Source organism: Mucilaginibacter sp. PAMB04274 (assembly GCF_039634385.2).
Classification (GTDB): domain Bacteria; phylum Bacteroidota; class Bacteroidia; order Sphingobacteriales; family Sphingobacteriaceae; genus Mucilaginibacter.
This window is the reverse complement of sequence record NZ_CP155081.2, coordinates 5190155-5305497: the sequence shown is the minus strand read 5'-3', so window position 1 is coordinate 5305497 and position 115343 is coordinate 5190155. Positions and strand designations below refer to the sequence as shown.

At 43.5% G+C, this 115343-nt stretch carries 60 protein-coding genes (2 of these 60 running past the window's edge); 48 read left to right on the top strand and 12 right to left on the bottom strand.

Going from position 1 to position 115343, the window contains the following annotated elements:
• The 3 genes in view from ABDD95_RS22730 to ABDD95_RS22720 are tightly spaced (at most 15 nt apart) and all read left to right on the top strand, a layout consistent with a single transcriptional unit that may run on beyond the window.
• Positions 1-2088 carry the 3' portion of a DUF5107 domain-containing protein gene (locus tag ABDD95_RS22730; protein WP_345949658.1) on the top strand. The gene continues 1257 nt to the left of window position 1, outside the view, so only the last 2088 of its 3345 coding nucleotides appear in the window; its start codon lies beyond the left edge, outside the window; its stop codon occupies positions 2086-2088.
• Between the two features lie 15 nt (positions 2089-2103).
• On the top strand, positions 2104-5052 hold the full coding sequence (locus ABDD95_RS22725) for a sugar-binding domain-containing protein (RefSeq protein WP_345949657.1): 2949 nt from the start codon (positions 2104-2106) through the stop codon (positions 5050-5052).
• Positions 5045-7501 carry a beta-galactosidase gene (locus tag ABDD95_RS22720; protein ID WP_345949656.1) on the top strand — a complete coding sequence of 819 codons (2457 nt, stop codon included), beginning with the start codon at positions 5045-5047 and terminating at the stop codon, positions 7499-7501. The genes ABDD95_RS22725 and ABDD95_RS22720 overlap by 8 nt, the downstream gene beginning before the upstream one ends.
• A gap of 244 nt (positions 7502-7745) precedes the next feature.
• Here ABDD95_RS22720 and ABDD95_RS22715 read toward each other — a convergent pair whose 3' ends face one another.
• Entirely contained in the window at positions 7746-9011 is a 1266-nt protein-coding gene (locus tag ABDD95_RS22715; protein ID WP_345949655.1) for an SGNH/GDSL hydrolase family protein, read from the bottom strand.
• Positions 9012-9667: 656 nt separating this feature from the next.
• Here ABDD95_RS22715 and ABDD95_RS22710 point away from each other — a divergent pair.
• Together ABDD95_RS22710 and ABDD95_RS22705 are read left to right on the top strand one after the other, a co-directional pair.
• Positions 9668-11623, top strand: coding sequence for a family 43 glycosylhydrolase (locus ABDD95_RS22710; protein WP_345949654.1), 1956 nt, complete (start codon positions 9668-9670; stop codon positions 11621-11623).
• 51 nt (positions 11624-11674) lie between these two features.
• Complete coding sequence (locus ABDD95_RS22705; RefSeq protein ID WP_345949653.1) at positions 11675-12949, top strand: glycosyl hydrolase family 8; 1275 nt, start codon at positions 11675-11677, stop codon at positions 12947-12949.
• Positions 12950-13169: 220 nt separating this feature from the next.
• Here the strand turns inward: ABDD95_RS22705 and ABDD95_RS22700 are convergent, their stop codons facing one another.
• Entirely contained in the window at positions 13170-14753 is a 1584-nt protein-coding gene (locus tag ABDD95_RS22700; protein WP_345949652.1) for a glycoside hydrolase 43 family protein, read from the bottom strand.
• Positions 14754-15505: 752 nt separating this feature from the next.
• Here ABDD95_RS22700 and ABDD95_RS22695 point away from each other — a divergent pair.
• Both ABDD95_RS22695 and ABDD95_RS22690 read left to right on the top strand, forming a co-directional pair.
• Positions 15506-18577: a SusC/RagA family TonB-linked outer membrane protein gene (locus ABDD95_RS22695; protein WP_345949651.1), complete on the top strand. Its 3072-nt coding sequence runs from the start codon at positions 15506-15508 to the stop codon at positions 18575-18577.
• Positions 18578-18587: 10 nt separating this feature from the next.
• Positions 18588-20507, top strand: coding sequence for a RagB/SusD family nutrient uptake outer membrane protein (locus ABDD95_RS22690; protein ID WP_345949650.1), 1920 nt, complete (start codon positions 18588-18590; stop codon positions 20505-20507).
• A gap of 217 nt (positions 20508-20724) precedes the next feature.
• Here ABDD95_RS22690 and ABDD95_RS22685 read toward each other — a convergent pair whose 3' ends face one another.
• Positions 20725-21813 carry an endo-1,4-beta-xylanase gene (locus ABDD95_RS22685; RefSeq protein WP_345949649.1) on the bottom strand — a complete coding sequence of 363 codons (1089 nt, stop codon included), beginning with the start codon at positions 21811-21813 and terminating at the stop codon, positions 20725-20727.
• Positions 21814-22355: 542 nt separating this feature from the next.
• Between ABDD95_RS22685 and ABDD95_RS22680 the strand changes: the two genes are divergently transcribed.
• From ABDD95_RS22680 to ABDD95_RS22605, 16 genes are all read left to right on the top strand, one after another.
• Positions 22356-24713 carry a glycoside hydrolase family 127 protein gene (locus tag ABDD95_RS22680; protein WP_352432921.1) on the top strand — a complete coding sequence of 786 codons (2358 nt, stop codon included), beginning with the start codon at positions 22356-22358 and terminating at the stop codon, positions 24711-24713.
• A 32-nt stretch (positions 24714-24745) separates the two neighbouring features.
• A complete protein-coding gene (locus tag ABDD95_RS22675) occupies positions 24746-27226 on the top strand; it encodes a glycoside hydrolase N-terminal domain-containing protein (RefSeq protein WP_345949647.1) in 2481 nt (826 codons plus the stop codon).
• A gap of 431 nt (positions 27227-27657) precedes the next feature.
• Entirely contained in the window at positions 27658-31827 is a 4170-nt protein-coding gene (locus tag ABDD95_RS22670) for a two-component regulator propeller domain-containing protein (RefSeq protein WP_345949646.1), read from the top strand.
• 277 nt (positions 31828-32104) lie between these two features.
• Positions 32105-33775 carry a glycoside hydrolase family 43 protein gene (locus ABDD95_RS22665; protein WP_345949645.1) on the top strand — a complete coding sequence of 557 codons (1671 nt, stop codon included), beginning with the start codon at positions 32105-32107 and terminating at the stop codon, positions 33773-33775.
• Between the two features lie 606 nt (positions 33776-34381).
• Positions 34382-36388, top strand: a complete 2007-nt coding sequence (locus tag ABDD95_RS22660; protein WP_345949644.1) for an alpha/beta hydrolase-fold protein — start codon at positions 34382-34384, stop codon at positions 36386-36388.
• 26 nt (positions 36389-36414) lie between these two features.
• Positions 36415-37260, top strand: a complete 846-nt coding sequence (locus ABDD95_RS22655) for a sialate O-acetylesterase (RefSeq protein WP_345949643.1) — start codon at positions 36415-36417, stop codon at positions 37258-37260.
• A gap of 26 nt (positions 37261-37286) precedes the next feature.
• Positions 37287-38222 carry an alpha/beta hydrolase gene (locus tag ABDD95_RS22650; protein WP_345949642.1) on the top strand — a complete coding sequence of 312 codons (936 nt, stop codon included), beginning with the start codon at positions 37287-37289 and terminating at the stop codon, positions 38220-38222.
• 120 nt (positions 38223-38342) lie between these two features.
• On the top strand, positions 38343-39689 hold the full coding sequence (locus ABDD95_RS22645) for a family 43 glycosylhydrolase (protein ID WP_345949641.1): 1347 nt from the start codon (positions 38343-38345) through the stop codon (positions 39687-39689).
• A 263-nt stretch (positions 39690-39952) separates the two neighbouring features.
• The gene (locus ABDD95_RS22640; protein WP_345949640.1) at positions 39953-41899 is read left to right on the top strand and encodes a glycoside hydrolase family 97 catalytic domain-containing protein; all 1947 of its coding nucleotides are present in this window, start codon (positions 39953-39955) and stop codon (positions 41897-41899) included.
• Positions 41900-42254: 355 nt separating this feature from the next.
• Entirely contained in the window at positions 42255-44765 is a 2511-nt protein-coding gene (xyl3A, locus tag ABDD95_RS22635; RefSeq protein WP_345949639.1) for a xylan 1,4-beta-xylosidase, read from the top strand.
• Positions 44766-44869: 104 nt separating this feature from the next.
• Positions 44870-46639, top strand: a complete 1770-nt coding sequence (locus ABDD95_RS22630; RefSeq protein WP_345949638.1) for a family 43 glycosylhydrolase — start codon at positions 44870-44872, stop codon at positions 46637-46639.
• 52 nt (positions 46640-46691) lie between these two features.
• A complete protein-coding gene (locus ABDD95_RS22625) occupies positions 46692-48755 on the top strand; it encodes an NPCBM/NEW2 domain-containing protein (RefSeq protein WP_345949637.1) in 2064 nt (687 codons plus the stop codon).
• 48 nt (positions 48756-48803) lie between these two features.
• Positions 48804-51209 (top strand): TIM-barrel domain-containing protein, encoded by a 2406-nt coding sequence (locus ABDD95_RS22620; protein WP_345949636.1) that lies wholly within the window; start codon positions 48804-48806, stop codon positions 51207-51209.
• Positions 51210-51222: 13 nt separating this feature from the next.
• On the top strand, positions 51223-52596 hold the full coding sequence (locus ABDD95_RS22615) for a glycoside hydrolase family 43 protein (RefSeq protein WP_345949635.1): 1374 nt from the start codon (positions 51223-51225) through the stop codon (positions 52594-52596).
• 88 nt (positions 52597-52684) lie between these two features.
• A complete protein-coding gene (locus tag ABDD95_RS22610) occupies positions 52685-54628 on the top strand; it encodes a glycoside hydrolase family 97 catalytic domain-containing protein (RefSeq protein WP_345949634.1) in 1944 nt (647 codons plus the stop codon).
• Between the two features lie 9 nt (positions 54629-54637).
• Positions 54638-57247, top strand: coding sequence for a TIM-barrel domain-containing protein (locus ABDD95_RS22605; protein WP_345949633.1), 2610 nt, complete (start codon positions 54638-54640; stop codon positions 57245-57247).
• 164 nt (positions 57248-57411) lie between these two features.
• Here ABDD95_RS22605 and ABDD95_RS22600 read toward each other — a convergent pair whose 3' ends face one another.
• From ABDD95_RS22600 to ABDD95_RS22580, 5 genes are read right to left on the bottom strand one after another with little or no spacing between them, the layout of a single operon-like run.
• Entirely contained in the window at positions 57412-58446 is a 1035-nt protein-coding gene (locus ABDD95_RS22600; RefSeq protein WP_345949632.1) for a DUF5627 domain-containing protein, read from the bottom strand.
• A 37-nt stretch (positions 58447-58483) separates the two neighbouring features.
• A complete protein-coding gene (locus ABDD95_RS22595; protein ID WP_345949631.1) occupies positions 58484-60259 on the bottom strand; it encodes a RagB/SusD family nutrient uptake outer membrane protein in 1776 nt (591 codons plus the stop codon).
• A gap of 23 nt (positions 60260-60282) precedes the next feature.
• Entirely contained in the window at positions 60283-63150 is a 2868-nt protein-coding gene (locus tag ABDD95_RS22590; RefSeq protein WP_345949630.1) for a SusC/RagA family TonB-linked outer membrane protein, read from the bottom strand.
• Between the two features lie 16 nt (positions 63151-63166).
• Positions 63167-65065 (bottom strand): RagB/SusD family nutrient uptake outer membrane protein, encoded by a 1899-nt coding sequence (locus ABDD95_RS22585; RefSeq protein ID WP_345949629.1) that lies wholly within the window; start codon positions 65063-65065, stop codon positions 63167-63169.
• Positions 65066-65077: 12 nt separating this feature from the next.
• Positions 65078-68137 carry a TonB-dependent receptor gene (locus tag ABDD95_RS22580; protein ID WP_352432920.1) on the bottom strand — a complete coding sequence of 1020 codons (3060 nt, stop codon included), beginning with the start codon at positions 68135-68137 and terminating at the stop codon, positions 65078-65080.
• Between the two features lie 1229 nt (positions 68138-69366).
• Between ABDD95_RS22580 and ABDD95_RS22575 the strand changes: the two genes are divergently transcribed.
• The 3 genes from ABDD95_RS22575 to ABDD95_RS22565 all read left to right on the top strand — a co-directional run bounded on the left by ABDD95_RS22575 (position 69367) and on the right by ABDD95_RS22565 (position 74876).
• Positions 69367-70782, top strand: a complete 1416-nt coding sequence (locus ABDD95_RS22575; protein ID WP_345949627.1) for a glycoside hydrolase family 43 protein — start codon at positions 69367-69369, stop codon at positions 70780-70782.
• 249 nt (positions 70783-71031) lie between these two features.
• Positions 71032-74118 carry a glycoside hydrolase family 2 TIM barrel-domain containing protein gene (locus ABDD95_RS22570; RefSeq protein ID WP_345949626.1) on the top strand — a complete coding sequence of 1029 codons (3087 nt, stop codon included), beginning with the start codon at positions 71032-71034 and terminating at the stop codon, positions 74116-74118.
• A gap of 278 nt (positions 74119-74396) precedes the next feature.
• Positions 74397-74876, top strand: coding sequence for a PA2169 family four-helix-bundle protein (locus tag ABDD95_RS22565; RefSeq protein WP_345949625.1), 480 nt, complete (start codon positions 74397-74399; stop codon positions 74874-74876).
• A gap of 221 nt (positions 74877-75097) precedes the next feature.
• On the opposite strand, the gene ABDD95_RS22560 is transcribed toward ABDD95_RS22565, so the two are convergent.
• Positions 75098-76015 (bottom strand): alpha/beta hydrolase, encoded by a 918-nt coding sequence (locus tag ABDD95_RS22560; protein WP_345949624.1) that lies wholly within the window; start codon positions 76013-76015, stop codon positions 75098-75100.
• Positions 76016-76149: 134 nt separating this feature from the next.
• Between ABDD95_RS22560 and ABDD95_RS22555 the strand changes: the two genes are divergently transcribed.
• The 16 genes from ABDD95_RS22555 to ABDD95_RS22480 all read left to right on the top strand — a co-directional run bounded on the left by ABDD95_RS22555 (position 76150) and on the right by ABDD95_RS22480 (position 98117).
• Entirely contained in the window at positions 76150-77499 is a 1350-nt protein-coding gene (locus tag ABDD95_RS22555; RefSeq protein WP_345949623.1) for a sialidase family protein, read from the top strand.
• A gap of 242 nt (positions 77500-77741) precedes the next feature.
• Entirely contained in the window at positions 77742-78434 is a 693-nt protein-coding gene (locus ABDD95_RS22550) for a GntR family transcriptional regulator (protein ID WP_345949622.1), read from the top strand.
• Positions 78435-78514: 80 nt separating this feature from the next.
• Positions 78515-79669: a sialidase family protein gene (locus ABDD95_RS22545; protein WP_345949621.1), complete on the top strand. Its 1155-nt coding sequence runs from the start codon at positions 78515-78517 to the stop codon at positions 79667-79669.
• 87 nt (positions 79670-79756) lie between these two features.
• Positions 79757-81205, top strand: coding sequence for a sulfatase (locus tag ABDD95_RS22540; RefSeq protein WP_345949620.1), 1449 nt, complete (start codon positions 79757-79759; stop codon positions 81203-81205).
• A 93-nt stretch (positions 81206-81298) separates the two neighbouring features.
• Entirely contained in the window at positions 81299-84667 is a 3369-nt protein-coding gene (locus tag ABDD95_RS22535; RefSeq protein WP_345949619.1) for a SusC/RagA family TonB-linked outer membrane protein, read from the top strand.
• A 17-nt stretch (positions 84668-84684) separates the two neighbouring features.
• Positions 84685-86130: a RagB/SusD family nutrient uptake outer membrane protein gene (locus ABDD95_RS22530; protein ID WP_345949618.1), complete on the top strand. Its 1446-nt coding sequence runs from the start codon at positions 84685-84687 to the stop codon at positions 86128-86130.
• Positions 86131-86190: 60 nt separating this feature from the next.
• Positions 86191-86970 (top strand): phytanoyl-CoA dioxygenase family protein, encoded by a 780-nt coding sequence (locus tag ABDD95_RS22525; protein ID WP_345949617.1) that lies wholly within the window; start codon positions 86191-86193, stop codon positions 86968-86970.
• The gene (locus ABDD95_RS22520; protein WP_345949616.1) at positions 86971-87906 is read left to right on the top strand and encodes a dihydrodipicolinate synthase family protein; all 936 of its coding nucleotides are present in this window, start codon (positions 86971-86973) and stop codon (positions 87904-87906) included.
• Positions 87907-88842: a dihydrodipicolinate synthase family protein gene (locus ABDD95_RS22515; protein WP_345949615.1), complete on the top strand. Its 936-nt coding sequence runs from the start codon at positions 87907-87909 to the stop codon at positions 88840-88842.
• A gap of 55 nt (positions 88843-88897) precedes the next feature.
• A complete protein-coding gene (locus ABDD95_RS22510; RefSeq protein WP_345949614.1) occupies positions 88898-89971 on the top strand; it encodes a galactose oxidase in 1074 nt (357 codons plus the stop codon).
• A 38-nt stretch (positions 89972-90009) separates the two neighbouring features.
• Positions 90010-91248: an MFS transporter gene (locus ABDD95_RS22505; RefSeq protein ID WP_345949613.1), complete on the top strand. Its 1239-nt coding sequence runs from the start codon at positions 90010-90012 to the stop codon at positions 91246-91248.
• On the top strand, positions 91245-92189 hold the full coding sequence (locus ABDD95_RS22500; RefSeq protein ID WP_345949612.1) for a 6-bladed beta-propeller: 945 nt from the start codon (positions 91245-91247) through the stop codon (positions 92187-92189). The genes ABDD95_RS22505 and ABDD95_RS22500 overlap by 4 nt, the downstream gene beginning before the upstream one ends.
• A gap of 193 nt (positions 92190-92382) precedes the next feature.
• The gene (locus tag ABDD95_RS22495; RefSeq protein ID WP_345949611.1) at positions 92383-93696 is read left to right on the top strand and encodes a hypothetical protein; all 1314 of its coding nucleotides are present in this window, start codon (positions 92383-92385) and stop codon (positions 93694-93696) included.
• Between the two features lie 178 nt (positions 93697-93874).
• On the top strand, positions 93875-95410 hold the full coding sequence (locus ABDD95_RS22490) for an ankyrin repeat domain-containing protein (RefSeq protein ID WP_345949610.1): 1536 nt from the start codon (positions 93875-93877) through the stop codon (positions 95408-95410).
• Between the two features lie 7 nt (positions 95411-95417).
• Positions 95418-95912: a DUF2271 domain-containing protein gene (locus tag ABDD95_RS22485; protein WP_345949609.1), complete on the top strand. Its 495-nt coding sequence runs from the start codon at positions 95418-95420 to the stop codon at positions 95910-95912.
• Between the two features lie 15 nt (positions 95913-95927).
• A complete protein-coding gene (locus ABDD95_RS22480) occupies positions 95928-98117 on the top strand; it encodes a PepSY domain-containing protein (protein ID WP_345949608.1) in 2190 nt (729 codons plus the stop codon).
• An 18-nt stretch (positions 98118-98135) separates the two neighbouring features.
• On the opposite strand, the gene ABDD95_RS22475 is transcribed toward ABDD95_RS22480, so the two are convergent.
• Together ABDD95_RS22475 and ABDD95_RS22470 are read right to left on the bottom strand one after the other, a co-directional pair.
• Positions 98136-99119, bottom strand: a complete 984-nt coding sequence (locus tag ABDD95_RS22475) for an FAD:protein FMN transferase (RefSeq protein WP_345949607.1) — start codon at positions 99117-99119, stop codon at positions 98136-98138.
• Positions 99120-99204: 85 nt separating this feature from the next.
• Positions 99205-100866 carry a hypothetical protein gene (locus ABDD95_RS22470; RefSeq protein ID WP_345949606.1) on the bottom strand — a complete coding sequence of 554 codons (1662 nt, stop codon included), beginning with the start codon at positions 100864-100866 and terminating at the stop codon, positions 99205-99207.
• 321 nt (positions 100867-101187) lie between these two features.
• Here ABDD95_RS22470 and ABDD95_RS22465 point away from each other — a divergent pair, with 321 nt between their 5' ends.
• Positions 101188-102030 (top strand): phosphatase PAP2 family protein, encoded by an 843-nt coding sequence (locus ABDD95_RS22465; RefSeq protein ID WP_345949605.1) that lies wholly within the window; start codon positions 101188-101190, stop codon positions 102028-102030.
• Between the two features lie 141 nt (positions 102031-102171).
• Here ABDD95_RS22465 and ABDD95_RS22460 read toward each other — a convergent pair whose 3' ends face one another.
• A complete protein-coding gene (locus tag ABDD95_RS22460) occupies positions 102172-106386 on the bottom strand; it encodes a two-component regulator propeller domain-containing protein (RefSeq protein ID WP_345949604.1) in 4215 nt (1404 codons plus the stop codon).
• Positions 106387-106718: 332 nt separating this feature from the next.
• Between ABDD95_RS22460 and ABDD95_RS22455 the strand changes: the two genes are divergently transcribed.
• The 5 genes from ABDD95_RS22455 to ABDD95_RS22435 form a co-directional block, all read left to right on the top strand.
• Entirely contained in the window at positions 106719-109817 is a 3099-nt protein-coding gene (locus ABDD95_RS22455; protein ID WP_345949603.1) for a SusC/RagA family TonB-linked outer membrane protein, read from the top strand.
• 20 nt (positions 109818-109837) lie between these two features.
• A complete protein-coding gene (locus ABDD95_RS22450; RefSeq protein ID WP_345949602.1) occupies positions 109838-111349 on the top strand; it encodes a RagB/SusD family nutrient uptake outer membrane protein in 1512 nt (503 codons plus the stop codon).
• A gap of 10 nt (positions 111350-111359) precedes the next feature.
• On the top strand, positions 111360-112403 hold the full coding sequence (locus ABDD95_RS22445) for a glycosyl hydrolase 53 family protein (RefSeq protein ID WP_345949601.1): 1044 nt from the start codon (positions 111360-111362) through the stop codon (positions 112401-112403).
• A gap of 25 nt (positions 112404-112428) precedes the next feature.
• Positions 112429-115014, top strand: coding sequence for a membrane or secreted protein (locus ABDD95_RS22440; RefSeq protein ID WP_345949600.1), 2586 nt, complete (start codon positions 112429-112431; stop codon positions 115012-115014).
• A 71-nt stretch (positions 115015-115085) separates the two neighbouring features.
• On the top strand, positions 115086-115343 hold the 5' end (the start) of the coding sequence (locus ABDD95_RS22435) for a glycosyl hydrolase 53 family protein (RefSeq protein WP_345949599.1). Its footprint extends 1095 nt past the window's final position; only the first 258 of its 1353 coding nucleotides appear in the window; the start codon lies at positions 115086-115088; the stop codon falls past the right edge of the window.

Sequence of the window (115343 nt, the reverse complement as noted above, 5' to 3'; positions counted from 1 at the left end):
ATGGATCTTTTAATAAGTATTACCGACGTTTATAACTCAGAAATGCTTCGCTATGATCCTGCAAACAATCGCAATAATGACATACCCGAACCCGCTAAGCCTGCACTAACACCACAGGAAACCGAATCAACTGAGCAATTATTTTTAACTGGCCAGCATTTGGATCAATACAGGCACGCCACTTATAGCCCTGTTCCGTATTATGAAGAAGCACTTAAAAGAGATCCTGCTGATTATCGGAACAACAATGCGTTAGGTGCATGGTACCTGCGCCGTGGGCAGTTTAAAAAAAGCGAGAACTATTTCAGAACTGCAATTGCAACCATCACCGGCCGCAATCCTAATCCTTATGACAGCGAAGCTTATTACAATCTGGGCCTTTGCCTAAAGTATCAAAACCATATCAACGAGGCTTACAACGCTTTTTTTAAGTCTACCTGGAGTAGCACCTGGCAGGATGCCGGATATTTTTCGGTTGCGCAAATAGATATGATCAGGTCGCACCATGAACTGGCGCTCGAACACATCAACTGGGCAATAGACCGTAATGCCAGAAACGGAAAGGCCCATGCCCTTAAAATTTGTGCTTTGCGAAAGCTTGGCCGTATTACAGAGGCCATGGAGGCGGCTTATAGCGCGTTAAAAAGAGATTACTTTAATGTTGGTGCCCGGTATGAGCTTGTACAATGTTATTTGCAAAACGGGCAGTTAAACGAGGCAGATAAGGAACTAACAGAAATTGAGGTAACCAGCCGCTTAACAGCAAATACGTTGTTAGAATATGCTATTGACTATGCGGCTATGGGAGAATATAAATTAGCTGTTGAGTTACTGCAATTAACTAAAGATGATTTGCGTACCCCAATGACTTTTTATTATATCGGTTACTACGCCGAGCTTTTGGGTAATGCTACGCTTTCTGCCACTTCACTTAAACAGGCGCAAATGGCAGATTCAGCCTACTGCTTTCCAAATAAGTTGGAGGATATTTTGGTGCTTACTTATGCGTTGGAGGTAAACCCAGCTGATGCAAAAGCTGCGTTTTATATGGGTAACCTTTGGTATGATAAGCGTCAGTATGATGAAGCAATTGCTGCCTGGGAAAAATCAATGGCAAGTGAGGATCAATTTTCTATCGTATTAAGAAATCTAGCTATAGCCTATTTTAATAAGAAAGGGAAATATGCTGAAGCACTTACACTTTTTGAACAAGCTTTTGCCCTCAATCCGGCCGATGCACGTGTGCTGATGGAATTAGATCAATTGTATAAAAGATTAAACGTTGCACCCCAGAAAAGACTCAATCACCTCACTTGTAATAACGCAGTAGCCAACCTTCGGGACGATTTATATTTGGAGATTGCTGCATTGCATAATTTTTTGGGTCAGCCCGAAAAGGCTAATCAATTAATAAGCAACCGCAAGTTTCATCCCTGGGAAGGAGGAGAAGGTAGAGTATCCGGACAGTATATTTACAGCCTGGTTGAAATTGCAAAAAAGCAAATAAGCAGCGGAGACTATAGGGGAGCCATTGAAAATTTAACCCTCGCCCAAAGTTATCCTGATAATTTAGGAGAGGGAAAACTGCATGGTGCGCAAGAAAATGATATTTACTATTGGCTTGGGTGCGCTTATGAACAACTAAACGAAAATGAGGAGGCGCAGCTGTACTTTAAAAAGGCATCAACTGGCCTTTCAGAACCCAGTGCGGCTATGTTTTACAACGATCAGCAACCAGACAAAATTTTTTATCAGGGTATGGCCTGGATAAAGTTAGGCGAGCGTGATAAGGCTCAAACCATATTTAATCGTCTGGTAAATTACGGACGAGAGCACCGGCATGATGAAATTACATTGGATTATTTTGCCGTGTCGTTGCCTAATCTTCTAATATTTGACGATGATTTAAATTTAAGAAATAAGCTGCATTGTGATTACATTACCGGTTTAGGGCTTCTTGGCTTGGGTAACACTACCGAGGCTTCTTCCCTTCTCCGAAACGTTTTGAAAGAGGATGCTATGCATTTTGGTGCTAAAACACACCTGGATTTGCTTTATACCACCAATGCAGAAAGTACTATTAAATAATAAAGATTTGATACCATGGTTATCATAAATTGCCTGAAAAAGGTTTTAATGCGTAGGGTTGCATTTTGTGCTTGCCTAAGTATTTTATTGGTAGCAACTACAATTGCTGCAACAGCGCAAACATTGTCTTTAGCCGGGCAATGGCGCTTTAAAATAGACCGCGAAAATAAAGGTACCGCAGAAAAGTGGTATGCCCGTAATTTAGAAGACAATATCCGGCTCCCGGGCTCAATGGCTCAAAATGGAAAAGGTGATGATATTACGCTTAAAACACCATGGACAGGTACTATTTATGATAGCTCCTTTTACTTCAATCCGAGGCTGGCCAAATTCAGGCAGGCGGGCAATATCAAGCTCCCTTTTTGGTTAACCCCCGCCAAATACTATGTTGGCGCTGCCTGGTACCAGCACAACGTGAACATTCCGGCCGCATGGAAAGGGAAACGAATAGTATTGTTTTTAGAAAGGGCACACACCGAAACGCATGTTTGGGTAGATGACCATGAAGCCGGGATGCAAAACAGCCTGGTAGCGCCGCACCAGTATGATCTGACAGACTACCTTTCAACTGGCCCGCACCAAATTAGCATTTGTGTTGATAACCGAATCAAAGGGATTAACGTTGGGCCCGATTCGCATAGCATAACCGATCATACGCAAGGTAACTGGAATGGCATAATTGGTAAAATAGAATTACAGACCGCCCCGTTAACATACCTTGACGATATACAAGTTTACCCCGATGTAAAAGCTAAAGTGGCCAGAGTGAAATTGCAATTGAATAATAATGGCAACTCAAGTTTTGCCGGGCAGGTAGTACTGTCGGCCAAAAGCTTTAATACTGCAAAGGTGCACCAAACACAGCTCATTAAAACGAATGTGAGTATTGCCGGTAAGCAAACCAAAAGCATTGAAGTGGTTTTGCCATTAGGTAGCGGCATGCAAACCTGGGATGAGTTTAACCCGGCTTTATATGCACTTACGGCTGTTATAACCAGTAAAGGACAAAGCCTTGAACAACGGCGGGCCGAATTTGGCATGCGTGAGTTTACCATACAGGGCACGCATTTTTTAATAAACGGAAGGCCTGTGTTTTTGCGTGGTACGGTTAACAATTGTGAGTTTCCACTAACTGGTTACCCATCAACCAATATAGCTGATTGGATGCGCATTTTTAAAGTGGCTCGTGCACATGGTTTAAACCACATGCGTTTCCACTCATGGTGCCCACCGCAGGAAGCCTTTATGGCAGCTGACAGGGTTGGTTTCTATCTGCAGCCCGAAGGCCCAAGCTGGCCAAATCATGGTCCTAAAATTGGCTTGGGACAACCTATAGATCAGTACTTGTATGATGAAACTAACCGCATGGCGAAGCATTATGGCAATTTTGCTTCGTTTTGCATGCTGTCTGGCGGAAACGAACCTGCAGGGAACCAGGTGGCTTACCTTAATGCCTTTGTGGATTACTGGAAGAAGAAAGATTCCCGCCGGGTTTATACAGGGATGTCTGTTGGTGGCAGCTGGCCGGTAGTCCCCAATGCCGAGTATCAGGTGCGGGGAGGCGTGCGTGGCCTTGCCTGGGAAAAAAGGCCTGAAAGCATCTCTGACTTTACCGCCGGTATTGGCAAATTTAATGTTCCGTTTGTTGCTCATGAAATGGGCCAATGGTGTGTTTTTCCTGATTTTGGTGAAATAAAAGAATATACAGGCGTTTACAGAGCTAAAAACTTCGAGCTGTTTCAAGAGGATCTGAAAGACCAGGGCATGGCAGACCAGGGCCGTGATTTTTTAAGAGCATCCGGAAAGCTGCAGGTGCTTTGTTATAAAAACGAGATAGAGAAAACCTTGCGTACGCCAAATTATGCAGGCTTTCAACTACTGGGCCTTCAAGATTTTCCGGGCCAGGGTACAGCATTAGTAGGCGTGCTTAATGCATTTTGGAAAGAAAAAGAATACATCACGTCAAAAGAGTTTGCACGTTTTTGCAATACAACGGTGCCATTGGTGCAGCTGCCTAAATTTGTTTTTACCAACGATGAAGTATTGGAGGCAGGTATCATGGTTGCCCATTCGGGCAATGCGCCGCTTCAGAACACAACATTTAAGTGGACTATTAAAAATGAGAAAGGGGTGTTGTTAACACAAGGTAATTTCCAAGTCAAAACCATCAATAACGGCAACGGCATCCCGGTTGGCAATGTTAAGTGGCCGCTAAACAGTATTAAGCAGGCAACGCAATTAAAATTCGAAGTTAGCATTGTAGGTACGCCATATGCAAACGATTGGAATGTTTGGGTATATCCGGCTAAACCTGAGGCAATAAAGAATGAAGTATATTATACCAATGCCTTTGATGAGAAAGCAAAAGCTGTATTAGATAAAGGTGGCAAGGTGTTTTTAAATATAGCCGGGCAGGTAGTAAAGGGTAAAGAGGTAATTATGCATTTTTTACCGGTATTTTGGAACACATCCTGGTTTAAAATGCGCCCACCACATGTAACCGGTATGCTTATACAGGATCAAAGTTCAGCTTTTGCCAATTTTCCAACCAGTTACCACAGTGATTTGCAATGGTGGGAGATTGCCAATCGTGCACAGGTAATGGTGCTGGAGGATTTCCCTGCTGGCTTTAAACCCCTGGTGCAACCAATTGATACGTGGTTTTTGAACCGCCGCTTAGCGTTAGTATATGAAGCCAAAGTAGGAAATGGTAAAATTATAGTATCAAGCGCAGACTTAGGACCAGCCATAGATGCTGATAAGCCAGCGGCCCGCCAGCTGTACCGTAGTTTGCTGCAGTATATGGCATCTGAAAAATTTAATCCTACCGGTGAGGTAAGCTTTGAAGTAATTAAGGATGTAATGGTAAGTCCTTCCAAATACCAATTTAGTACTTTTACTAAGGAAAGTCCGGATGAATTAAAACCGAATTCAAATCAAATTAAGCCTAAAAGTAATGAGTAAGATAGCCTGGTGTTTTTATGTTGGCATACTTGTTACCTTGTGTATAAGTAAAACCAAAGCCCAGCAAATATACAGTGCTGATATTAGTAAAACGCAAGCACCCGTTATAAAGGGGCACCTAAAGTTAGGCACACATACCGATCCTGCAGGGCATTCTGTAGATGCTAACAGTTTGTATTTTACCAAAAACGGCAAGCCGTGGTACCCGGTAATGGGTGAGTTTCATTTTTCGCGTTATCCAGAACAACGTTGGGAAGAAGCTATTTTGAAAATGAAGGCCAACGGTATTGATGTGATTGCTACTTACGTGTTTTGGATATATCATGAGGAAGAAGAGGGAGTGTACAACTGGACCGGCAACCGCGACCTGCGGCATTTTATTAAATTATGTGCCAAGCATCATGTTAACGTATGGGTACGCATAGGCCCTTGGTGCCATGGCGAGGTGCGTAATGGTGGATTTCCCGACTGGATTGTTAAGCGTGGCAACATGCGCAAAAACAATACAGACTATCTGAACTCCGTACAAAAGCTTTATAACGCCATTGGCACACAGCTAAAAGGGTTATACTTTAAAAATGGCGGCCCCATTATTGGCAGCCAGATTGAGAATGAGTTTAGATTTAACAATCCTGCTGGTTTGGAGCATATGCTTACGCTAAAGCAAATGGCTATAAAAGCCGGCATTGATGTGCCTTTTTATACCGCTACCGGCTGGCCTGGCTCTAACCAAAAACAAGATGAATTGATACCGGTTTGGGGCGGCTACCCTGAGGCTCCCTGGGATAAGAAGACGTCACAACTGGCACTATCTGAAAACTATGTGTTCAGCACATTACGAAATGACCCAGCAATAGGCAGTGACCTTTTGGGTAAGCACGAAGGGGATGCCGCCGGTTATACCGGTTATCGCTATCCGTACGCCACCGCCGAAATGGGCGGCGGAATCCAAATTACTTACCACAGGCGACCCATAATTAAACCTATTGATGTAGCTGCATTGGCCTACACTAAAATAGGATCGGGTGCTAATTTGATGGGTTATTACATGTTTCATGGCGGTCATAATGAAATTGGCCGCTTAAGCACCCTGCAAGAATCGAAGGCCACAAACTACCCTAATGATTATCCCATACTCAATTATGATTTCCAGGCGCCGCTGGGCGAATTCGGGCAAGTAAGGCCATCATACAATGCCTTTAAAATTATTCATACTTTTTTAAATGATTTTGGTGATAGACTGGTACAATCTTATCCCTCGTTCCCCGACCAAAAGGTGAGTAGCCCGGCAGATAGTACTACGCTGCGGTGGGTGGTACGCTCTAAAGGCAAAAGCGGCTTTTTATTTATCAGTAACTATCAGCGGCAACTAAATTTGCATAACCAAGCCAACGTTCAATTTAAGCTGCGGCTTACAGATAAGGAAAGCATGACTTTCCCGGAAAAGCCAATTGATATTAAATCGGGCACGGTTGCCATTTTGCCGTTCAATATGGATATTGAGGGTTGTAATCTTAAATATGCCACTGTGCAACCCTTGTGCAAAATAGCGGGTTCAACCCCAACTTATGTGTTTTTTGCGCCTGATGGCATTAGGCCTGAGTATGCTTTTAATAAAGCGGGCATTGTTATTTTAAAAGCTGCACAAGCACAATCTAAAAATATAGGTGATTGCATTTTAATAGACAATATTAGACCTGGAACAGGTAGCTTAATAACATTAAAGTTAAGGACAGGTAAGCAGGTTAACATCATTACCTTAACCGGCCAGCAAGCTTTAAATAGTTATAAAGGCAGTGCTTCCGGAAGCGAACATCTCTTTATTTCCAGGCAAAATTTAACGTTTGCAAATGGTAAGCTGATGCTTCAAAGTACCGAAGGCCCCAGTTTTGATGTTTCTTTATTTCCTTCCTTCAAAGCAATGTACAAACCGGGCTTTAAGCAACAGGCGGACGGTGTATTTACCAGGATGGTAAAGGTGTTACCAGCTAAGGAAGTGGATGTTAAGGTTCAGCTGGTTGACTGGATTGCCAAACCTGATGAACAACGCTCAAAAATTCCTTTATATGACCGGAATGGTAAGAATACCGCCGTTAGTCCGGGGCCGCAGTATCAAACTCAAATTACACCTGTTCAGGGTGCCAGGTATTGGTCGCTTATCATCCCGCCACATAAAGAAAACGCATTGTTGGATATAGATTATCGTGGTGATACCGGAGCCGCTTATATTGACGGCAAACTTGTGGCCGATGATTTTTACTTTGGTAAAACCATGCAGGTATATTTAGAAAAGGCATCAATTACTACAACCTTAATGCTGCAAGTAATACCGCTTACTGATGAACGCAATATATATTTTGAAAAGGGTGTTCGTGAGCCGATGCTGGGTAAAGCTGTAGCCACTTTAAATGCAGTTAAGATAATACCTGTTTACGATACAACACTATAGGTAGCAATTTCAATCGGTATCTGATACTTGTAAGCACCTGGTTTTGCACCCATATTGCCGTAAACAACGCTTTAACAGCAAGAGCCGCTGTTGCATGAAAATGGCGGTTGATGTGCAGCGTTTTGATCATGTTCAGGCAAAATTAAATCGTCGGCACATTAATGCGCAGGGAAAGACACCAGCCTGCTGTATTTTTAGCAATTCAAACCGATTCCAAAAAGCGTTTCACCGCAGGCAACTTGCATTAGCGAAAAAGCGATAATTTCACAGACTTGCCCATCATCTCATAACCCACCTCATTAGGATGCAGATAATCGCCCGACTGTGCCTCTGGAATGATGGTAGAGCTATTGCTGGGATCGCTTAATACACGGTCAAAGTCAATGGTTGCATCAAAACGTCCGCTTGTTCGTATCCATTCATTTACGGTATTACGCGCCTTTTCACGGCAGTCGGTATAATAAAAGGATTTTTTAATCGGCGTTATTGTAGCTCCAAAAACTTTTATCCCCCTTGAATGTGCCTGGGATATTATTTTACTATAAGCAGCAATGAGGGCTTCTGCAACCTGTACGGCTGCAGCGCTGTCTCGCACACCACCTATATCGTTTACACCCTCCAATACAATAAGCCAGCGCACACCGTTTTGTTGAAGAATATCCCTGTTAAAACGACTAAGCCCAGTTGGGCCCAGACCGCCACGCAGTACGCAGTTGCCGCCAATACCTAAATTAAGAACGCCTATTTCTTTCTTCTCTGCTAAAAGTTTTTGAGCAAGCACATCCGGCCATCTGTTCTGTTTATTGGTGCCCGATCCGCGCCCGTCTGTTATAGAATCGCCTATAATGGCTACAGCAGCTTTATGCTTGGATTGGTCAACTTCAATTCCATTGATGATATACCAATGGTCTGTCTTTACCGCCTGACTAAAATCTGAGTGTGCAATGTTATTGCCGGTTATTAAATAAGAAGTTGTGCGTGAGCCTGGATGTCCGGTAATGGTGGGAGATGTTGAACCGAATGATATGGTGATGGCCATATCTGCTCCTGCTTTTAAGTCATAAACCAAGCCATCCGAATACATGACAGATCCGGGCTCCATTGTAACTTCCTGCTTCCCATTAAATGTAAGTGCTTTATTTGTCGACTCTTTAACAGCACTGCCACCTGCCGAAACTGCTATTGTGACTGCTTTCAGGGTTACAGGCGCTAAACTATATTCATTCGAAAACTTTATGCGCAGTTTCTTCCCGCCAACCGATACACGTACTATTTGCCGTAAAGTGTTTCCGGTGAGCCCCGGCGCCGGAGGCATATTATTTGGCTCAACCAGTTGTGGTGCAGTAGCCCAAGTACCAACCCATTTTTGCGGCGTACTTTGAAGCTCCTTTGCCCAAACGTTATTGAAAGGCCCTAATACTAACGTGAAAATTATGATCGTAACAATGGTTTGCGTGGAAAAAAAAGAGCTTTTCTTCTGTTTAACGCCGTTGTATAATTGAATGCTCATTTAAGGATTAATGAATACGATTTTACTCTGTAACCGATAGGCAAAGCTGTCGGCAGTGGTTTACCAAAGGAAGTAGTTCAAATCTGGCAAGGATATCATTAATCATGATATTTGTGACATAAATGTTCAAAGCAACAGCACAGCGTAATAAATAGGTCTGATTGATCGGCTGCCTTTGAAATGATCATATAGTCTGTCGTGTCGCAAAAGTGCAAATAACAAATGTAGTTAAATTGTTCATCTACATTTAGTTGATCAAATTTCCATAGCCTTTATGGTTAATTTGCAGGTTGCATTAAGCTCATTGGCTTTTATTAATGCCAAAAGCAGAATGTAGCTGGTAACGCATTAACTAGTTAATGGATTAAATTGTGCTTATCTCACATCGTTCCCAACGGCAGTATCTTTTCTTAAACATTTGTTTAATCAATTTAAACAAGAGCAGTACTGCAAGAAATAGTAGTAGCTTAATTTCGCTCAGCTAAGATTTAATGGACTTTATAAGCTAGATATTAAATCTTTAAACCACAACCAATCACATGAATACGGTATTAAACCGACCGTAATTCGTCAGCAATAGATATCCAGCAATATAAAAACAGCAACAATCAGATCTTTTAACCTTGCCTCAACTTGGGCTTATACTATCTTTTAATATGACATATAAAATCAGGTCCGCCTTTATTTGCGCACTTATTTCTTTTTTGGCACTATACACTGCAATTGCACAGCCAGGTAAAAGGCGTGATTCGCTGATGTTTTATCAAAGCGTTCAAACCTATGTTAATCCGGTTTTGCCCGGCGATCATCCAGATCCGACTCTATTGAAAGTAGGAGATGATTTTTACCATTGCGGGTCTACTTTTCATTTTAACCCCTATATGCCCATTTATCATTCTAAAGACTTGGTTCATTGGGAAATTATAAGCCGTGTGCTGCCGGCATCCAAAGCCAAGTGGGTAACTGACCGGCCATCGGCAGGCATATGGCAGGGTGCTATAACCTACTTTTACGGTTCTTACTGGATATACTTTTCGGCGGGCGGCCAGTGGTTTTGCAAAGCTCCTTCACCAAAAGGGCCCTGGTCTGAGCCTGTTCAGGTGAAGTCAAATCCCCAAACAGGTCCCCTGGGTTATGATAATTCTATTTTTGTAGACGATGATGGTAAACCTTATATGGTTATTAAGAACGGGCAAAAGGTTAACCGGTTACAGGCATTAGGCAAAGACGGGCAACTTACAGATACAGTTATAAACCTGGACTGGATCAATGCCAAATTACAATACAGTTGGGCCGAAGGCCCCGTTATGTGTAAACGTAATGGTTATTATTACTATTTTCCGGCAGGAGACGTGTCCGGTGGGCAATATGTTTTACGGTCCTCGGCGCTTACCAGTGATTCAACAAAATGGGAAAGGTTAGGAGATTTCTTTAAGCCTATTACAGATGCAAAGGTGGGTTTCCGCAGGCCTAATCACATTGCCGCGCCCGTGCAGTTATCGGATGGCTCATGGTGGACCATTGGACAGAGCTATGAAAAATATGATGGTGATGATTGGTCTGGTACAGGAAGGCAAACCGCCCTGTATCCTGTCATTTGGGAGGGTGATCGTCCTTGGGGTTTGGCACCAACTACACAACCCATAGCTAAACCCAATCTTCCACAATCCGGTATCCTGTGGAGGAGCATGAAATCAGATGATTTTGAAAGTCAGACCTTATCATTGAACTGGCATTTTCTTACCAAAAAGGCATCAGAACAATATTCGCTCTCTAATCATAAAGGCTGGCTTAGTCTTAACCCAGATACGAGCCGGGCTCATTTGTTTCAGAAAGAAACCGATCATTTTTATTCAGTAATTACTAAAGTGAATCTCGATGCTGTAACAGCTCAAGATAAAGCAGGTATATGCCTAACTAACGGCAACCAAAAAGTGATTGTAAGATTGTACACTGGATTTGATAATGGTCAGCAGATTATAATGGAAATGGATACAGCTGTACGGAGAGCAGCTAACCCAATTGGTGCTACCGTTTGGCTAAAGGTGGAAAGAAATGAGCATTTGCTTACTGGCTTCTATAGTCGCGATGGCAAATCCTGGGTAACTTTGGGCAAGCCGGTTAACGTGGTCAATCTGGATAAGGCACAGCCCAACTTTAATTCATGGGTGGGTACCAGTGTAGGACTGTTTGCTGAGGGTAAGCGTGCTGACTTTGATAGTTTCACAGTCAAAGATGGCTTTTCTGCAATTCCTGCAATAGGTATGAATAATTATTTTGGTGTTAATAAGCTTGCCGATCACTCGGTTACCAATGTATCGCCGTTGGGTGGCTGGTTCATGATATCGGGTGTTGATTTTGGGCAAAGCCCGGCGGTTGAGATGGCAATCAAGGCCGCAAGCCGTGCCAGAGGCGAATTAGAAATATGGCTGGATGATTTGCAAAAAGGACAGCGAGTTGCAAAAGTTAAGATAGAGCCAACAGCCAACCGTGAATGGAAAGCGTTTACCGCTACTTTAAAAAATATAAAAGGCCAGCACGACTTGTTTATTAAATTTCCACGCGGAACTGCAGGGGATATTCAGATAAAAAACATCCAATTGACTGATTGAATTACCGACTAATACTTCCGGCTTATTATAGACAAATAGTTATCCATAATTATGGCACCGAAAATCTCGATTTTGCTCTTAGTCCTTTTTATGCTTTTTGCGAGCTTATCCTTTGCACAAAAGGAAAGCAATAAACAGCAACGTAAAAGTATAACAGCTGCTGAGGCTAACTATACCAATCTTTTCCGTGCAGCCGGATACAGTGCTGTAGAAATTGATCGTAAAGTGGCTAAGGCCTATTATGATATTTTTGAAGGCCCTAACCGGGTTTACTTTACTGTTGGCGATACCATGGCTTACGTATCAGATGTTAAAAACCATGACGCCAGAACGGAGGGGCTTTCGTACGGGATGATGATTGCTGTGCAACTGAACAAAAAAGAAGTGTTTGACCGCATATGGCGTTGGTCTAAAAAGTATTTGCAACATCAAAGCGGGCCGCGTGAAGCCTATTTTGCCTGGAGTATAAACCCGGAAACACTCAAACGTAACTCCGATGGTTCCGCCTCCGATGGTGAACTGTATTATATTACCAGTTTGTTGTTCGCATCCAACCGTTGGGGCAACCAAACAGGCATCAATTATTATCAGGAAGCACGCCGTATACTGGATGACATGTGGAAAAAAGACGGTACCGGGAATATCTATAACCTTATTAATGTGGAGCATAAGCAAATAAGCTTTGTTCCTGAAGGAGATGGTTACCAATGGACCGATCCATCATATCACCTGCCGGCATTTTACGAAGTATGGGCCATGTATGCTAAGGACGGGCATGAAAAATTTTACCGGGATTGTGCCGACACCTCGCGAGCGTTTTTACACCGGGCGTGTCATCCGGTAACCGGATTAAATGCCGACTACACAGAATTTAGCGGTAAGCCACACAGTACCCGTTGGATGCCACCAGCATTCAGATATGACTCATGGCGGGTACCTATGAATATTGCTATGGACTACGTTTGGTTTGGTAAAGATAAGAATTGGCAGCAGGGTTATGCGCGCCGCTTGCAGGGTTTTTTAAGAACAAAAGGCATTAATACATTTGAAGATCAGTTCAATCTGGATGGGTCCAAGCCGGAGTTTATTCTCAAAGCTGGGAACAATGGCCCCAAATTACGGCATTCATTAGGGCTGTTAGCTACTGCAGCCTCGGCCTCATTAGTTAACCGGGATACTAAAAACCTGGATTTTGTTCACGCCTTGTGGGATGCTAAACTAGAGCCTTATGCGGATGGGTATTTTGATCCTTATTATGATGGCCTGCTTTACCTGTTCAGCCTGATGCACCTGAGCGGCAAGTATCGTATTATACAGCCTAATTAGTTGTAATCATGTTTTCATGCCCGGATATAAGGCATATGCGCTTTCCAAGCGTATTTATAGTCCACCTCTGTAGTTAACTTAAATAAAAGGCAACCCACGGGTTGCCTTTTTAACATGTACGATCGCTTATTGCCTTGCGTATCAAAATAACAACTCCTCCGCTACGCTAATTCTCTAAGTAAAGGAAACACATTGTAGTTTGCCTAAACGCAATTATGTTTTACTTACTTAAACTGGTGTTAATCTTATCGCTGATGCGGAAAAAATCGAAATCGGCATAGCCGCCGGGCTCCGTTGTAGAATAGTTAAACAAACCGAATCTATATCCCATAAAGTGTGGAATAGTATAAGCCATATGCAAAATGTTGCCAATTGAAATCCACTTTTTACCGTCTAAGCTATAAGCAAATGTAGCCTGATCTACTCGGTCAGTAAATTTGCAATCAGCTTTAAGGTAAACAGTTTTTTGTTGCAGCTGTACACGGGTCACTTCTGTGTCGGTGCCCGATTCACCGTTGACCATAACAATAAATTTTTTTCCACCTTCTGCCTTAACGCCAACCCAGCCAAATCTTTTTTGTAATAATAATAAGCCCGCGCGGTCACCGTCTTTCATTTGGCTGATGTCTAAAGCTGTGTTTGCAGAGCTTACCGGCCCAAACGTGCGTTGAGTTAATGTATTCCGGGCCAGAAAAATGCTTGTATCGGTTCGGCCGGTAGTCAGGCGAAGGTATCCAGGGCGCTGGGTAAGTGACCAAAGCTTATTGTCGGGGTTGTGGTTCCACTGCCATACCAGCGGCAAAGCAGAACTGTTCTTATTAAGCAAAAATTCGTCTGATGCGACAATGCCAGAAATTAAGCTTTTGTTAGCAGGCAAGGCTAATTCCATTGGCACCTTTCCATTGTCGCCTATAATCGGCCATCCATCCTGCCAGGTAACCGGAACCAGGTAGGGAATACGTCCAACCGCTCCAAAATCTCTGAACAGGTAAGCATACCAATTGTCATTTGGTGTACTAATTAATCCCCCTTGTGCTACGCCTTTATCCTGAAGGCCAACACGACCTTCATAAGGTCCGGTTATGTTGTCGGCCCTATGAATAATTACGGTACGCATGCCGCCTTTAGGCCAGGAGATATTGAAAAGGTAATACTTTCCTTTAATTTTAAATAACTGCGAACCTTCGGCGGGCAAACCAACATTGGGCCCGGCCACAGTGCTGGCGTTGGCAATAATTTCCTTTGGCGAAGTGCCCGGTTTAATTCCCGACAGATCGGCATTCAGTTCGGCAAGCATAATACGCCCGGCTCCGTAAATCATGTAAACTTTTCCATCGTCATCAAAAAACAAGGAGTGGTCATGCAACGATGGCTTGAAAGAAATTGCCTTCCATGGGCCCTTTTCAATGTTTTTGGTTGAGTATATATAGGTTTTACCTGTTGTACCGGCAAATGTTGATACGTAATAAGTGCCCTTATAAAAGCGAAGGCTGCTCGCCCAGGAACCCCGACCATATGTGCTCTTTCCGTTAGCAAGGTTCAGTTCATCCACATCGTCTAGTGTGTTATACGCATAGCTAACTAGCTGCCAGTTTACCATATCTGTTGATTTCATAATAGGAACGCCTGGACTCATGTGCATGGTTGTGCTGCTCATATAATACGTATTGCCCACGCGTATCATGGATAAATCAGGTACGTCTGCATATATAATAGGGTTTTTGGCCGGTTGAGCTACTAATACTGATGCTATAGTACTAAGTAAGAGTAAAAGTGGAAAAGGTTTATAAAGTGAAATTTTCATCTTGTGGCGTATACTCAATTTAGTTCCCATGTAGTTTGTTGATCCGTTTACCCTTATCAGCTAGAAGCTTGCTGTGTTTAGGATAAGCCGACGATAAAAACGAAATTACAGACATTTATAAAGGTTGTGCTGCACAACCGTCAAAATAGAAAATACATTTGTTTAAGCTCTACTTCTACTTAAAGTGTAGTGATACTTATCCATCTCAATGGCCATGTGCAGATAGTGTGATGCCGTTGTATTAAAGATGTCTGTATTCACTTTTAGTTTAACATCCGTTGCCGCTCCCGGAAGCCCACAATCATATTCAGCATCTAAATTAGGTTGGCTTAGCTAATGACGAATAAATAAGAAGATATGGGCTCACCTAACAAAATGCTTATTTGTAGCAATAATGGAGTGTTTGGAGTGCACATAAGTGCTATCTTTTTATTCGAATGTAGCATTTGTGAAGAAAAAATCGCTCGAATTTAGCCGTTGCTAATTGTTCCCAACATTTGGCGATAACCAAATTTATAAAGTAACCTTAAAGCCGTTTTTGCAAAATTAATAAAGTTTAAAGCGCATCAATGATTCTGCAATCGATTGCAGAAGCATTGATGTATTTAGCTTAAGAGGGAGTAACATTCATCAAAATTAGAATATGAGTAGAAGACAGATTTAAATACCAATCGATAACCTCCATTTTGTTGGTTAAAGCTGTTGAACAGCTTATTATTAATCCTGAAATATCAATCAATTATTTACGCTTCATGAGAATAATTAAACAAAAAAACTGGTGTAGGATGTGTGTTTTGGCTTTCTTGCTGGCATTACATTCTATATCCTTATATGCGCAGAATCAAACAATTCAAGGTAAGGTGCTCGATGAAAGGGGCGACCCTTTAGCAGGAGCCACCGTCCGTTCCTCTGGTTCACAGGCTGCTGCCACAACCAACGCAAATGGCGAGTTCAGCCTTGCCGTAACGGGCGATGTAAAAAGCATCATCATTTCATTTATCGGCTACAACAATCTAGAGAAATTAATTAACGGACAGTCTGGTAATTTAGGTAGCATCTCATTGGTGAAAAATAATAATAACCTGAATGATGTAGTTGTTGTGGGCTACGGTACGCAACGTAGGGAAGCGGTGACCGGGTCAGTTGCTTCTATCAGTGGTGATAGGTTGCGCGACGTGCCGTCTCCTAACATATCTCAAGCGCTTCAAGGACGTTTACCCGGCGTAGAAATTACGCAAACTAACTCTAAGCCCGGGTCAAACATGCAAATTCTTATTCGTGGCCAACGCTCGCTTACTGCAAGCAATGACCCTCTGGTGGTGCTTGACGGTATCCCTTTTGCCGGAAACTTAGGCGACATTAATCCTAACGACATTAAAAGCCTGGATATATTAAAGGATGCATCTGCTACAGCTATTTATGGTTCACGCGGTGCTAACGGCGTTATCCTGGTTACAACAAACAGGGGGCAAATTGGCGGTGATGCCAAAATTACTTATAACGCCTATGTGGGTGCACAAACACTTTTTGCCAGGTATCAAATGATGAACGGGCCTGAGTTTGTTGCACTGCGCAAAGCAGCGGGGTTATACACAAATGGTATTGATGAGGCTGATAACGTAGACACCGACTGGCAAAAATTGCTTTATCGCACCGGTATTGTAAACAGCCATGATGTAGGTGTTTCTGGTGGTAGCAAAACAGGCAGTTATAGCTTCGGTGGTGGCTACTATAGCAATCAGGGCGTAATACCTACACAAAAATATACCCGGTATACCTTGCGCGGATCCGTTGATCAGCAAGTTGGCCAATACATTAAAGTAGGCTTTACAACCAATAATAATTACAATTTAACAGAAGGTAATCAGGTAGGTATTTATGGCAATTTAAGTAATTCTCCGATTGCAAACCCATTTAACGCAGATGGCACAACCAAAAGAACCATTAAAATGCCGTTGGATGAAAGCTATGTACTTACCCGAGACATTGTGGAGAACCTGCACAACCAGTGGGTAGATGAAACCAGAGGCTTTGCTACTTATAACTCTATGTACGGTGAGGTAAGGGTTCCGGGCGTAAAAGGCCTAAAATACCGTCTCAACCTGGGTTTAGATTTCAGGCAAAGTAATTTTGGCAATTACACAGGTACCGGTATAAACAGTGCTACCCCTACAACACTATCAACAGCCAACGTTAATAACTCACATAATTACCATTGGACGGTTGAAAACCTGCTGACCTACGACCGTACTTTTGCCCAAAAGCACAACATTAACGTTTTGGCCTTATACTCTGCCGAACAAAATAAGTATTATGCTTCATCTATGTCGGCCAGAGGCATTCCATCGGATGCTTTTCAGTTTTACAATTTAGGTCAGGCTACCGGTGAGATTACCATTGGTAACGGAAATTACCAGTTAACCGGCTTGAATTCTTACATGGGGCGTATCTTATACGCTTATGACAACCGATACTTGCTAAGTGCCACGCTGCGCTCCGATGGATCATCGCGTTTAGCTGCTGGTCACAAATGGCATACTTTTCCGGCCGTTTCTGTGGGTTGGAATTTAACCAACGAATCGTTTATGAAAGGTGTTACCGGCTTAGGTAACCTAAAACTAACCGCCGGCTATGGTCAAACCGCCAATCAGGCTGTTGGACCTTACCAAACGCTAGGCCTGTTATCTACACGGCAATATAACTTTGGCGACACCAATTACGCCACTGGTTATTATGTAACACGTCTCCCTAACTCGGCGTTAGGCTGGGAGTATTCAGACACTTATAATTTTGCCGCCGATTTTGCAGTATTAAAACGCCGTTTATCGGGTAGGCTGGAGTATTATGTAACCAATACTAAGGATCTTTTGCTAGATGTAAGTTTACCAACAACTTCTGGTGTAAACGCTTATACGGCTAACATAGGTCGTACCCAAAACAGAGGGTTTGAAATGTCTTTGAATGGTACGATCATAGATAATCCGAAAGGTTTAACCTGGGATATGGGCGTTAACTTCTATATCAACAAAAATAAGTTGGTAGCACTTGCTTCAGGACAGACCAGAAATGAAGGAAATGCCTGGTTTGTTGGGCATAATATCAATGCCATATTTGACTATAAATACACAGGCTTGTGGCAGCAGGGTGATCCTTACCTAAATATTTTAGAACCAGGCGGTAATGTAGGTATGATAAAAGCCGAATATACCGGTTTATATAACGCTAACGGCCAACCAACCAGACCGATTGGTGCTGATGATCGTCAGATACTAGATGTAGATCCAAAATTTCAGGGTGGTTTCAATACCCGTTTAGCTTATAAAGGATTTGATTTAAATATTGTTGGGGCTTTCAAAAGCGGAGGCGTGCTCATTAGTAGTTTATACGGCTCTAGCGGATACCTGAATTTACTGACCGGAAGACGGAATAATGTAAAGGTAGATTACTGGACGCCAGAGAATACAGGTGCCAAATATCCAAAACCTGGCGGTATTCAAAGTGGTGATAATCCGAAATATGGAAGCACACTGGGGTATTTTGATGCTTCTTATCTCAAGGTCAGAACAATGACGCTTGGATATGATTTAAACAGATTGATGCCTAAAATGTCGAGCATGAGGGCACGGCTATATTTTACTGTTCAGAATGCCTTTGTATTGTTTTCACCGTACCATAAAGAATCTGGTATGGATCCGGAAACTAATTCTTATGGTGATGAAAATGCAGCTGTACCTTTAGCGGCCTCTCAAAGACGATTATTAACAATCGGAACCAATACGCCAACCACTCGCAATTACCTGCTTGGACTAAATGTATCATTTTAAAATGTTTGTGATGAAAGGATTGAAAATAAAAACAATTATAGGATCTGCCCTCTTTGCCTTGATTTTATCTGGAGGATGCAGTAAAGTGCTGGATGAAGATCCACGGGCAACGTTTACGCCTGATTATTTTAAGACAGAGCAAGGTGTTAACGGCGGACTGACCGCCATGTACTACCATCTTCGCCAAATTTACGGACAAGCCTATTACTATAATTCGGGCGTTACGGGAACTGACGAAGCCACCTGGGGCCAAAGTGCCGACGGGAACTTTAAAGATTATGACTGCTCGGGCGTGGGTATTATCCAGTCTACTAGTTTTCCGAGCAGTATATTGTGGGGAGAAACCTTCCCTAACATTAATACAGCCAGTGGCGTTATCGAAAATGCGAGTGCAGTAGGTATATCGGCAGCTTTGGTAGCCGAAGCCCGTTTCTTCCGTGCTTTTGATTACTTTTTGCTGGTACAAACATTTGGTGGCGTGCCACTTGATTTGGGTGCTGGCGTGCTCAAATTTAACACTTCTCCAATAACAACGTCAGTTCGGAACACTGTACCAGACGTTTATACCAAAGCGGTATTCCCTGATTTAGTGCAGGCCATAAAAGATTTACCGGCAACCGGACGTGTAACCGGGGGCCTAACTAAAACTGCGGCGCGTTTAATGCTTTCTAAAGCATATTTAACCTATGGCTGGTGGCTGCAGAACCCTAACAATATACCAACTTATCCGGCCAGCAACCGTACCGATCCGGACGGCCATGATGCTGCCTGGTACTTTCAGCAGGCCTATGATGTGGCAACTGCAGCAATTGATGAACCGGGACCGTTTAAATTGCAGCCGACTTTCTATGATGTAAACGTAGGTTCAAACGATCGCAATAGTGAAATGGTGCTGTATGCCGACCATACACAAACCAGCGAAAAGTATAATGGTTCCAGCCTTACTTTTGGCAGTGGCGGTGCCCCTGATAATTTTGCCGGCTGGATGATGACCTGGAACTATCCCAATATTAAAAGTGGTAACGAAAATTCTGTGCAGCGTGAGGCCGAACAGCATCTTGGCCGCCCATGGGTACGGATGGCGCCAACCATAGAAGTGTTCAAAAATACTTTTGCCGATAAAACAAATGATTCGAGGTATGATGGCACCTTTACTACTGTTTACCGTGGCAACTGGCCTAAAGGTGGCAGTACAACCAAAACTTTGCCTAATGCAAACGGGTTGCCAGTTGCCCCTGGTGATGCTGTGTTAACTTTTTTGGATAATGACAACCCTGCGGTTACCTATGCAGCTGGAAACGGAAACGTAGGCGCCGGCGTATTACCTGGAAGGGCTGATTTTGTTGTTAACCCAAGTGGAATAAGCAGAATTATGTACCCGGGTCTTTGGAAATTAGGACCTTATCGTACTGATAACGGCACAGGTCTTGGCCAACCAAACGCAGGTAGCACACGTCCTTACCCTATCGCTAAATTTTCTGAATTGTACTTTATAGCCGCTGAAGCAGCTGTTAAGGGTGCGGTAACAAAAGGTGGTAAATCAGCCAGAGAGTTAATTAATGTAATTCGCGCGCGGGCTGGTAAATGGCGTTTCAATAATAATGGCAATGTTGTAAAAGTTGAAGACAACAGCGCAGCGATGGTTGCTGCTACGCCTGCAACAATTGATATTAACTATGTCCTGGCAGAACGCTCGCGAGAGTTTTATGGAGAAGGTGGCAGGTGGCTTGATCTGATCCGGACCCAAAAATGGGGGGAAGTTGCCCGAACATTCACTATCTGCGGTACTAATTTTGGTGATCATACACCAGCTACAGTAACACGTACTATTGATAATCACCTTTATCTTCGTCCTATACCGCAAGGTCAAATAGACAATATGGTGGTTTCGGCTGCTGAAAAAGCGGCGTACCAGAATCCTGGATATTAATCAACAGTCTATAGTTGTTTAATAAAAAAGGCTGCCTTAGCAATAAGGCGGCCTTTTTTATTGTTCTTTAAACAAGTTGTAAGTTATAGGCGGTTTTATATCGGAGCGATTTAAAGCGTATAGCTAAGCTATACATTTAGTCGCCTGTATTAACTGGTATGTAAGCAACCAGACCGTCAAAAACGGCAGTCTCAAAGTTCACTAAGGAACTGCTCGGTTAAAAATTAACCACTTCCCAATAAGCCTTTTTAGGTTTCAAATTGGTGTCAAAAAGTAGTGGGTAATTTTTACGCCCCCGGCCATCAAGCCAGGTATAACGGTCCGAAACGTTCCAGAATGTAACTCCGGTTATATTTTTCTTGTATTTGCGGAATACTTCAAAAGCCATTTTATATTTTTCCAGTTGCTGTTGTTCCATTTCGGGTGTAAATGTGGCTTTAGCCTGTTGTTGTTCTCCACTAATTAGTTGTCCGCCCTGCCGGCCTGCATATACCGATATATCAAGTTCTGTAAACTGTATCTGCAAACCTAATGACGAGAACATTTTAATCGACTTTTCCAGTTCATCACGGCTTGGATTGGTAACCGACCAGTGCGCTTGTAATCCCACACCGTTCACTGGCACTCCCTTTTCCAACAGGTTTTTCAACAACTTGTAAATCTTTTCGCGTTTAGCCGGTTGCTCAGTGTTGTAATCGTTATAAAATAACACGGCTTTAGGATCGGCCTCATGGGCATATTCAAATGCTTTCTCAATAAATTCCTGTCCGGTTATTTGATTCCATTTCGATTTACGCAAAAAAGTAGTATCGTCGGCAACGGCTTCGTTTACTACATCCCAGGCATAAATTTTCCCTTTATACCGGGTCACTACTGCATGAATATGTTTCCGGAGTCGTTCCAGTAAAACCTCTTTGCTCACATCGTGGCCAGCTGTATCCTTAAACATCCAGGATGGTGCCTGGGCATGCCAGCAAAGCGTATGCCCACGAACTTTAAGATGGTTGCGTTGGGCAAATGCTACAATGCTGTCGGCATCACGCCAGTAAAAGCGATTTTCCTCCGGATGAATAGGTCCCATTTTCATAGCGTTTTCGGGCGTAATGCTGCTAAATTCTTTAACAATCAGTTGGCTCTCTTCTGTATGTAACTCTCTTGGCGTTACAGCAGCCCCAACAGGGAAATATTTTCTGTAGTAATCCTTTAATCCCTTGTCCGAATCAATTTTTGACGGCCGCCAGGCCAGCCCGGTGATACACAAAGCTACAGCACCCGTTAAGCAGATGATTTTACCTTTTCTTTTCATAATTTTATGAGATAATTTGAATGTGACAGCATAAAACCGGATGATTTAAACTTTTGATGACTAGCTGTTTTCTAACGGTTTTGCAGATTTTCAAAAATAATGGCATGAAAGAGAATGAAAGGTGCCGTTTGTATATATCATTTCTACAAATGTTCATTAACCCGTTATAAAGGCAAAGCTCATTCGGATTACGCCTTCTGTTTTAGTAAACATCCTTTTTTAAATTTAGCCGATACCCCCTTAATACAACATAGGCATTAAAGCAATTGTTGTATAAATGCAGTTAAACAAACTCATTATCTATTTGCACAATAGTGCTATATTGAAGGGTAAATCAAAAATAGCTTTGGAAGCCGGTTAGTAGCTGGCAAAGCTTTACTATTGTATTGCAATGCGAAGGGCTTCATTACGCCAGGCGTTAGATTTAAGTAAACTCAAATCGTTTACACAGGTAGAAATTGCTTAAAATTATATCGATTATTACCAACGGTGTATCAGGCCTTCTTATTTAATTAATCGGTTGTAACCATTAAACTATGTCAATGCTCTTAAAATCAGCTTTTCGTTTTCTCCGTTTAGGTGTGTTAGTTTCTGTTACTTCACAGGCATTGGCACAGGCGCCTTCCATGCAGCCTTTTACTTTGGGCCAGGTAAGGTTGTTGGAAAGCCCGTTTCGCCGCGCAGAAAACACTAACCTGCAATACATGCTTCGTTTAGAGCCCGATCGGTTGCTGGCGCCTTATCTACGGGAGGCTGGCCTGAAGCCAAAGGCAAAAACCTACGGAAACTGGGAAAACTCTGGTTTGGACGGCCATACCGGCGGGCATTACCTAACCGCTTTAGCACAGATGTATGCTGCCACAGGAAATCAAGAGTGTAAACGGCGACTTGATTACATGGTTAGTGAATTGGCCCGCTGTCAGCAAAACAACGCTGATGGATACGTTGGCGGAGTGCCGGGTGGCAAACAGATGTGGGCTAAGTTTAAGCAGGGTGATTTTACTGAATTTAATCAGAAGTGGGTGCCTTGGTATAATTTACACAAGCTATATGCAGGTTTACGGGATAGTTATTTGCTGGCAGGTAACACTCAGGGTAAGGCGGTGTTTTTGAAGCTAACTGATTGGGCCATGAATGAGCTTTCGGACCTAAGTGAAGCGCAGGTTCAGCGAATGCTGGGCACAGAGCATGGCGGTATGAATGAAGTTTGTGCTGATGCGGCCGCAATTTCGGGGCAAAAGCGTTATTTGGAATTGGCCAGGCGATTTTCGCACCAGGCACTGTTGAGGCCGCTTGAAAACAAAGAAGACAAACTAAGCGGAATGCACGCTAACACGCAAATTCCAAAGGTGATTGGCTTTGAACGAATAGCCGAATTAAGTAACGATACTGATTATCATAATGCAGCGCAGTTTTTTTGGCAAACTGTTGTGGATAAGCGCACCATTTCAATTGGTGGTAACAGCGTAAGAGAGCATTTTAATCCGGCTGGCAATTTTGCTTCCATGATCGAGTCTGAGCAGGGCCCGGAAACCTGCAATAGCAATAATATGCTCAAGCTTTCCAAGATGTTGTTCTTACATGATTTTCAGGCACAATACATTGAGTTTTATGAACGCTTACTGTACAACCATATCCTTTCATCACAACATCCGGAAAGAGGGGGGTATGTTTACTTTACGCCTATACATCCGCAGCATTACCGCGTTTACTCCACCGCAGATGAAGGTTTCTGGTGCTGTGTAGGCACGGGCATGGAGAATCATGGCAAGTACGGCGAATTAATATATACTCATCGCAACAACGACTTGTATGTGAACTTATTTATTCCGTCAGTATTGAATTGGAAAGAGCGAAAATTACAGGTTACACAACAGAACAAGTTTCCAGAAAATGAAGATAGCCGGCTGACCATTAATATTGCAAAGCCAGAAAAATTTACCATTTATATCCGCAAACCGAAATGGTTAAGTAATCAGGGGTACAATGTTAAAGTAAATGGACAAGTATTCAACGGCTCATCGGTAATTAATAATTATTTAGCTATTAAGCGGCTATGGAAATCAGGCGACCAAATTACGGTGCAATTGCCCATGAAACTTTATACAGAGTACCTGCCTGATAATTCTCAATGGGTTTCGTTTTTACGCGGCCCGCTGGTGTTGGCCGCTGCAACTGATACCGCAAATTTAACCGGATTGCGTGCAAATGGCAGTCGGTGGGGGCATATTGCAACCGGGCCTATGTACCCGCTTACCACTTCGCCTTTGCTAGTTGGCAATAAAAGTGATATTGAAAAGGCAGTTGTAAAAAGCGCAAATGGTAACAATGTATATACTGTAGGCAAAGCTGTTATGCAGAACAAGTTTAAAAATTTAAAACTGGTTCCTTTTTACACCTTGCATGATACGCGTTATATACTTTACTGGCCTGTTGTCTCTTCAAGGGACAGTGCTTCTCAAAAACAGGCGGAGTTGCAGATGTTAGATAATACCTATATCAAGCTGGCCTCACGTACCGTTGATGGAGTTGCCCCCGGAGAACAACAGCCCGAGAACGACCATGCGCTGATTGCTGACAGGTCTGAGACGGGCATTTTTAGAAATCTGCACTGGCGAAATGCTGCAGGTTACTTTGGTTACCGCATGCGCATGTCTCCTGCTGTAAATAAATTAAGTATCACTTATTATGGGCTCGAAAAAGCCGATTTTGATATCTACATCAATGAAACCAAGCTTGCTCATGTTACCCTGGAAGGCACCGAGGGCGATACTTTTGTTGCTAAAGAATTTGCTGTTCCGGAGGATGTAAAAAAAGCGGGAAATAGTATTCAGGTTAAATTTGTAGCTACGCCGGGTAAAAAGACTGCGGCCATTTATGACGTTCGTTTACTCAGGTAGAAATACGTATTACCAGTTATATAGTGTATGCTATGATTAAAATAAACATGAGCAAAGGGTTGCTTATAAGTATGCTTTTTTGTCTAACCTCTGTAGTACTTGCCCAACCGGGCAAATTTCAACAGGCACTTAAGCCCAATGAACAACGTTATCGCCTTTGGTATAACAAGCCTGCCGCTAACTGGAATGAAGCCTTGCCTATTGGTAATGGTCATATCGGCGGGATGGTTTTCGGAAATGTTGTGCAAGAACGCATTCAACTTAATGAGGGAACAATCTGGGGTGGAGGTCCCAACAACAATTTAGATTCAGCTGCCGCACCACACATAACCGAAGTTCGTTCGTTGCTGACGCAAAAAAAATATGCAGAAGCCCAAAAGGTAGCCAATAAGTACTTAGGCCCGAAGGGCAATAGCGGAATGCCCTATCAATTAGCCGGAAACCTTTATATTCAATTTCCAGGTCATGAAGAAGTGACTCGTTATAGCCGCGACCTGGACATTGCGAAAGCTCTCGCTACAGTAAGTTACACGTATAAAAACGTTGAATACAAAAGGGAGTATTTCACCTCTTTTACAGATAACGTTTTGCTGGTTAGGCTTACCGCTAACAAACCCCGAATGGTTAGTTGCCAAATTAACCTGCAAAGCCCGCTCAAACAGCGTTTAACTGCAACTAATAATGATCTTATCCTTGCCGGGTCTGGTAGCGATCATGAAAATCAGCAAAGTAAAATTCGTTTTAACATCATTGCCCGTACCAAAATAGTTGGGGGCGACTCCAATACTGATAGTTCGGGGATCCGGGTTCAGAATGCGGATACTGCACTGATTTACTTAAGCATAGCCACAAACTTTGTGAATTATAAGGATGTTTCGGCTCAGCCTTACCAGCGCGCGTTAAAATTTCTTGATGCCGCTTATAAAAAAAGGTTTGATGAATTGTGCCGTGCGCATTTAAAGTACTATCAGGCGTACTTTAATAGGGTACATTTAAATCTTGGCACCCTTAATAATTCACAGCCTACTGATGTACGAATACAGCAATTTGCCACTGGCCGAGACCCGCAACTGGCCGAGTTGTATTTTCAGTTTGGCCGTTATCTGCTCATATCTTCTTCACAGCCAAGCTCACAGCCGGCAAATTTACAGGGTATTTGGAATGGTGAGTTAAAAGGGCCATGGGACAGTAAGTACACGGTAAATATTAACACCGAAATGAACTACTGGCCTAGTGAAGTTACGCAGCTTACTGAACTAAATGCCCCGCTATTTAATATGATCGGTGAGTTAGCTGAAACCGGAAAGTCAAGCGCGAAAGTTATGTATGGTGCAAGGGGCTGGATGTTGCACCACAATACTGATATCTGGCGTGTTACCGGTGTGGTAGATGGTGCTTTTTGGGGGCTTTGGCCTACCGCTAATGCCTGGTTATGCCAGCACTTATGGGAACATTATCTTTTTACAGGCGACCGCAAATTTTTGCAACAGTACTATCCGGTGATGAAAGGAGCTGCTCAATATTTTATTGATGTTTTGCAAAAAGAACCCGATCATGGCTGGTTGGTGGTTAGCCCATCCGTTTCGCCGGAACATGAATATATCGGCGGTCAGAACGCAGTATCAGTTACAGCAGGTGCAACCATGGACAATCAACTGGTTTTTGGATTGTTCAGCAACTTGATTAACGCTTCGACAGTCTTAAATACCGATCAAACGTTTGCTGATACGTTAAAAACATTAAGAGACAAATTGCCTCCAATGCAGGTGGGGCAATACGGGCAATTACAGGAATGGCTTGATGACCTGGACAGTAAAACGGATAACCATCGTCATGTTTCTCATTTGTATGGCCTGTTTCCGGGTAGTCAAATATCTCCATTTCGACAGCCACAACTGTTTACTGCTGCCAGAAATTCGCTTATTTACCGCGGCGATGTATCTACAGGCTGGTCAATGGCATGGAAAATAAACCTATGGGCGCGCTTGTTAGATGGCAATCATGCTTATAAGCTGATTAAAGATCAAATTTCGCCGGTCAGTAAACAGTCAGGAGGTACTTATCCTAATTTATTTGATGCACACCCGCCTTTTCAAATTGACGGAAACTTTGGATGTACGTCGGGTATTGCAGAAATGCTGTTACAAAGCCATGATGGCGCTATTTACTTACTACCGGCATTGCCTGATGAATGGAAGCAGGGCAGCATATCGGGCTTAATGGCGCGGGGTGGGTTTAAAATAGGGATACAATGGCGTAACCACCGTATTTATAAACTTAGTGTATACTCAACTTTGGGTGGCCAGTGTAGGTTGCGTAGCAACCAAATGTTAAATGTAAAAACCCTTAAAACAGCTCGGGGAAACAATACAAACCCATATTTTAAAACCGACCGAATTTCTAAGCCTGTGCTAAAGATTCCGGCCACGCAGTTAGCCTACAATCAACCGGAGAGCTGGTTATATGATTTGAATACACAACCGGGTAAAACGTATACCTTTTTAGTTAAATAGTTATCCTAAATGCTGCAAAGTCGACTTAGGCAATTAAGCCTGTATCGACTTACGCCAAACCCAACATGATAACAAACCATTTAACATCAGATTTGCAGTTTAGATCATCTACAGCATTGGTAAATAAAAGCTATCTGGTCATTGTACTTGTATTTTATGGAGTGTAAATGCAGCCAGCATAATGGTGTTGCCAGTTATACCTTTATTAAAACTAAAGTGCTAATTGTGTTGTGATTGAACTTCTGCACGGCATAATTGTACAAATGTTGCATTTCAAATGTTGCATTCAAGGTATATTTGTTCAACCAATTAAGAGAAGACGTCCTGCATTGCAGATTTGCCGTTAAACTTCTTGATACTTATTCTTCCTGTATCAACAAAGCCGCAAGCAATAATCTACCTGAATGCAGGAGGATAGTAATAACCTAATTATGCATTTAGATTTTTATAAATTTAAATTACTGGCTGTAATTTTTAGTCTGTTTACTGGTATAGCCACTGCTGGCTTTACGCAAACGCCTAAATATAATTTTACAGCAATCAGCTCTAAAGAGGGCCTTTCTTCTAACACCGTTACCGTCATTTTAAAAGACAGGTACGGATTTATATGGTTTGGTACAGAGGATGGCTTAACCCGGTTCGATGGTATAAATTATACAGTATACCGGCATAACCCGAAAGACACAACAAGTTTACGCTCAAGCGAGATTACCAGCATTCACGAAGACAGGGCTGGACAATTATGGGTAGGTACAAGTGGTTCTTTACATTTGTTCGATCGCAAACGTAACTCCTTTCATCATTTTAAATCGAATAGCGAGCCAGACGGATTTACAAGTGCTATTATTAAAAGTATTTGCAGTGATTTTGAAGGGAAGATTTGGGTAGCAACGCTTGGCGGACTTGACAGGTTAGATCCCGCTACAGGCCAGGTAACCAAGTTTCGGGAAATTCGCGGTGCTCCTTATGAAATTGGTCACCAGCCCGTATTAAAAGTTTATGAAGACAGCCGCAGGCGGATGTGGATCGGGGCCAAAAATGGTCTGTATCAGTATGACCGGCGGACTGGCCGTTTTATCCCCTTTTTGCCAAATAACAAAGACCCGCAAAGCCTAGCCGGTGGTACGGTAAAGGCTATTACAGAAGACCAAAAAGGCAATCTTTGGCTGGGTACAGATGGAGGCATTAGCAGGCTTTTGACAGACGGTAAGCATTTTTTTAATATTAAAGATACGAGTTCATCGCCCGGAAGATTGTCCAGCAATACGGTGTATGCACTGGCGCCGGCAGGCCGTAATTCACTTTGGATTGGCACAGAGGAAGGTCTTAATGTTCTTAACCTTCAAACGGGTTCGATAGAACATTACCTGCCTGACGGCCGTAACATTTACAGCTTGACCGGAAAATCGGTTCGTAGCATATTGATTGATAACCAGGGTATAAATTGGTTGGGGCTATACATGGCCGGGGTAAATAAATATGATAGTAACTTAACGTTATTCAGTCTCATAAAAAGCAACCCATATGACGCTTTTGGCCTCAGTGCCCGCTTCGTCACATCTTTTTCGCGTGGTGATGGCGGTCACATATTTATAGGAACCGACGGGGGAGGGTTGTCATCTTTTAATCCTCAAAATGGTTTGTTCAAGCGTTACTCAATTACTTCAAAGATTAAAAAAAACGCGTCGGCCCTCACCATCTTAGCACTTAACCGTACCAGTGATGGAAATTTATGGATAGGAACTTATCAAGACGGTCTGTTCAAAATAAATCCTTCAAACGGAGCAATTCAACAATTTATAAAGGGCTCCGGCAATGCTACCATTAACCACAATGAAATATTTTGTTTAAAACAGGATAGGAATGGCCAATTGTGGGTAGGCACAAACGGAGGGGGAGTTAATGTTTACGATCCTAAAAGCCAAACGTTTAAGTTTTATGTTACTATACCGAGTGCAAGTAACGAATTCAGTATTCCACTAAATGGCTATATTAGGGATTTTGAGGAGGATCAGTATGGCAGGATGTGGATTGCCTCACACGGAACAGGCATTGCAATTTATGATCCAAAAAGCCAGCAATTTTCGGTGTTAAGCCGGTTAGCCGGAAATTTGCCAAGCGATTTAATACAAACGCTGTTCCGGGATCGGAAAGGCAACATGTGGGCAGGTACAGGCGATGGATTGCTCAAAATAGACGTACTCACTAAGCATGTAGAAACCTTTGGAGAAGAGCAGGGACTTGCTGATGGTATTATTCATAAAATTTTAGAAGACCGGGCCGGAAGAATTTGGTTCAGTACGAACAGAGGACTGAGTTGGCTCGATCCAAATCGTAAAATTGTAATTAACTACAGCGCATTTAACGGCCTGCAGGGCGGCTCATTTGAGCAGGGATCGGGTTTTTCAGATACCGATGGTACAATTTATTTCGGGGGTACTGACGGCTTTAACTACCTCCAGCCTCAAGGCGGCATCCGGGTAAATAAAAATCCTACCCCGGTTGTTTTCACCAGCTTAAAAATTGGTGCCAAGGAGATAACAAGTGCCGACTCAGATATATTAAGTACGGATATAACGATTGCAAAGAACGTACGTCTGAATTATAAACAAAATTTCTCTATTAGCTTTGTAGGCCTGAACTTTACCGGCACCAAGCAGAATCATTACTTATATCGCCTTAAGGGCTTCGATAAAGATTGGATTAATGCAGGTACTAAAACAACGGCCTATTACACCAATCTCAGCCCTGGGGAATATACTTTTGAGGTTAGAGCTATTAATAATGATGGCGTTCCGGACAAGAACATCAGTGCTGTTACCATCTCTATACCACCGCCGTTTTGGATGACAGTTTATGCATACTTTCTTTACATTGCTGCGATAGGCGCCTTGTTGCTCTACTTACGTTATCGTGGTATTCAGAAACTTAAACGAACTTTCAAGCAAGAAGAGGCCAGACGCGAAGCGGAACGTTTGCATGACTTAGATCGTTTGAAAATCAAGTTTCTGACCAACTTGAGTCATGATTTTCGTACCCCTATCGCATTAATTATGGCCCCGGTTGATAAACTGATGGCGCAAGGTATGGAAGATAGTGCCTATACCCAACTTTTGGTTATTAAGAGAAACGCCAGGCGGTTATTGAACATGGTTAATCAGTTGTTCGATCTCCGGAAGATAGAAGAAGGAGAGACAAAAATTAACCTGGTCAAAGCCGATATCATTGCATTTCAAAAAGAAGTCAGCGAGTCATTCCGTGATCTGTCGGAGAAAAAGCGCATTGCATTTGTATTCAAATCATCTCTCAATTCATTATTTACAAGCTTTGATCCCGATAAGCTCGAACGGGTGTTGTTTAATCTGCTTTTGAACGCTTTTAAATTTACTTTAGAAGGCGGCAAGGTGATGCTGATCACTTACCTCAAGCATGCTCAGGCCAACCCCGAAAGCCTTCAGTTAGTAATAGAGGTTACGGATACGGGTATTGGGATTGATAAAGAGCAGCAACAGCATATATTTAATCGTTTCTATCAAAACCGGATATCTGAAAATGTATTTAATCAGGGCAGTGGTATCGGTTTGTCTATTGTTAAAGAATTTGTTGAATTACATGGTGGTACAATTGAGTTAACCAGTGAACCAGGTAATGGAAGTTCGTTTTGTGTGCATCTGCCGGTAGATGCAGATGCTACTCAACCTAAGGCGCTGGACAACCCCGGGAATAATATAGGAGATGAATTGGTTAACGAGCCTGAGGCAGGAGTGATGGCTCAAACGGTTAAAGAAGTTGTTGGCAAACCAGCAGCTACTCGGCCCATAGTACTTATTGTAGAAGATAACGAGGAATTTAGGTTTTATTTGCGTGATAATTTAAGTACGCATTATAAAGTGATAGAGGCTGTAGATGGCAAAGAGGGATGGCAAAAAGCTTTAGCCACTCACCCCGAATTAATTGTAAGCGATATTATGATGCCGCAGATGGACGGGATACAACTCAGCCTTAAATTAAAAGCTGATAAACGTACCAGCCATATTCCAATTATCCTGCTAACGGCATCCAGCCGGGAGGAAGAACAGATTAATGGCTTGTCTTCTGGTGCTAATGATTACCTCACTAAGCCGTTCAGCTTCGAAATACTGGTTATCAAAATAAATAATTTGCTGGCGTTCAATAGAACGCTTAAAAGCACGTATACTAAACAGCTGAAGGTAGAGCCTGCGCAAATTCAGGTGGAGTCGGTAAAAGAGAAATTTTTGAAGATGGTTGTTGCTTATGTAGAAGAGAACCTTCATAATGCACAGCTCTCGGTAGAAGATCTCAGTCGGCACATGGGCATGAGCAGGGGCTCGCTCTATAATAAGCTTTTAGAAGTTACAGGCCTTTCCCCGGTGGAGTTTATCCGTTCAATTAAACTCGAAAAAGCAGCTATACTTTTAGAAAGCAGCGATATGAACATAGCACAGATTGCCTATGCTGCCGGTTTTGCAACACCTAATTATTTTGCCAAGTCGTTCAAATCAAAATACCAGATGTTGCCGTCAGAATATTTAAGCCAAAAACGAAAAGCTGTGAATCACCTTACTGAACATCCTTCCTAAAGAAAGCTGTGATGTGCACGCATGTGTGGTTAACAACAACTGCTTTGTAAAACAAATGATTAAATAACACAGAGGTTTACTAAACAAGCCTTTGCCCTTTGCTGTGCTTGTTAGCATTACTTATTTACGGATCGTCATAAACAAAAGTCTTTAGTATTTTGACATACCAGCGATACCGGCAAGCGCTTGCCCCATAAATTTACCGGCTTGAGTTAGAAAGTCTTGTCCGACTAACATAAAGTTCACTAATGATAATTTTTGTTAACGTTTAAAAACTATGTATAAAATTCTCTTGTCGGTTTTACTTGGATTTATTTGCAGCGTGCAGGTTAAGGCACAAACAACGTTGGTTAACCCTATATTGGCCGGATTTTACCCCGACCCAAGTATCACTAAAGTAGGCCAGGATTATTATTTAGTTAACTCCACGTTTGCTTATTTTCCCGGCATCCCGGTATTTCACAGCAAGGACTTGAAAAACTGGAAACAAATAGGCAATGCCATTGAAAGGCCAACGCAAATGAACTTTATGGGCGACCGGGTAACCCGTGGCTTGTTTGCTCCGGCCATCAATCATTATAAGGGCCGCTTTTACATCACGTGCACCCAAATTGATCACCGCGGCAATTTTGTTATCACTGCCAGCAATCCGGCGGGGCCCTGGAGCGACCCGGTTTGGTTGCCGCAAGTACAGGGAATTGATCCTTCCTTATTCTTCGATCAAGACAAAGCCTACATCGTTTATAATGGTGACGCGCCTGATAATAAGCCAATGTATTCAGGGCACCGTACCATACGGGCATACGAATTTGATCCGATAGCAAACAAGGTTACAGGTGAAAATCATATTTTGATTAACGGGGGAGTCGACATCTCAAAAAAACCGGTGTGGATTGAGGGACCGCACATTATGAAAGCTAAAACGTGGTACTATCTATATGCGGCTGAAGGTGGCACATCAGTTAACCATTCAGAAGTTGTTTTTCGTAGTAAGGCACCTCTGGGCCCCTATGTTCCTTATGAAAAAAATCCCATTCTCACACAAAGGGGATTGCCGGAAGATCGGAAAAATCCAATTACCTCAACTGGCCATGCCGAATTTGTTGAGGGACCTGATGGAAAAACCTACGCAGTGTTTTTAGCTGTTAGACCGTATGAGGGCAACTATTACAATACCGGTAGAGAGACATTTATTGCACCGGTTAAATGGCAAAATGAATGGCCTGTAATTAATCCCAATTTTAAAGAGATACAGTATCAGTATAAGGTAAATATCCCAGAGATTAAACAGGCTGGCAACCAACCCCAAAGCGGCAATTTCGCTTATTCCACACGGTTTGAAAAAGGGCTGGATAAATCATTCTTGTTTTTACGCACCCACGATTCAACCTGGTATAAAACAAGTTCGGCAAAAGGCTTAACCATCAAACTAAAGCCTGAAACATGTATGGAGAAAGGCAATCCTGCATTTATAGCCAAGCGCCAGCAGCATATGACCTGCACAGTTAGCACAAGCCTCAACTTTGTAGCAGGGCAACCCGCTGAAAAAGCCGGGCTGGTGGCTTTTCAGGATGAAAGTCATTTTTATTTGATATGCAAATCTGCCGATAGTGCCCGGCGCCCGGTTGTGCAGTTATTTAAAGGAACAAATAATGACAAGGTGATGGAACTACTGTCTGAGGCACGTTTGCCTGATGGGAAGCATGATATTGCGTTTAGGATTAATGCAGATGGTGCAAATTACAGCTTTGAGTATGCCCCGGTAAAAGGAGCCTGGCTAGTGCTTAAAAAGAATGTAGATGGAAAACATTTAAGTACCCAGGTGGCTGGCGGTTTTGTTGGTAGTGTGTTTGCTATGTATGCTACGTCGTCGGGTAATACTTCTTCAAATACAGCACAGTTCAAATCATTTGATTATGTAGGAGCGGATAAGGTTTATCAAAAGTAAGCGTTGTTGCTTGCAATGCATGTTTAACCTGATTTAATAACAAAGGACAGCCTCGCGCTGTCCTTAAACCAAATTATAAAACCCAAGCTGGGTTTGGAGTGGAGTATTAGAAGAGAAACTCCGAGCCGTAAAAATCACGATCTGAGGGCTTGTTCAATGTCACGATAACATATTTGTATCGTTCATATGTTAAAATATTATAGATGTTGAGCAAGGTGTGTTTGCGGCACACTGCGCCGATCTTGAACATATGTGTAATGATTATGACTATAATTATTATCGACATTTTTTAGCTGGCTATATCTTTGGCACTTAGTCGCAGACGCAATCTATAAACTTATAAACCCGACCAAACATTTGGGGTGATAATTAGCCGCTGAAACTGATCTTTAAAATCATAAACCAATTTTTAAACCGAACAAGATACTGTTGACTTTGCAGCGCTTCAATGTAATAACTGCCATTTAACCGGCACTATCTTTTGTGAAAGCATGAAAAACCTGGAGATTTCAAATAACAGGTAACCTTGTGGTATATAACCTAATAGGCAACCTGGGTGATGGATCGGCACTTTAAAGCTATAATAAAACATAAAGAATGATTGAGATGATGAAAAACAACTTAATGTATAACGCTCCTGTAATGCGCTTGGCAAAGGTTTTTTCAGTGCGAACAGCGACGCTGTTGTTCTTAGCTGCATTACTAATACCGGCATCAATCAGTTATGCGCAGAGCCGCGTTCAACAAGCTACGGAAGGCTTTGATGTTGCCCAGCCTGGTATTTCTCACGGCAAAATAGACACCATTACTTATACATCAGCAACAGTTGGCACCAATCGGAGGGCTTTAATTTATACGCCGCCGGGCTATACAAAGGGGAAAAAATATCCGGTATTGTATTTACTTCATGGCATTGGTGGTGATGAAAAGGAATGGCTGAGAGGTGGTAAACCTCAGGATATTTTGGATAACCTGTATGCAGCAGGAAAAATAGCGCCTATGCTTGTTGTATTACCCAATGGCAGGGCTATGAAAGACGACCGGCCGGTGGGCAACATTATGGCACCTGATAAAGTGGCCGCTTTTGCCACTTTTGAAAAAGACCTGATAAACGATTTAATTCCCTATGTTGAAAGCCACTTTCCGGTATTGAAAGATCGGGAATACCGGGCAATAGCCGGCTTATCTATGGGTGGCGGCCAATCCCTCAACTTTGGTTTGGGTAACCTGAACAAGTTTGCCTGGGTTGGCGCTTTTTCAGCTGCTCCTAACACAAAAAAGCCCGAAGAATTGGTTCCTGACGCCCAATTAACCAACAAGCAATTGCGCCTCCTTTGGATATCATGCGGTGCAAGTGATAATCTGATCTCCATCAGCAAACGGACTCATGATTACCTGGTAGCTAAAAATGTACCCCATATTTATTATATCGAACCTGGTGTACATGATTTTAAGGTATGGAAAAACGGGTTGTATATGTTTTCACAACTTATTTTTAAGCCCGTTAACGTTGCCAGTTTTCCGTTGTATAGTGCCGTGCACTCAGGAGTGCCTGCATCTACCAATATTCCAGGTGTTAATTACCCGCAAATTTTACCTGATAACAGGGTGATGTTCCGGGTAAAAGCGCCGCTAGCCAAAGATGTGCAGATTGATTTAACTAAAAAGTTTCCTATGCAAAAGGACACCGGAGGCTTTTGGACACTTACCACCGATCCAATTCCACTGGGTTTTCATTATTACTCCTTGCTAATTGATGGCGTACCGGTTGCCGACCCATCCAGTCAAACTTTTTATGGTATGGGGAGAATGGCCAGCGGGATTGATATTCCTGATCCGGACGGTGGTTTTTACGAGGTGAAAAATGTACCTCACGGGCAGGTGCGCCTGGTAAACTATTATTCAGACCTAACTCAAACCTGGAGGCGAGCCTATGTTTATACGCCTGCCGGTTATAATGAACTTGCTAAAAAATACCCGGTACTTTATCTGCAACATGGATCGGGTGAGGATGAAACGGGCTGGTCAACGCAGGGTAAGATGAGTTTTATACTTGATAACCTAATTGCAGAAAAAAAGGCTAACCCGATGATTGTGGTGATGGACAGAGGCTATGCTACAGATGCAGCAAAAGGTGCAGGCAAGACCGTTGGCATGTCCGGAAATATTTTTCCTGAAGTATTGGTAAAAGAAATCATACCTATGATAGATCGTACCTTCCGTACTTTGCCTGATCGCAATCATCGCGCTATGGCTGGCTTATCCATGGGCGGTTTCCAAACTTTCCAAACCACCATGACCCATTTAGATCAATTTGCCTTTGTAGGTGGTTTCAGCGGAGCTAGCTTCATTCAGCCAAATACAGATATCACCAAGATGTACGATGGCGTATGGTCTGACGCCGGAAAATTTAACAAACAGCTCAAAGTGCTGTATATCAGTATTGGTACCACAGAGCCAGAACGTATGTATACAGGAGTTAAAGGCTTTCATGAAGCACTGGAAAAAGCCGGTATCCGGCACACTTATTATGAATCGCCCGGTACTTCACATGAGTGGCAAACCTGGCGCCGTTCGCTTCGCCAGTTCGCTTCCTTAATATTTAAAGATTGATAAAGATTCAACTTGTCCGGACTTCTATGAAAATTAAACTCTTTCTGTTACTATCTCTGGTACTGCTTAACTATTCCGGTTATTCTCAGGATAAAAATTTCTACATCTTCTTATGCTTTGGTCAATCTAATATGGAAGGAAATCCAAGATTCGAACAGCAGGATACTATTGCTGATGAACGATTCAAAGTTTTGCAAGCCGTTGATTGTCCGGAGCGCCAAAGAGTTAAGAATACATGGTATAATGCCGTTCCACCGTTGTGCCGCTGCAATACAGGTTTGTCGCCAGCCGATTATTTTGGCAAAACAATGTTGGCTCGCCTGCCGGCTAAAGTAAAGATCGGTATCATTAACGTTTCTGTTGCCGGTTCTAAAATCGAAATATTCGACAAAGACCATCATCAAATTTACCTGGATACAGCGCCCGAATGGATGAAAAAAATGGCAGCTGAATACAATGGTAATCCGTACGCACGATTGGTAGAGCTGGCGAAGCTTGCGCAAAAAGCAGGGGTAATTAAAGGCATACTTTTGCATCAGGGGGAGTCAAACACGAATGATACCTTGTGGACCCAAAAAGTAAAAGGAGTATACACCAATTTACTGAATGACCTAAAGCTAAAGGCCAAATCTGTACCGCTTTTAGCCGGCGAAGTGGTAAATGCTGATCATGGAGGCGTTTGCGCCTCCATGAACAAAATCATTGCCAAACTACCCGAAGTAATTGCTAATGCCTATGTCATCTCTTCAGCCGGATGTGCCAGCGGGAAGGACAGGCTCCATTTTACGGCTGAAGGCTGCCGCAAACTCGGCAAAAGATATGGTGTTAAAATGCTGGCTATACTGGGTCACAAAGTGGACGAGCCCGAGTAAAAGGTGTGGATTATCAAATTTATCATATGCGTAATAAATTGATTGTAGGTTTGCAAAATCAAAAGTTGAAGTTATTTAGCTTGTTTGCAGGGCTTTGCCTTCAATTTACCCAATCCAGTGCCCAGGATACTTTGAGTCTGTACGATGGAGCTGTTCCAAATTATAGGCATGGGCAATTAGCGCCGCTGCCTGGTAAATTATCTCCAGGTTTAATTTACCGGGTTACAACACCGTCGCTTGAAATTTATCTACCCGAAAAAGGGATGGCCAATGGTACCGGTATACTTATTTGCCCTGGTGGCAGTTATAAGGTACTAACTTATGCCGGTGAAGGTGTGGCTATTGCAAAAGCTTTTGCGCAAAAAGGAGTAACAGCTTTTGTACTGAAGTACAGGCTGCCAGATGATTCTTTGATGGTGAACAAAACAACAGGGCCTTTGCAGGATGCCCAGCGCGCTATAAAACTTATTCGTGAGAATGCTGCTAAGTGGCAGCTGGATAGCCACAAAGTTGGCGTTATCGGCTTTTCGGCAGGTGGCCACTTAGCTTCTACCCTTGCAACGCATTATAGGCAACCGGTAATTGAGAACAGAAACCAAACCAGCCTGCGTCCGGATTTCCTGATCCTAGTGTATCCGGTAATCAGCATGCAGGATTCTCTTACCCATGCAGATTCGAGAAGGAACTTATTAGGCAGCCAACCACCTGCAGATTTAATTAAGCTTTATTCTAACGAGTTGCAGGTTGACGCTAATACGCCGCCTACTTATCTCACGCATGCCGGCGATGACCACTTGGTTGATGTAGATAACAGTATTGTTTTTTACGAAAAGCTACGTCATCAGCATGTTGCCGCCGAGATGCATTTGTATCCGAAAGGTGGGCACGGTTACATATTTGCCAAGGCCGATTGGATGACGCCGCTATTTGAATGGATGAAAAACGGCAAATGGTTAAAATAGTGCGCCTTTGATAGAAGGGGGTTATGCTGCCAAACTACAATTGCACCTGTTTAGTAATCTACCTTGCTTTAAGGATGCTACGCTAACAAAATGACACACCTATTGAAAGACACTCATAGCATGAAATATATACAATATTGGCTTATAGTTGCCGCCGCTCTGTTATCGGCTGGATATGTTAAAGCGCAAAATCCGTTAATCATTAACCAGTTTACAGCTGACCCATCTGCCCGGGTATTCAACGGCCGGGTGTACATTTATCCTTCTCACGATATTAAGGCAACCCCAGGCCGCGGGCGCGAAGGCTGGTTTGTTATGGAAGATTACCACGTGTTTTCATCGGCTAATCTTACTGACTGGACCGACCACGGAATGATCGTTAGCCAAACGCAGGTACCCTGGGCAGATCCGGCATCATTTAGTATGTGGGCGCCAGATTGTATTTTTCGCAACGGCAAATACTACTTTTATTTTCCAACCACAACAAAGCCTGATTTACCCGGCGGCAAAGGGCACTTTGCTGTTGGTGTGGCAGTTGCTCAAAGGCCGGAAGGCCCGTTCAGGCCAGAAGCTCAACCCATTGCCGGTGTGGTAGGTATCGATCCTAATGTGTTTATTGATGATGACGGACAAGCCTACCTGTATTGGTCTCAGGGTAACATATATGCGGCCAAACTGAAAGCAAATATGCTCGAGCTCGACGGAGAAGTTAAAACCTTAACCAACCTGCCAAGTAAAGGTTTAAAAGAAGGGCCTTACCTTTATAAGCATAATAATACCTATTATCTTACCTATCCTCATGTAGAAAACAAGATTGAACGGCTGGAATATGCCATCAGCAAAAGTCCCTTGGGGCCATTTAAATTCACAGGAGTAATTATGGATGAAAATCCTACCGGATGCTGGACAAATCATCACTCCATTATTGAATTTAAAGGACAGCACTACCTGTTTTACCACAGCAATGATTTATCTCCCAATTTTGATAAGAACAGGTCTGTACGTGCTGATAGCTTGTTTTTTAACGCTAACGGCACAATTAAAAAGGTTATTCCCACTTTACGGGGAGTTGGCCTTACACAGGCTTTTACCAAAATACAAATAGATCGCTTTAGTGATAAGGGTAGCGAGGCAGGCGTCAGCTTTTTAGATTCGGCCAAGCGGTTCGACGGATGGAAATGCATACTTCCAGCTACGCCAAACGGCTGGGTTAAGTATACGCATGTTAATTTTAAGGAATTAAAGGCTAAAAAGCTCATGGTTAGGGCCTGGTCTGCTCTGGGAGGCGTTTTAGAGATCAGAACAGGGACAGTTTCGGGTCCGGTAATTGCCAGTATTCCGGTTCCACAAGGGGGCCAGTGGCATGAAATATCCGCTCCTACAGGTTTAATTAAGCCTGGTATCCAGGATTTGGTTATAGCGGCTAAAAACTCAACGGTAGAAGTTGACTGGATCAGCTTCAAGTAATAAAGGGTTGTTCGATTAGGAGTAGGTCGATTGAAAAGGATCAAATGTGTTGAAGCCGATTTGCCTAGGACAACAAGATGTGATTTAATTAACTTTGAACAAGTGTTGCAGATATATAGGAATTATTGGCCTTGTACTGCCTGCGTTAAGGCTATAATTGCCTTCAAACGCTCATCTCTCAAACCGCAACGCTATGCGTTTTTGCGTCAATGTTAGGTAACTGAAGATGTATAGCAATATCGTGATTGATTGAATAACACCAAATGAGAATCTTTAACCTTTTATTAAGCCTTACTTTTCTTTTTTTTACCCAGGTTTATGGCCAGGTACTAACCGTTCAAAGTCCCGACAAGCAATTGCAGTTAAGTGTACTTGTACGCAATGGCAAGCCCACCTTTAAGGTGACCTATAAAGGAAATGTTATGCTCGAAGATTCTCCTTTGGGGCTGAAGACAAATGAAGGAGACTTTACCACTGATATTCGTTATGTAAGTAAATCGGAGGGTATTGTTCAAAAAGATTATACCCAAAGCAGAATCAAAAAATCTGAAATTAAATACCAGGCCAACCAACTGACCTGTACATTTGAAAACGCCCAGCAACGAAAATTTGCAGTCCAGTTTCAGGTGAGTAATAATAATATCGCTTTCCGTTATGAGTTTCCCGAATGGGGAGAGCGCCGTTCATGTGTAATTGAAACTGAGGCTACTGGTTTTAACTTCCCGTTGGCTACAACCACATTCTTGTCCGGAATGATGAGCCCGATGACCGGTTTTGCCAGGACAGCGCCCAGCTACGAAAGTGCTTACCAGGCGGACGTTCCAATTGTTAAAACTAACCGTCGGAACGAAGGCTATATCTTTCCCGGTTTATTTCATATTAACAACAAAGGGTGGGTTTTGCTGTCTGAAACCGGAGTAAGCAGCCTTTACTGCGCTTCTCACCTTAGCGAGGCCTCTGCTGATGGAGTGTATACAGTAGAATATCCTAATGCAAAGCAAAACAATGGTTTTGGTAGTAGCGGTGCAGCCATTGCCTTACCTGGTGTTACACCATGGAGAACAATAACAGTTAGCGATAACCTGAAACCTATTGTAGAGACCACAATTCCGTTTGATGTAGTGGAGCCACTTTACGAGCCATCACAGCCTTATAAGTACGGACGCGCAACCTGGAGCTGGATTATGTGGCAGGACAATAGCATGAATTATGCCGACCAGGTGCGGTTCATCGACTTGGCAGCATCTATGAATTTTGAATATATACTGATTGACGCCCTTTGGGATAAAAACATAGGTAAAACCCGTATGCAAGAACTGGTTGCTTATGCAAAATCAAAAGGTGTGGGTGTGTTTTTATGGTATAACTCGAACGGAACGTTTAACGATGCACCACAAGGCCCCAGAAACAAGATGAATACCGCCATTGAAAGAAAAAAGGAAATGCGCTGGCTTAAGGAAATTGGCATTAAAGGGCTCAAAGTTGATTTTTTTGGCGGTGATAAGCAGGAAACCATGCGGCTTTATGAAGACATACTCTCTGATGCAAACGACTATGGATTAATGATTATATTTCATGGTACTACTTTGCCCAGGGGTTGGGAAAGAATGTATCCTAACTTTGTAGGTGCCGAGGCCGTTTTAGCTTCTGAGATGCTCGTTTTTTCGGAAGGCGTTAGAGCCGCCGAGGCTTATAATGCCACTTTACACCCTTTTATCCGAAACACGGTTGGTAGCATGGAATTTGGAGGGGTGATACTGAATAAGTATCTCGTTAAAAGTAATGAAGGACGAAATAAACGACTAACTACAGACGCTTTTCAACTAGCCACGGCCATTCTTTATCAAAACCCTGTGCAGATGTTTGCACTAACTCCTAATAATTTAACGGATGTGCCTTCTTTTGAGCTTGACTTCTTAAAAAAAGTGCCAACCACTTGGGATGAAACATTATTTATTGATGGTTACCCGGGTAAGTACTGCGTAATTGCACGCCGTAGTGGCAAGCAATGGTATGTGGCCGGGGCTAACGCAACAAAGGAGGGTTTGAAATTAAAGGTAAAACTCCCTATGCTAGCCGGAAAGACGGTCAGCCTGTATGAGGATGGTGCTAACGGGTTGGTTAAGTCACAGAAAGTTGATGTGAAGCACTCGGCGCAGCTTGAGCTACAGATGCAGCCCAACGGTGGGTTGGTGATTACCACGAATTAGATATAAGTTTGATCACTATAATTCGCTGAATGATTTAAAGTAGGGGTTTAATTTCTATTATAAAACGGTCTTGTTAGCTAAACTAAAAGTGCTAATTTCAAAGTAGGGCTTGCCCCGTTGCCTTATCATCTAAAGTTTAAACTTCTTTACGATTTGTTTAAACGTAAGTGTCATTGAATTGGCAGGTATACGTCTATTTTAGCCTGCAGCAAAACCAATTATAAGGCGGTATGCCTTAACACTCCGGTGATAACAACATGAAATTTTAAAAATGCATTTCAACAAAGGTCTACTCATACTTGCGATTTTTTTTGTTGCCAGGCTTCATGCGCAACCTTTGCCGTACAAAAATCCTGTGCTTTCTTCAGAAAGCAGGGCAAAGGATCTGATATCGCGCATGACATTAAAAGAAAAAGTACTGTTGTTGCAGGATCAGTCTCCGGCTATACCCCGCCTCGGTATTAAAAAGTTTAATTGGTGGAGTGAGGCGCTGCACGGATTGGCCAGTAACGATAATGTAACCGTTTTTCCGGAGCCTATCGGAATGGCGGCATCTTTTAATGATAGCTTGCTGTACAACATATTTGATGCCGTATCTGATGAAGTGCGTGCTCGCTACCATGATGGCCTTCGTAAAGGTCAGGAGAACCGGCGCTTTATGAGCTTGTCGGTATGGACCCCTAACGTTAACATATTCAGAGATCCCCGCTGGGGGCGTGGTCAGGAAACTTACGGTGAGGATCCTTATCTCACTTCGCGCATGGGAGTATCAGTAGTTAGAGGCTTGCAAGGCGCTGATTTACGTTACAAAAAGTTGCTGGCCTGTGCCAAACACTTTGCTGTGCATTCAGGACCGGAGTGGAATCGTCATGAGCTCAATCTGGCTGATGTTAATGTACGCGATCTTAGAGAGACTTATCTCCCCGCTTTTAAAGCGTTGGTTCAGCAGGCCGATGTGCGGCAGGTTATGTGTGCTTACCAGCGTCTGGACGATGAACCATGCTGTGGAAACAGCCGGCTGATGCAGGACATATTGCGAAACGAATGGGGGTACAAATACCTTGTGGTTTCGGATTGTGGCGCAATTACGGATTTTTATACAAGTCATAAGGTGTCGTCTGACGCAGCACATGCGGCAGCAAAAGGTGTACGTGCCGGAACAGACGTAGAGTGTGTTTGGGAAGGGTATGCTTACCAAAAGCTGCCTGAGGCGGTATCTAAAGGGTTAATTGATGAAGCAGATATTAACAAAAGCTTGCTTCGGGTTTTAACAGGGCGGTTTGATTTAGGAGAAATGGACGAAGATAGTTTGGTGCCTTGGACTAGAATACCTGAAACCGTTATCAATAATGCAGATCATCGAAAAATGGCATTGGATATGGCGCGGCAATCAATGACCTTGTTGCAAAACAGGAACAATGTGCTGCCGCTCAGCAAAAATGGCGGGCGTATAGCGATAATAGGCCCAAACGCAGATAATGAACCGATGCTTTGGGGTAATTACAACGGTAAACCGGTGCGTACAATAACCATATTGAATGGAATTAAGTCTGCACTCCCTAGCCATAATGTATTATATGATAAGGCTTGCGACTGGGTAGAAAATAAAGTAACCGAAAGCTATATTCCCCAATGCGCCATACAGGGTAAAAAAGGTTTCAAAGCAACTTTTTGGAACAACCGCAACTTCAGTGGCCCGGTGGTTCGTACTGAACAAATTACCGACCCGATTAAACAAACCACCGCAGGGCAGCATGAGTTTGCATCCGGCGTGAGGTTAGAAAGCTTTTCAGCAAAATATGAAACTGTATTTAAAGCTGGCCGCACCGAAGAAATCGCTTTCAAGTTTGGTGCAACAGGCTTATTTGAATTATTGATTAACGGTCAGAAAGTGGGCAAATCCAATAATTGGAGAACCGTGCCCGGGCGTATACTTTACCGTGTGGAGGCCGGAAAATCGTACCGTATCGAATTTCGCTACGCTCAGTTAAATAACTGGCAGGCTAATTTAGAATTTAACTTTGGTAGGGAAACGCCCGTTAATTTCGGCGGGTTGATCACCAAGCTTAATGGTATTGATATAGTTGTATTTGCAGGAGGCTTATCGACCCTGCTGGAGGGGGAAGAAATGCCGGTAAATCTTCCTGGTTTTAAGGGTGGCGACCGCACCGATATTGAGCTTCCTCAGGTACAGCGTGATTGCTTGAAGGCGCTAAAAGCCGCCGGTAAGAAAGTAATCTTCGTCAACTGCTCCGGATCGGCTATCGGTTTAATGCCCGAAACAGTTACTTGCGATGCAATTTTGCAAGCATGGTATGCCGGAGAATCAGGCGGGCAGGCGATTGCCGATGTACTGTTTGGTGATTACAATCCTTCGGGAAAACTTCCGATTACTTTCTATAAAAACAACCAACAGCTTCCCGCATTCGAAAATTACAGCATGAAGGGCAGAACTTATCGCTTTATGGATAATCCGCTGTTCCCGTTTGGCTATGGGTTAAGTTACACAAGCTTTTCGATAGGTAACGCTGAGCTTGGGCAAATGCAAGTTAAACCAGGAGAGGATATTCGGCTTACCGTTCCTGTAACTAACAAGGGGCAAAGGAGCGGCAATGAAACCATACAGGTTTACATCCGCAAAGTTAATGACAGCGAAGGGCCGCTAAAAACATTAAGAGGCTTTAAAAAAGTAGAAGTAACGCCGGGAAGCACTTTAAACGTTGAGATCAAACTGCCTTATACAGCCTTGGAATTTTACAATGCGTCAAATTACCAGATGGATGTAAGGCCGGGTGTTTATGAACTGTGGTACGGCAACAGTTCTGCCAAAAAGGACCTTAAAAAGGTAGAGATATCGGTATTATAAATTTTGGCTACGCATGGTTGTACCGATGCAACACACAGCATGGCAATTATAATCAACAACTAACCGGGCCTGATACGTAAAGAATTCAACTCTATAAAATAGCAATGTATAAAAGAATACTCATAGCCATAGGGCTGCTTGTACCTGTTTTACTGTCCTCATCTCTCAGAGCGCAAAATCCTATTATCCAAACAATTTACACAGCAGACCCGGCGCCTATGGTATATAAAGACACCTTGTTTTTGTACGCCGGGCATGACGAAGATAAGTCTACCTGGTTTACCATGAACGATTGGCATGTATACGCCACCACCGATATGGTTAACTGGACAGACAGAGGTGTTGGTCTTTCTCTTAAAGCTTTCAGTTGGGCGGCCAAAGATGCATGGGCCGGCCAATGTGTGCCCAGAAACGGCAAGTTTTATTGGTATGTACCCGTAAACGCCAAAAATGGTGGCATGTCTATCGGGGTGGCCGTTTCCAACAGCCCTACAGGGCCTTTTAAGGATGTGCTGGGTAAACCTATGGTATCTGGCGGTTGGGGGTATATAGATCCATCTGTATTTATTGATGATGACGGACAAGCCTACCTATATTGGGGAAATCCACATTTATACTATGTGAAGCTGAATAAAGACATGACATCTTATGACCAGACGGTAGGCATTGTTAAAGTGCCGCTGACGGATGAAGGCTTCAAACTACGTATTTTAAACGCAAAAAAGACTTTTGCCTGGGCTCAATCTATAAATGGGCTGGAATCGCACAGTGTTAAGAACGCAACTGACAACAAATATTATTGGTACGTAAGCGCGGTTGATAAAGCAACCCAGCAGCAGGTAATTGGTGTAGCAGTAGGCGAAAAAGCTATTGGCCCATTCCGGGATGTGCTTGGCAAACCGCTGATTGCTCAACATACCGGAGGAGAGCAGATCAACCCCACGGTTATAACGGACGCAGATAAGCAGCCTTGGTTAACCTGGGGAAATTCGGCTTTATGGCAGGTTAAGCTTAATAAAGATATGATTTCATATGATCAGTCTGCAGGTGTTCAACCCGTTCCGGCAAATAAAAGGGATTGGTTTACAGAAAAGATTCATGCTACGGCCAACAGTACCGAAAAAAGAATTACCACTTATGAAGAAGGTCCGTGGCTTTACAAGCGCAATGGCTTGTACTATTTGCTGTATCCGGCTGGCGGCGTGCCCGAACACTTAGCCTATTCTACCAGTTCCAGTCCTATAGGCCCGTGGACATACCGTGATACTATTATGGCGGTGATTGGCAAAGGCGGCGCGTTTACCAATCATCCCGGATTGGTGGATTTTAAAGGAAAATCCTATCTGTTTTATCATAACGGGGCCTTACCGGGTGGCGGCGGCTTTACCCGTTCGGTTTGTGTTGATGAACTGAAGTTTGATGCAAAAGGAGCTATAATTAGAATCGAGCCTTCTGTTGCCGGTATTGAGAAAGCCGTTCGTTATTTAAATCCATATCAGAGAGTAGAAGCCGAAACCATTGCCTGGGAACAGGGCATCGAAACAGCATTGGCGAATGAGGCGGGTGTATATGTAACCGATATTGATAACGGCGATTATATTAAGGTAAGAAGTGTAGATTTTGGAAAAGGAGCCCGATTGTTTAAAGCCGGGATAGCTGCTTTAAATGGAGGAGCTATAGAAATAAGGCTGGATAGCCTTGAGGGTCCTCTGGCAGGTAAGTGTGAAGTTACACGTAGTGCAAGCGGCGAGAGCTGGCGTGTCATTTCCACCGGTGTAAGCGGGGCAAAGGGTGTACATGACGTTTTTATGGTTTTTAAAGGCAGTGACGGGCACTTGTTCAATTTTAATTGGTGGCAGTTTACAAAAAAATAAGATTCATAAAAACGGCATATCAGCTCAATGTTGTAGGTCTCAATCATTCATTATGAAACTGACAGAATATATCAAAAAATTAACAGTCGGCTGCAAGCTGCCGGCTACGCTGGGTTTAGTTATCACCATTAATTTTGGGGGCCTGAACCAATTACATGCGCAAACTATCTGGATTGACCAACTCGATTTAAGTACTGCTACGCAGGGATACGGAGTACCTAAAAAAAACAAGACTGTTGACGGTAAAACGCTAACCATTGCCGGAAAGACCTACGAACGCGGGTTTGGCACACATGCAGAGAGTTCCTTATTTATTCAGCTCAACGGAAAGGCATTGAGGTTTACGGCACAAGTGGGTATGGATGATGAAGTTAAAGGTCAACAGCCGGCATCTGAGTTTATGGTATACGGCGATGGTAAAAAGCTTTGGGCTAGTGGGATAATGCATTTAGGCGATACTGCCAAGTCGTGCGCTGTATCGCTCGCCGGCGTCCAAAAGATGGAATTGGTTGTCACCGATGGCGGAAATGGTAATTACTACGATCATGCCGACTGGGTAAATGCCCGGTTGGAAGGTGCTGAAGGCGCCAGCTTTGTAACCATCAGCCCCGTTGCAAGAGAACCTTATATACTAACACCACCACCTCCTGCTACGCCAAGAATTAACGGGGCTCGCGTTTTCGGTGTTCGTCCCGGTTCCCCGTTTCAGTTTATGGTTCCTGCCAGTGGAGACCGGCCCATGTATTTTACAGCCAGTGGTTTACCCAAAGGGCTAAAGATAGATCGGAAGACAGGTATTATTACAGGCCGCCTCTCCCGGCCCGGTACGTACCAGGTTACGTTGGTTGCCAGTAATGGCAGGGGTAAGAATGAAAAAAAGCTGCGTATTGTTTGCGGTGAACATGTTGCACTAACCCCCCCTATGGGTTGGAATAGCTGGAATTGCTTTGCCGGAGAGGTGTCGGCCGAAAAGGTAAAACGGGCAGCAGCTGCTATGGTGAGCAGTGGCCTGATCAATCATGGATGGACTTACATCAATGTAGATGATTTTTGGCAGAACCACCGTGATTCTAAAGACCAAATGTTACGTGGTAAGCTGCGTGATGAAGCCGGAAATATCCAGCCTAACGCCAGGTTTGGTGACATGAAAGCGCTGGCTGATCATATTCATGGGCTGGGGTTAAAAGTGGGTCTGTACTCCAGCCCTGGTCCATGGACTTGCGGAGGATGCGCCGGCAGTTACGGTTATGAAAAACAGGATGCACAGAGTTACGCCAGGTGGGGGTTTGATTACCTGAAATACGACTGGTGCAGCTACGGAGGAGTGATTGACGGAATGCCAGACAACGACGCTTACAAAATATCATCGCTGTCATATAAAGGCGGCAACAATCTATCCACAGCCATCAAGCCTTTTGATCTGATGGGTAAATATTTGCGCGAACAGCCGCGCGACATTGTCTTTAGCTTATGCCAGTACGGCATGTCTGATGTTTGGAAGTGGGGGGATTCAGTAGGTGGAACCGCTTGGCGCACAACCAATGATATAACGGATACCTGGGTAAGCGTCAGGAATATTGCACTGGCTCAGGATAAGGCAGCCGCATGGGCAAAACCAGGCAATTGGAACGACCCCGACATGTTGGTTATCGGCACAGTAGGATGGGGCAATCCTCATCCAAGTAAGCTCAGGCCCGACGAACAATACCTCCACTTTAGTCTTTGGAGTTTGTTTGCCGCCCCGCTTTTAATTGGCTGCGACATGGAAAAATTAGATGCCTTTACGCTTAACTTACTCACCAATGACGAAGTAATTGCCGTTAATCAGGATCCATTAGGAAAGCAAGCCACCTGTGTTCAAACCATAGGTGATCTGCGTATTTACGTTAAACAATTAGAGGATGGCAGTAAGGCCGTAGGCTTTTGTAACTTCGGTTTGCAGGAGATTAATATTAAATATCACGACTTTGATAAGCTCGGGGTTACCGGCCGGCAACAGGTCCGTGATTTGTGGCGGCAAAAAAACATTCAATCTGTAGTTACCGGTAAGGATCAGCTTGAAATTAAGGTTCCTGTTCACGGAGTGCTTTTATACCGATTCAACCAGCTGTTTTAAAGGATTGACAGCGCTATATATAATTCATAAGAAGGGAATAATGAAATTATGAAAAGAAACATTTATTTGATGCTTTTAGGCGTTTTGGCGTTCAGCAATAGTTTCGGCCAAACGGTAGAGAAAACGCGCTTGGGCGCACGGGTAAAGGTGAACAATACTTGGGTTGAAATACAGTTTTACACCCCATCAATCGTCAGGATCATTAAAAGTCCCGAAGGTGAGAAGGTAAATAAAGCAAGTTTATCTGTAATCAAAAGCCCGCAGCAGCAAGCACTTAAGTTTAACCAGAGTGCAAAATTGCTTTCGGTTAAAAGCGCACAGCTCCATGTAACGTTGGATATTGCAACCGGTCAGTTAACTTTTTCAAAAACGGCAGGCAATGTGTTGCTGCAGGAAAAGCCTTCCGGAAGTTCTTTTACCACATTCAACGATGCCGGTATATCAACTTACTCGGTTTCTCAGTCATTTCAGTTAGACAAAGATGAGTCAATTTACGGATTAGGGCAGCAGCAACAGGGCAAAATGGTACAGCGCAACCTGAAGCTGAATATGGTACAGGGCAACACAGACGATTATATTCCCTTCTTCCAGTCGTTGAAAGGGTATGGGCTTTTTTGGGATAATTACTCGCCCACCGTTTTTCAGGATACTCCTGAAAGCACTTCTTTTAAATCTGATGTTGGTGATTGCATTGATTACTATTTTATGTATGGAGGCAACGCCGATGGAGTTATTGCCGGCATGCGCAATTTAACTGGTCAGGCGCCCATGTTTCCGCTGTGGACTTTTGGCTTTTGGCAAAGTAAGGAGCGATATAAAAGCCAGGATGAAGTGGTTGACGTGGTTAAAAAGTACCAGCAGTTAGGGGTACCCCTTGATGGTATTATACAAGACTGGCAGTATTGGGGTAATAATTATTTGTGGAACGCAATGGAGTTCTTAAATGTTGAGTTTAATAACCCTCAAAAAATGGTGAACGACGTTCATCGCATGAACGCACACATGATTATTTCTATCTGGAGCTCTTTTGGTCCACAAACAAAGCCTTATCATGATCTGGATAAAATGGGCGCTCTTTTTAACTTTTCGACCTGGCCGCAGTCTGGTGCCGAAAAGTGGCCCCCCAATCTAGATTATCCTTCGGGCGTTAGGGTTTATGATGCATACAATCCAAAAGCTCGTGACGTTTACTGGAGCTATTTAAACAAAGGGATATTTTCGCTGGGTATGGATGGGTGGTGGATGGACTCCACAGAGCCGGATCACTTGGATTTTAAACCACATGACCTGGACAGCAAAACTTATTTAGGATCGTTCAGAAAAGTGCGGAATGCCTATCCCTTAATGACTGTTGGCGGTGTTTCTGAACACCAGCGTGCTGAGAGCTCTAAAAAGCGAGTGTTTATTCTCACACGCTCAGCCTTTGCCGGGCAGCAACGTTACGGCGCCAATACCTGGTCTGGCGATGTTACTGCTTCCTGGCAGGCATTAAAAAATCAAATTTCGGCCGGATTGAACTTTTCCCTGTGCGGTATCCCTTACTGGAACTCCGACATCGGTGGCTTCTTCCTTTCACGCTTTCGCCAACGGCTAAACGATCCGGAGTACCGGGAGCTTTATGTGAGGTGGCTCGAGTTTGGAGCGTTCTGCCCGATGATGCGCTCACACGGCGCGGATGCACCACGCGAAATCTATCAATTTGGTAAAAAAGGAGATGAGGCATACGATGCCATCGAAAAGTACATTAACCTGCGCTACCGCCTGCTGCCTTATATATATTCTGCCTCTTGGGATGTAACCTCGCACCAGTCTAGCATGATGCGGGCACTGATGATGGATTTTGCAGCAGATAAAAAAGCCATAGATATTAATGATGAATTTATGTTTGGTAAATCTTTACTGGTGGCACCGGTTACCGAAGCCATGTTTGTAAAACCTGCTGTAAACGGTCGGGACAGTTTGCGTAAGGATGATTTTACCACTGTTAAAGCCAAGCAGGGATATCTGCCTGCAAATGTGTCTTGGTATGACTTCTGGACCGGCGAAAAACTGGTTGGCGGCACACGTATCAGTAAGCCGGTAGCGCTGGATGTAATGCCCTTATATGTAAAGGCGGGAAGTATCTTGCCACTCGGCCCCAAAGTGCAATACGCTGAAGAAAAAAGGTGGGATAATTTAGAGATTTTAATTTACCCGGGTGCCGACGGCAACTTTACGCTTTACGAGGATGAGAATGACAACTACCATTATGAAGAAGGAAAGTATTCAGAAATTAAGTTTCATTGGGACGATAAGAGGCATCAACTTTTGATTGCTGACCGGAAAGGCTCGTTTACCAACATGCTTGATAAGCGAAGCTTCAAAATACGTGTTGCGCCGGCAATGGTCGATGGCTCTGCCAACAAAGAGCGAGTTGTAAGTTACAGCGGTAAAGCGCAGGTAGTAAAATTATAGCTAAGCCATAATAATGAAGGTATTACATTTTAAATTATTACTGCCTGCTTTAATTTTAGGATTAGCAGGCAAGGCGCAAAACCCAGTTATACAAACTAAGTATACGGCTGATCCTGCACCGATGGTCTATCACGACACTGTGTATCTTTATACCAGCCATGATGAGGATGACGCCCCTCCGGGTCAGGGTAAATTTTTAATGCGCAATTGGTTGTGCTATACATCTGCTGATATGGTTAACTGGACCGACCAGGGTGAAGTTGCCTCTCTCAAAAATTTTAAATGGGCCGACAAAGCTTTAACTGGTTGGGGTGGGTTTGATAATGGTGCCTGGGCTCCGCAAACTGTTGAGCGTAACGGTAAATTTTACATGTACTGCCCGGTACAGGGAAGGGGTATTGGCGTGCTGGTATCCAATAGCCCTTTAGGTCCTTTTAAAGACCCTATAGGTGGTCCTTTAATTGGGGGAAAATTTGATAGTATTGATCCTACAGTTCTTATTGATGATGATGGCCAGGCTTATCTATACTGGGGAAACCCCAACCTGTGGTATGTAAAACTTAACCAGGATATGATTTCCTTAGCAGGTGAGATTACAAAAGACAGTTCTGTTGCAAAACGGACTGGCCAGCCCGACCCTTTCCATTATCAGGAAGGACCGTGGGCATACAAGCTTAATGGCTCTTATTATATGGCCTATGCCTCTACTTGTTGTCCGGAAGGTATTGGTTATGCTATGAGTAAAAGCGCCACCGGCCCATGGGAGTTCAAGGGCTATATTATGAAGCCCGATAAGGGGTCAACGGGCAATCATCCTGGCATTATTGCGTACAAAGGCAAATCTTACGTTTTTGGTTTTAATTACCGTTTAAACTTTATGCAAACCCCTCAGCATCACGAGAGGCGCTCGGTTTGCGTGGCTGAGTTGAAGTATAACCCCGACGGTACTATTATTGAATTGCCATGGTGGCAAGAGGAAGGTGTAGCACAAATTGGTACTTTAAACCCTTTTGTACGAAACGAGGCCGAAACCATTGCTTGGGAAAAGGGTGTAAGCACAGAACGCGACAGCTTGGCAGGAATGTTTGTGACCCGCATAGACAGCAACGACTATATCCAGGTTCGTGGTGTAAACTTTACAAGGAGCGCAAAATCATTTAACGCGAGCGTTTCTTCTGCTTATACCGGCGGCACTATCGAGATCCGTTTAGATAGTCTTAAAGGAAAGCCAATAGGGACATGTGTTATCAAGGGTAACGGCGGTTCAAATAAATGGCTTACTAAATCTTGTAAAATTACCGCTGCTAAAGGTGTACACGATCTCTATTTCGTTTTTAAAGGCGGCGGCAAACAGTTGTTTAATTTAAACTGGTGGAAGTTTAATTAAATGCAATAAGAGCCGGTAATAGTGCGCTCCATTTACATCAATTATCAACGCCACATCTCCCTTGCAACTTGTTTTTAAATAATATTACATGAAGTTTGTTACTCAGGTTATCCGACTAAGTATTTTGCTGATAATGAGCCACGCATTGGTGCAGGCGCAGGTTTTAAACGCAAGTTCGCCTAATCGTAAAATAAATGTACGGCTACTTCAACGGGGAGGTAAAAGTACTGATGAGTTGTACTTACAGGTTATTTATAAATCCGGTAAGCAGGAAGTAGAGGCTATTCCCGAAATAGCGTTAGGACTCACAAGGAGCGATCAAGACTTTTCAAAAAGCCTTAAAATTCTTCATATAAGCAAGCCTAAACTGATCAAGGAAAAATATGCTGCTTTACACGGCAAGAAGTCTGTTTGCGAAAATTCAGCATACGAGATTAAAGTGAGCCTCGAAAACTCATCTAAGTCGAAAATTAATGTCATAGTCAGGGCTTATAATGATGGGGTAGCTTTCCGTTATGAATTTCCGGGCAAACAGGGCACCTTTCAAATTTTGGATGAACAGACAACTTATACTATACCCCGCGAGACCAAGCGGTGGATGGAAAAATGGAATCCGGCTAACGAAGGCCTGTATACTGCCATGAGTGCTGAAAAGGTACAAAAACAGGAATGGAGCTATCCGGCACTTTTTCAAACTAAAGATACTAACTGCTGGTTTTTGCTGCACGAGGCGGACCTGAACGACAGCTATTGCGGTACAAAATTAAGTAATTTGCAGGATAGCGACCGCTATAAATTAAGCTTCCCAAACCCGCGGGACGGCAGGGGGCAGGGAGCCTCTAATCCAACCATCACGCTCCCCTGGGTATCGCCTTGGCGGGTAGTTTTGATAGGCGCCCTGCCAGATGTGGTAGCATCCACATTAGTTGATGATGTATCGGCACCATCCATAGTAAAAGAAACCAGCTGGATAAAGCCCGGCCTGGTATCCTGGAACTATTGGTCAAGCAACCACGGAACCAAAGATTTTAAAACCGTTAAAGCATTTGCTGACCTTGCCGCTGAAATGAACTGGCCGTATACCCTGCTAGATTGGGAATGGGATGCCATGACCAATGGCGGCAATGTGGAAGACGCCGCAAAATACATACTGTCTAAAGGAGTTAAGCCACTGATTTGGTATAACTCAGGTGGAAACCACACGTGGGTGGCTGCCACCCCTAAAGACCGTATGCTTACACACGAGAATCGGAAAGTTGAATTTGCCAAGCTCAAAAAGATGGGTTTTGCGGGTGTGAAGATTGATTTTTTTGAAAGCGAAAAGCAGGATATGATCCGGTATTACCTGGATATTTTGAAAGATGCCGCCGCTTACCAGATGATGGTTTATTTTCATGGTTGTCTGGTACCACGGGGTTGGTCAAGAACCTATCCGCATTTAATGACATATGAAGCAGTAAGAGGTGCAGAATGGTATAACAATGGCCCCGAGTTTACCATGACCGCCCCCGAGCATAACACCATACTGCCTCTTACACGGAATGTGGTTGGACCTATGGATTATACTCCGGTCACGTTTACCAATTCTCAGTTTCCGCATACTACCTCTTATGGGCATGAGTTAGCACTTTCTGTAGTGTTTGAATCCGGATTTCAGCACCTGGCCGATCGCCCAGACGGATACCATGATTTGCCCGATGCTGCTAAGACATTTCTTAAAAAGGTTCCCAACGCCTGGGATGAAACCCGGCTAATTGACGGCTATCCGGGTAATTATGTAATAATTGCCCGCCGTAAAGGTACTGCCTGGTATGTGGGTGCAATTAATGCAGAGAACAGAGAAATGAATCAGACGGTTCACTTGCCGTTTTTGCAAAGTGAATCCAACTATTCTTGCACTTTAATAGCCGATGGGGAACACGATAAGGGTTTTAAAACGCAGTCTTCGAAGGTAAATCATTCCAGTACTCTTGCGGTTAAACTCCTCCGTCGCGGAGGTTTTGTTGCAGTTTTTACACCGGATAATAATTAAAATCAGATAATGAAAGCTATTTCCATTTTTTTGATCATCCTGCTGCCTGCCCTTGTATTTGCCCAAAGCTATAAAAGGCATATGGTACGGGCCGACCGGGTTTCGATTGAACTTTCAAAAGGTGTGTTGGAGCTTATTCCGTTATCAGAAAAAGCCATTCGCGTGCAATGGCATAAGAACGGCATCAGGGAAGCGCAAGAAATTATTTTAATCAATAAGGTTCCGGTGCCAAAATTCACGGTCACATCAACCTTGGGCCAGTTAAAAATTACGACCCGTTCGCTTCAGGTTGTTTTTTCAAAAAATAATGGGGCGCTTACCTTTGCTGACAGTAATGGAAAAGCTTTTTTGCAGGAAAAAGCAGGCAGCCGAACACTTAGGGCTGATAGCGTTTCGGGCGAAGATTGCTTTGTGGCCGAGCAGAGTTTCCTTTCCACCAACGGTGAAGCTTTATTTGGACTCGGGCAATTTCAAGACGGCAATTTTAATCTCCGCAATGTGAGCCGTAAACTTACTCAGGTAAACACCCAAATAGCAATACCTTTTTTGTATTCAAGTAAAAACTACGGAATTCTTTGGCACCAGTACGGTTTAACGTATTTCAATCCGGCAGACAGTGCAGTTGCTCTCGTTGCAAGTAATACTATAACCACTGGAAAAAAAGCAGATGCAGAAGTGACCACAACGGCCGGTACTCAACGTGTGTCGCAACAACAAGCCGTTTACCGGGGGGAATTTAAGATCGGCCGCAACGGTAACTATTCATTTCTGTTAGATTTAGGGGATATGGATAACCGACACTTGGTTGTTATTGATGGCGTAGCACAAATCGATCAGTCCAATTTATGGCTTCCGCCCTCAGTTGGTAAGCTCGTGTATTTGAATGCTGGGGTACATACCGTTCAAATCGTCTGCAAAGCAACCAATAAACCTAAGTTGACATGGAAGCCGGCTGATAACCTGACCACTTTCCGTTCGCCTAATGCCAAAGCGCTGGACTATGTGATTTTTCGAGGTAATAACGCAGATGAAGTGATCGGAAACTACCGTAAGCTATCAGGCGAAGTGCCAATGCTTCCGTTATGGGCCTACGGCTTTTGGCAATGTCGTGAACGGTATACATCCGGCAATCATTTGGTGGAAACTATAAAAGAATTCAGAAAAAGGAATTTGCCTGTAGATGTAATTGTTCAGGACTGGCAGTACTGGGGCAAGTATGGCTGGGGAGTACCGAAATTTGATGAAGCGAATTACCCCGACCCTAAAGGTTTCATTGAGCATTTACATGATTTGAACGCACATTTTTCTGTGTCTGTTTGGGAAAACTTAGATAAGCGGTCTGATGTGGCCAAACCTTATATCGCTAAAAACCTGTACATTCCGAATAGCCCATGGATAGACATCTTTAATCCGGAGACGCAAAAGGTACACTGGAATGCACTTGATACCAACTTGTTTGCCAACGGCGTGGACTCGTGGTGGATGGATGCAACCGAGCCTGAAAATGATGCGCTTACAGGTAAGCAAACTTATTTAGGGCCGGGTAATTTTTACCGGCTAATTTATCCTCTTTTTGTAAGTAAAGCCGTTTATGAAGGGCAGCGCCGTTCAGACCCTCAAAAACGGGTAGCTATTCTTACCCGCTCTGCCTTTGCTGGTCAGCAGCGCTATGGCACTATCAACTGGTCTGGCGATATTGGTTGGAGCTGGGATACCTACAAGCGCCAGATTGTGGCCGGGCTAAATTACAACATGACGGGCATGCCTTACTGGACAACCGATATTGGCGGTTTTTTTAGACCGGGGCGCTCGCAGTACACTGATCCGCAATATCATGATCTGCTTACACGCTGGTTTCAGTGGGGCACTTTTAACCCTATTTTTAGGGTACACGGATACCAGTCTGAAACAGAACCTTGGAAATATGGTGAAGCCGTTGAAAAAAACATGAAAAAGATGCTCGTTCTGCGGTACCAGTTGTTGCCTTATATATACTCGTCTGCCTGGCAGGTATCTGCAAATGGTTCTACGCTCATGCGTCCGCTGGTAATGGATTTTGCAACCGATCAAAAGGCTGTTGAACAGCGATACGAATACCTGTTTGGCAAGTCAATGTTGGTTGCTCCGGTAACCGAAGCCGGTATTAAGGAGTTAGAAGTGTATTTGCCCCAATCTACTATTTGGTATGACTGGTGGAGCGAGAAGCAGTATAATGGCGGGCAAGTCATCAAAACCGATGCTCCGCAGGATAAAATACCTGTATTTATAAAAGCAGGTGCCATCATTCCGGTAGGTCCGCCTATGCAATATGCCAAAGAAAAGACTGCGGATACGCTGGATATCCGCATTTACAGCGGTGCGAACGGTACGTTTGAATTATATGAGGATGAGGACGACAACTATAACTATGAAAAAGGGAAATTTAACCTAATTCCATTTAGCTGGAACAACGCCACAAAAATCCTGACTATAGGTCCATCAGCCGGAAAGCCTTTCCCCGGAAAGTTGAAGGCCAGAATTTTTAACATTGTGTTGATAAATGGCAAAAGCAAGGCAGATGCGCATAATAGCAAGCAATTGCGCTATAACGGTGAACGGCTAACAACTAAAGTAGAGTAAGCGAGAGTTAACTTTCATCACTGTTTCTCGACCTGCAACCTAAGCTCTGAAAACCGTTGAACGTTAACTGCCGGAAATTACAGTAGAATAACGAAAGGTACTATAAAGAAAGGTCTGGAAAATAGATTTCCAGACCTTTCTTTGCATAAAAGTTTAGATCGAATTTATTTCTTTTCCACGTCGAAATACTCCGCTTTTATACCTCTATCCCGAACAACAAGCGTATCCTTGGTGGCATACCGCAAGTTGAGATTTTTGAAGTTAACGGTGTAATCTAAATAAATGGCGCTCCTATCGGCTCCTCCTATACTGTTTTTTTCTCCTTTAGAAACAAACTTGCCCGTTCCTGAGATTTCGAAATCGGCCGAATTGCTGCCTACTGTACAGGTTCCGTTATCGGCAAAGGTTAAAACCAATGTAAAAGGAACGTTATTGCCTGCGCTATTTTTAATTGTTAAGGGCAGGGTAACAGATTTTAATGAACTGGTTGTAGTGCTCACCAACTGGTCGTTTTCAACATAGGTGGCATGGCGGGTAGCAGAAGTGGGCGAGCCGCCGGCGGGCGTAATTTGATCTACGCCTCTGCGTAAATAGTTAGCCTGCCAGGGGTTCACAAACTTAACCGCATACAGAACATAGTCTTTAGGCCTGGTAGTCCAGTTCAAGGGTACAACACGGGATGGATTAGCCGTCGTTGGAGTACCTTTAAGAATAGAATCGGCACCGCTTACATTAGTCATTACCAAAGGGATAACGTAATTTCTGGTTAAAGCTTTTGGGTCAGCAAAAAAAGCATCGGTTAATTGTACATCTACCCCGCCCAGTGTATTACCAGATGGAATTGTCAGTTTGTTAGATGTTAACTGATAATATTGCGCTGGCATAGCCGCTATTTTCGAACCGCCATTGTTAAAATAAAGATTATCCAACAGAGTCTCATCAACCTTCACGTCTATTACCACATCTTTTTTGTTTTCGTAAACGCCTCCCATGGTAGCCTTTATAGATATTTTGTGCTGGTTATCTAAAGAATTATCTACAAACAAATCTTCTCCAAGTACAACAGTTCTTAAAGGATATTGGTTAGCAAAGTACACTGTCGAATAATTGAAGTCAGGAAAGGGGGCATCGTCATTTTTGCATGACGACAGCAAGCCGGCTGCAACCACCAAGCCTGTAAGTATTTTATAAATTTTCATATCATTTATCTAATTAAAATAATGCTGTGGTTACTAATTATTTCCATCCTTGGTTCTGCAGTAGCTGGCTGTACTTCAATACTTCAGAATTTGGAATTGGTCCGAAGTACATGTAGCTCTGGTAAGAACGCGTTTCCACATTATTAAGCGGCGTGTAAACAGTACCGTTTACATCCAGTCCTCTTGCTGTTTCATTCAATTTACTTAAGTCAACTTTCCACCTGCGTAGATCCCAGAAACGGAAACTTTCAAAACAAAGTTCCAGGCGGCGTTCGTTACGGATCAGTTCGCGCATTTTAGCCTGATCGCCTTTACACTCCTCTAAATAAGGGTCGGTGTTAAGGCCCAGGGCCCTTTTGCGGATAGCTTTAATTATATCATAAGCCGAGTAGGAGCGGGTTCCGGTTCCTGTTGGTCCAAAGGCTTCATTAGCGGCCTCTGCATAGTTCAGATAAATTTCTGTATACCGAATGCGGGGGGTGTAATGATTTTTGCCGCTTATAGAATTTGGGTTACGGTTCACGTCCATCCGTAAACGCTTTTTCATATAATAGCCGGTACGGGTTGAAGTAGATCTGACGTTGACACCGTCATCAGAACCGGATGCACTGCCAGTTCTGATCACTGTGTTGCTTACACCTGCGGTACTGCCATTGTATATAATATATCTTGCAAACCTTGGATCTCTTCCGGTATATGGATTAGCAGGGTTGTAATTGGCATTCGGATGGCCTATAGGATAACCATTAGCCATCGGGAAAGCATCTACCAAATTCTGAGTGGGGTTCATAAAGCCGGTACCAAATAAACTAGGCGGAAAGTTTTGAGCTTCCTGTGTACCGTCACTAGTGGCAACGTTTTGTCGCCATATAATCTCAGGCGGATTAATTCCTCCGCCAATTCCATCAACCTCAGCTGTGTTGGCATAGTATGTGCCGCCGTTCTGTGGTAAAGCATTAGCGCCCCCTTTATAGTCAATTATGGCAGCGGAATATGTAGCGGCATCTGTCCACGTAACGGTGTTAGAACTGTTTTGGAAAGCCGGACTGGCAGCTAACAACGCTAACCTGGCTCTAAAAGACTTAGCAATTAGCCCATTAAATAATTGACGCGCAAACTGTCCCATAACCCGGTTATAAGTTTCGGCGTTTTGTGTGTAAACTTTGAACCGGTCCGGAATCTGGGCGCCCGAGGCAACATCGTTATACTCAACCGGCAAATAAGTTTCGGCACTGTCTAAATCTTTGTAAGCCTGTTTAACACAGGCATCAAAACTAGCTCGTGGCACATTAAAGTCGGCGTTAGGGGTTTGGTATTGCGTAATTATGGGCACGCCGGTTAACTGCCCGTTGCTTGCTACACCGCCGTGGTGGCGCAGCAGGAAATACATATACAGCCCGCGTAAACCAAATGCTTCTCCGCGCATCCTGATGTTAAAAAGCTTTGATGCTTCAGGGTCTTCTGCCCACTTTACTTTTGCTGAGTTTTCCAGAAAAAGGTTGATATATTGTATAGCCTCATAAGACTGGTTCCATACCGAAGCCGGATTGTTGGTTGCCGTCCACGAACCTGTGGTTAGTTGCTGATAGGCTTGCCCCAATTGGTTGGTTACCGCGTCATCTGTGGCATATTCCGAATTGTCATAGTAATTAGGAATGGTACGGTATGCATTAACCAAAAAGCCTTGCGCAAAATTTGCGTCGGTGTACATTTGGTCAAGGGTCTTTAAATTTTCCGGTTCGGGTTCAAGGAGCTTTTTACAGCTTGTTAGAGCCACAACCGCCAACGTCAAAATTGTTATGTAAAATTTCATATCGTTACGATTTACTTAGTTCGTTAAAAAGAAGTTCGGACACCCAGGTTAAAAAAACGTGTTTGTGGTGCCGAACCTATGTTAGTTTCCATAAGTTCACGCTCTTTTGATAAGACGAGCAGGTTATCGCCCTGCACATACACGCTCAAACCGTGAACAAACGACTTTTTAAAGATTTCCTCATTAAAATCATAGGTAAATTGTACCCTGTTCAGGTTAAAGCGGTTGGTTTTGTACATCCAAAAAGTTGAGTTACGGAAATTGTTGGTGCTGTTGGTTGTTAAACGCGGGTAAGTAGCTGAGTTTTTGTTGGCCTCTGTCCAGCGTCCTAAAACCACTTCAGAATACTTACTGGTACCGCCTGCCCAGTAATAAGAACTGTTTTTAAATGCAACAGATCCAACGTTTCCTGAGCCCAAGGCAAACAAGGTTAGGCGTTTCCATTTTACTGTAAGATTAAGGCCGTAGTTAAATGGCGAAGCTGCAAATCCGGTATGGCCTAAGTCTGTCTGATCCCTGCTGTCAATCAAGCCATCGCCATTAATGTCTTTGTACTTGATATCACCAGGCTTTACCGTGCCAAACGTTTGGCGGGCATAGCTGTCTATTTCAGCCTGGCTTTGAAAGAAGCCCTCGCTTACATACCCATAATTAGCATCTAAAGGTCCGCCGGTTCTGGCCAGATAACTTTCTGCCGGCGTTTCATCCCTGCGCAGTATTTTAGAGTTATAGAACATGCCGGTAACTCCTAAAGAGTATTGTACCTGCCCGATTTTTTTGTTCAGGTTAACTGCAAAATCAACGCCCGAACGCTTCTCTTTGTTAAAATTAATCCAGGGGCGAAAATCACCCGATCCTGAGAAATAAGATGGATAAATGGTTAGGCCACGTGCAAGCAACCCATCGGTGGTTTGCGAGAAATAATTAACATCCAACGTTATCAGGTTTTTAAAAAGCGAGCCATCCAGGCCAACCCTGAACTCATTCCGCTTAACGAAAGTTAAATCGGGATTGGCTGCTTGTCCGGAAAGGGTAGTCCGGCCACCTGCAACGTTATCCCGCCATTGATAATAACCACCAAAGGTAGCGGTGTTGCTATAATAGCCTTGGTATAGATAGTGGTCAACCGGCTCAGCTGTGTTATTAGCTCTGTAACCGGTAATGTCCAGGTCTTGATTTATGGAGGCGTAAGAAGATGTTATTTTCAAATTGTCCAGAAAGGAAACTTTGTTCTTCAAAAAGTTTTCATCACTGATACGCCATCCGAGTGTAATGGTAGGAGATAGGGCATCCCGCTTACCCGGAGGCAGCTTGGCAGAATGTACTAGCGCACCTGAAAAATCTAAATAGTACTTGCGGCGGTAATTATAACCGGCCTGAAAGCCCAGATTAGTGTTTTTGACAGGTTGATAATCGCTTCCGCCTTCATTGTCGATATCGCTTGAGAATTGCGTTTTATACCACCAGCCCAGTAAGGTAGCCGTCACGTTATGGTCTTGTGCGAAAGTACGGCCATAATCAAACTGCGATCTGAAAGACATGGTTTGTGTATAAGTTGACCGGCCTACAAATTCGCTGGTAGAGTTCCTGTCCTCGCCAAACCTTTCCAGAGCGGTTATAATATCCCGGCCGTTTACAGTAGACCATGTTGGCCGGTAGGTGGCATAAGGCAATTGATACGCTTCAGAATACAGTGAGGTATAATCCATACTGGTACCTGTAGAAAAAGACAAGCCTTTAATCAAAGAACCCAGATCAGCTCTTGCATTTAAATTGTAAAGAAAGGAACGAGACCGGGTTTTAATGTAACCCGCTGCCAGCATATCCGAAAATACGTTAGTTGGATTAGTACTTTGCCCACCGAGTAAGTACTGCCCATCAATTATATGATTACTGTTCTTTACAATGGTTTGAAGTGCCGCATTATTCGGATCAAGCAGGCTGATAGGAATAAGCGGTGAAAAGCGATTGAAGTTTGGTGTTATTGTTGAACTTGCTCCCCAAAAATCGCCCCTGCCTGCATAATTATCATTAAGGTTTGCCACTGCATTCACAGAAGCTGTAAGCCATTTTGAGAGGTTCATGTCAACATTACCCCTAACATTGAATGCAAAATCCTTATTCTTTTTTTGTTCACCGTAGTTTACCAAACTGTTGTTTGATGTTAAGCCGATGTTGGTATAGTAACGGGCAAATTCATTACCACCCGAAACCTCAGTGGTGACATCTGACCGGTAATAGGTTTTTTTAAGATAGTCTGAACTGAAAAAATCAATGTCGGGGTACCGGAAAGGATTGTTACCTGCCCTTGTATTATTGATGTCATCCTGGCTATATCCTGCGCCGGCGGTTGCAATTCCGTCATTGGTTAAGGCCTCATTATATAAGGTCATATAATTTGCAGCATCGAGATACTTGGGGTATGCTTTGGGCACAAAAAGCCCGGCATTGCCACGCACATCTATCCGTAGCGGGCCAATACTACCGCGTTTGGTGGTGATAAGGATTGCACCTTTTGCAGCGCTGCTGCCATAAAGCACAACTGCGCTTGCACCTTTAAGTACTGTAATAGATTGTATCTCAACCAGTCGTACGTCAGATGTTCGCCTTGGTACACCATCCACTAGTATAAGGGGCGCTTGCCCCCAGATGTTGCCTGTATAGCCGCCTACGAAGCTTTGCAGGTTGTCGAGACTATTAGTGCCGTAACTCTTTTTCAATAACTCCGAAACGTTGACCGTAGACACTGCACCCAGCAAATCTTCTTTGGCAACCGTTCGGAATGCGACATTAACGAGGCTGTCATTTTTTTCCTGACCCTGAGCTTTTGCCATGCTTACTAACAGTGCGGCAAATAGAACACAACAGGCCTTTATATTTTTTTTCTTCATTGTGATTGAATGTTAATTACCAACCTGGATTCTGCTTAAAATCACTATACATATTGACGTCCTCTGTGCGGAACGGCAACCAGTAATGGCGCTGGCCCAGTTGCCTTTCAAATAATATGGTTTCTCTAAAATTTCTTACACGTGCGTTTTTAGGGTCGGCATATACCTGGGCATTGGGTAGCGCCCTGTCAAACTCTATGGCTTTTTTATAGGTGTATGGGCGCTCGGTTAGCAGCAACCAACGGCGCAAGTCGTTAAACCGGTGGCCTTCAAACGCCAGTTCTACTGCGCGCTCGCGTCTAAGCTCACTTAAAAAACTTGTGTTCGAACTCAAATACTTTGCTGCTACACCAGGTACACCCGCACGGGCACGTATTTTATTTACAGCAGCAACAGCTGTAAGTGAATAGCCGGGCGCGCTGGCCTGCGGGCTGCCATAACCCATAGCAGCAGCCTCGGCGTACATCAAATAAACGTCTGCCAACCGCATTAAGCTTAGTATAAAGGTGTTGCCATCTCTGTGCCCGTCATAGTCATTCATCAGCTTAGAAACCAGTTTTGAATTCATATAACCGGTCCAAACTTTTTTGTTACCATCAGCCGTACGGAATAGACCGTTGGTAAAAAGACTTGCATATTGCCTGTACTCATTATTGCCTACAGCTTGTGCCGTTAAAACACATTTCTCGCCATCTATCAGGATATCGTTATAAAAACGAGGGTCACGGTTTTTCCAGGGATACTCAGGGTCATATCCGCTTTCGGGGTCGGGTTTTTCAGGATCAGCAATGGGTAGTCCGTTCGCCATCCCATAGTAATCCGCATAATTCGCGGTAGGGTAAACCTTGATGCCTGATGGGTGAATAGTGAGCGGCCGGTAATCGTTTACTTGGTTCCAGCGCCAGCGATCATTTGAACGAGCGAGATTCTCTAAAAAGATCGCCTCTTTTAAACCAGGAATTTTACCGCCTTGATTCCAGGTATAAAACACATCACTTATTTGTGAATAAGGTGCCAGTTCATAACGCTGGGTTGATTCAATAATTTGCAGCATCTGCGCAAATGTATCAGCCGCTTTTTTGCAGTATTCGGTGTTGTAGGTACTGCTGCCGGTAGATTCCCTGTTCATTAACGGACTGCCGGCAAACAGGTAATTTTTGGCTTTAAAGCCCAACGCCATAATTTTGTTGATGCGCGTATTGTTGCTGCCAAGGGTTTGCTTTCCAACAACGGTTTCGTCCCAGTTTAACGGTAGTAAATCAGCTGCCTTCTGCAAGTCTGCTGCAACCTTATCGGCTGTTGCCTGGTAGCTTAAACGCGAAACTTTGATTACCTGATCGGTTGGGAAAACCTGGTCTATATAAGGCAGGCCGCCCCAATACTGCATTAACTGAAAGTGGAAAAAGCCCCTAAAAAAGTATAGTTGTCCTGCAATTAAATCTTTTTCTTCCTGGGTTGCTTCTGTTAACAGGTTCAGATTGGCCAGACCCACGTTAGCTTTCCTGATACCATACCATGATAATCCCCATAGTTCGCCTTTGGTTAAGTTGGGGTCCGAACCGGTACCGTTAGAGGCGCCGCTGGCGTCGGTACCTAAAAAGTTATAATAGGTGTTGGTCCAAGCCATGTAGTTGCCATTATCAATATGGTAAGATAATAGCCGTGTTTCTCCAAGCTCCCAAAACTCATCTTCGCCTAAGTTAAAGCTGCTATGTGCTTTAGATACGGTTAGCAATGGAATGCAGTTATATAGCTCTTCCGTAAAGCCCTGAAAGTTTCTAAAATTTTTGTAGGGATCTGCATCCTGTATATCGGCAAGGGGCGACCTTTCCAGATATTTTTTGCATGAACTTAACGCACCAGTGCCTAACACAATTATGAAAGGCAAAAGTATTTTTGTAAAGAGATTTTTCATCTTTAATATGATTTATAGGGTGATATCAAGACCTAAATTAAAACGTCTTACGGTAGGATAGGCGCCACCACGTGGATCTCCGCTAAAGTTTGATTCGCGGTCATCCAGCATCTTGGTCCATAACAGCAGGTTATTGCCGTTAACAAAAATGCGACACGTTTTTAGCCCTAGCTTGCTTACATAATTGGTGGGCAGGCTGTAACCAATTTCGGCGTTCTTTAAGCGTATGTACGATGCGTCATAATAGTAACGGGTACCATCGCCACCAAAGGCGTCTAACACCGTCCAGCGGGGTGGAGGCACCTCGCCGCCGCCATCCTGTAAGTACCAAAAAGGTTTTTCTACAAAAACTACGTTGCTTTTCCCTTGGTAGTCTGGAAATATTACCTCGCGGGTTACATTGTTTACGGCGTAAAATTGTACAAATAGGCTCAGGCGTTTCCATTCAAAACCCAACGAAGCGTTGTAAGTATTTTGCGGATTGGATGTATAACCGAAAGGCGCCCTGTCTTTATCGTCAATAATACCATCGGCGTTATAGTCAACAATATTATAATCGCCGGGCAACCTGTTTTGGTTATTAGAAAGCCGGGCTGTGCTGCCATAAATATCATCCCAACTTTTAATAAATCCGTTATCAATATAGGTTCTGGTTTGCCCAATAGCATAGCCTGCCTGTTTCTGGTAAGCTGGAGTCAGTTCAGGGTCATCACGGAAAATGGTTTTATTTTCGGCGTGGGTAACAGCGGTATTAGCCCATATACGGATGTTATTGTTAAAGGTGTGGGTTAGCCTAAGTTCAACTTCATAACCTTTGCTAATAACTTCACCTAAATTGGCCCTTGGCGCATTTAGGCCAAAGCCATAAAAAGAAGGAATAGCACGGGCTCCGCCGTTAACCATCACATCGGTTCTTCTGTCCCTGAAAACATCCACGTTGCCCGATATTTTTCCTTTCAGGAAACTATAGTCGACACCCAGGTTGCGCTTTTCAACGGTTTCCCATGATAGGTTGGGGTTACCCATAGTGCCCACCCGGTAAATAGTATAGGGTGTAGCAACGGCAGGGCTACCCATTGGGGTGTTACCGGTGTACTGATAGGCATCTCTAAAAGGCCAGCGCGCACCACCCAGGTTATCATCACCAATTTTACCCCATGAGCTGCGAATTTTCAATAAATCAACAAACGCCAGATTCTTCATGAATTTTTCATTACTAAGCGTCCAGCCTAACGAGAGTGAAGGGAAGAAGGCAAATCGATAGTCGGGCCCAAATTGCTCTGAACCGTTATAAGCGCCATTGGCTTCTAACAGGTACTTAGCTTTGTAAGCATAAGTAACCCTGAAAACCCAATCTTCCCTAAAAGTGGGAAATGCGCCTCCCCGTGCAGTTCTCTGCCGTTGCATCAGGCCCATGGCAGTTACATCATGATCGCCAAACATACGGGCATAGTTTAACTGAAACTGGTAGTTTACGTTGCGGTAGGTAGCCGCCCTGTCTACCTCTCCCGGAGCAACAGACCAAGCAATAGCATTAGTGAAATCAAACTGTGTACCTGTGTTTCTGCTCTGTTCGTAAGAAGCAAAACCGGTAGAAGGGCTTATCCATTTACGTTGGGCTGGGTTGTTTTGATCATTAATGCCACGTCGCCTTTCCAGAAAGCTATTGTCCAGCGAGAGGCTCGATCTGAAGCTAAGGCCCTTTGTTATCATATCCAGCTGTTGCTGCAAAATAAAGTCGGTGGTGAGCTGGGTTGCCGTGCGTTTTTCTACGCCCGAAAAAGCCAGCCAAAACGCGGCATTGGGTTGGTCCTGAATTGCAGAGGGAAAGTAGCCATAAGTACCGTCTGAATAAAAAGGGCGGAAAGAATCCGGCGCTGTACGGTAAGCTGATGACCAGAAAGCCTGTTCCCCATCGGCCATGTTATAAGGCAATTGACGAACACCGTTTGATCCAAATAACTTAGTGGAGAATTTGGTAGTCTTGGTAACGTTAAAATCAAGATTACTTCGAACGTTGGTACGGTTGTAACCAAAGTTTGACTCATATCCGCGGCTGTTAGGAAAGGTCTTAAACAAATCGCCTTCACGTACAAGATCGACGCCTGCGAAATAGGTGACAAACTTTGAGCCTCCTGAAACATTAGCCGCCGTATTGTAAGACATGGCCTTATTTCTAAACAACTCGTCTTCCCAATTTACATTGGGGTAACGGTCCCATTCTTCTGCATTTGCTGGGTTGCGGTATTTGTCAATTATTAATTTAGGAGTATAGCCCGACCATACGTTCGGATCTACTATTGATTCTCTTTCAATAATCCGGTTTTTTATCATCAAGGCATCATACGAATCATATTTTTCAGGAAGCCTTGAGGCTACCTTTGCTGTTACATTTGACCGTATTTGAATTTGTGGTTTTCCTTCTACCCCACGTTTGGTAGTAACCAATATTACTCCGTTGGCGCCTCTTACGCCATAAACAGCTGTTGCAGAGGCATCTTTCAGAACCGAGATGCTTTCTACAGAAGAAATATCAAGCGAACTGATGGAGCGTTCAATCCCATCCACCAAAATAAGCGGCGAACTATTATTCCAGGAACTTTGCCCACGAATGAGAATCTGCGGGTCTTCGCTACCCGGCATGCCAGTAGAAGATGTGGTAACAACGCCCGGCAAATTTCCGGTTAATGCCATGCCCAAATTGGTAACGCCGCCTGTACGCTCTAATACTTTCCCGGTTGTTTGGGTAATAGCGCCCACAACGCTGGTTTTCTTTTGCTGGCCGTACCCTACTACAATTACCTCGTTCATGGCTTTTGTTTCACCATCGAGCACAACATTAATAGGAGAATTACCCGAAACACTTACCTCCTTGGTGAGCATGCCCACATAAGAAACAACAAGAACTGTAGTGCCGTTAGGGACAGCAATGGTGAATTTTCCGCTTGCATCCGACATGGTTTTTCTGGCGTTGCTACCTTTGGTCGCAATCACCGCACCGATCACCGGCTCTCCGCCTTTATCGGTAACCGTTCCTCTCAGCGTTACGCTGTTTTGGGCCTGCGTTCCCAAAGCCTTAAAAAGCAGAAGCAAGACCAGAAAAGAAATCTTTGAAAATCGCTTTTTTGTATTTTTAATGATGATCATTTCCTTGAGAATGAATAAGTAATGGTTTTTACTAATTGGTTGGTGAATTTTTTTACTGGTGTAAAATGCGCCTCACCAAACATCGATGTGGTTTGAGTAAGGCATCCAGTTAACTAAACTTATCGCACTCTATTGTCTATTATAATACCCTCTCATCAGGCCCAACCGGCAGGCCATTTTTTGAATCGGAACAAAGGGTTTCTAATAATTTGATTGGAGAAGTAAACCTGTTACCATATAAGGCTGAATATTTCTGGTTTCGTAATTGATTAGTTAGTTAAAAAATTCATTGTTAGCAGCTACAACTTTATAGCTGCGCACAGGTAGGCTACGTCGGTGTTCTCATGACGATCGAGGTTTAATCAGTAATTGGTTATGTGTTCGAGCAAAAGGAAAGGCAGAAGTAATTGCCCCGGTTTATAACATGCTGTTGAACAAATCAAATTTATCAGCCTGAATCATGAAAAAGTTACGCTGTCGTTGAAAAAGATAGCATAAATGTCAATTGTACACTAAAAATATTTAAGCGTGTATATTTTTGTAATATGCTGATTGATAATAGCTTGTGGTAATTGTAAAAGCGCTTGTAAAGAAACAAATGATTGTTTGCGTCATTTTGCTATGACGCAACGATAAAGTTGTTTGGCAATGTTGAAAATTGATATGAGGCGCTCAAATGCTATTAATAATTAAAGCATTAATGCAAAGTTGCGGCATTTTAATATGGCCGTTTAGTTATATATCAAGGCAGGGTTTGCTGAAGGTAAGATTACTGTAACAGCGCTAGGGCCTACGGCGTAAGGCTGCGGAATTGGACTTTTGTGATGTTTAAGCTAACTGGTTAACACTTGTTGAATATGGCGTTCAATTAGTTTATGCATGAAAATTACTCTTTAAGATATCTCATTTTTAAGGCATGTTTTCATTTCCACTGTCCATTGGGCGTCATTGGATAGTTCGGGTGATCGTATTTGCTGTTGTTGTGCGATTTTTAAAGATACCTTAAGTCAACTCAACCTAAACGGATAACGGTAATGCTGTAGATCGCCTTTACACATCTTTCCTATTATTTTGAACAATTGCCATACGTTACGAGTGCTTCATCAACTACTTTAGCCGGTAACCAACATAAATCATAAACTTAAAACCGATTCATGGATCTGAAAACAAAAAGCATTTTGTTAAGCTATTTTGCGGTGTTGTTATTTTCAACCTCGTTGCTGGCTCAAAACCCTGTTATTCAAACCCATTATTCACCCGATCCGGCACCGCTGGTGCATAACGGTACTGTTTACGTATACACAGGCGACGACATTCCAGGTTATGATTTTTATTACATGACCAAATGGCGGGTGCATTCATCAACCGATATGGTGAACTGGACAGACCATGGTTCTCCAATTGCGCTCGAGTCTTTCTCATGGGCAAGAGACCGCGCATGGGCTGCCCAGTGTATTGCACGTAACGGTAAGTTTTACTGGTACATATGTGCGCAAACTACTGCAAACAATATGGCAGTAGGCGTCGCCGTATCAGATAAGCCAACAGGGCCTTTTCGGGATGCCTTAAATAAGCCGCTTATTACTACAGGCAATTGGTCAAACATTGATCCTACCGTTTATATTGATGATGATGGGCAAGCTTACCTTTACTGGGGCAACGGTAGTTTATACTACGTAAAACTAAATACTGATATGATTTCCTATTCGGGAGAGATTATGCAGGTACCGCAAACTGCAGAGAGCTTTGGTGGCGTAAGGAGTGCCAGGAATGCTAACGGGCAGAACGGCAGCGAAACTGCACAAAATAAAGATATGTATGTAGAAGGGCCCTGGTTTTATAAGCACGCCGGCAAGTATTATCTTATGTATGCAGGAATGAGGAAGGGCGGAGAGACGCTGTCATACACCATGAGCGATAAGGCCACAGGACCGTGGAAATACCAGGGCAAAATCATGGCCGATCAGCCTGCCAATAGTTTTACTAATCATGGTGGCATTATTGATTTTAAGGGCAAGTCTTATTTGTTCTACCATACCGGTTTATTGCCGGGTGGCGGCAGTTACGGTCGCTCAACTGCAATAGAAGAGTTTAAGTACAACCCAGATGGAACAATACCGGTGGTAAAAATGACGAAAGCAGGTGTTGGGCCTGTTGGTTTATTAAATCCTTACAAAAGGACAGAAGCAGAAACCATCGCTTGGGCCGAGAAGTGTAGTATAGATGAGAATAAGGTTACAGGTGTTTATGTCTCCAAAATACGCACGGGTGGTTATATCAAAGTACGTTCGGTAGATTTTGGGAGTAACTCGCCCCGAAACTTCTCTGCTAACATTGCTGCAGGCCTGGATGGAGGCATATTAGAAGTACGTGCAGATAGCCTTACCGGAATAAAACTGGCTAATATTAGTGTACCGCGTACAGGAGGCTGGACAATGTGGAAACAACTTTCATCCGCTGTTGACACAGCTATTACCGGCGTGCACGATATTTACTTCGTTTTTAAGGGCCAGAATATAACAGCAGGGAGAGAACTTTATAATTTTGATTATTGGAAATTTGAACACTAACCACTAAGTTGCATATAACTTAAATCGCTTACTGTTTTTTCGGGCCGTTTGTTGAGCAATAAGCGGTAAGGTTAATCTGCAATACTGGTTATTTGGTAACCTGGAGCACCTGCATATTGCCCAGAAAGCTGGTACAGGAGGCTGATTTCAAAGTTCATATTTAACAGTTAAACCCTATTTTACAAAATGCGTTTTTTATATGTTTCCGGCTTGAAGCTATGGTTAATAGCCGCCTTAATATGCTATTATATGCAAACTAATGCGCAGTCCGGTCTTCAGACAGGCGTAGGTTTTCCTGCCGAAATTGAAAACCCTGAGATTACCGGTATCGGCAAAGAACCGCATCATGCTACACTGATGCCTTATGCAAACCTGCAGGAGGCTTTGCGAGCTAGGCGGCACGCTTCTTCTTTTAGCAGGAGCCTGAACGGGCTATGGAAATTCAATTGGGTGCCCACGCCGCAATTACGTCCTGTTAACTTTTATAACCCTGAGTTTGATGTTTCGTCCTGGAAAGAGATCCCTGTACCATCAAATTGGGAAGTTGAAGGATATGGAACTCCTTTTTACCGCAATTTGGGATACACCATTAAAAAAGATTTCCCGCACGTTATGAGCGAGCCGGATCAAAAATATACGGCATTTAAGGAGCGCAACCCGGTAGGAAGTTACCGAAGAGAGTTTGAGGTTCCAGCAGAGTGGGCTGGCCGGCGGCAGTTTATTACGTTCGACGGTGTTGACTGCGCCTTTTTTTTATGGGTGAACGGCAAAAAGGTGGGCTATAGTGTGAACAGTAGAAATGCAGCTGAGTTTGATGTTACCACGTTATTGAAACCTGGGAAAAACATGATTGCTGTTGAGGTTTATCAATATAGTTCGGGCACCTGGCTTGAAGATCAGGACATGTGGCGATTACATGGTATTTTTCGGAACGTAACTTTGTGGAGTGCCCCGCAAGTGCACATTCGTGATTTTTTTGTTCAAACCGACCTCGATAAAGAGTACCGGGATGCCACTATAAATGTTTCTGCTATCATTAAAAATTATAGCGAGAAAGGTGCCGTGAGCCAGGTAGTTACAGCAACGCTCTACGATCAGAACGGGAAAGAAATAGCCAGCGGCAATGCCAATGGGCACCGGCTTAATGCTAAGCAGGAAGAATCTTTGCAGTTAAAATTGCAGCTTGCCAATCCAGATAAGTGGACCGCTGAAACGCCCAATCTTTATACTTTGGTGTTGTCAGGTTCATCCGGAGAAATTCTTTCTACAAAAGTTGGCGTTCGCAAGATCAAGATTAAGGGCAGGGTTCTTATGGTAAACGGTGTGCCTGTTAAGCTAAAAGGTGTAAACCGTCATGAACATTGGTCGGACGTAGGGCATGCGATTACCGAAGAGCAGATGATCCGCGATCTGCAAATCATCAAGCAAGGAAACTGCAACCATGTTCGCACTTGTCATTACTCGGATGACCCACGCTGGTATGAACTATGTGATGAATGGGGCATTTGGTTGGTTGCCGAGGCGAACATGGAATATCATGGGTACGACAAAAAATTTGATGAGGAACCAACCATAAAAGCGGCCATTGTTGACCGTAATGTAGCTAACACTCAAAATTTTAAAAACCACCCTGCAGTTATTATCTGGTCGTTGGGTAATGAAGGGGGTAATGGTGGATCAAATGTAAGGGCTGCCCTTAAAGCTGTTAAAGCAATAGATAGCACCCGCTTTGTTCATTATGAAAGGTTTGGCACCGGAAAAAATAACCCGGCCGACTTGGATGGCAGAATGTATGGCACTGCCGAAGACTACGCAAACGTTGCCAGGAATAAGGAGCTGACCAAACCATTTTATATTTGCGAATTTGTACATGCAATGTTCAACTCTATGGGTTCATTGGAGGAGTATTCGCAGGTATTTGACAATAATGCCGAAATATTAGGTGGAGCAATATGGGAGTTCCAGGATCAGGGGTTATGGAACAAGCGCGATCCAAAACATCCCATACTGGCTTACGGCGGGGGCTTTGGCGAGTACCCTAACGATCACTACTTTATTCATAAAGGTGTTGTAGCCTGGGACCGGAAGACCGTTAAGCCTCACTTTCCTGAAATGAAGAAGGCTTTTCAATGGATAGAAACACAGCTGGCAGATCCGGCTAACGGAACTATACGAATCAAAAATAAATACCAGTTCATCTCACTCGACGGTTTCGACGCTTCGTGGAGCTTAAGCGAAAACGGGCTCGAAATAGCAAAAGGAAAGCTCAAGTATAGACCCATTAACGCCCGAAGTACGGGGTCTGCCAATGTGCCTTATAAAATCGGACATCCCAAAGCCGGCGCTGAATACTTTTTGCGCATATCTTACACCCAAAAGGAAGCTACGCTTTGGGCTGATAAAGGCTTTGAAGTGGCTTCTGCACAGTTTAAGCTACCTGTTTACACGCCGCCTGTTAACACAATAGCAGATGTTCATCCCCTTAAATTAGAAGAGAACGCACAGGGTATTGTACTTTCCGGTAATCAGTTTTCGGTAAGTTTCAGTAAAAAAACAGGGTTCATTAATCAAATTAATAAGGCAGGAGCCCCTTTGCTTGCTCCAAATGGCTCGCCACGTTTGCACCTGTGGCGTGCTGCCCACAGGAACGACGATAATTGGGCTTTTGATATGTGGGAACGATTTGGCGTAACTACGCTTAATTACAAGTTGGTGAGCATTAAGGCTGAGCGCGTAAGCAATGCCGCTGTAAAAGTTACTGCAGTTACCCATGCTGATGGAAAGGAGGGTTTTGGCGTATACCATACTGCAACTTACCTGGTTAAAGGGAGCGGAAACATAATAGTAGATAACCAGGTGTCTTTTGTTGGGCTGCGAATTAACCTTGCCAGAATAGGCGTGCGTGTTTTGTTTGATAAGAGCTTTGACAAGATGGCCTTTTATGGACGTGGTCCGTTCGAAAACTATGCTGATCGTAAAAGCGCTGCTGACGTGGGAATTTACGAAATTGGTGTAAATGATCAGTATGAATATGAAAAACCTATGGAGCGTGGCAATCACGAAGAAGTTAGATGGGCTTCTTTCAGCGGTAAGGGCAAACCACCCGTATTAATCCAGGCTGATGAAAAACTAATGCAGGTAGCGGCGCTTCCACATACCGATGAGCAGATGTATCCGGTAGAATATCAAATTGATCTTCCGGCAAGCACTGCAACTGTAGTTTGTATATCTACTAAAACGCTTGGTGTGGGCTCAGCCAGTTGTGGCCCGCGTCCTCTGGAATCTTTTCAGGTTTTTTCAGAGCCTACTCGTTTTTCATACACAATTAAACTATAAAATAATGTATCAGTTAAAATAACACCTCGGTAATTGACAGTAGCAAATTCGGGCTTTCCAAACTGATCCGGTTTCTGTTTGACTATTATAGCAATCATATTATTCAAAGTCGAAAAAGATAGCGAAGTCCGAGCAGCTTTATTTTAATGTATGCAACTTAATTTGAAGGTATACAGGCAGTAGTTTAAGTAAATGCACTCATGAAGGTATACTTGGATTATTAAAGAGCAAATACGTGGCTGACTTTTTGCAAGGTATACGTCAAAACATCAGCAACTATGGAAAGCATTGGAAAAGCATCATTAAAGAGTAAAGAACAGGTTATAAATGATCTTAATGAGATCCTGAATCTTGTAAATGATGGTAAAGAGGGGTATCAGTCAGCAGCAGAAGCAACTGAAAATCCGGCGCTAAAAGCATTATTTCTGAAGCTCTCAGGAGAACGGATTGTTTACGCAGCAGAGTTGAAAGAGCATATAGCCACGCATGGAGAGGATGCTGATAATGAAAATGGCGGTCTACTGGGTGGGTTACACCGTACCTGGTTAACTATAAAACAAGCATTAAGCAGCAAAGAGGACAAAGCTATTTTAAATGCTATTACCACCGGTGAGAAAGCCGCTATAGAAAAATACAACGAATGCATAGCCGACTATGCAGATCATGCAGACCACCTGACACTGCTAACCGAGCAGCGCGACGGCATAAAAGCCGCACTGGTTGAGATTGAGAAGCAGATCATTCAACAAGGTGCATAACAAAAAAAGGGTTGCTTAAAAGCAACCCTTTTTTTGTTATGTTTTTTCGGTACAAGGAATGGAAAAATGCGTACCGGCCTTAAAATGGTAAACACAAGTGTTGCTATCGCCTCAATAACGGTAAAGTTCTTAACCGGGCAAAAAGTGTTTATGATAAAACTTACTCATCATACACATAGTCAATGTACATTAAATGTATGAGTGTTCAACCATAATCTTTCTCAAGGTATCAGGCGGTTTGACGATAGCCAATTATATAAGTGATTAATCCACTTGTCATTTGTAGTCGTATTGTTCAGGCCATAACCGTGCCCACCAGCCTGGTATATATGTATTTCGGCCTTAACACCATGTGCGGATAACGATTTAAAATAGTTAATGCTATTTCCTACCGGTACTACTTTGTCGTTGGCACTATGAATCAGAAATGCCGGAGGGGTATTATCAGTTACCTGCATTTCGTTAGAATATTCCTTGGTCTTCTCTGCACTGGCATTTTCACCAATAAGCGCTTTTTTCGACCCTTTGTGTAACAAGCTGTCCTGAAAGCTGATGACGGGGTAAACTAATATCGAGAAATCTGGCCTTAAACTTACGTTGTCAGGGTTCGCTATCAGTGCTTTTTGGTAATGAGTGGATAAAGTTGACGCTAAATGACCACCTGCCGAAAATCCGGCAATACCTATTTTGTCGGGTGCTATGTGCCACTCGCCCGCGCGCTGCCTTACTATTTGTATAGCCCTTTGTGCATCCTGTAGTGGCCCAATCTCTTTATTCTGCATGGTTTCATCGTTAGGTAATCGATATTTTAAAACAAACGCGGCAATCCCCCGGGTATTCAACTCACGGGCAACATTACGTCCTTCATCATTTACTACCAAGTAAGAGTAACCACCGCCTGGGCAAATAATAACTGCAGTTCCGTTTGCTAAAGCTGCATCTGGTAAATAGGCTGTAAGTGTAGGAAAAACTACTTTACTTACCTTGCCGCGCTTAACGGTAGTGTCATTAACCTCGCGTACACTACTCTCTTTGGCATTGGGCACAATTTTATAAAGTGGCACAACGGTTTGAGCCTTTGCACTAAGTAAATTAAGCAAAAGGCCTAGTCCAAGCATCATAATTGGTAATCTTCTCATTTTATATAACTGGATATACTACGAAAATAATAAATTATTATGTACTACATAAATATTTATAATGAATTAGTTAACTTTGATTATCAAGCACCTGCTTGAATTTCTTAATCAATCCATTAACCAATTTGAAACCGATGAGAAAAATGTATCACCCAGTGTCACACCTTATGTTGGCACTTACCATCTCTTCCTGTATGTTAGTAACGGCATGCAGCAAAAAAAACCAGTTACCCGAAAAGTTGCCTGCAGACAACACAGTAGACGCCAAGACCGAAAATGATGTGACTGACCCGCCTCCGTTTTTTACTATATTTCCCGAATCAGGGAATACTACCTATCACAGCTATCGCATTCCGGCTATCATCCGCTCAAAAAACGGTGTTTTAATAGCTCTTGCCGAAGCACGAAAGAACAGTGATGATGATTGGGGCGATATTGACATTGTTTGCAGAAGGCTGTTAAAAACATCTACTGATGAAGTAAAGCCTGGAATAACAAACGCAGAGTGGACTTCGCAAACCATTATTGCCGGTAACAACAACGTTGTACTGGACGATATTCCTAATGTACCCTCAGATGCGGTAGCCGAAAGCTACAGTAACCAGGGTACTTTTGGTAACCCTACGCTGGTAACAGATCAAACTACCGGCCGCGTATGGTTGTTCATGTCATTTAACGATAAAGATCATTGCCAAAGCTGTAATAAAGTTGCAGGCGATGGTACGTATGACCAGTATAGTAATGTAACCAAATATGGCGATCGCAGGCTTTTTTTATGTTATAGCGACGACGATGGCGCAACCTGGTCCACTCCGGTTGACATGACCCAGGAGTTAACGCCAAACACTTATAAGTGGGATGCCGTAGGACCAGGGATTGGTATTCAAAAGCGGTTTGTTTCCCTTGAGAATACTTTGATAATCCCGGCAAACGGAAGAAATCTGTACAAAACGCCTACGGGCTCTTGGAGCTATGCTACCGTTCCGAGCGGAACAAGCGAAAGCACTATTATAGAGAGGCCTGACGGCAAATTATTAAGAAACGATCGCAAGGCACCTGCACCAGATATAACCGACTTAGCTAACAGATACAGGCAAACGTCAGCTTCTACTGATTTGCTCAACTGGACAGCACCTTTTCAGAACAACACTAAGTTAATGGATCCGATCTGCCAGGCGTCTATATTAAGGTATACCGATGGCTCTACTACCAACAAAAGCCGGGTAATGTTCATGAACTCCAATCATCAAACCCAACGAAGACATCCGGCTATAAGAATTTCGTATAACGAAGCGATAGATTGGCCTATAATACGTTCAATACCCAATAACGGGTCGGGTATTCTTGGCGGCTATACCAGTTTAGTAAAAACAGCCGATAACATGACCGGAGCTTTAATTGAGTATAATGCCACTACATCCATGAATATTCAATACCATAAAATTAGCCTAGGCTGGATATTGAACGGTAACCCAGAACCGTAAATACGATATATGCAATATAAAAACAAAGAGGAGCTTACATAAGCTCCTCTTTGTTTTTATAAGTAAATTAGTGAAAGGCAATGCGCATCATAACCTTAGCGGTTTTATTACAACCTGTTAGTAACTCTTTTTATGCACTACATAAATAACGTAGAATTTTTAGCTCTGTAAAAAAGATACCAGTACCTTTGTAAATCGCACGGGTAATAGAGAACAAAACCATTTAAGCATTAACTATCACTATGGTTATTCATAACAATTTAAGTAAAGACATAGAGCGGGTACCAACAGATACTATGGCCGATGTAGTAGAGCTCCGTTTACGGGATTATTTTAAGAGGAAATCTTTTAAACCGGGCGATGCACTGCCAAAAGAACTTGAACTGGCTGAAGCTTTAGGTGTAAGCCGTAATGTTGTTAGAGAAGCGCTAAGCAGATTGCGAATGCTGGGTATGATTGAGTCGAAAAAGAAAAGGGGAATGATATTATCCAGTCCAGACATACTTGGCGCTTTCGAGCGTATACTCGATCCGCTGATTATGACTGAAGATGCACTGAAGGATCTTTTTGAGTTACGTCTTGTATTGGAGATGGGGCTTGCCGATATCCTGTTCATCAATGTTACCGATAAGGCTATTCATGAGCTCGAACAAATTGCAAAGAGTGAAGTTCATGCTCCGATGGAATTCAGGATTAAAAATGAGATTGCATTTCACGGCAAACTGTATGAAATTGCAGGCAATGATACGCTCAAGCGATTTCAGATCATGCTGTTACCTGTTTTTGGATTTGTTATTAAAATGGAAAAAGAGGTTACTTACGGCAAGGTAACGCACCGCGATTTAGTTGAGCTGCTTAAAAAAGGTAATAAAGATGATTTTAGGCAGGGGATGTATGAGCACTTGAAACCCCATTTCGACAGGTTGAAAAAATAACCTCTTTTATGTACTACATAATGATTTAATAATTACATTTGTTAAAACGGTATTCTACCGGCATAACCAATTATTGTCAAATGAAATCATTAATCACGAGTGCAATGTGGCGTAAAGCATTGCCTATCTGTGTTGTAGTATTGCTGGTTTTAATAAAACCAGGTTATTCTTTTGTAAAAGACAGCGTAGCAATAAACCACATTTACAAAGCAGGGGAGGGTGGCTATGCCTGTTTTAGAATACCGGCACTAATAACAACCAAAAATGATGCGTTATTGGCATTTGCCGAAGCCCGCAAAGCTGATTGCGGCGATTCGGGCGATATAGACCTTGTTGTAAAAAGATCTGATAACGGGGGCAAGACGTGGGGGGCCATGCAGTTGGTTTGGAGTGACTCGACTAATACCTGCGGCAACCCTGTACCCATTGTGGACCGAACCAATGGGCGTATTGTGTTAATCAGTACCTGGAATTTGGGTACTGATCATGAAAAAGATATTATAGCCGGTACCAGCAAGGATGGGCGCCGGGTTTATGTGCTACAATCTGACAACCAGGGCAAAAGCTGGTCAAAGCCCCGCGAAATCACCTCGTCTGTTAAAATGACCAACTGGACCTGGTATGCTACAGGACCCTGCCACGGCTTGCAAATAGAAAACGGCCAGCACAAGGGCAGGTTGGTTGTTCCTGTTAATCATATAGAAGCGCCTTCTAATAAGAATTTTTCTCATACCATTTATTCGGACGATCATGGAACTACCTGGAAGTTAGGCAGCAACACCCCACAGGATATGATGAATGAGACGACTTTGGCAGAAATTAGTGGTAGCCGCCTGATGCTTAACATGCGCAATGCGAACCGTAGTATACGCACCCGAAATACCAGCACAAGTACCGATGGGGGACAAACCTGGAGTAATGTAAGAAATGACAGCGTGCTGGTTGAACCTATTTGCCAGGGGAGCTTGCTTAACTTCAACATCCGCAAAAAGCCGGTGCTGCTGTTTATTAACCCTGCAAATAAAACGAAGCGTATGAATTTAACACTGCGCATGAGTTACGATAACGGGCAAACCTGGCCCATTTCAGAAATAATTTATCCTGGCCCATCTGCCTATTCAGACATTTCCATTTATAAGAATAAAAATGTGGCTGTATTGTATGAGTGTGGCATCGCTAAACCTTACGAAGGCATTGCTTTTAAAGTAGTTAGTAAGTTTTTAAACAAGCTATAAAATATAGAGCACAGGTCGCAATGCTTTAAGCTTTTAAAAGCTGAGAATAGCAAACTGATTAAAACTTCATTCTAAGCTCATTATTTCATGAAATGTATAGTAAGCTGTTACCTACGCCTATTTAGGTATGGTAACGTAAAGTTCTTCCTAACCATTTGCTGTTGTTTATCTGTTCTGCCTTCATTCTCGCAGCAGAAGAAAAATGTATTGTTTATTGTGGTAGACGATTTGCGGCCTGCGTTAGGATGTTACGGCGACCGCGTGGCCGTATCGCCTAACATGGACAGGTTGGCCGCCATGGGTACCATTTTTAAATCAGCGTATTGCCAACAGGCTGTATGCGCACCTTCCAGAGCATCGTTCATGACCGGAAAGAAGCCTGATCATACTAAGGTGTGGAACCTAACTACACATTTTAGAAAAGCGCTGCCCAATGTGATAACCATGCCTGAGTATTTTAAAAATAACGGCTACTACGCACGGCAAATTGGCAAGATTTATCATGATCCTAAAGCTGCCCAGGATGCCCGTTCATGGAGTGTTCCGGAGCTATTTGCTGTTACCACAAACCTGGGCAAGTATGTCTTGGATTCTAATTTAGTACGGGCGCCCAAAGCTAACGCAGCAGAGGCGGCCAATGTAGCTGACAGCGCTTATATTGATGGTATGGTAGCAAATGCCGCTATTAAGGAGTTACAGTTGGTGCAAAAGAAGCCTTTCTTTTTGGCTGTTGGCTTCAGACGGCCCCACTTGCCTTTTAGTGTGCCGCTTAAGTATTGGAATAACAATGCCGGCAAGGTATTTCCTTTATCACCTGATACTGCTGCGGGTTTGCATGTGCCCAGGTATTCCATACACCATTCAGTTGAGTTAAGAGGATATCAGGATATTCCGGATTTAGGGCCAATAAATAAGGAACTATCAGCCGAGTTAATTAAGGGATATTATACAGCCGTGTCGTTTACTGATGAGCAAATCGGAAAAGTGTTTAGTGAGCTTAGTCGGCTCAAACTTGATCAAAACACTATAGTAGTAATATTAAGTGATCATGGCTTTCATTTGGGCGAGCACGGTATGTGGGGTAAAACAACCAATTCAAAAATTGACACACTTGTACCACTTATTATTTACGATCCTTCACAAACAAAAGCGCCGCGAGCAACGGTAGCAACAGTTGAGTTGGTTGACTTGTATGCTACATTATCTGACTTGTGCGGATTGCCCATTCCCAAAACCGATGGGCAAAGCTTTGCTAATGTTATAAAAGGTAAACCTTACTTAGGAAGGGGCATGGCCTTTAGTCAGTTTCCCGACGACATGAAATTTGACCAGCAACCTAAAGTTATGGGTTATGTCATTCATAACAACCGTTTTGGTTACACAGAGTGGATAGATCTGCCAACCGGTAAAGTGCTGGCGCAGGAATTATACGATTACCACGCAGACCCTGCTGAAAATGCTAACGTAGCAGCAAAGCCTAAATACCGCCGGCAAGTGGCGTTTTTTCATCAACAAGTAGGTTTATACCGTAAATAAACACCGGCTGATTAAGAGATTACGGAAAAATATATTTATTATTATGTACTACATATATATTTAATGATATATTTGACTAACCAATTTTAAATTATGAAACTTAAACTCAACTACATTGTTGGTTGCCTTCTCTTGCTGGCATTCAGCATGGTGAAGGCGCAAACGGGTACACCGATAACCGTGTCCGGCACAGTTACCGATGGAACCAAAAACGAAATGCTTCCGGGTGTGAGTGTTACCGTTAAAGGTAGCAGCACCGGCGCCATTACTGATGTTAACGGTAAGTTCACTGTAAAAGCTCCATCTCCTAATTCTGTACTGGTATTTACCTATGTAGGCTACGACAATCAGGAAGTGCCTGTAAATGGCCGTTCTCAACTTAACGTTTCTATGGCGGCCAATAGTAAATCGCTTTCAGAAATTGTGGTAGTGGGTTACACCACTCAAACCCGCGATAAAAATACCGCCGCCATCAGTTCGCTTGATACTAAGCAGTTGGTAAATACGGCCAATCCAAGCCCGCTGGCAGCTATACAAGGTAAAATAGCCGGTGTTTCTTTGCCTTTATCAAATGGTCAGCCCGGCTCGGCGCCGGCCAATATTATCATTCGCGGCGGTACCAAGGCTAACGTATACGGTTCTGGTACAGGTAATGCCAATGGCACACAATACCTAAATTCAGAAGGTTCGAGCCCATTGGTAGTTATTGATGGTGTTTATCGTACCATCAATGACATTAACCCCGACGATATTGAAACGCTTCAGGTAATGAAAGATGCTGCATCGACGGCAATTTATGGTGCACGTGGTGCCAATGGTGTTATTGTGGTTAAAACTAAAGGGGGCAAATTTGGCCAGGGCAAAATTAACGTTACGCTCAACTACCGCACTAACCGCGAGGTGCCTACCGGTAAACGCGATTACATGTCGGCTGCAGAATATTTAGTGCTGGCGCGTACTACTATGCAAAATACCACCGATCCGTTGGATAAGAATTTTTACTTGACCAACGGCGGTTTCTCTGCCGGTTATAAACTGTTCACCGCCAAAGGGCAGTATGGTGTAGATCCCTATACTACTGCACTTTTAAGCAATATTGTGGCCATAGAGGGGCAGGGATATGTAAATAACCTGCTTGCAAAAGGTTATCAAACCATGCCCGATCCTATTAACCCGGCTAACACATTGCTGTATTACGATAACAACTATCAAAACTTGCTATGGAACACCGTTACCACTAATACCTATAACCTGGGCATAGATGGTGGCAGCCAGAATTCGAGCTTTAACGTATCGTTTAACTACGTTGACCAACCGGGCACGTTTGTAGGGACTAAATATAAGCGCTACAGTGGGTTAGCTAATTTCAGCTTCAAAGCAAGTAATAACGTTCAAATCAACACTTCGTTAAACTATCAAAACATTCAACCCAATTACGTAAATGGTTATACCAACGAATTAGTAAGGGCTACAAGGGTAACACCGCTTGTGAGAATATTTAAAGATGACGGAACACCAAGTTTTGGTGAGGTAACCAGTACACGCAACCGTTTCCACACGCTGGCTTATGATAATTATCAGATATCTACAGAACGTACTGTTTCGCGGGTTGATTTGGACTGGAATATTATAAAAGGACTGCACTTCAGGCCAGCCGTGTCATACATGATGACTGATTACAGCAACCAGTTTAATCGTAAGGCTTACAATGATCTTGTTCAGCTGCCTGCGCCAAGGTTAAAGGTAGATAGTACAAACAATCAGCGCCAGTTAATGATAGACCAGGTTTTGCAGTATGACCATACTTTCAAAAATGATCATCATTTATCGGTATTGGGCGGTTTCAGTTATCAACTAAACAAATTGCATTATGTGGATATCAGCTCGCAGCGCGGTAGTAACGATTATGTAACCACCATTAGCGAGAACCCAACAACGGTAATAAACGGAAGTACGGTATCTAACGTTTTGCCCACTAATTACGGCACTTTCTCCAGGGTTGATAAAACCGCCAGTATTTACGGCCAATTCGGCTATGATTTTAAAGGCAAATACCTTTTAAATGCCACTGTTAGGCGCGATGGTTTCTCAAACTTTGCACCCAATAACAGGTATGCTTTCTTCCCTTCCGTAGCAGCTGGCTGGAATATCTATAAGGAGAGTTTTTGGAAAGATAATAATGCCGTAAGCACACTTAAACTGCGTGGCAGTTGGGGGCAGGTTGGCGCCTCCGACTTACAATACACCGATACTTACGGCGGCTATACAGCTAACGCGTATAACACACTTTCGGGTATACAACGGTCAAACTTGGCCAATCCTAATCTTAAATGGGAAACTACAGAAACCACAGATTTGGCTATTGACGCTGGTTTCTTAAAAGATAGGATTACATTAACGGTTGATCTTTATAATAAATTGACCAAAGACCGGCTTGATTCTAAACCACTGCCTGCCGAAGCTCCTTTCTCTTCTATTTTCTTTAACAACGGTACATTGCGTAACAGAGGTATTGAAGTTGAGTTGGGCGCAACTGTGCTACGCTTAAAAGATTTTCAGTGGCGCACTAACGTAGCTTACGCCTACAATTCACAAAAAATCATTTCGTTACCCTTCAACGGCCGCTTAAAAAACCGGCAGGGAGGTGGTGTTATAGCCGACCCTAATACCAGTAAGGATATGGAAGTAGGCGGTTTGGCCGAAGGCGAACGACCGTACGGTTACTATGCATGGCAGGTAGTAAAGGTGTTTAGTACCGAAGCTGAGGCAGCTGAGTGGAATAAAACACACAAAGATCTGGTACCAACATCAGTAGGGCAGGCCAATGGCAAACATGCCGGCGATTACGAGTTCCAGGATGTTAACAACGACGGTGTAATTGATAGCAAAGACCTTGTTTTTCAGGGATACAAAACGCCTAATGTAACCGGCGGCATGCAAAACACTTTCACTTACAAAAACTTTACCCTGCGCTTTAATATGGACTTTGCCTTGGGCCATGTTATATCAGACGGTGGCCTTGCACGTGAACTGGGCGTAGGCCGTGCCTTTAATGAAGGTGCACCCAGGGAGGCTTTAGGTAATAACATCTGGAAGCAATCGGGTGACGGGGATAAAAAATACGCCCGCTACTCTTTTGCTGATGCCAATTTTGGGCAATTCAATTATATCAGGCAGGCATCGTCTGATGTAGGAACCGGCAGTGCTTACGCTTCAGACGTTTCCAGAATGATTGCAAAGGGTGATTTCCTGGCTTTTAGAGAACTGTATTTAGCTTATAACCTGCCTAAAAGCATTTTATCAAAGATCAAAGCAACTGGTCTTACAGTATTTGTAAGCGGTACCAATCTGGGTTACTTAACAGCCTATAAGGGTCAAAATCCTGAAACCTACACTGGTTTTGATCCTGGAGGTTACCCACGCCCACGGCAGTACACATTTGGTGCTTCACTGAGATTTTAACCTATAAAAACATGAAAATGAAAAAGATATTTTTAGCGGCAGGCCTGTTAGGCTTAACGCTGGCAGGAACAACCTCCTGCAATAAATTATTAGATGTTACACCGCAGTCGCAAATCACTGGACAAGTTTACTTTAAAAGCGAAGGCGATTTTGACCCTTTTGTTATTGGTAATTATGCCTCTATACGCGCATTTGCCAACTCCTTTACTTATGGTACCGAGCGTAGCGAAGAATTGGCGCAAGGGCCAAACTCACGTTTAACAAGCGTGTGGCTGCAAACCATTACGCCTACAACAAATGCCTTTAACTACAACGGGCAGTACAGAGCTATTGGTGCTTCTAATTTACTTTTAGAGCAGATCGAGCCATTCCAATTTAGCAGCGCGGCCGTTAAGAACAGAATAAAAGCCGAAGCTTTATGCCAACGGGCTTATACCTATCTATTTTTGGTTAGGGTTGTTGGTGATACGCCTTTAATGCTGCAGGCCATTACTGACGATAATGTGCCCCTGCTGCCGCGCGCTAAGGCGGCTGATGTGATGAAACAGATATTTTCTGATTTGGACATGGCTATCAGCTTGTTCCCAGATAAATCCTATGCCAATAAGTATCGCTTTAGCTGGGGCGCAGCACAAGCGTTAAAGGCCGAAGCTAAACTTTGGAGTGCCAAAGTACTGGGTGGCGGTGCAACTGACTTTAATGACGCTATTGCCGCATGTGCAGCTGTTGAAACCACGGGTGTAAGCTTATTGAATAACTTTAAAGATGTAACCACCACACGCGCCAATGCAGAGGTTATCATGGCTGCCTATTATCAGCGCGACGAGACTGGTGCCAATTACGGACTAAATGCGTTGCCGTACCTGCAAAGTGTGCAAAACGCATCTAATTTAGATAGCATACCTTATGCTAAAACTACAACAAATGGCCAAGGCGGTTACCAAATCAGCTTAAAAAGCCGCCAGCTGTTTAGCGGTTTAACTAATGACAAACGCAAGCCGTTTACCTTCATTACCGAGCGCGTCGGCACAACGGTCAGAAATAGCTATGTTATCAAATTGCCGGGTAACGTGTACCCTGATGACCGTGTTTCTGACAATGATGTAATTATGTGGCGGTTGGCCGACGTTTACCTGATGGAAGCTGAAGCTTACGCAGGTGTTAATAACACTACCAAAGCTATCGAATATCTCGACAAGGTGCGCGTACGAGCCGGCAACGGCGCTTATACGGGTGCCACAGATAAAGCTACTGTTGAACGCTCCATATTTGATGAGCGCGGCCGCGAGTTGTTTTTTGAGAACAAGCGCTGGTATGATATTGTGCGCTTTCACTTTGGCAACACCATTAATGCTTACGATTATGTGCCAAATCTTGTAGGTAAAAAAACACCATTATTCTGGCCGCTGTCAGCAAGCGTACTTGCTGCAAATTCTCAATTAGTACAAACAGCAGGGTATTAAAATTCTGACGGCAGAGATTTTAACATCCGCTAACCATACAAATTAACTACAGATTTTGATATGAAACACACATCATTATTCAACTATAAAGCACTTAATGAAGATGAGTTAAAATCTTTCAAAGAAAACGGTTTTTTAGTTATCAAAAGTATTCTTACTAAGGAGGGCCTTAACCAGATGCAAACTGAAAGCATGGCCGCATGGGCTCGTGAAAAAGAATCATTTGATCCTACTAAAAGCTGGCTTCAAAACTCACTGCTGGTAAACATTCATCACCAGGCGCCAACTGTTCGTAATTATTATTTTGAAGGACCACTGGTTGATATAGCTTCACAGGTTATTGGGCCCAATATAAAAGGAGCTACTTCGCAGCTTACATTTAAAATGCGGGGCAACACCAAGCCCTTTGGCTGGCATCAGGATAACGGCTATGGCGAACTGGAGCCTTACAATGCTATAACAACACTTACTGCGCTTGATGATACCGACCGTGATAACGGTTGCTTGTGGTTAATTCCCGGCAGTCACAAACAAGGCCAGATTAAAGTTAATCAGGATGAAGAGCAGAAAAAAACGCAGTCGGAAATTATAGTTGAGGCAGATGATTCACTTGCTGTACCGATGGAAATGCAGGCAGGCGATGTGCTTATATTTAATTGCTGGATGCTTCATAAATCCGACGGCAATTATTCAACTGATCGTGACCGGCGTATCCTTTTCCTTCGCTATGCTGATGCTGATGCAGTTGAGGTTTATAACGATAGGAAGCCCAGGCTTGGCCGGTTGGTTAAAGGCGCAACCCGGTTTACTGAAGTGTCAGAATTTGAAGCCAATATATAAATGAGGCTCACTGCTGAAACTTTAAAGGGAAATTGGGCTACGCTGCTACTGCCGGTTAATACGGATGATTCAATCAACTACACACTGCTGGCCGAGGAAATTGACCAATTGATAGCAGCTCAGGTAGATGGCATTTATTCAAATGGTTCGGCGGGGGAGTTTCATAACCAAACCGAAGCTGAATTTGATAAAATAAACGAGTTGCTCGCGAGTAAATGCAGAATGGCCGGTATGCCGTTTCAGATAGGTGCGTCGCATCCGTCTCCCATCATATCAAAACAGCGCCTGCAAAGAAGCGTAGCCTTGCTGCCAGATGCAATCCAGGTCATACTGCCTGATTGGATAGTAGCTAACCAGCAGGAGCAAGTAAGCTTTTTGCAGGGAATGAGCCATGCTGCTGCCGGTATACCTCTGGTGCTTTATAATCCGCCGCATGCCAAAATGGTTTTGCCGCCACAGGCTTACGCTGGCTTTAAAGATTTAGTCCCCAGCCTTATTGGCATAAAAGTACTGAGCGGTGATGTGCAATGGGTTAATGATATGAAGCGGTATGGCAAGCACCTTTCAGTATTTGTACCGGGGCATATGTTAGCCACTGGCTTCGCCAATGGCATTGCGTCTGGCGCTTACTCAAATGTAGCCTGCATTAACGCAAAAGCCGCCCAACAATGGTGGGATGATATGCAAACAGATATTAATTCGGCTCTCGATTTGGAGTTTCGAATCCAGCAGTTTTTTAAAGAATGTATAGTGCCGTATCAGCAACAACGATTTTCTAACCCGGCACTTGATAAATTTTTGAGTGCGGTAGGGGGTTACATAAACGTAGGAACGCGTTTGCGCTGGCCATACCACTTTATTAGCGAGGATGAGGTGCTCACGATAAGGAAGCGCGCTCAGGCACTGATACCCGAATTTTTTACTACAAAACATTAAATGAACATGAAAATAAACGGAATAGTAGCAGCAACATTTGCAGCCTATCATGAAGACGGAACACTTAATACGGAGATCATAGCAACACTGGTTGAAAAGCTAATAGGAGATGGTGTTTCGGGTGTATACATATGCGGCACTAACGGCGAGGGCCCCAACATGTCAGTCGAGGAACGTATGGCTGTTGCCGAAGCCTATGTAAAAGCTGCCAATAAACGCATATTGGTGCTTGTACATGTAGGTCATACCTCAATTGCCGAGTGCAAAAAGCTGGCAGCACATGCCGCTTCCATTGGTGCTGATGCATTTTCGTCAGTAGCGGCATTTTACTTTAAGCCGGTATCGGTACAAAACCTGGTCGATTGTATGGCCGAGATAGCTTCAGCTGCGCCGCAGCTGCCTTTTTATTACTATCATATGCCTACGTTAACGGGTGTGGGTATGGATATGGTTGATTTCTTAAAAATAGGCGGACAGCAAATACCCAATCTTGCAGGTATAAAGTACACGGCATCAACGTTGTACGAGTACCAGGCCTGCCTTAACGTTGAAGACGGAAGATATGAAGCGCTTTACGGATTTGATGAGATGCTGCTTCCTGCTTTATCGGTTGGCGCAGTAGGTGCAATTGGTAGTACCTATACCTTTGCCGCGCCTGTATATTTAGACATCATTAAAAATTACCGTGCTGGTAATCACGAAGAGGCAAAACGGCTGCAACTGTTAATGGTAAACATCATTCGTTGTATTATTAAACATCCATCCATTGCTGCACAAAGAGCCATTATGCACATGCTGGGTTTTGATATGGGTAATCCACGTTTGCCACTTGCGCCGTTGTCTGCCCAGAGTTATGCCCAATTAAAAGCTGATCTGGAATCAGAAGGCTTCTTTGAGCTGCTTAATCAATACGCAAATCAAACTGCTAATGCATAAAGCTATTTCTCAAACACTACGAGCAGCAAAAATTATTGGTTTTAATCTGAGCCTGATGAGTACGACGATAGCTGAAGCACAAGTTACCGAATTTAAGTGGTCTGAGCTGGCTGCTATTCCTGATGCGCATGGTTTTGCCGGTTCGTTTGGCGGCACTTCCGGAGGTAGCATGATTGTAGCAGGAGGGGCAAACTTCCCTGACGGCGGAGCACCGTGGACAGGAAGTAAGAAAGTTTGGACTAATCAGATTTTTGTGCTTGAGAAGCCTGATGGGCAATGGAAAGTTGTCGGCAAATTACCCCATAATCTGGGTTACGGTGTATCGGTAACCTGGAATAACAAATTAATTTGTGTTGGCGGAAGCAACGAAGCCGGCCATACGCAGAAAGTGTTTGCACTTTCATATAACACACAAAGTATAACAATAGATACGCTGCCAGATTTGCCCTACGCCCTTGCCAATAGTTCGGGGGCTGTTGCCGGTAATATACTCTATGTAGCTGGCGGTTTAATTAACCCCGACGACAGGCGTTGCGCTAACCTTTTTTTATCGCTCGATCTTTCATTGCCGGCAGCCGAACAGCGGTGGCATAAATTAGATAGCTGGCCCGGTCCGGCCCGAATGTTAGCTGCAACAGGTGCCATAAATAATACATTTTATTTATTTAGTGGCGCTGAACTCGTAGACGCACAGAACGGATCGGTGAAGCGCAGGTATTTGAACGATGCTTATTCTTATGCGCCGGGTAAAGGGTGGAAACAGCTTGCTGATATGCCTTGGGCCGCTGTTGCGGCTCCAAATTCCGTTTATACCTCAAATAAAAATGTATTAAGCATATTTGGTGGCGATGACGGACAACTGGCCGAACGAGCTGATCTTAAAGAAACGCATCCAGGCTTTAATATCCGGATCTTGAATTATTATGTAAATGAAAATCAGTGGAAAGCCGGGTCAGATATTCCGGTTGAGAAGAATAAGAACAGTGTAAGTAAGCCTAACGAAAGTTTATGGGCACCGGTTACTGTACCTTTAGTTATATGGAACGGAAAGCTTGTTTTTCCAGGCGGCGAAGTGCGCCCGGCTGTTCGTACTCCGCGGGTGCGGGTGGCAACGCCAGTTAAACATTAAAGTAACCACAGTTTACCCCATTACAAAACACCAATACCATGATTAAATCACCATCCGTTTCTTCCTCCTATCCATGGGCACTTGTGGCTATGCTGTGGGTGGTTGCGTTTTTAAATTATTTCGACCGAAACCTTATTACATCAATGCATGATCCGGTAGTAGCCGATTTTAAACTCAATGATTCGCAGTTCGGTCTGTTAACTACCATGTTTTTGCTTTCGTATGGCTTGCTTAGTCCGCTTGGCGGCTACTTTGCCGATAATTACGGGCGCAAAAAGGTAATTTGTTTTAGCGTGGCCATCTGGTCTGCTGTAACGCTTTGGACGGGTTTTGTAAGTTCTTTTCCGGAAATGCTGGTTGCACGTGTGGTAATGGGGCTTAGCGAAGCGTGCTACATACCGGCTGGCCTGGCGCTTATAAGTGAGTATCATCAGGGCCGGACAAGATCAATTGCAACGGGCTTGCACATGAGCGGTTTATATGCTGGTCTTGCGCTCGGCGGCTTAGGCGGTTTTATAGCCGAATCATGGGGGTGGCGCCATGGCTTTCAGTTATTTGGTTTGATTGGTGTAGTTTATTCGATTTTATTAATTGTGTTTTTAAAAGATAAACCTATCGTATCTAACGGTGACCCGGTCTACAAAAAGGCACCTGCAAATCTGTTCCAAATATTTAAGCAGTTATTGGCAGAACGCTCGTTTTTAGTGCTGATGTTCTATTTCTGCGTATTGGGCATTGTAAACTGGTTAATTTATGCCTGGCTGCCCACTTTCTTGAAAGAACATTTTCATCTCGGGCTTGGAGAGGCTGGTATTTCGGCCACGGGCTATATGCAAATTGGCTCTTTTGCCGGTGTTTTGATAGGTGGCATACTGGCAGATCGGTGGTCGAAAATTAATGAACGCAGTCGTTTATATGTAGTTATAATTGGCTTTACGGTTGGGGCTCCATTTCTTTTTTTAATGGCCAGTACGCATGTTTTACTTATAGCAATTGCCGCTATGATTGTTTATGGCTTAGCACGTGGCTTTAATGACAGTAACCTGATGCCCATTTTGTGTCAGGTAATTGATAACCGGTACATAGCAACGGGGTATGGCTTCCTGAACTTTTTAAGTACCATAGTTGGCGGATTGATGGTATATATTGGTGGGGTTTTAAAAGACGCTCAAATCGATCTTTCTATCATTTACCAGGTTTCAGCGGTGTTAATGCTGTTGGCAAGCCTCTCTCTGTTTTTTGTAAAATTTTATCGTCAAAAAGAATATACAGCATGAAGGAGGTTATAGGACACGGTGATTACCAGTATCGTGTTAACCGTAATTGGAGCAAGGCCGATGCCGTAAAATATCCGGTTAACGACTGCCATGAAATGGTTAGGGCACAGAACGGATTGCTGTACATGCTTACCAACGAGGTTAAGAACAATATACTTGTTTATTCAAAAGACGGTAACATTGTGTCTGTCTGGGGAAACGAGTTTCCGGGCGGGCATGGCTTAACCATTGCTGATGAAAACGGGACTGAATACTTATACATTACCGATACGGTACGCCATGAAGTGATTAAAACGTCGCTCGATGGCAAAATAATCTCGGTATACAGCTATCCTAAAGAGATACCCGAATATACAGCTGTCAATGAATATAAACCGACCGAAACGGCAGTTGCTGCCAATGGAGATTTATACGTTACCGATGGTTATGGTCACCAGTTTGTTATACAGTATGACCATGCAGGTAATTACATCCGGCATTGGGGGGGTAAAGGTGACGGGCGCGAGCAATTTGATTGTGCACATGGTATAACTGTTGATAGTCGTTATAGTGAGCCGTCTTTACTAATTACTTCCCGAAATCATCAGGCGCTTAAGCGCTTTACACTGGATGGACAATATATAGAAACCATTTCCCTGCCGGGTTCTTTTATTTGCCGACCTGTTATACACGGAAAAAATGTTTATGGCGCAGTATTCAGATCAGAACATAATCAAAATTTTGGCTCTGGTTACGTTACCATATTAGATGAACATCACCGTGTAATTTCCTCTCCGGGTGGCACTGAACCTATATATGCAGACGGTGTTTTACAACCGCAAAAGCAGGTTGGGCAAACGTTTATCCACCCGCACGATGTATGCGTTGATGCGGATGAAAACCTCCTCATACCGCAATGGAACGCGGGTAAAACCTATCCGGTTTTTTTGGAAAGAGTTTGATGTATATATCCACTTCAGGCCAATGTCGTTTATATCAAATAAGCCAGACTTAAAAGGAATGTGACGCTGTTTAATTTCCTTAGAATGTGTTGTAGAAGTATGACTTTGCCTCCTTATCTAGCAGGCAGGTAAACGTCCTTTCTAAATAAGTCATCCGTTGTTTGTAGCTTTACGGCTATCTATGTATGCATCTATGAGAAATTTACTACTGTTATTTCCTGTGTTAATGGTTTTGTCATGTAAAAGCCCTGCCGAAAAGGAAGAAGACAGGCAACTGAATAAGTTGGCGAAAGATTATGTTCACCTTGGCTTAACTATTGGCCAGTATGACAGTGACTTTGTGGATGCTTATTATGGTCCCGATTCATTGAAACCTAAGCAGGCAGTTGCCGAAAGTTTTCCTAAGGATAGCCTTTTAGCATCAGTAAATGAGTTGATGAACGAGCTCAGCTCAGTAGCCCATAGCTCAACCAACGATTCTAACCAGATCAGGGCCAATTGGATGTATGATCAGTTACTGGCATTTAGCCGCCGTATCAGGATATATAGCGAAGAATACGCCACGTTTGATGAAGAGTCAAAAGCGCTGTTTGGCGTAGTGGCCCCCGTTTATGACGAAGATTATTTTAAAGCTACCGTTGATGAACTGGATAGTATTTTGCCAGGCAGCGGTAATGTGAACAACCGTTTCCAGAAGCTGGCTAATAAATTTGTAATTCCGACAGAGAAACTTGAGCCGGTTATAAACGCTGCCATAGCTGAAGCGCGTAAACGCACTAAAGCCCACTATCAATTGCCGGCAAACGAGAGCTTTACGCTGGAATTTGTAAAAGATAAACCATGGTCGGGTTATAATTGGTACAAGGGCAACTATAAAAGCGTAGTACAAATTAATACAGACACCAAGATTTTTATTGACCGGGCTATTGATGTGGGCAGTCATGAAAGTTACCCCGGTCACCATGTATATAATATGCTGTTGGAAAAGAACCTTTACCACGACAGGGGATGGGTGGAGCTTTCATTATACCCGTTGTTCAGTCCGCAGTCTTTAATTGCGGAGGGCAGTGCCAATTATGGTATAGAAGTAGCTTTTCCGGGTAATGATAAAGTGAATTTCGCCAAATCGATATTGTTATCGTTAGCAGGACTGGATACCGCCGGAATTGACGTTTACTTTAAAGCCGTGGCTATTAAAGCAAGATTGAATTATGTGCGTAATGAAGTAGCCAGAGGGTTAATTGATGATACCATGAGCCGGGGCAAGGCACTAAGCTGGCTAAAAAAGTATGGTCTCATGAATGATGAAACAGCCGAAAAATCCTTAGACTTTATCAAAAAGTACCGCAGCTATGTAATTAACTACAACTATGGGCAGGATTTGATTAGAAATTATATGGCGCAAAACGGTGCAACTGGTAAAGATCCTAATAAGCGTTGGGAAGTGTTCGGTAGGTTGCTGAGCAACGAGACCACTCCGGCCAGTTTGGTCAAATCACACAAATAGATTTTTGTAAAAATAACGCCACTTAAAACCTTCTTGCCGGGAAGGCTTTTTTTATTACGTCTTATATAATTTACTTAAAGCCTATTTTTATTTAGACTGTTTCTTATTAACTTCGCTGCATTATCTTATTTATAACAGTGAAGTAAGCGGTATTTGTATACCCAGCAACTCCGGTAATATGAAAAAACTACTTATAGCCCTTTCAACTCTTTTTACATTTTCTGCACATGCGCAGAAAAATGTGTTGTTAGATCCATCTTTTTGGCAGGCTAAACCCGACGTGAGCCAGGTAAAAGCCGAAGTTGATAAAGGAGGTAGTCCTTCACAATTTAATGCCATGAGCTTTGACCCGGTTGTAATGGCTATTAATGCGCAGGCGCCTACCGAGGCTATTAAATATTTAATAGACCAGCCGGGTAATAACGTAGATAAACTAACACACGATGGTCGTACTTATTTACACTGGGCTGCTAACAGGGGTAATGTAGAGGTGGTAGAATACCTGCTATCAAAAGGTGCTAAAACAAATGTTGAGGACAGCCATGGCACTACGCCGCTAAATTTTGCAGCTGCCAGTGGTCAGGCCAATACAAAAATTTACGATTTATGCTTAGCGCACGGCGCTAACCTAAAAAAGGAGCTCAATCATGATGGTGCAAATGCGCTGCTTTTAGCTGTAGCAAATGATAAAGACCTTACACTAACTAGTTATTTCGTATCTAAAGGGTTGGATATCAAAAGCACTGATGCTGCCGGCAACAATGCCTTTGCTTATGCTGCCCGGGGTGGTAATATTGATGTGTTAAAGGCATTGGTACAAAAAGGGGTGCCTGTGAATGCCAACGCTATGATTATGGCCAGCCAGTCTGGAGGACGCCGTGGACCGGGCGGTAATGCCGGCGGCGCTACTTTAGCCCTTTACCAGTACCTCGAAAGCCTGAACATTAAACCAACGGTAACCAATAAGAGTGGCGAGAATGTGCTTCATTATATTGTGCGCAAGCCTAACCAAAATCAAATCATCCAGTATTTCTTATCTAAAGGTGTTGACGTAAATCAGGCCGACGAAGACGGTAATACGCCCTTTATGAATGCTGCTGCCAGTAACCGCGATACGGCTGTGTTGGGTATGCTTATTTCCCATGTAAAAAACCTCAATCAAAGTAACCAAAAAGGCGTAAGTGCATTAGCTATGGCTGTGCGTAGCAATTCGCCCGATGTTGTAAGTTACCTGCTCAATAAAGGTGCTGATGTTAAAGTAATTGACCATGCCGGTGATAACCTTGCTGCTTACCTGGTGCAATCATACGCCGGCGAACAATTGGGTGGAAGGCAAGGTGCCCCAAGCTTTAACGGGCCAAAGCCCGAAGACTTTGATACCAAGCTAAAAATGCTCCAGGCAAAAGGCTTTGATGCTAAGGCCCCGCAAAAAAATGGTAATACGCTGTGGCATCTGGCCATTGCCAAAAACGACTTCTCATTAATGAAACGTTTAGAGCCATTGGGTATTGATGTGAACGCTCGTAATAATGAAGGCCTTACTGCATTGCATAAAGCAGCTATGGTATCTAAAGACGATGCCATGCTGAAATATTTGTTATCAATAGGCGCTAAAAAAGACATCACTACAAATTTTAAAGAAACTGCATTTGACTTAGCTGGTGAAAATGAGTCTTTAACTAAAAAGAACGTATCCGTTAATTTCCTTAAATAATTTATTAATGTCTAAGTTATATAAAGCAACGCTTTTGTTTTTGGCGCTCACCTTCGTTAAGTCTACTGTTTCTTTTGCTCAGGCAACCGGTACCAGCAAGTATAAATGCATGGTGCAAATGACCAATTACATGGGTGAGGGCGCTTATATTGTTATTTCATTAATTGATAGCAAAGGTGCGTACGATAAAACTTTGTATGTAATGGGTTCTGACAAGAAATGGTATTCGAGCCTAAAAGAGTGGAACAAGTTTTATAAAAAGAAGCCGGCTAACATTAGCGCTATCACCGGCGCCTCCGTTACTGGTGGTGACCGTAGCGTTAACGTTATTGAGATTGAAACTTCAAAGATAAATGCTGGCTACAAGCTGCGTTTTGAAAGCGCAGTAGAAGATAAAAATTACTATGTAAAAGACCTGGAAATACCACTCACCAGCGATGCGCTTGCTGGCAAAAATGAGGGCACGGGCTTTATTCGTTATGTGCGCTTTAGCGCTAACTAACGTTACCATTACAGCATGACTATTTCAATTTGGAGATACAGCCACTTAGCACTGGCCGTATCTTCTTTTTTGTTGCTTACATTAGCCTCCATAACCGGCATCATCCTTTCATTTGAGCCGGTATCCGAAAAGTTGCATCCTTACCGCGTTGATGGGTTTAACCAGATTACGCTCGCTCAAACGCTTCCCGCACTTCGTAAAACCTACCCCGATATTAGTGAGCTTACTGTTGATGCTAACCAGTTTGTACAGGTAAAGGCCAGCGATGCACAGGGAAAAAACCTGGCGGCTTATATAGATCCGCTAACAGGGAAAGTTTTGGGTATACCGGCCCAAAAGAATGAATTTTTCCAATGGGTGAATGATTTGCACCGCTCACTTTTTTTGCATGAAACGGGCCGGTTCTTCATAGGTCTTACGGCTTTTTTGTTACTGCTAATTACCTTGTCCGGAACTGTGCTGGTTATACAGCGGCAGCGTGGGCTGAAGCGGTTTTTTACCCGAATAGTGCGTGATAATTTTGCCCAGTACTATCATGTGGTGCTGGGGCGGCTGGCATTGGTGCCAATCTTTATTATTGCACTAACCGGCGCATACCTGTCGTTAGCCCGGTTTGGGCTGGTAGAAATAAAAAAAGCTACACTAAAGATTGATTTTAACGCTATCCGGTCTGAGCCTGAAAGGAAGCCTGCTGAGATTGCCATTTTTAAGAATACTAAACTAGCACAGGTACAAAGCATTGAGTTTCCTTTCTCAGAAGATGCGGAAGACTATTACACCCTTAAGCTAAATGACCGCGAACTAACGGTTAACCAAATTACGGGAGACATTTTGAGTGAAGTGAAGTACCCTACTGCCGTAGTGCTCACTACCTTAAGCCTCAACTTACATACGGGTAAAGCCAGTGCACTGTGGGCCGTTGTATTAGCCGTTGCCTCGGCCAGTATTTTGTTCTTTATTTATTCGGGCTTTGCTATTACGTTTAAACGCAGGGCTAACCGGGTAAAAAACAAATACACCGCCGCCACTGCCGAGTTTATTATACTGGTTGGATCAGAAAACGGCAGCACGTTTGGCTTTGCACAGGCCGTGCATCAACAATTGCTCAAGCAGGATAAAAGAAGTTTTATAACCGAGTTGAATAGCTATACGGCATTCCCTCAAGCCAAACATTTAATTGTTTTAACCGCCACTTATGGGCTGGGCGATGCGCCTACCAATGCTTCACGTGTTGCCGGCCTTTTTCAAAAGTACCAGCAACCGCAAGAGGTTCTGTATTCGGTAATTGGCTTTGGCTCACATGCCTATCCCGATTTTTGTAAGTTTGCTTTTGAGGTAAACCAGTTGCTTGCGCACCAAACCTGGGCTAAACCTTTGTTGGATATTCATACGGTAAATGATAAATCGCCAGCCGAATTCAATTTATGGGCAGAGGCCTGGTCACAACAATCAGGCGTTGTGCTTGCGGCACTGCCTGAATGGCAAAGTACAAGACCCAGCCGCCTGGAAACATTTATTGTAACCCGTACAACCGCCGGTAGTGATGATACTTTCTTAATTCGTTTACAAGCTAAGCGTAAAATCAAAGCTACCTCTGGTGATCTGTTAGCTATTTACCCTGCAAATGATCATCGGGAAAGGTTGTATTCTATTGGTGTTATTGATAAAGAGATTCAGTTAAGTGTGCGCTTGCATACTGAGGGGCTTGGTTCGGGCTTTTTACATCGGCTAAGTGAAGGGCAAAGTATCCAGGCACGCCTCGTCAACAATGATCATTTTCATTTCCCATCAAAAGCCGCCGAGGTTGTCATGATTTGCAACGGTACGGGTATTGCCCCGTTTTTGGGCATGATTGGACAGAACCTTCAAAGAACGCCTTGCCATTTGTACTGCGGTTTCCGTGACGGTGCATCATTCGCTATTTATCAGCCGTTTTTGGAAGAGGCTAAAGCTGTGCAAAAGCTTAGCCGGCTGCATGTGGCGCGTTCAAGGGAAGGCGAAATGCAATATGTAAGCCATTTGATTGATCGCGACATTAACTTTATTGCACGTATACTGAACGGTGGTGGCGTGCTGATGATTTGTGGTTCGCTATCGATGCAAAAGGACGTTGTTGCTTTGCTGGAAACCGCATGTCAATCGCAATTAGGGCAAAGCCTCAGTGTTTACCAGTCGCATGGTCAAATTTTGATGGATTGTTATTAGGCTTTTCAAAACTCCACACTATAAAGAATACTTGTCAAGGTCCAACTTATGTGAATAAATATGGCCATCATCAGTAATTAAAATGCAGCTGTAGGCCGGGTGTTTTTTAATTAGCTGCATACCCTTAGTTTTTCCTAAAACCATCATAGAGGTGCTTAAACCGTTGGCTGTTTCAGCGCTGGGGCCAAATACGGTTACACTGCATAAGCCGGTAGCCGGGTAGCCGGTGGTCGGGTTAATAATGTGCGAATATCTTTTGCCATTAAACACCACAAATTTTTCATAATTGCCCGAGGTTACCACGGCGCTTTTTTGCAGTGGCACAACCGCAAATATGGTGTCTTTATGTATAGGGTTAGTAATGCCCACGGCCCAGTTACTGCCATTAGGGTGTTTGCCCCAGGTGCTCATATCGCCCGATCCATTTACAATGCCGGCCTTAATGCCACGGGCCAGCATCATATCGCGGCAGCGGTCGGTTGCATAACCTTCGCCCAAAGCACCGAATCCAATCTTCATTCCCTTCCGTTTTAAAAAAATGGTCGAGTTTTTACGATCCAGTACTATATCCTGATAGCCTACGTTTTTAACCGATTTTGTTACCGCTTCGGCAGACGGCATTTGGGTCATGGAGCCATCAAACTTCCATATCCGATCCATGGCTGCAAAGCTAATATCAAATGCGCCTTTAGTAATTTTAGAAAGATGCAGCGCCCGTTCCGTCAAAGCAAATACTTCCGCACTTACCTCTACCGGGGCAATGCCTGCATTTTGGTTCACTGCAGATATTTGTGTGTCGGCCTTCCAGTCCGATATCAGGTTTTCTATCCGGGTAACTTCAGCAATCACTGTATCAATATTATGCTCGGCCGATAGGGAATCAGGTGCTACAATGGTGATATCAAACCTGCCACCCATTAATTTAACTGTTCTTTTGCGCAGTACCTGGGCCGAGGTGCTTATACCGGTTAAAATTAAAAATACAAATAGGCACTGTTTCATGGAATAAAAGGAACGCATCAGCTCCTAAAAGATTTCAGCAAATAACGCAAATTTAGGTTAAAGGAAACTGAAATTAAGGTGATGATTAAGTTGTTTGCTCCCCCCATTTAAATGGCTTTAAGACGATATTACCCACCAGTGATGACATATCCTGAACTGCTGCATTAGTGGTAAGCGGAATAACAAAATTTCCATCCTCATCAGCTGCAAAATCTTTCCATTTGTCAATATCGGATTGCCAAGAATACCGGGCAACGTAATCGTAAGGACTTGTAGCATCTGCTACAACTTCTATCTCCAGGCTTTCTGAATAGATGGTTCGGGATGGGTATTGTGTATCCCATAGCAAGCCCTTTTTAACACTATACTCTAATACGCTGAACTTCATGATAAAAAATGAACCTTCATTTTTAGATAGCCGTAATTTTGAATTTAAAAAGCCGGTATGCAAAAAAATGTCTTTTTGATCCGGAATCTCTTTTCGCTTAATACGTATGGCATTTTCGCAGGGGTCTTGCTTTCTTTGATGTAAGTAAACCCCTGTACCGCGTATGGTTAATGCAAATTCAAAGTCATAAAAGTATTCCAGTCCTTGCAGCTCGGGCGTTTGAATTTTAATGTCGCGTAGCGCTATACGTACGCCTAAGTCGCCAAACAAAAAACGCTGGATGTTTTCAAATGTCTCGTAGCTGTTTACAATGCCCCTGTAGCCCGAATGAGCCCGATGAACATTGGCATAAAAAGCAACATTGTTTTCGTCGTATTGAGTGCCTGACACGGGCTTTTCACCGCTTACTATGTAAGCTCTGTCTTGCTTTACCAAGCCATCGCTAAAACTTCCGGTAACGTGTTTAATGGCAGAGTAGGCGCCATAATCACTTCCTATAACGCAAAGGCAATTTTTAACGGGGAAGGTACTTTTGCCTAAACTGTGTAAATCATACTTGTAATTATCTTCATTGCGACTTTCACTCTGCGGGTTTTTTAATTCACCAAGCTGTAAATACTCCCGCATTCTTTTAGGCCTGAAAATGCTGGAGTCATACGGGTTGAGAGAAGAAACAATAGCCTCTTCAACAATATCGGGTATGTTACCCATGTCTATTCCTTTATGCGGCGAACCAATGGTTACCAAACGGTGTATTAGTTTGGCTGAATCTGTAATACGGCTAAGGGGTACGATAATGTCATCCGGGGCTCTGTTGTCTATGTAATTAGGCAAGGTATTTTGCAACAATGTTCTGCATACCAGGCCACCCATTGAATGGGTAATCAGTATAACTTTATAATCTTTTTCTAACGACTCCCTGCTCATGCCCAACGCCAATAACTGGAGAGGAATTTTATTTACAATCAGGTCTGTCAGTTCAAGCGCATGGTTTTCAATACTGCGCACTTTATCCTGAATGTAGTCCACATCATAAAAGCGGCTTATCCAAATACTTCTCGATGGGTTAGATTCGTCAAAATCTTCCGTCCGGCAATTCACGGCATCGGCATAACCATACTTTTTTTCATCACTGCTTTCAAACCGGCTTTTCATAAAGCGGATTAATTGCCCTTCAAATAAATCGGGGGTAAGGTAACCGTTGTCTGCCTGTGTTTGCTTCTTATAAACGGCCGAAGTTGCAAAGCCATAATAAGAGTCGTTAAAAGTTTCTTCAACGTCGGCTCGGCGCATCGCATATCCTCTTACATAAACTATAGGGTAATAGGGTGGGTCAATTTTTTTTAATGAATCTTTCATGGGATGAAAATTGGTTTATAAGGAGGGTCTGTAAAGACGCTTTAATAAAGGCTTACAACGAAATTGCTTAATACCACTTATGAATACAATAGCTACTTATAGCTAATTTACTTACTAAAGGGAACCCCCAATCCGGGCATATATGGCCTCAAATGCATGCTGGTTTATATATGCGGCAAAGCTGTGGTTTATGCTACTTACTTATATTTTAACCTGCCCAATTTTTATTGGTGCGTAACAGTATTTTAAGTATTTGTGTCTCCAACTCCAACTTTTATACAGTTTTGTTCGTTAACTCGCTATTAACCATCATTTACTGCCTTGAAAAATATATTGCTCATCATTCTTTTTATGGCTGGTTCTTGTGCATTTGCTCAACAAACCACAGAAGATACCACGAAGAAAAATGTTATTGATACGTTAAAGAAGGATCTTTTAACAGTGCCGGACACCGTTCAGCATTTGCGCAGCAAATTTGCATCGTTAATACCGCCCGCCGCCTTGATGGGTTATGGTATAACCTCGTTTTATGTTAAGCCACTGCGTAAATGGGATCGCTATATTTATAAGGAAGCGCAGGAGCACAACATTATTACGAACAGTAGTATAGAAGATTATTTTCAGTACGCGCCGGTAGCATTGGTATATGGCCTGAACGTAGTAGGTGTACACGGCAAAAACACATTTGTGGATCGTACACTTATTTATGTCCTGTCGCAAGGTATGTTAAAGCTTTCACTAAATGTGCTGAAGCGCTCAACACACCGGTTAAGACCTAATGAGCTTGATAGGCTCTCTTTCCCATCTGGCCATACAGGAACAGCATTTTCAGGTGCCGAGTTTATGGCGCAGGAGCTAAGCGGCAACTCGCCTTACTATGGGCTTGTAGGTTATGCCTTTGCAACAACAACAGGCGTTTTCCGTATCTACCACCAGGATCACTGGTTTAGCGATGTAGTTGCAGGAGCTGGTTTGGGTATTTTAGCAACCAAGGGAGCTTATTTGTTATATCCATACATACGTAACACCCTGTTCAGGGGTAAGGACAAAAATGAAGATCAAAACCTAGCGCCTGAGTTAAAGAAGAAAGCCCGGCGCAGCGCTATACTATTGCCGTCATACCAAAGCGGAGGTTTTGGGGTTGAGTTTGCGATGGAACTTTGATGCCGGTTACAACGCATGCAATCCCGTTGCTTGCATTTTTATAACTGTTTTAACGTTGAAGATTACTAGTTGTTAAGCATTACACCGCAGCGCCTTGTTTCAGCAATTGGGTATTAGCTATATAGATTTGTTTGATGGTAATTACCTTTCTAAAGAGGCGCTCTCGTTTTTGCTTTCTTTTCTGAGGTTTTGCAAAAACTGCGAAGGGGTTTCGCCAAACTCCTTTTTAAATGCCTTGGTAAAATAAGACTGTGTTTGTATGCCCACCCGGTACATCACCTCGGTTAGCAGAATATCCTCATGCGTTAAAATTTCGACAGCCTTTTTTAAACGGGTACTCCTGATAAACTCATTGGCCGACTGACCGGTAACATCTTTTATTTTGTTATAAAGTTTAGTACGACTCATACCTGCTGATTTGCAAAGCAATTCAATGTCCAGATCCGGATTGCTCATTTCCGCTTCAATGGTGCTAATAAGCTGATTAAGAAAAGCTTTATCCTTTTTGTTATATACCAGTTCGAGGGCAGTGGTGTTGTAACTTTTTGAATAACGCTCTTTGAGTACACGGCGCTGTTCAAATAGGTTGTGTAAACTGGTAGTCAGTAATTTAGGGCTTACCGGTTTGTTGAGATACAAATCGGCTCCCGATTCAAAACCTTCAATTTCGGCTTGCAGGTTAGTTTTTGCGGTTAGCATCACAAATGGAATATGGCTGGTTTCAATATCCTGCCGTATCATTTTGCAAAATTCATTGCCATCAGTTCCGGGCATCATCACATCGCTAATGATTAAATCCGGATGTTCAGCTTTGCTTTTCTCTATGCCCTCTCTTCCGTTAGCGGCCTCGCTTATGGCATACTCTTTTTCCAGGCAGGTCCTCAAAAACAGCCTGATCTCTTCATTATCGTCCACAATGAGAATGTGCGGCTTGTCCGTCGTTAATGGATCCGGCTTCTGCTTCTGGTTCTGCGCAGCATTAGCAAATTGTGGTAGTTGATGATAAGCAATGCTTTCCAGGCTAACGCCGCCGTGCTGATCGTTTGCTTGCCATTTTTCGCTTAAAGTGTAATCGTGTTCGCTGCAAGGCAGGCCAATAATAATCTCGGTGCCTTGCTGGCGTTCGCTGTATACGTAAATATCGCCTTTATGAAGCGTGGCAAGGCTTTTTACAAACGCTAACCCGATGCCAGAGCCAAGGTGCGATTCGGTTATACGATAATAACGTTCAAATAAATGCGAGAGCGAATCACGCGATATGCCAATGCCATTATCGGCTATCCTGATATAACAGTACTGCTTGCCCCGATAAGCGTTTTTAATAATCAGCTCGTTTCCATATGCCGATTTAAAGCTGCTCAATTCGTTTGACAGTTCAACAGTTACGCTGCCGCCAGTTTGGGTGTATTTAATAGCGTTGGTTAGCAAGTTAAGCAGAATTTTCTCCAGTATCTGACGGTCAAAATAAGCTTCATCTATTTGCGGAGAAAGCTTCACCGTCAGATTGATAGCCTTTTGTTGAGCCAAATCTTGAAAATCGTTTGTTATTTCTTCAATAAATAGCTGTGTGTTGCCCTTAGCCACTTTTAAGCTCAATGCGCCCGATTCCACTTTCCGAAAGTCCATTAATTCATTAATGAGCACCATTAAGCGGTTGGCATTACGGTACATCATTTCGGAGTAATGCGTAAAATGAGTGTTCGGGCTCTCACGTAAAAGGTTTTCAAGCGGACCTAAAATGAGTGATAGCGGCGTGCGAAGGTCATGCGATATATTGGTAAAAAATTGCAGCTTCAACTGGTGCATTTCCTCCTTTTTGTTTTCTTCTATCTTCTTTAAATCGGCGTTCTTTTTAAATTTTAATATTAGGTAGGCGCCATAGAATATGAGGGCCGCCATTAAGGTTCTGAACCACCATGTGGCCCATGTAGGCGGGGTTATAATTACTTTAATAACCGATTCGTGCGGGTTCCAAATGCCGTCATTATTTGATGCTTTTACATGGAAAGTATATTCACCAGGGCTTAAATTAGTAAAGGAGGCTTTTCTGCTTTGTGAGGCGTCGTACCACGTATCGTCTAATCCTTCAAGCTTGTATATATAGCGGTTATTTTCGGGCGCGTTGTAATTAAGTGCTGCAAACTGGAACGATAGCGTAGACTGTTTGTAGTTAAGCTTTAATGTTTTAGTTTGGCTAATATCCTGCCTTAATACCGAGTTGCCGGTAGTATCTGGCAGTACATCTTTATTAAATATTTGCAAGCCGGTGATGTAAACTGGCGGCACAAACCGGTTAGAGCGAATTTGGTAAGGGTTAAACTGATTAAACCCATTAATACCGCCAAAATACATAGTACCATTACGTGCGGTTAAAGATGCATTGGCTTCAAACTCCAGCCCCTGCAATCCATCGGCTAAATTATATTTCTTAAAGCTACGAGTGGATGGATTAAGCCTGGTTATGCCGTTTGAGGTAGCTATCCAAAGGTTCCCTTTTGTATCCTCCTCAATACTTTTAATAAATTCTGTACCTAATCCGCCTTTTGTGGTAAACCGTACAAACTTGCTTTGCTGCCGGTTAAAAACATACAGGCCGGTTTGGCCTACCCAAAGTTGGCCTTTATGGTCAGAAAATAAAACCCTTAAATCAGGGCGGCGTTCCTGATCGTCAAAAAAGTGTTTAAACTGCCGGGTCACTAGGTTATAACAGTTTAGTCCGCCATCATCTGTGCCAATCCACAAATTTTGGTAGCGGTCTTCTTTTAAAGACACAATATTATTTCCCTTTAATCGGGTTTTCCCGTCGAGCGATGCAGTAATGCGGCTAAACCGCTTTGTTGCAGGATCGAAAAGGTTAAGCCCGCCGTAGTAAGTGGCTACCCAAAAATTGTTGTGGCTATCTGTATAAGCTTTTTGAACATAGTTGGAAGAGATAGAATTCTTGTTGGCCGGAAGATTCAAAAAATGTTCAAAGGTCTGGGTTTTCCGGTTAAAACGGTTAAGGCCGCCGCCCCAGGTGCTTACCCACAGCGTTTTTTCGCGGTCTTGCATAATGTCGAGTACGGCATCGCTGGCCAGGCTGTTGGTTGCCTGCAAATTATTGCGGTAATGTTTAAATGTACCGGTCAACGGGTTATAAACGTTTAAACCGCCACCATCGGTGCCTATCCATATACTGCCCTGGTCATCCTCGAAAAAAGCCCTCACGTCATTATAACTCAGGCTATTTGTGCCCGACGCAGTGTGTATAAAATTGAATTTGGAGGCATTAGGTATGTATAAATTAATTCCGCCACGATGCGTACCTACCCAAAGGTTTTTTTGACGGTCCTCATAAATGGCCGAAACTGTTCGTTGAGACAGGCTTTCCGGATCATCCACTTTATTCTGATGATGTATAAACTCATTAGTGTTATAATCAAAGCGTTCGAGACCTCCGTTGATGCTGCCTGCCCAGATGCGGCCCTTACTATCAGATAACAGGCATTTAACCTGATCATTTGATAGGCTGCCTGCGTATTGTTGTTGATGCTTAAAACTTAGTAATGTGCTCTTTAAAGGGTCATAAACAAGTAATCCGCCGTTTTCTATCCCCAGCCATAAACGGCCAAGTTTGTCTTCCTGTATCGAATTAATGGGTTGATTTTTAAGAGCCGGCTGTTCAGGTACGCTAACCACGGCGGTAGCAAAGCTGTGTGTTTTACGATCAAAGCGTTGAAGCCCCTTGGATGTACCCAGCCATAAACAACTTTTTGAATCTTCGTATATGCAATTGGTAACGTTGTTAGAGTTACCTGCAGCCGCAAAATGACTAAAACTGCCATCAGCCGCATTATATTTATCTAAGCCGCCATTATCTGTACCAATCCACAGTACCCCCTGTTTATCGGTATAGATGCTGTTAATGTTGTTACCCGCAAGGCTTGCCTTATAGCCGTAGCTGTATTTGTAAACTGTAAAAGTATTGGTATTTGTATTAAAGCGGTTAAGCCCGTCAATGGTGCCTATCCACAGGTTCTTTTGAGCATCTTCGGTAATACAGCGTATATAATTGTCGCTTAAGCTACCTGTATTGCCCGGCTTATTCTTAAATACGGTTATACCGTATCCGTCGTATTTATTCAAACCATCACGCGTACCAAACCACATAAAGCCCCGGGTATCCTGGTAAATGGCCTCGATAGTGCTGTTTGATAAGCCGTCCGAACTGTTAATGTGTTTAAAGCGAAGCTGGGTGGTTTGTGCGTGCAAGCCATCAGGCAGCGTAGCTAAACCGGCTGACAAAAGCAAACACAAGGCTTGTTGCCGGATAAAATACTTCACACCGCGATGGCTATTTAGTCCGCACCGATCCATAGTCCTTAAAAGTATAATTGGTTAACGGTATTTAGTGAACCGCTTGCATATTCACAATAATACGATTTTTATCTAAAAGTTAAGCAGGGGCGTCAATTTGGCTATAAGCGCTCAAAAAAATGATGATTTGAACAAAAGAAATGAACGTTTGAATTAGCTATTATTGGTGCAAATTATGGTGATTTGACCTCGTAAACCAATTATATCTATCAGTCGCTTTACACCTTATTTCCTGCTTATGCGTATGCCCCGGTGTATGCTAGTTTTATAATAATGTGATAAGCTAAGTGCTGATAGAAACCAAGTTTTAAACCAATTTAACTTTAAATTCTATGCGGATATTTACTCTTTTTTTTAAGAGGGGATTTTCATCAATAGTAGCCTTACTATTATTGTTGAATGTCTCCGCGGTGTTTGCGCAAAACATTACGGTAACAGGAACGGTAACTTTAAAAGAAGATGCCAGTACTTTACCTGGTATTGCTGTAACTGTAAAAGGAACAACACAAGGTACTTTAACCGATGGCGTGGGCAAATTTTCAATAAGTGCTCCTACAGGTGCCACGCTGGTGTTTACAGGGGTAGGCTTCCAAACACGCGAAGTGGCAGTAAACGGCTCAACCATGAGCGTGGTACTGGAAACCCAGCAAAACAACCTGAACGAAGTATTAGTAATTGGCTACGGTACAACCACCCGCCAAAACGTTACCACTGCGGTAACTAAGATTGACCCTAAAAAAGTACCCCAGGCAGCTAATAGCAACATACAGCAACTATTGTTTGGACGGGCAGCGGGCGTACAGGTTTCGCAAAGCAGCCCACAACCGGGTGGCGGAATTAATGTGTCCATCCGCGGCAGGGGTAATCCATTATATGTAGTAGATGGTGTTATTTTTCCGGGCGATGCACTGGAGCCGGGAAACGGCGCCATAGCGCGCGAAACCAACGGCGTAAACCGTGCGGGGCTCGCTGGTTTAAATCCTGAAGATATCGAGTCTATAGAGGTTTTGAAAGATGCCAGTGCTGCAATTTATGGTGTTAATGCCGCTAACGGGGTGGTGCTTATTACCACCAAAAAAGGTAAATCGGGTAGTATGTCTGTAAATTACAATGGTAATTATTCGTTCCAAAAAAACTACCAGTACCTGCAACCGCTCAACGCCACACAATATATGACCCTGTTTAACCAGTTGAGTGCTGATTATACAGTAGGCAACAAACCGGCCCAGTTCTCTGCAGCACAAATTGCAGCAGCTGGCGAGGGTACCAAATGGCTGGACGAAATATTTAAAACCGGCGCTATCCATAACCACCAGTTAACCGTAAACGGGGGTACCGAAAAAGTAACTTACTATTTCTCGGGCGGTTTTTACAATGAGGAGGGTACGCTCAGAAATGCAGGCTTAACACGCTATACCGGCAGGAGCAACCTATCATTTAATATATCTAAGCATTTAACGCTAAACACGAATTTTACCGGCAGCCGTAATAGTTATTTAAATTCATCGTCTGGCGGTCAGAGCGGCGGTTCGGGGGCTGAAGGCTTTGGTGCGGTACAGGCAGCATTGGGCTACCCGGCCTATATTCCGGTAAGGAATGCAAATGGGGGTTATAGCCAGTTTGGGCTAACAGCTAACCCGGTTTCATTGCTGGAGATTAAGGATCGTACCTACACCAGTACGCTTAATGCCAATATTTCGGCAGATATAAAAATTATTCCGGGTGTATTAACGGTTCACGGATTATATGGTAATAACTACGAATCGTCAGATCGTGATTTTTTTGTGCCAAGCACGGTTTATTACTATCAGCGCTACCAGGCCAGGGGATCGCGCAATTTTGCTAAGCGGCAAAGCCAAACCATGGAGGCTACCATAGACTTCAAAAAGGACTTTTTTGATAACCGTATTTTAAACGTAAGCGCTATAGCAGGCATCGGTCAATATAAAAACACTTACGACGCTTTTGGCGCCGAAGGTGGAGGCGGGCCCGACGCATTTGAGAACACTAATCTGCTGCTGTCTACCGCCAACATGGGTATTAATTCGGGTAAAACAGCTACCAAACTACGGTCTTACTTTGGTCGTGCAACTTTTAGCCTTTACAACAAATACCTGCTTACTGCTACGGCCCGCTATGATGGGTTTAGCTTGTTCTTCCCCGAAAACAAGTATGCCTTATTCCCTTCCGTATCGGCCGGCTGGAAAATCAGTAGCGAGTCTTTTATGGAGAACATCAAATTCATCAGTTTGTTAAAGCTTCGTGGTAGTATAGGTTTAACCGGTTCAACCGCCGGGCTTAGCAGCGGTGCTGGTTATGGGGGTTATAGTTCAGATGGTAACATATTGTATTTTAACAATGGTGCCGTAAACTATCCAACTATTGCAGCTTTCGCTATTGACCACCCTGAGTTAACCTGGCAAAAAACCAACAATAAAAACATCGGTTTGGACTTTGGCTTTTTCAATGACAGGATTACAGGGTCATTTGATGTGTTTAAAGACGATATCACCAACTTGCTGAGAGGAACCGGTCCAACACCGCGTTTGTCTCCGTTTTCAAGCCAACCGGTAAATGGTGGACACCAGGTACGGCAGGGCTATGATGTAGCACTGAATACCCAGAATCTGCACATTAAAAACTTCGACTGGAGTTCTGTTATCAATCTTTCGCACTACACCTATAAATGGAAAGAGCGTTTTGTGTACGATATATTAAGTGCTAACGGAGGCGTTACCTATCAGTCCGTTGATGATGCCGTAAACGAGTGGTATTACATTAAAACCAATGGTATTTTACAGGCAGGCCAAGCAGTACCTGCAAGCCAGCCAACCGCGGCCGGATCGGGGGCAAGATTACCTGGTGCGCCAATATTTGTTGACGTAAATAACGACGGCAAATTAACCGGAGCCGACGTGTATAAGTTAAACCCGGATCCCAAACTAATTTTAGGTTTCGGCAATAACTTCCGTTACAAACAATTAGATCTGAGTATTTTCTTTTACGGCCAGTTTGGTGGCAAGGCTACCAACTTTAACTATGCCTGGGCCGATCCCGTTAGTTTAATTTCGAATACACAAAGCGGTACCATACAGGCGCTTGAAGTATATACATCTGCCAATACGGGCGGCACAAGGCCTGGTGTAAACTATAATGAGACTTCTGCAGCTTTGCCTGCCGGTTCTGACATTAACATGGTAAGCACCAATTTTGTACGTTGCCGTAACCTTACCCTGGGTTATACTTTCAATCCAAAGTTCATCAGCAAGTTTAGTAAATCCATCAGGGTTTTTGCCGATGCCCAAAACCTGTTTATTATCACCGATTATAAAGGGGTAGACCCGGAGGTATCTTACGCCAATGTAAAAGGAGGGTATGCACCGTATCCTATGTTCAGAACATTCTCATTTGGTGTACGTGCCGGATTTTAAACCACAACAAGAAATCAGTTATGAAAAAGATATATGCGTTATTAACTATTTCAGCCTGCATTCTTTCAAGCAGCTGTAAAAAGGGGCTTGAGCCTGAATTATATGGCAATTACTCCACTACAAATTTTCCCAGAACCGAGGCCGATTTTGTAAGATACGTTGCCGAGGTATACAAGCCATTCCAGTCTAAGTGGGGATATAACGACCCCGCAGGATACCAGAATGATTGGTTTAGTCCGGAGTACGGAGATATCATGATGTTTGATATGCCAAGTGATGATATTAACATATTTACCGGCTGGGGCGGCATTTTTACGCAGTTTACTACCGCAAGCTTTAACTTTCTGGTTAATCAGCAGTCGGGTAATAACCATTTTGAAAAAATAAGATTTATTACCCGCATTACACAAATTATAAGTGATGTAGAAAAATCAAGTTTAAGCCCTGCAGCAAAAAATACATATCTGGCTGAGGCACGTATGGCACGTGGCTGGTGCATGTATTACTTATTACAGCTGTATGGCCCGCTGCCGGTTATTCTGGATCCGGCTAAGATCAATACAGAAGCAGAGTCCAATTTATCGAGACTTTCCAGAGCCGACTTTTTAGCAGCTATTGTAAGCGATCTTAATTTTGCTTCGGTAAACCTGCCCAAAACACCTGCCGAATATGGTCGCTTCAATCAAGGCTTAGCCCTAACAGTGTTAATGCGTACTTATATGAATGAAAAGGATTTTGTGAATGCCGAAAAGGTAGGCCGCCAGATCCTTACTATGGGCTATGCTTTGGTGACCGATTATGGCAGCCTATTTAGAGAGGCTACCGAGCAAAATGCCGAAACTATTTGGGCTGTTACTTGCGCCCCCGATCAAAGCGGCGATGAAAACAGAGCCAGCTTTAATCCGTGGGTGTTTTATACTTACCCTAAAGATTATAAAGGCAACAAAGTATACAGTTCTTTTGCCGGTGGCGATGCGCCTATTTCGGCAACCTGGAGCTTTTATGATTCCTTTAACCCACTGGATAAACGCCGCGAGCTGTTGGTAGCCAGCTATGTGAATAAAAGTAACGTAGTTAAAAATCGCGCTAACGGATTAACCGGGCCGGTAATTGCAAAATATCCCGATCTGGGTGGCACGCTTGATAACCCTTATCAAGGCAACGACCTTCCGAAAGCGCGGTTAGGCGATGTGATGCTAATGCTTGCTGAGGCCATTAATCAAAACAGCGGACCTACCCCTGAAGCTATTGGCTTGGTAAACCAAGTGCGGCTGGCTCATGGCGGACCTGCTTTGGGTAATGTTCCGGCATCGGCCACTACTGATAAAAATACTTTTGATGCCTGGATATTAAAAGAACAAGGCTGGGATAATTATTTTGAAGGGCAGCGAAAAACGGACTTGGTACGCCACGGGCAATGGCAAGCCGCATTGGCCTCAGTTGGCAAAACTGCCGGGCCGGTACTGTTTCCAATACCTAACTATGCTATAACGGCCAGTAACGGTAAGCTTTCGCAAAATCAGGGCTATTAATTTTTACAACATGAGCCGGATTATCATCACATGTTTGCTTTGCCTGGCGTATATCTTGCCGGGCTGCAAAAAGGGTAGTCCTGCAAATACTGAAACTGTTGAGCCGCCGGTTAGCGGCGGCTCACTTACTGCTATAGTTAAGGGGGCCGATGTAAGTTGGCTTACCCAAATGGAAGCTGCCGGCTATAAGTTTTATAATGCTGCCGGTGCCGAACAGGAGTGTATGCAATTGCTCAAAAGCAAAGGGATAAACGCCATCCGTTTACGAGCATGGGTTAACCCGACCGATGGCTGGTGTAACACCGCCGACGTGCTGGCGAAAGCTCTGCGGGCGCAAACGCTGGGCCTGAAGATTATGATTGATTTTCATTATAGCGACAGTTGGGCCGATCCCGGAAAGCAAACTAAACCGGCTGCCTGGAAAGATTTAAGCTTTACCGCCTTAACCGACGCCGTGTATACTTACACAGCATCCGTACTAAACACGCTTAAAGCAAGCGGTATTACGCCCGATTGGGTACAGGTAGGTAACGAAACTGCAGACGGTATGCTGTGGGAAGACGGTCGTGCTTCTACACACATGGCTAATTTTGCCAAGCTAATTACCAGCGGCTACAATGCTGTAAAATCAGTTAATCCCACCACGCTGGTTATTGTTCACATTGACAGGGGGTATGATAATGCGCTCTTTAGGTGGATGTTTGACGGTTTGAAAGCCAATGGCGGCAAGTGGGATATTATTGGCCTGTCGCTTTACCCTACAGTAAGCAACTGGCAAACCCTTAATGGTCAATGCTTAAATAATATGAATGACATGGTTGCCCGTTATGGCACGCCGGTAATGGTTGTTGAAGTGGGTATGCCTGCTTCAGAAGCCGCGGCCAGCAAAGCTTTTATAACCGACCTGATTGCCAAAGTACGGTCGGTACCCAACAACCAAGGCTTAGGTGTTTTTTATTGGGAACCGCAAAGCTATAACTGGCAGGGTTACGGGTTAGGTGCGTTTGATAATTCGGGCAAGCCTACTATAGCTTTGGATGCTTTTACAGATTAACTTTAGCTAAATAATTATCAATCCTATGCGAAAGCTGTATTATGCGTTAACACTCTTTTTTTTACTGCTTGCCGGTGGTGTGTCTGTATGCTTCGCCCAAAAAAGTATTTCGCCAACATATGTGGATGCCAAAGGGGTTTTCAGGTGGACAAAAGGTAAAGCGCCTGTTTATCTCTGGGGTGTTAATTATACTTTACCATTTGCATACGGTTACCGTTCGGTAAAGGCGCTCAACTTAAAGCATGAGGAGGAGATTGATAAAGATGTTTACCACTTAGCCCGCATGGGTGTAGAAGCCTTTAGGGTGCACGTTTGGGATACCGAGATCAGCGACTCATCAGGAAACTTGAAAGTAAACGAACATTTGCGCTTATTCGATTACCTGTTGTACAAGCTGAAGCAGCGTGGCATCCGCATTATTATCACGCCTATTGCCTTTTGGGGCAACGGTTATCCGGAGCGTGATGAACGCACAGGCAGCTTTAGTGACAAATATGGTAAAGGCGGTGCACTGGTTAATGAAGATGCTTTTAAAGCGCAGGAGCGTTATTTACAGCAGTTCTTTAAACATGTTAACCCCTATACCAAGTTAACCTACACGGCCGACGATAATGTAATAGCCACCGAAATTAATAACGAACCACACCCCAGCGGACCAAAAGCACGGGCCACCGAATACATTAACCGTATGAAAGCAGCCATCAATAGCACAGGGTGGAGCAAGCCGGTGTTTTATAACATCAGTGAGTCGCCCTGGTATGCCGATGCGGTTGCCAAATCAAACGTAAACGGTTTCAGCTTTCAATGGTATCCAACCGGCCTGGTAGCCGGGCACGAGCAAAAAGGCAATATGCTGCCTAATGTTGACCGTTACACTTTCCCGTACGATACCATACCCGAGTTTAAAAACAAGGCCCGCATGGTTTATGAATTTGATGCGGCCGATGTTTTGCAATCTTATCTCTACCCGGCGGTAGCACGCAGTTTTAAGCAGGCGGGTTTTCAGTGGGTAACACAGTTTGCTTATGATCCGCTGGCTACGGCTTACGCCAATACCGAGTATCAAACACATTTTTTAAATCTGGCTTATACGCCGGCTAAGGCCATCAGCTTTTTAATTGCCAGCCGCGTGTTTCATCTGTTACCTGCTGGTAAAAAGTATGGTACCTACCCGCAAGACAGTGTTTTTGATGCCTATCATGTTAGCTACAAGCAAGCCATGAGCGAAATGAATACGGTTAATGAGTTTTATTACTCAAGCTCAACCAATATCCAGCCTTTAGATAATAAGCGGTTAGCTCACGTTGCCGGCGTGGGCAGTTCAGCCCTGGTTAAATACCAAGGCTACGGCGCTTACTTTTTAGATAAACTGGAAAACGGTATTTGGCGCCTGGAAGTTATGCCCGATGCCATTACCATTCGTGATCCGTTTGCCCGCCCTTCGCCCTCGCGCGAGGCTGTATATATTGCCTGGAATAGCCAAAGCATGCAATTGGCGCTAACCGACCTGGGCAATGATTTTAAGGTAAACGGCATTAACGCTGGGAATACCTTTACATCAATAGCCAGTCAGGGTAAATTCAACATCGCCCCCGGCACTTACCTGCTGGTGAAGGCGGGAAAAAGCAGCAGCCGGTGGACGGGCTCAAAAAGTATAAATAATTTAAACTTAAATGAGTTTGTAGCGCCAAAGCCACGCACCCTTAGCCCGCAGGTATCGCACACGCCGCTTACAGAAGTAAGCACCGGGAAATCCATTACTGTAAAAATCAAAGTCGTTAATATTGACTCTACAGATAAAGTAACTTTAAGCGTGAACAGTGGTTTTAGCGGCCCCAGCCAGATTGCCATGACCCGTGTTACACCGTATGATTACACCGCCGAAATCCCGGCCAATACCATGGCTACTGGAATATTGAATTACCGGGTTGTTGTTCAGCGGGGCATATCTGAGTATTTCACCTTCCCCGGAAACCATAGCGGTAACCCATACCAATGGGATAATGTGAATTCTGATTACTGGCAAACGTTTATCGCTACCCCGAAAGGGAATTTGTCTCTGTTTGATGCAATAGCCGACCGTGAAATGGCGAACCCTTATTTTCCTGAATACACTCGCACGGGCGGAGCGCAGTTTGTAAGCGGCCCTAACACAGGTAAGCTGGTGTTCCGCGTAGCTACGCAGGCCATACGCAACGGCCAGTTAATGGGCATGCAACTTTATGTTGGCGATAAACTAAAAGGTCGAACCGGCGAGCTGGCCTCCTTTACCAAAATTATGGTAAGGGCGCGGGCAACAACCAGCCAACCCACCAAATTACGCATAGGTTTAACAGCAACTGATGCAAGCACCTATGCTGCATTTGCTGATTTAAGTAGCGAATTTAAAACGCTGGAGATACCATTAACAGCACTCAAGCCCGATTCTTCATTGTTGCTCCCTCGCCCTTATCCTGGGTTTTTACCGCTGTGGTTCAAAGCGGGCAGTTTCGCCGGCTTCGCATTGCAAAATGCAGATAACTTAGAGATAACGGCAGGTCACATGTTGGATGCAGCCCGTTACGGTCAGCCCTTTGGTGTGGAGGTAGAATCGGTTTGGCTGGCTTATTAAATAACCTAAGGATGCTGTATAAGCTGTATAAAATATTTTGTAAGAGAAAATTACGGTTAATAACGTTTGCCTTGTTAGCTGGCTTATCTCAGGTTTTTGGTCAGGCGCCTGGCAAGGGCGGCACCCGGTTGCCCGAGCTTGTGGTTACGCCTTACAAAAACACCCTCATAGCTAATGGCAAAGACGAAGCCAAAGTGAAAATCACCGTTATTAACAGTGAAGGCAAAGAGATTGCCAATGCCAGTAATGCTGTTCAATTTAAAATTGAAGGCGATGCTCGTATTGTTGCCTTAAAGGGCGCCGTTGCCGGCACTGCAAACCATGCAAAG

What these genes read in the sequence shown, in the direction of transcription:
- ABDD95_RS22725 (WP_345949657.1), top strand. Translation starts at nt 2,104, where the DNA reads ATGGTTATCATAAATTGCCTGAAAAAGGTTTTAATGCGTAGGGTTGCA.
- ABDD95_RS22720 (WP_345949656.1), top strand. Translation starts at nt 5,045, where the DNA reads ATGAGTAAGATAGCCTGGTGTTTTTATGTTGGCATACTTGTTACCTTG.
- ABDD95_RS22715 (WP_345949655.1), bottom strand. Translation starts at nt 9,011, where the DNA reads ATGAGCATTCAATTATACAACGGCGTTAAACAGAAGAAAAGCTCTTTT.
- ABDD95_RS22710 (WP_345949654.1), top strand. Translation starts at nt 9,668, where the DNA reads ATGACATATAAAATCAGGTCCGCCTTTATTTGCGCACTTATTTCTTTT.
- ABDD95_RS22705 (WP_345949653.1), top strand. Translation starts at nt 11,675, where the DNA reads ATGGCACCGAAAATCTCGATTTTGCTCTTAGTCCTTTTTATGCTTTTT.
- ABDD95_RS22700 (WP_345949652.1), bottom strand. Translation starts at nt 14,753, where the DNA reads ATGAAAATTTCACTTTATAAACCTTTTCCACTTTTACTCTTACTTAGT.
- ABDD95_RS22695 (WP_345949651.1), top strand. Translation starts at nt 15,506, where the DNA reads ATGAGAATAATTAAACAAAAAAACTGGTGTAGGATGTGTGTTTTGGCT.
- ABDD95_RS22690 (WP_345949650.1), top strand. Translation starts at nt 18,588, where the DNA reads ATGAAAGGATTGAAAATAAAAACAATTATAGGATCTGCCCTCTTTGCC.
- ABDD95_RS22685 (WP_345949649.1), bottom strand. Translation starts at nt 21,813, where the DNA reads ATGAAAAGAAAAGGTAAAATCATCTGCTTAACGGGTGCTGTAGCTTTG.
- ABDD95_RS22680 (WP_352432921.1), top strand. Translation starts at nt 22,356, where the DNA reads ATGCTCTTAAAATCAGCTTTTCGTTTTCTCCGTTTAGGTGTGTTAGTT.
- ABDD95_RS22675 (WP_345949647.1), top strand. Translation starts at nt 24,746, where the DNA reads ATGATTAAAATAAACATGAGCAAAGGGTTGCTTATAAGTATGCTTTTT.
- ABDD95_RS22670 (WP_345949646.1), top strand. Translation starts at nt 27,658, where the DNA reads ATGCATTTAGATTTTTATAAATTTAAATTACTGGCTGTAATTTTTAGT.
- ABDD95_RS22665 (WP_345949645.1), top strand. Translation starts at nt 32,105, where the DNA reads ATGTATAAAATTCTCTTGTCGGTTTTACTTGGATTTATTTGCAGCGTG.
- ABDD95_RS22660 (WP_345949644.1), top strand. Translation starts at nt 34,382, where the DNA reads ATGATGAAAAACAACTTAATGTATAACGCTCCTGTAATGCGCTTGGCA.
- ABDD95_RS22655 (WP_345949643.1), top strand. Translation starts at nt 36,415, where the DNA reads ATGAAAATTAAACTCTTTCTGTTACTATCTCTGGTACTGCTTAACTAT.
- ABDD95_RS22650 (WP_345949642.1), top strand. Translation starts at nt 37,287, where the DNA reads ATGCGTAATAAATTGATTGTAGGTTTGCAAAATCAAAAGTTGAAGTTA.
- ABDD95_RS22645 (WP_345949641.1), top strand. Translation starts at nt 38,343, where the DNA reads ATGAAATATATACAATATTGGCTTATAGTTGCCGCCGCTCTGTTATCG.
- ABDD95_RS22640 (WP_345949640.1), top strand. Translation starts at nt 39,953, where the DNA reads ATGAGAATCTTTAACCTTTTATTAAGCCTTACTTTTCTTTTTTTTACC.
- ABDD95_RS22630 (WP_345949638.1), top strand. Translation starts at nt 44,870, where the DNA reads ATGTATAAAAGAATACTCATAGCCATAGGGCTGCTTGTACCTGTTTTA.
- ABDD95_RS22625 (WP_345949637.1), top strand. Translation starts at nt 46,692, where the DNA reads ATGAAACTGACAGAATATATCAAAAAATTAACAGTCGGCTGCAAGCTG.
- ABDD95_RS22620 (WP_345949636.1), top strand. Translation starts at nt 48,804, where the DNA reads ATGAAAAGAAACATTTATTTGATGCTTTTAGGCGTTTTGGCGTTCAGC.
- ABDD95_RS22615 (WP_345949635.1), top strand. Translation starts at nt 51,223, where the DNA reads ATGAAGGTATTACATTTTAAATTATTACTGCCTGCTTTAATTTTAGGA.
- ABDD95_RS22610 (WP_345949634.1), top strand. Translation starts at nt 52,685, where the DNA reads ATGAAGTTTGTTACTCAGGTTATCCGACTAAGTATTTTGCTGATAATG.
- ABDD95_RS22605 (WP_345949633.1), top strand. Translation starts at nt 54,638, where the DNA reads ATGAAAGCTATTTCCATTTTTTTGATCATCCTGCTGCCTGCCCTTGTA.
- ABDD95_RS22600 (WP_345949632.1), bottom strand. Translation starts at nt 58,446, where the DNA reads ATGAAAATTTATAAAATACTTACAGGCTTGGTGGTTGCAGCCGGCTTG.
- ABDD95_RS22595 (WP_345949631.1), bottom strand. Translation starts at nt 60,259, where the DNA reads ATGAAATTTTACATAACAATTTTGACGTTGGCGGTTGTGGCTCTAACA.
- ABDD95_RS22590 (WP_345949630.1), bottom strand. Translation starts at nt 63,150, where the DNA reads ATGAAGAAAAAAAATATAAAGGCCTGTTGTGTTCTATTTGCCGCACTG.
- ABDD95_RS22585 (WP_345949629.1), bottom strand. Translation starts at nt 65,065, where the DNA reads ATGAAAAATCTCTTTACAAAAATACTTTTGCCTTTCATAATTGTGTTA.
- ABDD95_RS22575 (WP_345949627.1), top strand. Translation starts at nt 69,367, where the DNA reads ATGGATCTGAAAACAAAAAGCATTTTGTTAAGCTATTTTGCGGTGTTG.
- ABDD95_RS22570 (WP_345949626.1), top strand. Translation starts at nt 71,032, where the DNA reads ATGCAAACTAATGCGCAGTCCGGTCTTCAGACAGGCGTAGGTTTTCCT.
- ABDD95_RS22565 (WP_345949625.1), top strand. Translation starts at nt 74,397, where the DNA reads ATGGAAAGCATTGGAAAAGCATCATTAAAGAGTAAAGAACAGGTTATA.
- ABDD95_RS22560 (WP_345949624.1), bottom strand. Translation starts at nt 76,015, where the DNA reads ATGAGAAGATTACCAATTATGATGCTTGGACTAGGCCTTTTGCTTAAT.
- ABDD95_RS22555 (WP_345949623.1), top strand. Translation starts at nt 76,150, where the DNA reads ATGAGAAAAATGTATCACCCAGTGTCACACCTTATGTTGGCACTTACC.
- ABDD95_RS22550 (WP_345949622.1), top strand. Translation starts at nt 77,742, where the DNA reads ATGGTTATTCATAACAATTTAAGTAAAGACATAGAGCGGGTACCAACA.
- ABDD95_RS22545 (WP_345949621.1), top strand. Translation starts at nt 78,515, where the DNA reads ATGAAATCATTAATCACGAGTGCAATGTGGCGTAAAGCATTGCCTATC.
- ABDD95_RS22540 (WP_345949620.1), top strand. Translation starts at nt 79,757, where the DNA reads ATGAAATGTATAGTAAGCTGTTACCTACGCCTATTTAGGTATGGTAAC.
- ABDD95_RS22535 (WP_345949619.1), top strand. Translation starts at nt 81,299, where the DNA reads ATGAAACTTAAACTCAACTACATTGTTGGTTGCCTTCTCTTGCTGGCA.
- ABDD95_RS22530 (WP_345949618.1), top strand. Translation starts at nt 84,685, where the DNA reads ATGAAAAAGATATTTTTAGCGGCAGGCCTGTTAGGCTTAACGCTGGCA.
- ABDD95_RS22525 (WP_345949617.1), top strand. Translation starts at nt 86,191, where the DNA reads ATGAAACACACATCATTATTCAACTATAAAGCACTTAATGAAGATGAG.
- ABDD95_RS22520 (WP_345949616.1), top strand. Translation starts at nt 86,971, where the DNA reads ATGAGGCTCACTGCTGAAACTTTAAAGGGAAATTGGGCTACGCTGCTA.
- ABDD95_RS22515 (WP_345949615.1), top strand. Translation starts at nt 87,907, where the DNA reads ATGAACATGAAAATAAACGGAATAGTAGCAGCAACATTTGCAGCCTAT.
- ABDD95_RS22510 (WP_345949614.1), top strand. Translation starts at nt 88,898, where the DNA reads ATGAGTACGACGATAGCTGAAGCACAAGTTACCGAATTTAAGTGGTCT.
- ABDD95_RS22505 (WP_345949613.1), top strand. Translation starts at nt 90,010, where the DNA reads ATGATTAAATCACCATCCGTTTCTTCCTCCTATCCATGGGCACTTGTG.
- ABDD95_RS22500 (WP_345949612.1), top strand. Translation starts at nt 91,245, where the DNA reads ATGAAGGAGGTTATAGGACACGGTGATTACCAGTATCGTGTTAACCGT.
- ABDD95_RS22495 (WP_345949611.1), top strand. Translation starts at nt 92,383, where the DNA reads ATGAGAAATTTACTACTGTTATTTCCTGTGTTAATGGTTTTGTCATGT.
- ABDD95_RS22490 (WP_345949610.1), top strand. Translation starts at nt 93,875, where the DNA reads ATGAAAAAACTACTTATAGCCCTTTCAACTCTTTTTACATTTTCTGCA.
- ABDD95_RS22485 (WP_345949609.1), top strand. Translation starts at nt 95,418, where the DNA reads ATGTCTAAGTTATATAAAGCAACGCTTTTGTTTTTGGCGCTCACCTTC.
- ABDD95_RS22480 (WP_345949608.1), top strand. Translation starts at nt 95,928, where the DNA reads ATGACTATTTCAATTTGGAGATACAGCCACTTAGCACTGGCCGTATCT.
- ABDD95_RS22475 (WP_345949607.1), bottom strand. Translation starts at nt 99,119, where the DNA reads ATGAAACAGTGCCTATTTGTATTTTTAATTTTAACCGGTATAAGCACC.
- ABDD95_RS22470 (WP_345949606.1), bottom strand. Translation starts at nt 100,866, where the DNA reads ATGAAAGATTCATTAAAAAAAATTGACCCACCCTATTACCCTATAGTT.
- ABDD95_RS22460 (WP_345949604.1), bottom strand. Translation starts at nt 106,386, where the DNA reads ATGGATCGGTGCGGACTAAATAGCCATCGCGGTGTGAAGTATTTTATC.
- ABDD95_RS22455 (WP_345949603.1), top strand. Translation starts at nt 106,719, where the DNA reads ATGCGGATATTTACTCTTTTTTTTAAGAGGGGATTTTCATCAATAGTA.
- ABDD95_RS22450 (WP_345949602.1), top strand. Translation starts at nt 109,838, where the DNA reads ATGAAAAAGATATATGCGTTATTAACTATTTCAGCCTGCATTCTTTCA.
- ABDD95_RS22445 (WP_345949601.1), top strand. Translation starts at nt 111,360, where the DNA reads ATGAGCCGGATTATCATCACATGTTTGCTTTGCCTGGCGTATATCTTG.
- ABDD95_RS22440 (WP_345949600.1), top strand. Translation starts at nt 112,429, where the DNA reads ATGCGAAAGCTGTATTATGCGTTAACACTCTTTTTTTTACTGCTTGCC.